At 38.5% G+C, this 115343-nt stretch carries 104 protein-coding genes, 1 tRNA gene and 1 riboswitch (2 of these 106 running past the window's edge); of the genes, 83 read left to right on the plus strand and 22 right to left on the minus strand.

All coding sequences use genetic code 11. From position 1 onward, the window contains the following. The 11 genes from AC27I2_RS00460 to AC27I2_RS00510 all read left to right on the plus strand — a co-directional run. A protein-coding gene (locus AC27I2_RS00460; RefSeq protein WP_138529482.1) for a response regulator crosses the window boundary here: on the plus strand, positions 1–157 show its final stretch. The gene continues 1022 nt to the left of window position 1, outside the view; only the last 157 of its 1179 coding nucleotides appear in the window; its start codon lies off the left edge, out of view; the stop codon is at positions 155–157. 57 nt (positions 158–214) lie between these two features. Continuing rightward, on the plus strand, positions 215–970 hold the full coding sequence (locus AC27I2_RS00465) for a class I SAM-dependent methyltransferase (RefSeq protein ID WP_058404670.1): 756 nt from the start codon (positions 215–217) through the stop codon (positions 968–970). 103 nt (positions 971–1073) lie between these two features. Then, positions 1074–1799, plus strand: coding sequence for a tRNA (cytosine(32)/uridine(32)-2'-O)-methyltransferase TrmJ (gene trmJ, locus AC27I2_RS00470; RefSeq protein WP_058404652.1), 726 nt, complete (start codon positions 1074–1076; stop codon positions 1797–1799). Positions 1800–2031: 232 nt separating this feature from the next. Further along, positions 2032–2523 (plus strand): Fe-S cluster assembly transcriptional regulator IscR, encoded by a 492-nt coding sequence (gene iscR, locus AC27I2_RS00475; protein ID WP_010555566.1) that lies wholly within the window; start codon positions 2032–2034, stop codon positions 2521–2523. Between the two features lie 24 nt (positions 2524–2547). Next, a complete protein-coding gene (locus tag AC27I2_RS00480; RefSeq protein ID WP_010555567.1) occupies positions 2548–3765 on the plus strand; it encodes an IscS subfamily cysteine desulfurase in 1218 nt (405 codons plus the stop codon). A gap of 48 nt (positions 3766–3813) precedes the next feature. Continuing rightward, a complete protein-coding gene (gene iscU, locus AC27I2_RS00485) occupies positions 3814–4197 on the plus strand; it encodes a Fe-S cluster assembly scaffold IscU (RefSeq protein WP_008131649.1) in 384 nt (127 codons plus the stop codon). Between the two features lie 12 nt (positions 4198–4209). Beyond that, positions 4210–4533, plus strand: a complete 324-nt coding sequence (gene iscA, locus AC27I2_RS00490; protein ID WP_006791976.1) for an iron-sulfur cluster assembly protein IscA — start codon at positions 4210–4212, stop codon at positions 4531–4533. Positions 4534–4608: 75 nt separating this feature from the next. Further along, the gene (gene hscB, locus AC27I2_RS00495; RefSeq protein ID WP_058404651.1) at positions 4609–5136 is read left to right on the plus strand and encodes a co-chaperone HscB; all 528 of its coding nucleotides are present in this window, start codon (positions 4609–4611) and stop codon (positions 5134–5136) included. Between the two features lie 41 nt (positions 5137–5177). Continuing rightward, positions 5178–7040: a Fe-S protein assembly chaperone HscA gene (gene hscA / locus AC27I2_RS00500; protein ID WP_487203207.1), complete on the plus strand. Its 1863-nt coding sequence runs from the start codon at positions 5178–5180 to the stop codon at positions 7038–7040. Between the two features lie 11 nt (positions 7041–7051). After that, the gene (fdx, locus tag AC27I2_RS00505) at positions 7052–7390 is read left to right on the plus strand and encodes an ISC system 2Fe-2S type ferredoxin (protein ID WP_006791979.1); all 339 of its coding nucleotides are present in this window, start codon (positions 7052–7054) and stop codon (positions 7388–7390) included. A 178-nt stretch (positions 7391–7568) separates the two neighbouring features. Beyond that, positions 7569–8996 carry an NAD-dependent succinate-semialdehyde dehydrogenase gene (locus AC27I2_RS00510; protein ID WP_487203208.1) on the plus strand — a complete coding sequence of 476 codons (1428 nt, stop codon included), beginning with the start codon at positions 7569–7571 and terminating at the stop codon, positions 8994–8996. Positions 8997–9276: 280 nt separating this feature from the next. Here AC27I2_RS00510 and AC27I2_RS00515 read toward each other — a convergent pair whose 3' ends face one another. The 7 genes from AC27I2_RS00515 to AC27I2_RS00545 all read right to left on the minus strand — a co-directional run bounded on the left by AC27I2_RS00515 (position 9277) and on the right by AC27I2_RS00545 (position 23511). Then, a complete protein-coding gene (locus tag AC27I2_RS00515; protein WP_487203209.1) occupies positions 9277–10938 on the minus strand; it encodes an HD domain-containing phosphohydrolase in 1662 nt (553 codons plus the stop codon). Next, positions 10910–13135 (minus strand): CHASE2 domain-containing protein, encoded by a 2226-nt coding sequence (locus AC27I2_RS00520; protein ID WP_487203210.1) that lies wholly within the window; start codon positions 13133–13135, stop codon positions 10910–10912. Before AC27I2_RS00520 ends, AC27I2_RS00515 begins: the two co-directional genes overlap by 29 nt. Positions 13136–13149: 14 nt before the next feature. After that, positions 13150–13983, minus strand: coding sequence for an MBL fold metallo-hydrolase (locus AC27I2_RS00525; protein WP_487203211.1), 834 nt, complete (start codon positions 13981–13983; stop codon positions 13150–13152). Then, complete coding sequence (locus AC27I2_RS00530; RefSeq protein ID WP_487203212.1) at positions 13984–20703, minus strand: tandem-95 repeat protein; 6720 nt, start codon at positions 20701–20703, stop codon at positions 13984–13986. A 40-nt stretch (positions 20704–20743) separates the two neighbouring features. Next, a complete protein-coding gene (locus AC27I2_RS00535; RefSeq protein WP_487203213.1) occupies positions 20744–21856 on the minus strand; it encodes a FecR family protein in 1113 nt (370 codons plus the stop codon). A gap of 12 nt (positions 21857–21868) precedes the next feature. Further along, a complete protein-coding gene (locus tag AC27I2_RS00540; RefSeq protein ID WP_219423575.1) occupies positions 21869–23194 on the minus strand; it encodes a porin family protein in 1326 nt (441 codons plus the stop codon). 241 nt (positions 23195–23435) lie between these two features. Next, positions 23436–23511, minus strand: a tRNA-His gene (locus tag AC27I2_RS00545). Between the two features lie 274 nt (positions 23512–23785). On the opposite strand from AC27I2_RS00545, the gene AC27I2_RS00550 reads away from it, so the two are divergent. The 20 genes from AC27I2_RS00550 (at position 23786) to wecA (ending at position 46992) form a co-directional block, all read left to right on the plus strand. After that, entirely contained in the window at positions 23786–24604 is an 819-nt protein-coding gene (locus tag AC27I2_RS00550) for a mechanosensitive ion channel family protein (protein ID WP_058404645.1), read from the plus strand. 27 nt (positions 24605–24631) lie between these two features. After that, positions 24632–25414 carry a DUF481 domain-containing protein gene (locus AC27I2_RS00555; RefSeq protein WP_487203214.1) on the plus strand — a complete coding sequence of 261 codons (783 nt, stop codon included), beginning with the start codon at positions 24632–24634 and terminating at the stop codon, positions 25412–25414. 122 nt (positions 25415–25536) lie between these two features. Next, on the plus strand, positions 25537–28206 hold the full coding sequence (locus tag AC27I2_RS00560; RefSeq protein WP_487203215.1) for an SLBB domain-containing protein: 2670 nt from the start codon (positions 25537–25539) through the stop codon (positions 28204–28206). Between the two features lie 79 nt (positions 28207–28285). After that, positions 28286–29254: a Wzz/FepE/Etk N-terminal domain-containing protein gene (locus tag AC27I2_RS00565; protein ID WP_487203216.1), complete on the plus strand. Its 969-nt coding sequence runs from the start codon at positions 28286–28288 to the stop codon at positions 29252–29254. A gap of 48 nt (positions 29255–29302) precedes the next feature. After that, a complete protein-coding gene (locus tag AC27I2_RS00570; protein ID WP_487203217.1) occupies positions 29303–29773 on the plus strand; it encodes a GDP-mannose mannosyl hydrolase in 471 nt (156 codons plus the stop codon). 45 nt (positions 29774–29818) lie between these two features. Beyond that, a complete protein-coding gene (locus AC27I2_RS00575) occupies positions 29819–31231 on the plus strand; it encodes a mannose-1-phosphate guanylyltransferase/mannose-6-phosphate isomerase (protein WP_487203218.1) in 1413 nt (470 codons plus the stop codon). Beyond that, positions 31232–32689: a phosphomannomutase gene (locus AC27I2_RS00580; protein WP_487203219.1), complete on the plus strand. Its 1458-nt coding sequence runs from the start codon at positions 31232–31234 to the stop codon at positions 32687–32689. 50 nt (positions 32690–32739) lie between these two features. Next, complete coding sequence (gene gmd, locus AC27I2_RS00585; RefSeq protein ID WP_487203220.1) at positions 32740–33870, plus strand: GDP-mannose 4,6-dehydratase; 1131 nt, start codon at positions 32740–32742, stop codon at positions 33868–33870. A 2-nt stretch (positions 33871–33872) separates the two neighbouring features. Beyond that, positions 33873–34844, plus strand: coding sequence for a GDP-L-fucose synthase (gene fcl / locus AC27I2_RS00590; RefSeq protein WP_487203221.1), 972 nt, complete (start codon positions 33873–33875; stop codon positions 34842–34844). Between the two features lie 9 nt (positions 34845–34853). Next, positions 34854–36173, plus strand: coding sequence for a flippase (locus AC27I2_RS00595; protein WP_487203222.1), 1320 nt, complete (start codon positions 34854–34856; stop codon positions 36171–36173). Positions 36174–36188: 15 nt separating this feature from the next. Continuing rightward, positions 36189–37502 (plus strand): hypothetical protein, encoded by a 1314-nt coding sequence (locus AC27I2_RS00600; RefSeq protein ID WP_487203223.1) that lies wholly within the window; start codon positions 36189–36191, stop codon positions 37500–37502. 7 nt (positions 37503–37509) lie between these two features. Beyond that, on the plus strand, positions 37510–38406 hold the full coding sequence (locus AC27I2_RS00605) for a ParB N-terminal domain-containing protein (RefSeq protein WP_487203224.1): 897 nt from the start codon (positions 37510–37512) through the stop codon (positions 38404–38406). Next, complete coding sequence (locus tag AC27I2_RS00610; protein ID WP_138528561.1) at positions 38393–39664, plus strand: glycosyltransferase family 4 protein; 1272 nt, start codon at positions 38393–38395, stop codon at positions 39662–39664. The genes AC27I2_RS00605 and AC27I2_RS00610 overlap by 14 nt, the downstream gene beginning before the upstream one ends. Continuing rightward, positions 39648–40577, plus strand: a complete 930-nt coding sequence (locus AC27I2_RS00615) for a glycosyltransferase family 2 protein (RefSeq protein ID WP_138528559.1) — start codon at positions 39648–39650, stop codon at positions 40575–40577. Before AC27I2_RS00610 ends, AC27I2_RS00615 begins: the two co-directional genes overlap by 17 nt. Next, positions 40574–41539 (plus strand): acyltransferase family protein, encoded by a 966-nt coding sequence (locus AC27I2_RS00620; RefSeq protein ID WP_138528557.1) that lies wholly within the window; start codon positions 40574–40576, stop codon positions 41537–41539. Before AC27I2_RS00615 ends, AC27I2_RS00620 begins: the two co-directional genes overlap by 4 nt. Further along, positions 41532–42566 (plus strand): glycosyltransferase, encoded by a 1035-nt coding sequence (locus tag AC27I2_RS00625; protein WP_138528555.1) that lies wholly within the window; start codon positions 41532–41534, stop codon positions 42564–42566. Before AC27I2_RS00620 ends, AC27I2_RS00625 begins: the two co-directional genes overlap by 8 nt. Beyond that, positions 42550–43764, plus strand: a complete 1215-nt coding sequence (locus AC27I2_RS00630; protein ID WP_138528553.1) for an O-antigen ligase family protein — start codon at positions 42550–42552, stop codon at positions 43762–43764. Before AC27I2_RS00625 ends, AC27I2_RS00630 begins: the two co-directional genes overlap by 17 nt. After that, positions 43764–44996 (plus strand): glycosyltransferase, encoded by a 1233-nt coding sequence (locus AC27I2_RS00635; RefSeq protein WP_487203225.1) that lies wholly within the window; start codon positions 43764–43766, stop codon positions 44994–44996. Before AC27I2_RS00630 ends, AC27I2_RS00635 begins: the two co-directional genes overlap by 1 nt. An 89-nt stretch (positions 44997–45085) precedes the next feature. Then, positions 45086–45838: a glycosyltransferase family 2 protein gene (locus AC27I2_RS00640; RefSeq protein ID WP_487203226.1), complete on the plus strand. Its 753-nt coding sequence runs from the start codon at positions 45086–45088 to the stop codon at positions 45836–45838. An 83-nt stretch (positions 45839–45921) separates the two neighbouring features. Continuing rightward, entirely contained in the window at positions 45922–46992 is a 1071-nt protein-coding gene (gene wecA / locus AC27I2_RS00645; RefSeq protein WP_138528548.1) for a UDP-N-acetylglucosamine--undecaprenyl-phosphate N-acetylglucosaminephosphotransferase, read from the plus strand. Between the two features lie 245 nt (positions 46993–47237). Here the strand turns inward: wecA and AC27I2_RS00650 are convergent, their stop codons facing one another. Then, complete coding sequence (locus AC27I2_RS00650) at positions 47238–48623, minus strand: MBL fold metallo-hydrolase RNA specificity domain-containing protein (protein ID WP_487203227.1); 1386 nt, start codon at positions 48621–48623, stop codon at positions 47238–47240. A gap of 293 nt (positions 48624–48916) precedes the next feature. On the opposite strand from AC27I2_RS00650, the gene rfaH reads away from it, so the two are divergent. The 24 genes from rfaH (at position 48917) to AC27I2_RS00770 (ending at position 72630) form a co-directional block, all read left to right on the plus strand. Then, positions 48917–49402 carry a transcription/translation regulatory transformer protein RfaH gene (gene rfaH, locus AC27I2_RS00655; RefSeq protein WP_487203228.1) on the plus strand — a complete coding sequence of 162 codons (486 nt, stop codon included), beginning with the start codon at positions 48917–48919 and terminating at the stop codon, positions 49400–49402. Positions 49403–49921: 519 nt separating this feature from the next. Further along, entirely contained in the window at positions 49922–50290 is a 369-nt protein-coding gene (locus AC27I2_RS00660) for a GxxExxY protein (protein WP_487203229.1), read from the plus strand. Positions 50291–50524: 234 nt separating this feature from the next. Next, complete coding sequence (locus tag AC27I2_RS00665) at positions 50525–51646, plus strand: polysaccharide export protein (RefSeq protein ID WP_487203230.1); 1122 nt, start codon at positions 50525–50527, stop codon at positions 51644–51646. Positions 51647–51654: 8 nt separating this feature from the next. Further along, the gene (locus AC27I2_RS00670; protein WP_487203231.1) at positions 51655–52089 is read left to right on the plus strand and encodes a low molecular weight protein-tyrosine-phosphatase; all 435 of its coding nucleotides are present in this window, start codon (positions 51655–51657) and stop codon (positions 52087–52089) included. Positions 52090–52104: 15 nt separating this feature from the next. Next, positions 52105–54327 (plus strand): polysaccharide biosynthesis tyrosine autokinase, encoded by a 2223-nt coding sequence (locus AC27I2_RS00675; RefSeq protein ID WP_487203232.1) that lies wholly within the window; start codon positions 52105–52107, stop codon positions 54325–54327. 12 nt (positions 54328–54339) lie between these two features. Continuing rightward, on the plus strand, positions 54340–55350 hold the full coding sequence (locus tag AC27I2_RS00680) for an exopolysaccharide biosynthesis polyprenyl glycosylphosphotransferase (RefSeq protein WP_487203233.1): 1011 nt from the start codon (positions 54340–54342) through the stop codon (positions 55348–55350). Next, the gene (locus AC27I2_RS00685; protein ID WP_487203234.1) at positions 55351–56103 is read left to right on the plus strand and encodes a glycosyltransferase family 2 protein; all 753 of its coding nucleotides are present in this window, start codon (positions 55351–55353) and stop codon (positions 56101–56103) included. Then, a complete protein-coding gene (gene rfbB / locus AC27I2_RS00690) occupies positions 56100–57173 on the plus strand; it encodes a dTDP-glucose 4,6-dehydratase (protein ID WP_487203235.1) in 1074 nt (357 codons plus the stop codon). The genes AC27I2_RS00685 and rfbB overlap by 4 nt, the downstream gene beginning before the upstream one ends. 10 nt (positions 57174–57183) lie before the next feature. Further along, positions 57184–58086, plus strand: coding sequence for a glucose-1-phosphate thymidylyltransferase RfbA (gene rfbA, locus AC27I2_RS00695; protein ID WP_487203236.1), 903 nt, complete (start codon positions 57184–57186; stop codon positions 58084–58086). Continuing rightward, positions 58076–58849 carry an NDP-hexose 2,3-dehydratase family protein gene (locus AC27I2_RS00700; protein ID WP_487203237.1) on the plus strand — a complete coding sequence of 258 codons (774 nt, stop codon included), beginning with the start codon at positions 58076–58078 and terminating at the stop codon, positions 58847–58849. The genes rfbA and AC27I2_RS00700 overlap by 11 nt, the downstream gene beginning before the upstream one ends. Further along, positions 58842–59822 carry a Gfo/Idh/MocA family protein gene (locus tag AC27I2_RS00705; RefSeq protein ID WP_487203238.1) on the plus strand — a complete coding sequence of 327 codons (981 nt, stop codon included), beginning with the start codon at positions 58842–58844 and terminating at the stop codon, positions 59820–59822. Before AC27I2_RS00700 ends, AC27I2_RS00705 begins: the two co-directional genes overlap by 8 nt. Then, complete coding sequence (locus AC27I2_RS00710) at positions 59815–60903, plus strand: DegT/DnrJ/EryC1/StrS family aminotransferase (RefSeq protein ID WP_487203239.1); 1089 nt, start codon at positions 59815–59817, stop codon at positions 60901–60903. The genes AC27I2_RS00705 and AC27I2_RS00710 overlap by 8 nt, the downstream gene beginning before the upstream one ends. Positions 60904–60947: 44 nt before the next feature. Beyond that, positions 60948–62372: a lipopolysaccharide biosynthesis protein gene (locus AC27I2_RS00715; protein ID WP_487203240.1), complete on the plus strand. Its 1425-nt coding sequence runs from the start codon at positions 60948–60950 to the stop codon at positions 62370–62372. A 46-nt stretch (positions 62373–62418) separates the two neighbouring features. After that, on the plus strand, positions 62419–63099 hold the full coding sequence (locus AC27I2_RS00720) for a xenobiotic acyltransferase family protein (protein ID WP_487203241.1): 681 nt from the start codon (positions 62419–62421) through the stop codon (positions 63097–63099). Then, positions 63096–64121 (plus strand): ATP-grasp domain-containing protein, encoded by a 1026-nt coding sequence (locus tag AC27I2_RS00725; protein WP_487203242.1) that lies wholly within the window; start codon positions 63096–63098, stop codon positions 64119–64121. The genes AC27I2_RS00720 and AC27I2_RS00725 overlap by 4 nt, the downstream gene beginning before the upstream one ends. A gap of 15 nt (positions 64122–64136) precedes the next feature. After that, complete coding sequence (locus tag AC27I2_RS00730) at positions 64137–65087, plus strand: glycosyltransferase family 2 protein (RefSeq protein ID WP_487203243.1); 951 nt, start codon at positions 64137–64139, stop codon at positions 65085–65087. Beyond that, entirely contained in the window at positions 65084–65932 is an 849-nt protein-coding gene (locus AC27I2_RS00735; protein WP_487203244.1) for a glycosyltransferase family 2 protein, read from the plus strand. The genes AC27I2_RS00730 and AC27I2_RS00735 overlap by 4 nt, the downstream gene beginning before the upstream one ends. After that, on the plus strand, positions 65929–67089 hold the full coding sequence (locus AC27I2_RS00740; protein WP_487203245.1) for a hypothetical protein: 1161 nt from the start codon (positions 65929–65931) through the stop codon (positions 67087–67089). The genes AC27I2_RS00735 and AC27I2_RS00740 overlap by 4 nt, the downstream gene beginning before the upstream one ends. 12 nt (positions 67090–67101) lie before the next feature. Beyond that, positions 67102–68277 (plus strand): glycosyltransferase family 4 protein, encoded by a 1176-nt coding sequence (locus AC27I2_RS00745; protein WP_487203246.1) that lies wholly within the window; start codon positions 67102–67104, stop codon positions 68275–68277. Positions 68278–68280: 3 nt separating this feature from the next. Continuing rightward, positions 68281–68793, plus strand: coding sequence for an acyltransferase (locus tag AC27I2_RS00750; RefSeq protein ID WP_487203247.1), 513 nt, complete (start codon positions 68281–68283; stop codon positions 68791–68793). An 8-nt stretch (positions 68794–68801) separates the two neighbouring features. Beyond that, positions 68802–69704: a glycosyltransferase gene (locus AC27I2_RS00755; protein WP_487203248.1), complete on the plus strand. Its 903-nt coding sequence runs from the start codon at positions 68802–68804 to the stop codon at positions 69702–69704. Between the two features lie 182 nt (positions 69705–69886). Beyond that, on the plus strand, positions 69887–71107 hold the full coding sequence (locus AC27I2_RS00760; protein WP_487203249.1) for a hypothetical protein: 1221 nt from the start codon (positions 69887–69889) through the stop codon (positions 71105–71107). A gap of 11 nt (positions 71108–71118) precedes the next feature. Beyond that, complete coding sequence (locus tag AC27I2_RS00765; protein WP_487203250.1) at positions 71119–71886, plus strand: TauD/TfdA family dioxygenase; 768 nt, start codon at positions 71119–71121, stop codon at positions 71884–71886. A 15-nt stretch (positions 71887–71901) separates the two neighbouring features. Beyond that, entirely contained in the window at positions 71902–72630 is a 729-nt protein-coding gene (locus AC27I2_RS00770; RefSeq protein WP_487203251.1) for a WbqC family protein, read from the plus strand. Positions 72631–72669: 39 nt separating this feature from the next. Here the strand turns inward: AC27I2_RS00770 and AC27I2_RS00775 are convergent, their stop codons facing one another. Then, on the minus strand, positions 72670–73539 hold the full coding sequence (locus AC27I2_RS00775) for a phytanoyl-CoA dioxygenase family protein (RefSeq protein ID WP_487203252.1): 870 nt from the start codon (positions 73537–73539) through the stop codon (positions 72670–72672). A 187-nt stretch (positions 73540–73726) separates the two neighbouring features. Here AC27I2_RS00775 and AC27I2_RS00780 point away from each other — a divergent pair, with 187 nt between their 5' ends. Both AC27I2_RS00780 and galU read left to right on the plus strand, forming a co-directional pair. Continuing rightward, on the plus strand, positions 73727–74893 hold the full coding sequence (locus AC27I2_RS00780) for a nucleotide sugar dehydrogenase (RefSeq protein WP_487203253.1): 1167 nt from the start codon (positions 73727–73729) through the stop codon (positions 74891–74893). Between the two features lie 129 nt (positions 74894–75022). Continuing rightward, positions 75023–75943, plus strand: a complete 921-nt coding sequence (gene galU / locus AC27I2_RS00785) for a UTP--glucose-1-phosphate uridylyltransferase GalU (protein ID WP_487203254.1) — start codon at positions 75023–75025, stop codon at positions 75941–75943. Between the two features lie 569 nt (positions 75944–76512). Here galU and AC27I2_RS00790 read toward each other — a convergent pair. Then, positions 76513–77958 carry a capsule assembly Wzi family protein gene (locus AC27I2_RS00790; RefSeq protein WP_487203255.1) on the minus strand — a complete coding sequence of 482 codons (1446 nt, stop codon included), beginning with the start codon at positions 77956–77958 and terminating at the stop codon, positions 76513–76515. Positions 77959–78901: 943 nt separating this feature from the next. Between AC27I2_RS00790 and AC27I2_RS00795 the strand changes: the two genes are divergently transcribed. Both AC27I2_RS00795 and AC27I2_RS00800 read left to right on the plus strand, forming a co-directional pair. Next, the gene (locus AC27I2_RS00795; protein WP_487203256.1) at positions 78902–79375 is read left to right on the plus strand and encodes a redoxin family protein; all 474 of its coding nucleotides are present in this window, start codon (positions 78902–78904) and stop codon (positions 79373–79375) included. Between the two features lie 289 nt (positions 79376–79664). Further along, positions 79665–79955 (plus strand): four helix bundle protein, encoded by a 291-nt coding sequence (locus AC27I2_RS00800; RefSeq protein WP_487203590.1) that lies wholly within the window; start codon positions 79665–79667, stop codon positions 79953–79955. Positions 79956–80047: 92 nt separating this feature from the next. On the opposite strand, the gene AC27I2_RS00805 is transcribed toward AC27I2_RS00800, so the two are convergent. Genes AC27I2_RS00805 through AC27I2_RS00820 form a run of 4 tightly spaced genes read right to left on the minus strand, consistent with a single transcriptional unit; the run spans position 80048 to position 83635 of the window. Further along, positions 80048–80548 (minus strand): DUF3299 domain-containing protein, encoded by a 501-nt coding sequence (locus tag AC27I2_RS00805; RefSeq protein ID WP_487203257.1) that lies wholly within the window; start codon positions 80546–80548, stop codon positions 80048–80050. Positions 80549–80562: 14 nt separating this feature from the next. Then, the gene (locus AC27I2_RS00810; protein WP_487203258.1) at positions 80563–81870 is read right to left on the minus strand and encodes an ABC transporter permease; all 1308 of its coding nucleotides are present in this window, start codon (positions 81868–81870) and stop codon (positions 80563–80565) included. Beyond that, positions 81867–82553 carry an ABC transporter ATP-binding protein gene (locus AC27I2_RS00815; protein ID WP_487203259.1) on the minus strand — a complete coding sequence of 229 codons (687 nt, stop codon included), beginning with the start codon at positions 82551–82553 and terminating at the stop codon, positions 81867–81869. Before AC27I2_RS00815 ends, AC27I2_RS00810 begins: the two co-directional genes overlap by 4 nt. 8 nt (positions 82554–82561) lie before the next feature. Then, complete coding sequence (locus AC27I2_RS00820) at positions 82562–83635, minus strand: CDP-glycerol glycerophosphotransferase family protein (protein ID WP_487203260.1); 1074 nt, start codon at positions 83633–83635, stop codon at positions 82562–82564. Positions 83636–83835: 200 nt separating this feature from the next. Here AC27I2_RS00820 and AC27I2_RS00825 point away from each other — a divergent pair, with 200 nt between their 5' ends. The 8 genes from AC27I2_RS00825 (at position 83836) to AC27I2_RS00860 (ending at position 91734) form a co-directional block, all read left to right on the plus strand. After that, entirely contained in the window at positions 83836–84939 is a 1104-nt protein-coding gene (locus tag AC27I2_RS00825) for a phosphoribosylaminoimidazolesuccinocarboxamide synthase (RefSeq protein ID WP_058403295.1), read from the plus strand. A 121-nt stretch (positions 84940–85060) separates the two neighbouring features. After that, the gene (locus AC27I2_RS00830; protein WP_487203261.1) at positions 85061–85726 is read left to right on the plus strand and encodes a methylamine utilization protein; all 666 of its coding nucleotides are present in this window, start codon (positions 85061–85063) and stop codon (positions 85724–85726) included. Further along, a complete protein-coding gene (locus AC27I2_RS00835; protein ID WP_487203262.1) occupies positions 85716–88031 on the plus strand; it encodes a bifunctional diguanylate cyclase/phosphodiesterase in 2316 nt (771 codons plus the stop codon). The genes AC27I2_RS00830 and AC27I2_RS00835 overlap by 11 nt, the downstream gene beginning before the upstream one ends. Then, a complete protein-coding gene (locus AC27I2_RS00840) occupies positions 88018–88851 on the plus strand; it encodes a DUF3034 family protein (protein WP_487203263.1) in 834 nt (277 codons plus the stop codon). The genes AC27I2_RS00835 and AC27I2_RS00840 overlap by 14 nt, the downstream gene beginning before the upstream one ends. Continuing rightward, positions 88851–89276, plus strand: coding sequence for a group I truncated hemoglobin (locus AC27I2_RS00845; RefSeq protein ID WP_487203264.1), 426 nt, complete (start codon positions 88851–88853; stop codon positions 89274–89276). The genes AC27I2_RS00840 and AC27I2_RS00845 overlap by 1 nt, the downstream gene beginning before the upstream one ends. Positions 89277–89363: 87 nt before the next feature. Next, positions 89364–90431: a CDP-glycerol glycerophosphotransferase family protein gene (locus AC27I2_RS00850; RefSeq protein ID WP_487203265.1), complete on the plus strand. Its 1068-nt coding sequence runs from the start codon at positions 89364–89366 to the stop codon at positions 90429–90431. Continuing rightward, positions 90428–90823 (plus strand): FAD synthase family protein, encoded by a 396-nt coding sequence (locus AC27I2_RS00855; RefSeq protein WP_487203266.1) that lies wholly within the window; start codon positions 90428–90430, stop codon positions 90821–90823. Before AC27I2_RS00850 ends, AC27I2_RS00855 begins: the two co-directional genes overlap by 4 nt. An 80-nt stretch (positions 90824–90903) precedes the next feature. Next, positions 90904–91734, plus strand: a complete 831-nt coding sequence (locus tag AC27I2_RS00860; protein ID WP_487203591.1) for a sulfurtransferase — start codon at positions 90904–90906, stop codon at positions 91732–91734. Between the two features lie 404 nt (positions 91735–92138). Here AC27I2_RS00860 and AC27I2_RS00865 read toward each other — a convergent pair whose 3' ends face one another. Further along, on the minus strand, positions 92139–92498 hold the full coding sequence (locus AC27I2_RS00865) for a DUF5522 domain-containing protein (protein ID WP_138529530.1): 360 nt from the start codon (positions 92496–92498) through the stop codon (positions 92139–92141). 43 nt (positions 92499–92541) lie between these two features. Here AC27I2_RS00865 and AC27I2_RS00870 point away from each other — a divergent pair, with 43 nt between their 5' ends. After that, on the plus strand, positions 92542–92868 hold the full coding sequence (locus AC27I2_RS00870) for a hypothetical protein (protein ID WP_138529532.1): 327 nt from the start codon (positions 92542–92544) through the stop codon (positions 92866–92868). Between the two features lie 63 nt (positions 92869–92931). Here the strand turns inward: AC27I2_RS00870 and AC27I2_RS00875 are convergent, their stop codons facing one another. Then, entirely contained in the window at positions 92932–93900 is a 969-nt protein-coding gene (locus tag AC27I2_RS00875) for a class 1 fructose-bisphosphatase (protein ID WP_138529534.1), read from the minus strand. A 154-nt stretch (positions 93901–94054) separates the two neighbouring features. Between AC27I2_RS00875 and AC27I2_RS00880 the strand changes: the two genes are divergently transcribed. Beyond that, complete coding sequence (locus AC27I2_RS00880) at positions 94055–96484, plus strand: zinc-dependent metalloprotease (protein WP_487203267.1); 2430 nt, start codon at positions 94055–94057, stop codon at positions 96482–96484. Between the two features lie 148 nt (positions 96485–96632). Beyond that, positions 96633–97406 (plus strand): YggN family protein, encoded by a 774-nt coding sequence (locus AC27I2_RS00885; RefSeq protein WP_058403284.1) that lies wholly within the window; start codon positions 96633–96635, stop codon positions 97404–97406. Between the two features lie 69 nt (positions 97407–97475). On the opposite strand, the gene rsuA is transcribed toward AC27I2_RS00885, so the two are convergent. Beyond that, positions 97476–98174 (minus strand): 16S rRNA pseudouridine(516) synthase RsuA, encoded by a 699-nt coding sequence (gene rsuA / locus AC27I2_RS00890; protein ID WP_058403283.1) that lies wholly within the window; start codon positions 98172–98174, stop codon positions 97476–97478. A 59-nt stretch (positions 98175–98233) separates the two neighbouring features. On the opposite strand from rsuA, the gene zapE reads away from it, so the two are divergent. Next, positions 98234–99343 carry a cell division protein ZapE gene (gene zapE / locus AC27I2_RS00895; RefSeq protein WP_487203268.1) on the plus strand — a complete coding sequence of 370 codons (1110 nt, stop codon included), beginning with the start codon at positions 98234–98236 and terminating at the stop codon, positions 99341–99343. A 46-nt stretch (positions 99344–99389) separates the two neighbouring features. On the opposite strand, the gene galE is transcribed toward zapE, so the two are convergent. Further along, complete coding sequence (gene galE / locus AC27I2_RS00900; protein WP_487203269.1) at positions 99390–100406, minus strand: UDP-glucose 4-epimerase GalE; 1017 nt, start codon at positions 100404–100406, stop codon at positions 99390–99392. A 272-nt stretch (positions 100407–100678) separates the two neighbouring features. Here galE and AC27I2_RS00905 point away from each other — a divergent pair, with 272 nt between their 5' ends. Further along, positions 100679–101170 (plus strand): DUF3016 domain-containing protein, encoded by a 492-nt coding sequence (locus AC27I2_RS00905; protein ID WP_058403280.1) that lies wholly within the window; start codon positions 100679–100681, stop codon positions 101168–101170. Positions 101171–101210: 40 nt separating this feature from the next. On the opposite strand, the gene AC27I2_RS00910 is transcribed toward AC27I2_RS00905, so the two are convergent. Next, complete coding sequence (locus tag AC27I2_RS00910) at positions 101211–101501, minus strand: hypothetical protein (RefSeq protein ID WP_010555634.1); 291 nt, start codon at positions 101499–101501, stop codon at positions 101211–101213. Positions 101502–101572: 71 nt separating this feature from the next. Here AC27I2_RS00910 and AC27I2_RS00915 point away from each other — a divergent pair, with 71 nt between their 5' ends. Beyond that, entirely contained in the window at positions 101573–101782 is a 210-nt protein-coding gene (locus AC27I2_RS00915; protein ID WP_487203270.1) for a hypothetical protein, read from the plus strand. Between the two features lie 8 nt (positions 101783–101790). On the opposite strand, the gene epmB is transcribed toward AC27I2_RS00915, so the two are convergent. After that, complete coding sequence (epmB, locus tag AC27I2_RS00920) at positions 101791–102804, minus strand: EF-P beta-lysylation protein EpmB (protein WP_487203271.1); 1014 nt, start codon at positions 102802–102804, stop codon at positions 101791–101793. Positions 102805–102845: 41 nt separating this feature from the next. Between epmB and efp the strand changes: the two genes are divergently transcribed. Both efp and epmA read left to right on the plus strand, forming a co-directional pair. Then, positions 102846–103412, plus strand: coding sequence for an elongation factor P (gene efp / locus AC27I2_RS00925; RefSeq protein WP_058403278.1), 567 nt, complete (start codon positions 102846–102848; stop codon positions 103410–103412). A gap of 87 nt (positions 103413–103499) precedes the next feature. Then, a complete protein-coding gene (gene epmA / locus AC27I2_RS00930) occupies positions 103500–104474 on the plus strand; it encodes an elongation factor P--(R)-beta-lysine ligase (protein WP_487203272.1) in 975 nt (324 codons plus the stop codon). 103 nt (positions 104475–104577) lie between these two features. Here the strand turns inward: epmA and AC27I2_RS00935 are convergent, their stop codons facing one another. After that, positions 104578–106695, minus strand: a complete 2118-nt coding sequence (locus tag AC27I2_RS00935) for a TonB-dependent receptor (protein WP_487203273.1) — start codon at positions 106693–106695, stop codon at positions 104578–104580. Positions 106696–106825: 130 nt separating this feature from the next. On the opposite strand from AC27I2_RS00935, the gene AC27I2_RS00940 reads away from it, so the two are divergent. From AC27I2_RS00940 to AC27I2_RS00975, 8 genes are all read left to right on the plus strand, one after another. Then, the gene (locus tag AC27I2_RS00940) at positions 106826–107230 is read left to right on the plus strand and encodes an acyl-CoA thioesterase (RefSeq protein WP_219423255.1); all 405 of its coding nucleotides are present in this window, start codon (positions 106826–106828) and stop codon (positions 107228–107230) included. 121 nt (positions 107231–107351) lie between these two features. Then, a complete protein-coding gene (locus AC27I2_RS00945; RefSeq protein WP_219423256.1) occupies positions 107352–107750 on the plus strand; it encodes an META domain-containing protein in 399 nt (132 codons plus the stop codon). Between the two features lie 99 nt (positions 107751–107849). Continuing rightward, a riboswitch (TPP riboswitch) is annotated at positions 107850–107958 on the plus strand. A gap of 143 nt (positions 107959–108101) precedes the next feature. Further along, positions 108102–110054 (plus strand): phosphomethylpyrimidine synthase ThiC, encoded by a 1953-nt coding sequence (gene thiC / locus AC27I2_RS00950; protein WP_487203274.1) that lies wholly within the window; start codon positions 108102–108104, stop codon positions 110052–110054. A gap of 105 nt (positions 110055–110159) precedes the next feature. Next, the gene (locus tag AC27I2_RS00955; RefSeq protein ID WP_487203275.1) at positions 110160–111167 is read left to right on the plus strand and encodes an FAD-dependent oxidoreductase; all 1008 of its coding nucleotides are present in this window, start codon (positions 110160–110162) and stop codon (positions 111165–111167) included. Then, positions 111168–111362, plus strand: a complete 195-nt coding sequence (gene thiS, locus AC27I2_RS00960) for a sulfur carrier protein ThiS (RefSeq protein WP_487203276.1) — start codon at positions 111168–111170, stop codon at positions 111360–111362. Between the two features lie 4 nt (positions 111363–111366). Further along, positions 111367–112158, plus strand: coding sequence for a thiazole synthase (locus AC27I2_RS00965; RefSeq protein ID WP_487203277.1), 792 nt, complete (start codon positions 111367–111369; stop codon positions 112156–112158). 12 nt (positions 112159–112170) lie between these two features. Continuing rightward, complete coding sequence (thiE, locus tag AC27I2_RS00970; protein WP_487203278.1) at positions 112171–113709, plus strand: thiamine phosphate synthase; 1539 nt, start codon at positions 112171–112173, stop codon at positions 113707–113709. Next, the gene (locus AC27I2_RS00975; protein ID WP_487203279.1) at positions 113702–114451 is read left to right on the plus strand and encodes a HesA/MoeB/ThiF family protein; all 750 of its coding nucleotides are present in this window, start codon (positions 113702–113704) and stop codon (positions 114449–114451) included. The genes thiE and AC27I2_RS00975 overlap by 8 nt, the downstream gene beginning before the upstream one ends. Before the next feature lie 378 nt (positions 114452–114829). Here the strand turns inward: AC27I2_RS00975 and asd are convergent, their stop codons facing one another. Then, on the minus strand, positions 114830–115343 hold the 3' portion of the coding sequence (gene asd, locus AC27I2_RS00980; RefSeq protein ID WP_487203280.1) for an archaetidylserine decarboxylase. The gene runs 365 nt beyond the window's last position; the window shows 514 of its 879 coding nt (coding positions 366–879); the start codon falls outside the window, past its right edge; it ends in the stop codon at positions 114830–114832.

The following is a 115343-nucleotide window of genomic DNA, read 5'->3' on the forward strand; positions in this document are numbered from 1 at the left end:
GCAGTTGTTGGTGTCTGCCAATAGCGATTTAGCGTTTATAAAATATCAGTTTGAGCAGGTAACACAAAGCCGCAGTGAGTTTTTACAGAGTTTACGCCACAAAGTAGATGACATTGAGACGACAAATAACCAAGAGCCTGACATAGAGCTATTTTAGTGCGCTTAAGCCCGCTGGTTGATATACTCTGGCGGTATTTTATCGTCGGAGTGTATTGTGGTTATTCAGTGTGCCTTTAAAGAGTGTCGCCCGTATTTAAATGAATTAGAAACACGTTTTGGTTTGGCAAAGTGGCAACAAGAGAGCCAAGGTTTTAGCTTACACTATGACGATACAGGGCTGAGTTTACTTAAAACAGATGAACCTAAATTAGGCGCCATTAACGTTGACTTTGTTACCGGAGCTGCTGCTCATAGGCGAAAATTTGGTGGCGGTAAAGGCCAAGCTATTGCCAAAGCGGTTGGCCTTAATAAAGGGGCAACGCCTGTGGTACTTGATGCAACCGCAGGTTTGGGGCGTGATGGCTTTGTATTGGCGTCACTCGGTTGCAAGGTTATCTTACATGAGCGTCATCCGGTTGTTGCTGCACTGCTGGCCGACGGTTTAAACAGAGCTTACAGCGACACAGAAATTGGCCCTTGGATGAAAGACAATATGAGCCTAGTCTTTGGCTCAAGCCACACGTTACTTTCCCAATGTGAAAGCATGCCCGATGTGGTGTATTTAGATCCCATGTTTCCACACCGCGAAAAGTCAGCCTTAGTAAAAAAAGAAATGCGAGTGTTTCAAGAGTTAGTAGGCGCAGATACCGACGCCGATGATTTACTTGAATTTGCCTACCCACTTGCCAGTAAGCGAGTGGTGGTTAAGCGCCCTGATTACGCCCCGTTTTTAAATGACAAAACCCCCAGTATGCAAATTAAAACTAAAAAGAACCGTTTTGATGTGTATGTAAAAGCGGCCATGGTTTAAAGGCCCTTATTACGTATGTTGAGCGGCTTTAAGGATCTAGGATCTTTTTAAGCTTTTATGTTAGAATTCGCGCAATTTTTTGGCATTAGTAAGAAGCACAGCAATGATCTTAGACGATATTCGCGTTGTTTTAGTTAACACATCACACTCTGGCAATATAGGTTCGGCGGCTCGCGCCATGAAAACAATGGGTTTATCAAAACTTTATTTAGTTGACCCTGCTTGTGAAATTGACAGCCATGCCAGTGCATTATCTGCAGGTGCTAGCGATGTGTTAGGTAATGCAGTGATTGTTGAAAAGCTTGAAGATGCCATTGCTGATTGTGCATTAACTATTGGTACAAGCGCACGTTCACGCACGCTATCATGGCCGATGGTTGAGCCTCGCGAGTGTGGTGAAAAGCTGGTGGCTGAAGCCGAGAATGGCCCCGTGGCATTAGTGTTTGGTCGCGAAAACAGTGGCTTAACCAACGAAGAGCTACAGCTGTGTAATTACCATGTATGTATTCCAGCTAACCCAGAATATAGTTCATTAAACCTCGCAATGGCTGTGCAAACATTGTCTTACGAAACACGTATGGCATTTTTGAATAAGCAACCTAAGCAAGAAGCGCAAGACGACACGGTTTACCCAAACTCTAAACAAACAGAGCTGTTTTACGATCACCTTGAAGAGACCTTGTATAACACAGGCTTCATCATCAAACAGCACCCAGGCATTGTAATGACAAAGCTTCGTCGTCTATTTAACCGTGCACGCCCAGAAGAGGCAGAGATGAATATTTTGCGCGGTATTCTTACCTCTATAAATAAATCGATTCCTAAGTAAGGTATAGCAATTAGTTATATAAACGGGTGTTTAAATAACTGCCTAATACTTGACTAAATTACTCAGGTAATTACAATGGTGTCAATACTTGACCAAACAGGTCAAGTATTAAAAATTTGTTAACTACATTCACTTTAAGCGATATGTTTTTAAATCAAATTTTTATCAAGTGATAATACTTGACTAATTTACTCTGGTAATTAAAATTTGCACTCTTTGTGCAGGGGGCGTTATGAAATTAACATCTAAAGGCCGTTATGCCGTTACAGCGATGCTTGATGTTGCGCTGCACACAGGTGTTGGTCCTGTCGCCCTTGCTGATATTTCACAGCGACAAGAAATTTCTTTGTCATACCTTGAACAATTATTTGCTCGCCTGCGTAAAAATGGCTTGGTAAGTTCGGTTCGAGGTCCTGGTGGCGGCTATTTACTAGGGCGAGAAGCCGATGTTATTTCTGTTGGTGATATTATTACCGCGGTTGACGAATCGGTTGATGCAACACGTTGCCAAGGTGCCAATACTGGCTGCCAAAGCGGTATGCGCTGTTTAACCCATAATTTGTGGTCAGATTTAAGCGCACGCATAGAAGAATTTTTGAATAATATTACCCTTGCTGAATTGGTGGAAAAATCAGATGTGAAAGAAATCGCATCACGCCAAGATAACAGTATCAATAATGCAATTAAGCAGTTGGAAAACATTCAAGTAAGCTGTCAACTTTAAGGTTGACCTGCAGCGGAGAGAGAAATGAAGTTACCGATTTATTTAGATTACGCAGCAACCACGCCTGTTGATGAGCGTGTTGCTAAAGAAATGATGCAATGCCTCACAATGGACGGTAAATTTGGTAACCCTGCATCACGTTCACACCGTTTTGGTTGGCAAGCAGAAGAAGCCGTTGACCAAGCACGTACAGATATTGCTGATTTAGTAAATGCAGACCCACGTGAAATTGTTTTCACTTCGGGTGCAACTGAATCAAACAACCTTGCTATTAAAGGTGCAGCACAGTTTTACAAAAAGAAAGGTAAGCACATTATTACCGCTAAAACTGAGCACAAAGCAGTAATCGATACGTGTCGCGAATTAGAACGTCAAGGTTTTGAAGTAACCTACATGGACGTTGAAGAAAACGGCCTTCTTGATCTGCAAAAGCTAGCAGACACAATGCGTGATGACACAGTACTTGTCAGCATCATGCACGTGAATAACGAGCTAGGTGTAATTCAAGACATCGCGACTATTGGCGAAATGTGTCGTGAACGTAAAATTATGTTCCATGTAGATGCAGCGCAAAGTGCAGGTAAAGTACTTATTGACGTGCAGCAGCTTAAAGTTGATTTTATGTCGTTCTCTGCGCATAAAGCGTATGGTCCTAAAGGTGTTGGTGCGCTTTACGTTCGTCGTAAACCACGCGCTCGATTAGAAGCGCAAATGCACGGTGGCGGTCATGAGCGTGGTATGCGTTCTGGCACACTTGCAACGCACCAGTTGGTGGGCATGGGGACTGCATTTAGAATCGCAAAAGAAGATTTTGAAAAAGATTTTGCACACATCAGCGCATTACGTAAACGCCTAATTGACGGCATTATGGCTGATATGGACGAAGTGTACTTTAACGGCACACAAGATCAGTCAGTACCGGGTATTGTGAACATCAGCTTTAACTTTGTTGAAGGTGAATCGTTACTTATGGCAGTAAAAGACATTGCGGTATCGTCAGGTTCAGCCTGTACATCTGCAAGCTTAGAGCCTTCTTATGTTTTACGTGCACTTGGCCGTAACGACGAATTAGCACACAGCTCAATTCGTTTCAGTATTGGTCGTTTTACTACCGAAGAAGAAATTGATTACACCGTTGAATTAATGAAAAACTCTATCGGTCGCCTACGTGAAATGTCTCCACTTTGGGAGATGCATCAAGAAGGTATTGATTTAGATTCAGTTGAATGGGCTCACCACTAATAATTAGTGATGTAAGCACATACCCTAGCAGGTAATGAGGATAGAATTATGGCGTACAGTGATAAAGTAATCGACCACGTAGAAAACCCACGTAACGTAGGTGCTCTAGACAAAAACGATCCGTCAGTGGCAACGGGTATGGTAGGCGCACCAGCATGTGGTGACGTAATGAAATTGCAAATTAAAGTATCGTCTGAAGGCGTTATTGAAGATGCGAAATTCAAAACCTATGGTTGTGGTAGCGCAATTGCTTCTTCTTCACTTGTAACAGAGTGGGTTAAAGGTAAAACACTCGACGAAGCAGCAACAATCAAAAACACGGATATCAGTGCTGAGCTAGAATTACCACCAGTGAAAATTCACTGTTCAATTTTAGCCGAAGATGCAATTCAAGCAGCAATTGCAGACTACAAAAGCAAACAAGCGAAGTAAGAAGAGAAACTCATGGCAGTGACATTGACAGATGCGGCAGCAAACCGCGTACAATCATTTTTAGCAAACCGCGGCAAAGGGTTAGGTCTGCGCGTTGGCATTAAAACGACGGGCTGTTCAGGTCTTGCTTATGTACTAGAGTTTGTTGACGAGTTAAACGAAGACGATGAAACGTTTGCAGCTAAAGGCGTTACTTTAATAGTTGACGCAAAAAGCTTAGTTTACATTGACGGCACAGAGCTCGACTACACTAAAGAAGGTTTAAATGAAGGGTTTAAATTTAATAACCCTAATCAAGCTGATGAGTGTGGTTGTGGCGAAAGTTTTACCGTTTAATTGCTACGTGTAATTGTATTTTGAAGCCCTGCAACTGTAGGGCTTTGTTATTTCTGAATATTACTGGTTGAAGCTATGCGTTACTTTGAATTATTTGCAGTGCCCGTTGATTATAATATTGATTTAGCAACGATTAATAAAAATTACCTAGAATTACAGCGTGCTGTTCACCCCGACCGCCATGCCAATGCAAGCAGTCGTGATAAGTTAATGTCGGTGCAAAGTGCTGCTGAAATTAACGATGCCTTGCAAACACTTAAGCACCCCGTTAAACGTGCTGAGTATATGTTAAGCGAGCTAGGGGTTGATATTCGCGCTGAGCAACAAACGCTGCAAGATCCTATGTTTTTAATGCAGCAAATGGAATTGCGCGAAGAGCTCGAAGAGCTTGCATCTGCAAGCGACCCAGATGCGGCCATTGCTAATTTTGAAAAACAAATAAAACAACTTAACGAGCAATACAGTGCACAGCTTGCAGAGCAGTTAGCAAGTAACGACGAGCAACAGTATCAATTGGCGGCTGATAATATTCGTAAACTGAAGTTTGTTTATAAATTACGTGACGAACTAGAACGCATTGAAGACAGTTTATTTGACGATTAATTACTTGCTGCAAAGCGAGCAAAACGAGTTTAAAGAGCATTATGGCATTATTGCAAATTGCTGAGCCGGGGCAGAGCGCGGCACCACACGAACATAAACTAGCCATAGGTATTGACCTTGGCACGACTAATTCATTAGTGGCTACCGTGCAAAGCGGCGAAGCGCGCACCTTAACGGATGAGTTAGGGGCTGCGATGCTACCGTCGGTTGTTCGTTACCAAGCCGGTGGTATTACTGTGGGTTCAGATGCAGCTCAAGCTGCAACACAAGACCCTGCTAATACGCTTATTTCGGTAAAGCGTTTTTTAGGTAAAACACAAGCTGAAATAGAGCAAAGCTACGGCCAACTACCGTATCAATTTTGTGAAGATAATGGCTCGCTTGCAATTCAAACAGAGGCCGGAAAAATTAGCCCGGTTAAAGCGTCAAGCCACATCTTAGCGGCGTTAAAAGCGCGTGCAGAACAAAGTTTTGGTAATCAAGAAATTTTAGGGGCTGTTATTACCGTTCCTGCGTATTTTGATGATGCTCAGCGTCAAAGTACCAAAGATGCAGCAGAACTTGCTGGTATTAACGTATTGCGTTTGTTAAATGAGCCAACCGCGGCGGCTGTTGCCTATGGCTTAGACTCGGGCCAAGAAGGGATCATTGCAGTTTACGACTTAGGCGGTGGTACATTTGATATTTCTGTTCTTCGTTTACACCAGGGTGTTTTTGAAGTAATGGCAACGGGCGGCGATTCAAGCTTAGGGGGGGACGACTTTGATTCACTACTGGTTGATTACTTTAAGCAGCAAACGGGTGTGTCGGCGTTATCACCTTCGGTTTTACGTTTATTTATTAATAAAGCAAAAGCCTGTAAAGAAGCGTTAAGTCAGTACGCAAAAGTAAATGTAGGGCTTGAGTTTGACGGACAAAACCACACGGTAGAAGTAACGCGCGAAACATTTGACGAAATGGCGATGCCGCTGGTTAAAAAAACGCTGCGTTCGTGTCGCCGTGCTGTAAAAGATGCTGGCATTGAGAACGAAGAAGTTTTACAAGTTATTATGGTCGGCGGTTCAACGCGTATGCCACTGGTACGTAGCCAAGTACATAGCTTCTTTGATAAAGAACCGCTCACTTCAATTGACCCAGATCGGGTTGTTGCATTGGGTGCTGCGCTTCAAGCCGATGTGCTCATTGGCAATAAGCCAGACTCAGACATGTTATTGCTAGATGTACTGCCACTGTCGCTTGGACTTGAAACCATGGGCGGTTTGGTTGAAAAAATTATTCCGCGTAACACCACCATTCCGGTAGCGCGCGCTCAAGAATTTACAACGTTTAAAGATGGTCAAACGGCGATGTCTTTGCATGTATTACAAGGTGAGCGTGAGCTGGTTGACGATTGTCGTTCACTTGCTAAATTTAGCTTAAAAGGTATTCCACCAATGGCAGCTGGTGCTGCACATATCAGAGTAACCTTTAAAGTTGATGCTGATGGCTTACTAAGTGTTTCAGCTATGGAAAAATCAACGGGTGTGCAAGCTGAAATTCAGGTTAAACCGTCGTTTGGTTTATCTGATGATCAGGTAGCTAACATGTTAAAAGAGTCGATGAGCAACGCAAAAGACGACATGCAAGCGCGTATGCTTAAAGAGCAACAAGTTGAAGCCCTTCGTGTTATTGAAGCACTAAATGCTTCGTTAGATGCCGATGGCGCATTACTTGACGACACACAACTTACAAATTTAAGAGCTGAAATTGCAGAGCTAGTAAAAGTGCGCGAAAATGCACAGCAACCTAGCGAAATTAAAGCGGCTATCGAAAAAGTAGATAATGCCAGTAGTGAATTTGCATCGCGCAGAATGGATGCATCAATTAAAAAAGCCCTAACGGGTCAGTCAGTAGACAACATTTAAGAGAGATTAGAATGCCACAAATTGTTTTTCTTCCACATCCTGAATTGTGTCCTGACGGCGCTGCAATTGAAGCTCCTGAGGGTCAAACTGTACTCGACGCGGCGCTTAAAAATGGCATAAGTATTCCACATGCATGTGAAAAGTCGTGTGCGTGTACTACGTGTCATTTAGTTATTCGTGAAGGGTTTGATTCACTTGACGAAAGTGACGACCTAGAAGACGACATGCTAGACAAAGCGTGGGGCTTAGAGCCTGAGTCGCGTCTTGGTTGCCAAGCAATTATTAGAGATGAGGACTTAGTGGTTGAAATACCTAAGTACAATCTCAATATCGTTAATGAAGAGCACTAGTTTTTAATTAACGACTATTATATTAAAAGCCGCTGTTTAATACAGCGGCTTTTTTGTTTGTAAATTGTAGGCGTGACGAGTAAAGCTCGTAAGTTTTTTGTAGACGTAAAGAGTTAGCCTTGGCTCTATGCCACGCATTAAAAGCTAACACCTTAAAACGTAATTTTGGAGGTTTATTTTGAGTAATCTAATTTTTTGTGACTCGTTTATTAATGGTGAATTTTATAAAACTAACCAACGCTTTAGCGTTGACGATCCCGCTACCGAAAAAAGTATTGTTGAAGTAAGTGATATAGACGAGCAAGGTGTAAATAGCGCAATAACAGCCGCACAGGGCGCTTTTGTAAAATTAAAAACGACTAATGCCACTGAGCGCAGTGAAACGCTCATGCGCTGGTACGAATTGGTAATAAAGCACAAGCAAACATTAGCTGAAGTAATGACCAAAGAACAAGGTAAGCCGCTTAAAGAGTCGTTGAGGGAAATAGATTACGGTGCAGGGTTTATTAAATGGTTTGCAGAAGAAGCCAAGCGAAGTTATGGCGATGTGATCCCACCTACCGACAATAACCACCGTTTAACCAGTTTTAAGCAACCTGTAGGGGTTGTAGCAGGCATTACACCTTGGAACTTCCCTGTTGCAATGGTGACACGTAAAGTAGCGCCTGCTTATGCTGCAGGCTGTAGTTTTATATTAAAGCCTTCTGAGCATACGCCGCTATGCGCGATTGCATTAGCATACCTAGCCGACCAAGCTGGCTTTGTTAAAGGGGCATTTAATGTACTTGTATCGCAAGACGCTAAAACAGTGGGTAAAATACTCACCGACTCACACATTGTCCGCAAGTTTACTTTTACCGGCTCTACAGGTGTTGGTAGCCAATTACTTAAGCAATGTGCCGACACGGTTAAGCGTACCTCAATGGAGTTAGGTGGCAATGCGCCGTTTATCATTTTTGATAATGCGGATCTTGATGATGCGATTGAGGGGCTTATGGCGGCTAAATTTAGAAACAGCGGCCAAGCGTGTGTTGCTGCAAACCGTATTTTTATTCAACGAAGCGTTATTGATAAAGTATTGTCGAAAATTACACCTAAAGTTGCGGCACTCAAAGTAGCCAATGGCTTTGAAGAAAATGTGGATATTGGGCCGCTAATTTACCCAAAAGCTAAGCAAAAAGTACAAGATTTAATTCAGGACGCGCTAAATAAAGGCGCTAGCTTAATTGGCGATAACAGCGATTTAGGGGGGAGCTTTCAAAACCCGCTTATTATTACTAACGTTAATACCACCATGGACATATACCACGAAGAAGTATTTGGCCCTGTACTAACAGTAATACCCTTTGACGAAGAGGCAGAGGTACTTGCGCTTGCTAACGACGTACCCTATGGCTTAGCCGCCTATTTTTATAGCCAAAGTTTAAAACAAGTTTACCGTATCAGTGAAGGACTTGAATTTGGCATGATAGGCGTAAATGAAGGGGTTATATCAAACCCAGTTGCTCCGTTTGGTGGGGTAAAACAGTCTGGCTTAGGGCGTGAAGGGGGGTATCAAGGGCTAGATGAATACCTAGAAGAAAAGTACGTATGTATTAAAATTTAATCGCAAGTCGCGATATAACACTCATGTTCATGGCGTGCGTTAACGTTTTTTTATTACAAAAATATGGCGAAACTATGAACTTTTCTTTTTGCTATTGATACAGCAAGGACTAAGTGCTACCTTTGCCACATATTTTTTGTTAATAAAACAACACTAAAAACCAAATAAAAAGTAAAAGGATTTCTATAAGTAGAAATAACCCCGTGTGTAAATGCCACCGTCAGGTGGCATTTTTTTGTTTAGTATTACCCATTTAACAGTCGTTAATTTTAGTGGGGCATTAACGGATTGGTTTATATCCAGGTAAGTTATTCAGATCTATGTCATCAAGTTGTTCAGGGTTTGCATATTCACTAATGTAATTTTTGTACAGGCCTGATTCGATAAATACAGCAAAAATATCAGGATCTAGGTGGTTTTTCTCAACCATAGTACCGAGTATAAATAAGCATTCGCTCACTGGTTTTGCCTTTTTATAAGGTCTATCTACCGCTGAAAGTGCTTCAAATATATCGGTAATTGCCATTAATCGTGCGGGCACCGACATTTGCTCTTTAGTGAGACCTCTTGGGTAACCCGTTCCATCAAGTTTTTCGTGATGCCCCAATGCATACTCAGATACTTTACTTAAGTGTTTAGGGAACGGCAGGGCATCTAAAATATTTTTGGTTACATCCATATGACGCTTCATGACATCATGCTCGCCGGCGGTAAGCGTACCTCTTCGTATTGACAGGTTTTCAACTTCATCATCGTTAAGTAATGGTGTACTTATGTCATTAATCACTAAGTGGTAGTGTTTTGCAATACGTTCTATTTGGGCAAGTTCTTTATCACCTAAAAATTCTCCACCCACATTAATGCGCTGTAATAAGGCGCGATCAAGTGCAACTTGTTTAAGCTCGGTATCGAGTAGCCGTTCTAGTTGCTTCACCTCTACGGGCTTGTTATTTTTCATTGCTGAGATGATTTGTTCTTGATAAGCAATTTTTAGATCTCGGCTAATAATTTCAAACTTAGCGTCTATGTAGTTAATACGATCAAAAATAGTTTCTAATTTAGTCGCTTTTTCCATGATGTGATCGGGGGTGGCGATTTTTCCACAGTCATGTAACCAGCCTGCGATGTCGAGTTGGTGTCGGTCTGAGTCACTCATAGAAAATGACGCTAATGGACCTTTACTCATTTCATTTACTGCATCGGCCAGCATTAGCGTTAAAGCTGGTACACGCTTACAGTGCCCACCGGTATGAGGAGACTTTTCGTCTATGGCCATTGCAATGGTTTCAGCAAAAGTAGAAAACAACTCTTCCATCTCTTTAATCAGCGATGAGTTAGTTAATGCAATAGCCCCTAATGAAGCAAACGAGCGTATTAGCGTCACTAACTCTTCGCTAAACGGAATGATATTATTTTTTTCATCTTTCACGTTTATTAACTGAATAACCCCTAAAATATCATCTTGGTGATCTTTTAAAGGAATAGTCAGCATTGATTGCGTACGGTAACCCGTGCGGGCGTCCATTTCACGCGCGGCGCTCATGTCAAAAGGCAGTGCTGCGTAAACATCAGGAATATTAATTACTTTTCCTGAGTTAACGGCATGGGCAACTATTGCTCTTTGGTTTGGTTTACCATCGATATACAAATTAATATTAGGAAAGCTAACAAAACGATCTGAACCACCACCTAAGTATAAGTTAAGTGACTTGTTGATCACGGTTTCGAACTTAAGCTGATCTTCTTCTGTAATCGAATAAATACTGCCGGCATCTGAATTAGCGATAGACATCACAACTTGTAAAATTTCGTCCAACAGCAGTTGTGGCTCTTTTTCGGTAGTAAGACGAATACTAATATCGATAAAGTGCTGAAGGTTTGTTCTGTCTTTAATGTGCTGTGGCATATTTTTGCTACTTTTTTGTATGTATGAAGGCACCATTCCAATCCTTAGCGAGTGTTTGTATATCTGTACTTTGTATTCGTTCAATATAAATACGGTAAACGTCTGCGTTTAATACAGCGTTACTTTCTAATTGCTTAAATAAGCTAAGCGCACTTTCCCATTCTTTATTATGAAAAAGCGTGATGGCTTTTAGCGAGTTATCTATTTCGTTCAGCTGTATTTTGCTTAGTTTATTCGTATAATTTATGGGTTCATATAGTGCAATTGAAGTTGTTTTCCCCACCACCTGCACTTTATCAATGAGCCTAAAAGAGATCCCCGAGCATGCCTGCATTGTATCTTCGGTAACCAGAATAGCGACACCATAAAACTTGGTCAAGCTTTCGACTCTTGCCCCTAAGTTAACTGCATCCCCTAATACGGTATACGCTTTACGGTACATTGACCCCATGTCACCCACATTCATATCACCAGAGCTTAAGCCAACCCCAATACTAATTGCTGGAAGGTTTTGCTTTGCAAACTGTGAGTTAATTTCCGCTAGGCCATCAGTCATTGCCAGAGCCGCTTCTACCCCATGTTGGGCGTGGTCTTTATCTATTAATGGGGCATTCCAAAATGCCATCACCATATCGCCAACGTATTTGTCTATTGTGCCAGTGTTATCGAATATTATTTTGGTAATAGCGCTTAGGTATTGATTTAAATATTCACTTAATTGGTGAGCCGACATGCTTTCAGAGAGTGACGTAAAACCTCTTATATCGGCAAATAAAACAGTCATGTTTCTGCGTTCGCTATTTTGAACTAAATTACCGCCTTGTTCTATAAGCTGATTTATACGCTCGGGTGGCACGTATTGGTCAAACATCGTTTTTATTTTTTTGCTGTGTTTCATTTCAGCAATAGAGCCAATAATAATGTAATAGCTGGCTAAAAGAGTGGTGAGTAATAAGGTCATAAATAAAGGAAGGCTGACTTTTTGTGCCGACCACAAATAAAAATTTATAGCGACATTAACGCTTGCAACAATAATTGAGAGTGCCAAAATAAAGCGTGCGGTTTTACCAATGCTAAAAAACGACAGGGCAAGGCCAGTAATAATAATAATGACCAAACTGGCGCCAAGTGACCAACTCGGTTTTGAAGGAAGTAGCTGTGGGTTCATTAGTCCTTCAAATATATTGGCATGCACTTCAACTCCCGGGTATTGCAAGCCTACTGGTGTAGCGCGTAAGTCAGCCAACCCTACTGCGGAGGTGCCAATAAACGCGACGCTGCCTTCTAGCTCTTTTAAACCAACTTTCTGGGTTAGCACATCGGTTGCTGAGTAATACGCAAAGCTGCGAGCGCCGCCTTTATAAGGAATAAGGATTTGTCCGTATTCATCGGTTTGAATCCATTTATTGTGAAACTTAATGCCTTCAAACAGGGTGATGCCATTTGATGTATTTGAACGTGTTTCTATTGTGTTGGCTAATGTATATAAACGGGCGGCTTCAAGCGCTAAAGAAGGGTAAAGGGTATTACCTACACGGTTAACCAATGCTGCTTTTCTTATAAAGCCATCTTCATCACTATGTGCATTAATAAAACCATGGCCAGCAGCAACATTTTGTAATTTAGCAATATTTATAATAGCGCCAGGGTAGTCATTAATTTGCGAGTTTGTGTGTTCATCTTCTTGCCAAATTACGCTGCTTTTAGCTGGCGCATTATGATCACTTAATTCATCGTTAATTAATAAAAACCCCAATGTAATATCATTTTTTGCCAGCGCTTTAGCTAATTTTGTATCGGCGTCTACTTGTTGTTTTATTGTCGAAAGCGGGGTCGCATATTTTGCCGAAAAGCCAGGAAGTTCATCCATGATTTTAGTGACCGGGTTTACTTCGGGCTCCGAAAAAAATATATCGAAGGCAATAACAATGACACCAGCGTCAGTCAATTTAATGACAAGATCAGCCACTTTTGAACGGCTCCAAGGGAAACGCCCTTGTTCTTGCATGCTTTTTTCATCAATGTCGATAATAACTACAGATTCATTTACTTTTCTTGGTGTGTCTGCGAGGGTTAGCTGTAAGCGTGAATCGTAAATAATCCCCTCAACTCGGTTGAGAAGTTTAGCTACCGCACCTGTTGAAAAAAATTCGATAGATGCTACGAATAATGTGATCAATACACCAATATAAAAATGCTTTGATGTTATTTTTTTTAATAGGCTAATGTTCAAAGCTCCTAGGGCATTTAAAATTCAAAAACGCGCCCCTCTCGACCACATTCAATACACACATCGTTGCCGTAGCTGGTTTGTAAGTAGCTTTCTATTTCGCTTAATTGCTCATCGGTTCTTGCAGGATCATGACTGATTATCACCATGTTTTTAACTTTTGCGTTTATTGCAAGCTGTGCAACTTGGTCAATAGTGCTATGGCCCCAACCATGTTTTAATGGTAAGTCAGCATCAATAAGCTGAGCGTCATGTATTAGTAGGTCTGCTCCTTCAATAAATGCAGTCCACTCGCTAATACTTGTGGTAGTTTGCAAAGGTGGGTTAAGTTCGTTATCGGTTACATATGCTACCTTAGCGCCATCAGCAAATAAGCAATAAGCAGTTCCGCCACCAGGATGATTTAGCGGGGCGGTAGATACAGAAAAACCATTAAGGTTAAATTGCGTTTGTGCCGTAAGCTCTGTATTGAGCGTAATATTTGAAGGTAAATCTTGATGGCGTACAGGAAAATAAGAGCCACTCATTTGTTCTAAGATAGCGCGTTGAGTGTTTTTATCGTCAACATTACCTGTAACAATAGTTATATCGCGATGTGGTTGATATATCGGCTTAAAAAAAGGAAAGCCCTGAATATGATCCCAATGATTATGAGTGAGTAAAATACAGATTGGGCTTTGTTGTTCGAGTAATCTCTCTCCAAGTTTTGCTATACCGGTACCCGAATCTAATATCAGCGCATTGCCATTATTTTGTGTTACATAGGTGCAAGATGTGTTGCCACCAAATCGATGTGTATCGCTACCAGGTGTTGGCATTGAGCCCCTAACCCCAAATAATTCGACTTTCATTTATGGCTCAACTCCATCGGGATAAAAATCAAATTTAGATACACTCACATCATTAGAATTACCATTATCGCAAGTGCTACTTACAACCACCTGAGTATCGCTTTGTAAAATAACGGAGCTAAATGTGAGTGAGTTTGTACATAGGTTAGCTTGATAATAACCAACGCCACCAGTCCCAAATACACTATCAAGTTCACCATTTACAGTTATACGTGCAATGACGCCTTGGTTGTTACCAACGCCTACTAATACAAGTTTATTAGTGGTATCAAGCTTGGCATCTCTAATTAAAGTATTGCCGGTTGCAGCTAAACTGTATTGGCCAACGCCATTTTCAGCGAAGCTTGTATCTAGCGTACCTGAAGAAAGCAAGCGAATAACATTCGCTTTATCAGGTGTACCAACTAGGTTTGCCACTAAATAGATAGCGCCTGATGAGTCGGTCAGTATGCCGGCTACTTTATTATTAATATTAGGCGTATCGGTGCCTGTGTATCTAAATAACTCATTGCCGGTTAAGTTAAGTTTGAGCGCAACTAATGCTGAATCAGCACCTGTTACTAATTTACCAGCAATAAAAATTTCATTGTTATTAATGTGAATTTTAGAAAAGTACTCATCGTTTAGCCCTAATAAAACGCCTTCAGTGCCATAGCTTGTAGCAAGTATTCCTTGCGCTGTGAGCATCATTGTAAATGACTGTGTGTTCCCAGATTGCGTTGCAGTACCAACTGCAACAATATTGTTGCTATTGGTTATTGCTAAATCTGATAATGTAAGTGCTTCGGTATTTTCAATATTAGTTACATAAATGCCGTCGCTGGCAAATGCTGTATCAAGAGAGCCGTTTTGGTCTACTTTGGCTACAAAGCCTTGCGAGCCATTGGTAGTTTTTTTAGTACCAGCAAGTAATAAGTTGCCATTGTTTAATTCAGCTAACGCAACGTGTTGTGAGTTTAACTCAATGGCAATTTCTTTATGGCCCGTTTCACTAAAGCCTGTGTCAATTGCTCCTGTGCTGGTAAAACGTGTTAATACCAATTTTATTACACCGTTAGTTTCGGCTGTTGAGGCAAGCATATATTTACCTGCTTGAGCGCCATTACTAAGTTGTATCAGTTTTATTGATTGATCGTTTGATGCTTCGGTTATTTCATCAAGTGTTAAATAACCTGTGCTATTGAAATTAGTAAATAATGCGGCCTGATCGGTTAAAGCTCCAATAAATGGTTTAGCGTTGGTGTCGTCATTAATGCCAGCTACCCACAAGGTATCGTTAGAGTCGATAGATGCTGTATTTATAACTTGCTTAGCATCTAAATCAGCCAGAATGTTAATTCCAGATTCACCGTAATTATCATCAAGTGCACCTGTTGAGCTTATTACACGTGCTGTGAATATTTGCTCTGAAATAGGTACGCCTGTTGTGCCCGAGAGCATTATTTCATTTTTAATCGGTTCGTACTGAATACCAGTTATTTGAGCGCCGCCATTACCCGCACCGCTGTTGCCATCAATGTTATAAATTGCAATTCCGTCGGTATCAAAACTAGTTACTAGCTCGCCATTTTTATCAATGGCTAACACAACCGCATCTTTTTCGCCTGAGTTTCTTGTTAAATAACCACCTGCAAAAGCAGTAAAATTAGAATCAGCTAAACCACCAATGGCAAATAACTCATCGTCTTTGTTGTTACCTGGCTGGCCTAAGTCGCTTGATAAGTTAATGATAAGCGGATCGCCCCCATTAAAACTACCGTCGTTATCTCCATTTGCTTTTAAATAACGTATTAGCGAGTTTTTAGTGCCATCAGCATCGGTAACGCTACCCACAACTAAATAGTCTGAGTTTTCAAAGTTTTTAACTGCGTAGCCTTCATCATCACGATTAGCGCCACTTACATCAACAATTGCGGGGGTAGAGTTTTCAAATGACAAGTCGTCGGTTTTATAATGTACCCACAGGCTATCGGTTTGAGTACCATCAAAGTGTTTGCCTACAGCAAGTAATTTATTACCGTCAATTTCAAGGTCATTAATAAAGGTGGTACTGTTTAGCGTTGTACATTGTATGCCGGTACTACTTTCATCGTCATCATCTGAGCCGGTTCTTAATGTCCCTGAAAGATCCATTTTAAGTACACACGCTTCATTATTACTGCCATCAAAACTAGAATAGGCAATAAATAAATCGGTGCCATCGGAAATAATGGCGGTGGCTTCTTCATCTTGCTCTAAATCAAGTGTTTTGGTGCCTGTGCTATTAAACGCGGTATTTGCATCGCCGTTATTTGTGTACGAAACAACAAGAATGTCTTTATCAGCATTATTGGTAAAGCCCACAAAATATAGGTTGTTATTAAGCGCTAAGCTGTCGTTAAATTGCCCGCTTGAAAATACACTACCTAAATCGAGCGGCCCTGAAACAGGGCGACCAAATGATGCATCTTCAACAGGGATTAGCGGCTCGGTAACATCAAGGATATTAACCGTGATATTAACTGTTGTGGTTTCATTAGGAGTGCCGTTATCTGTTACTTGAATATTTAATATATATTGAGTTTTTGTTTCATAGTCAAAAGGGGTTTCGCCATTCACGCTTAAAATGCCAGATGATGCATTTAAGTTAAATAAAGCAAAATCACCGCCGGCTAGTGCATAGGTTAAATCTTGATTTTCAATATCAGTGGCAGCAATGGTTCCAATTGTGTCGGAATCAGTTGCATCTTCATTAATACTAAAGCTTTGTTCAGCTACCGCTGGTGCATCGTTTACTGGGTTGACGGTAATCGCTAATGTGCTGCTAGCCGTGCCAGCATTGTTATCACTTGTAGTGTAAGTCACTGTTGCTACACCATTTGCATTAGCCGCTGGCGTGTACTGAATTTGGTTATTAACAATAGTTGCTGTGCCTATATCTGCACTCGCAGTATTTATTACTAAGCTGTCGCCATCCACGTCTGAATCGTTTGCCAGTACATCAATAGTAATAGGCGCAGCGTCTTCATCCATGGTTGCAGTATCGGCGGTAGCAACGGGGGCGTCGTTTATTGGGTTAATGGTAATCGCTAATGTGCTGCTAGCCGTGCCACCATTATTATCACTTGTAGTGTAAGTCACTGTTGCAACGCCATTTGCATTGGCAGCAGGTGTGTACTGAATTTGGTTATTTACAATAGTTGCCGTGCCTATATCGGCAGTGACGTTACTGATCACTAAGCTGTCGCCATCCACGTCTGAATCGTTAGCCAGTACATCAGTAGTAATGGGTGCAGCATCTTCATCCATGGTTGCAGTATCGGCGGTAGCAACGGGCGCATCGTTGATTGGGTTGATAGTAATCGCTAATGTACTGCTAGCCGTTCCACCGTTGTTATCACTTGTAGTGTAAGTTACCGTTGCAACACCATTTGCATTGGCAGCAGGCGTGTACTGAATTTGGTTGTTTACAATAGTTGCCGTGCCTATATCAGCACTAGCAGTGTTTATTACTAAGCTGTCGCCATCCACGTCTGAATCATTCGCCAGTACATCAATGGTAATGGATGCAGCGTCCTCATCCATGGTTGCAGTATCGGCGGTAGCAGCGGGGGCGTCGTTTATCGGGGCAACTGTAATGGCTAATGTGCTGCTAGCCGTGCCACCATTATTATCACTTGCAGTGTAAGTCACTGTTGCCACGCCGTTTGCATTAGCAGCAGGCGTGTACTGAATTTGGTTGTTTATAATAGTTGCCGTGCCTACATCGGCAGTGACATTACTGATCACTAAGCTGTCGCCATCCACGTCTGAATCGTTTGCCAGTACATCAATGGAAATAGGCGCTGCATCTTCATCCATGGTTGCAGTATCCGCAGTGGCAACGGGGGCATCGTTGATTGGGGCAACTGTAATGGCTAATGTACTGCTAGCCGTTCCACCATTGTTATCACTTGTAGTGTAAGTCACTGTTGCCACGCCGCTTGCATTAGCCGCTGGCGTGTACTGAACTTGGTTGTTTACAATAGTTGCCGTGCCTATATCAGCACTTGCAGTATTTATTACTAAGCTATCACCATCCACGTCTGAATCGTTTGCCAGTACATCAGTAGTAATGGGTGCAGCGTCCTCATCCATGGTTGCAGTATCAGCAGTCGCAACTGGCGCATCGTTGATTGGTAAAATAGTAATACTTAGTGTTGAAGTCGCACTTGCATTTTGCGCATCTGTTATTGAATAAGTTACCGTTGCTGCACCGTTTGCATTGGCAGCAGGCGTGTATTGAATTTGATTATCAACAATTAGTGCTGTGCCACTATTGGCAGAGACTTCGCTTAATATTAAGCTGTCGCCATCAATATCTGAATCATTAGCTAAAACGTTTACTAATAGTGTAAGTGCATCTTCATTAATTGTAATGAGGTCAGTATTTGCAACTGGCGTGTCATTTACAGGCGTTACAGTAATTGTAACGCTGGCAGAACTGTCTTTTTCACCAGGCGATCCATTTTCATACCCATCAGTAATACTGTAGGTAAGAACAGTTTGGCCAGAAAAGTTGGCAGGCGGGGTATATTCAATTTGCCCATTAACAATGCTTGCTGAGCCAAGTGTGCTATTTACATTAAATAGTGTAATGGTATCGCCGTCAGCATCGGTGTCATTTGCTAATACATTAAACAGTTTTGCGCTGCTATCTTCGGCTATGGTGAACTGATCATCGCTTGCCTCAGGGAAGGTGTTATTTCCACTTTCACTCAGGATTACTTGAGCGGTTGCGGTAAGGCCTTGCTCGTTTGAAATTGAATAAGAAAAGCTATCAACACCAGAAAAATCACTATTAGGTTGATAAGTAAATGAACCATCACTATTCAAAGTGAGCGTGCCGTTTTGAGGAGCAATAACAGGGGAAGTGTTTACATTAAGTTCGCCAGTTTCTATATTGAAGTCGTTAGCGAGTACGCCACTTTCTGCTGATACCGAAAACAAACTATTTCGGGCAAACTGATAAGCATCGTTTTGTGCAACCGGGTTATCAGGCTGGCTATTTACAATGATAGTGACAGTCGCTGTTGTACTCGCACCTAAAGAGTCAATGGCTGCGTATTGAAACTGATCTACCCCATTAAAGTTAGCATCAGGTATGTAACTAAAGCTGCCATCAATGCTAAGCAAAAGTTGCCCGTGAGTAGGGGCAACCATAAAGGTGTCGTCTACCGTAAATGTGTCACCGTTAGGATCAATATCATTACTAAGTACCCCATTTTCAGCAGAGACAACAAGCGTATTATCTTCGTTAACGGTATAACTATCGTTATCAGCAACGGGGGCCGAGTTGGTATTAGTGCTTACAATAAATACACTTGCTGTAGCTTCACCGCCTTGGTTATCAATAACTTTGTATTGAAAGCTATCTTCACCTTGCATGTTTTGCTCGCCTTGGTATTCAAAGCTACCGTCAGCAAATAATGTTAACTGTCCGCGCAGTGGCTCACTAACAGGCGTTACATCAACCGTTAGTACATCTAAATCAACATCGCTATCGTTACCCAACAAACCGGGAGCTGAAACAGTTAACGTACCATCACTTGAAATATTATAGGTATTGTTTAGGGCAGTAGGCGCATCATTAATTGGGTTGATAGTTATTGCCACAACCGCGGTGTCGGTTCTGCCTAGCTCGTTAATAATTTGATAGCTAAATGCATCTTCACCATTAAAGTTAAGCGCAGGCTGATAAGTAAAATCACCCGATTCGGTCATAGTTACTGAGCCATGCGAAGGGGCTACTAATACTTGTGTGTTGGCAAGGAGCTGTCCGCTATACGGATTCGTATCGTTTGTTAGTACATTACCTTGAAGGGTAGTATCTTCATCAATTTCAAATATATCGTTGTTAGCTGTTGGGGCAAAAGCAAGTTCTCCGCCTACGGGAGCAATGTTTATTAAGTTAGAAAACCCACTTTCACCACTGCCATCTACACCTGTTATAAGAGCTTGGTAGCTTTTGTTTGTAATCGTATTTGGTATTGTAAAAAAAGGGTTCGAAATGCTTAAAAATTGTTGGCCATTTTCAAGTTCATCAACATTAGAAGGCGACACTCCCGGTTGGGTGGCAATGTACACGTTATAACGGTTTAGCTCAGTGTTCGCTTGCCAAGTAAGGTTAATATTTTGCGCTTCACGTTGTGCTGTTATTTCCTCAATTTGATGAGGTTGCCAACTAAACGTAATTGCATCAGCAAGTACTTGGTTTTGGAGTGTATCTGTAATCCATATTTCTAAACGTAAATCTCCGGCACTTACACCATACATAGATGGGCTAAGGCCAATAACAGAACGCTCGTATTCAATACCACAATTAGATGAACAAATAGGTAGGCTTTTATTAACACTTGGCAATACTAAGTTTATTTCGCTAATGCCGTCGGGATCGCGGGCGTTAAGTAAAAATGAAACATTACCCTGTACTGTTTCTGTTTGAGTAAAGCCAATAGTAGCTTGCGAGTTTGCTATAGCTGAGCCTACAGCGCCGCGACTCGCGGTATTTTCACCTAAAATCTGTATTTGTGTTGTTTTATTACTGGCTAAAACGCCCGCTAAATTTACATAACTTGCAACTGCTGGTGGGTTAACTGAAGATGTAGGCGCTTGCGCTTGAGGTTGTTGCTCATCTGAGCCTCCACAAGCACTTAATGCAAACATCATTGAACCAAGCAAAAGGTGTTTTTTTGCGGTCATTATTTAATACTCCAAAATAAAAGCGGTCTATCCAATGTGTTTACGGTTCTAATATAAAAGAGCCGCTCGCGTTTACATCTGGATTATTAATTTCACTCAACTGAAAGTTACCAATAATGGTATCTAGGTCATTCAAAAACACCGCGTCTATGTCACCTTGTGCTTTATTGTTTCCGTATGAGGCAAACGTAATAGCTAAATCTAGTTTACTCAGATTTATTAAGCCACTGTAGGCCGCATACCAAGTACCGCCGGCATCATTAAAGCTAATTTCGCCATCGGGCACTGTCCCATTGTCAAAATCAACGGCCATAGTCATAGAAAAGTCGGTGACGCCTCCTGCACTTGAAGCCACGCTAAAATCAGAAGCGTTGTAGTTAAAAATACCTTGGCGCTGAGCTATTTGGTCAACCAAAGATGCATTATCTACAGCCTGAAATTGCTGCTCAGAGTATGCATCTGCTGTGCTATCATCTTCTAAAATAGCGTTGTTTGTTGAGGCTGTTTGAGTTTGCTCTGTTTCTTCACTTTCACTATTAGGCTCAATAGTTGCAACGGTTTGATCAAATACAGCTGCGGCACGCGTTGTTGTAAAAACATCACCAGTCCCTGTTATTTGTGCAAACGAAAATGCTTCATTATCGCCCAGCGACAGCACATTATTATTTGTAAGTGTTAGGTCGATAGCCCCATCCCACACAGCTATATACACATCACTACCCACTAACTGCACTTCAAAGTGCGTGCCACGAATACCAATTGACCCTACAGGGGTTTTAACGTCATAAGCACCGCCATTTTTTTTAATAACGCCAGATATAGAACGCAGGCCGCCTTTAAGTAACTCGATAGATGCCGACCCTTGTTGTGTGTTTTTATCAAACTGGTAATTGGCTATATTAAGTTCTGAATTTTCTTTTAAAGAAATTAAACCGCCATCTAACATTGAAAACTGCGCTTTACTTTGGTTGCCAGTCGTAATTCGGTCTATACCAAAAACAGTATCACGACGCTGCAATTGACGTTGCTGGTCTGCCTCATTTGTTGCTAATACAGAGCCTCGGGCCAAAATTGTTTTACCCGCTGGCTCACTTGCTTGCGCATAAAAATTTACACAAAGTAAGGCGGTAATGATAGGAAGTATGTGTTTCATAAATACCTTAAATTAAAATGAGTAAGAGGCGCTTAAATTAATGTCTAAACGGTCGTATTCGAACAAAGCAATATTGCTGCTTTTATCCTGATAGTTAGTGGTTAGTTGCAACGCAAAATCACGATTTACTAAGTAGCGAACAGTAGCCGAGAGCATAAGTAGGTTATCGGCACGCTTTTGCAAAAATAAAGGATGATCTTCCTGATAATTAATCCATTGGTAACCAGCAAGTGAAAGTAATTGCCAATTTTTGGCTAATTGAGTGTTGGCTTGGTAGTACACACTGGTGCTTTGGCGACTATTAAACTCTCCCTGAGTTAAGTCAGCATCTTCATTTTTAACATTGACACTAAAGCGGTTAAACCAATGCTGTGTTGAATAACTTACTCCAGTATTAATCGCATAAAATGTATTATCGAGCTTGTCGTCAAATCGGTTGTTTAACTCCCCCCCACTGAGCGCTGCAAAAAGGCTAATACTGTCAGATAACTCAAAATCAGCACCCAAGGTAATAGCCGACTCTGTTCTATAAAGCTCCGAATCAAGCATCAAAGGCGTTGTTGAAACCTGAACGTGCCAATTAATACTTCCAATATCATAATTATATGCAGCACTTAAATGAGCATTAACGCGGTCATACTGACTCAGTTCAGCGAATTTATACCACCCAGCGTTAGCGTTTATAACAACAGCGCTTTGTTGATCAATAGGGTAGGAATATTTACCTGAGTAATTAAGCTTAGCGTAACTATCATCTGTGCTTTTACTTTCAGGAGATAACAAAAATTCACCAATTTCAGGAATTATAATTGTATTTTCTGTGGTGCCTGCATTAACGTTGCCATCAACGCCCAACGCAAACTCAATATTTTGAGAGTAAAAATCACCGGCTCGTTTACTGTGTAAATTTGATCTATCTAACAATGCCTGTGCAGAGGTTTTTATGGTGTTTGGCGCTCTTGAAGAGTTGATAAGCATTAATGCTTGCTTTTGTGCAGCAGGAAAGTTTTTTACCGCCATATAAGCGCGAGCTAAAAACAAGCGTGCTTCATACCACTTTGGGTTACTTTCAATAGTGCGCTCAAAAGCAAAAATAGCCTCAGCAGTATGATTTAACTTTAAAGCCGAAACGCCCAACAAAAAATCATAAGTGGGTTCGCCTATATACTGGTTTTGTTCTTGGCTTAGCTGGTAGGCTTGGCGATATTTTTTTTCAGAGACTAACTTTTGTACATCGATCAAAAACTGGCTGTAGCTATTACTATTTTGCGCAATAGAACTAAAACTAAGAGCGGTTAAACAGCTATAAAGGAAAAGTTTTAAAATCGGTTTAGTCATGCTTAATTATATATCTTGAAAAGTGTAGATATATTTTACAGTAAAAATAGATTTTGAACAGAAAATAAGCGTTTTATAATAAAAATACACAATGAATTCAATGATATTTAGCTATAAACATAAATAGTAATTAATGGGGAGTAATACAAGGCTCGCAGTACAGGGAGAATATAGTTGGACTAAAAAAGAATTGTATTTAATGATTGAGTATATATTTTACAGAAAGATAAGAAGAGAAAAATGGGGCGATTGACGGGGCTTGAACCCGCGACAACCGGAATCACAATCCGGGGCTCTACCAACTGAGCTACAACCGCCACTACACACCTTGTTTGGTGTGGCGCGCATAATACATAAAATAATAAACCTTGTGAAGCCTTAAATTAAAAAAAATTAAATTTAAAAATAAAATCTAAAAATTCACTCTCGTACAGCGAAAGTTCAGGAATGCTTGTTCAAGCTGTTCGCGATTAAAAACTATAAACAATACGCCATATATATAGTATGAATTCATTAATAAATGAGAACGAATTGTAAATTAATGTATAATGCTAACCGGAAAAACATTAATCAAAAACATTTGGAGTAAACATGGATTCAGTACTTAATTGGCTTAATGATAACTCAGGCTTAATTTTACACTATAGTATTCAAGCAGTTGTTGCGCTTATTATCTTTTTAATAGGTAGTAGGGTTTCTAAGTTTTGTTCTAACTTAACAGAAAAAGGGTTTGCAAAAAAACAGGTAGACAAAGCGGTTGGCTCTTTCGTAGCAAGCATTGTGTATACTCTTGTATTTGCATTAACAGTACTGATGGCGCTTTCGCAAATTGGTATTGAAACAACTTCATTTATTGCAATTTTAGGTGCGGCTGGTTTAGCTGTTGGTTTAGCGCTGCAAGGTTCATTGTCTAACTTTGCATCTGGCGTGCTTATTATTTTACTTCGCCCGTTTAAATCGGGTGATTTTGTTGAAGCTGGCGGTAAAATGGGTACGGTTAAGAAAATCGAGATTTTTTCAACTGAACTTCGCACACCAGATAATAAAGTAATCATTGTTCCTAACTCTCAAATTATGTCGGGCGCTATTACTAACTTCTCAAGAGAATCAACTCGCCGTATCGATTTAGTTATTGGTGTTGGTTACGATGCTGATTTACGCCAAGCAAAAGAAGTATTAAAATCAGTACTTGATGCAGAGACTCGTTTACTAACAGACCCTGCTTATACAGTAGCTGTTAATGAGCTAGGCGACTCAAGTGTTAACTTTGTAGTGCGTCCTTGGGTTAATGCTGCTGACTACTGGCCTACATATTTTTCATTAATGGAAAATATTAAAATTGCATTAGACGACGCAAATATTTCAATTCCATTTCCGCAAATGGATGTTCATTTACACAAGCAAGACTAATTTTTAGTATTAAATAGGTTATTTTTAATGAAATTAAAGCTTTTATCAGTGTTAGTTGCAGCATCTGCTGCGACTAACGCTTTCGCTGAAGATGCAGAGCAAAAAACGTGGGAAGTTACCAGTGAGGTTGGTGCTATTGTTACTAGTGGTAACACTGAAACAACAACGCTTAAAGGTGGTATTAAAGTACAACACAATCTTGAAAGCTGGAACAACGAGTACAAGCTTGACGGTATCTACAAAGAAGATGAAGTTGATGATGCTAACGGTAACAAAGTTACTCAACGCACAAACGAAAAGTACTCAATTTCAGCCCAAGGTAACTATAAATTAAATGAAGAGCATTCTCATTTATTCATTTATGGTTCACACGTTTCAGACTACTTTGGTGCATACCGAAGCGAATCTGTAATTTCAGCGGGTTATGGCTTACGTTTATTAAATGAAAAAACAATGTGGTTAAGCGCAGAGATTGGTCCGGGTTACAAATACTTTGAGTACCCAGATGACAGCACTGAAGTAGATGGAAACGGTAATCCACTTGCCGGTGAGTTTGAAGGTGAAGTGATTGCCCTTGGTAAATTAGACTACAACTGGCAAATCTCAGACAATGCGCGTTTTACTCAGCTAGTTGCCGTTGAATACGGTGACACAAATACTAAAACACGTTCAGAAACTGCATTGCTTGCTAAAATTAATGGCTCTCTACAAATGAAAGTGGCTTTTAACGTAACCAACAACTCAGACGTTGCTGATGACAAAGAAAGTACAGACACAGAGACATCATTTACACTAGTTTACAGTTTTTAACCAAAACCACTAAATTAGTGACACTAAAATGACAAAAGGGGCGAAAGTCCCTTTTTTATTTGCCTAAGATTAATGTATTATAGCCACCAATTTTGGTTGTAGACCTAGGGATATACCTACTCGTGAAAGTTTTTACACAATTATTAAGTGCTTTTGTTCTTTTATTCAGCATTAACGCAATGGCTTTTACGCCGACAGCGTCGCAGTTAGAGCAATTTAAAAAACTACCTAAATCACAGCAAGAGGCATTAGCCAAGCAGTATGGCGTAGACCTTTCTACAATCACAGGGTCAAACCAGTCAAGTAATCAAACACAAACCGAGCAGCCAACGATTGGTGAACGTTCGGAGCCACAACAAGAAGAGCTTAGCGATGACGAGCGCTTCAATCCCAAAAAAGATGAATTAAAACCATTCGGGTATTCACTGTTTGCCGGCGAACCAACCACGTTTATGCCAAACGAAAGTGCAGCTGTTCCTGATACTTATTTAGTGGGCCCTGGGGATCAGTTAAACATTAACTTTTATGGTAAAGAAAGTGAGAGCTTTGAAGTAACAGTCGACCGTGAAGGCCGAATTAGCATTCCCGATTTAACACCAGTTCAAGTTGCAGGTTTAACGTTTGCAGAAGTTAAAGCGCTTATTAATGCAAAAGTAGAGCAAGAAGTTATAGGCGTAAAAGCATTTGTATCGCTCGGGCAGTTACGCAGCATGCGTATTTTAGTATTAGGTGAGGCTTACAAACCAGGTAGCTACAGTGTTTCGTCTTTAACCACCGTATCGCATGCATTATTTGTCAGTGGTGGGGTGTCTGACATTGCTTCTCTTCGTAATATTCAGGTTAAACGCGCTGGTAAAGTGGTGAGTAACTTCGATTTATATGATTTACTGATTAAAGGTGACAGCAGTAAAGATATAGTATTAAAACCAGGAGACGTTGTATTTGTACCATCTGTTGGTGCGCAAGTAACCGTTGATGGGTTAGTAAAACGCCCTGCTATTTTTGAGCTTAAACAAGGTGAATCGGCTAAACAACTTTTGAATATGGCCGGTGGATTAAAGCCAGAGGCTTATACTAAAAACGTGGTTGTTGAGCGTTTTAATAATCAGCGTAAAGAAATACTCTCTGTTGATTTTAGCAAAAGTAACATTAACTATATTCCAAAAGATGGCGACCGAATTCGTTTTAATTCGGTAAGTTCACAATACGAAAACTCAATCAGCCTAATTGGTGCTGTTGCCCGCCCAGGCAGCTATCAGTGGTATCAAGGTAAACGCATTTCAGATGTACTTAAGTCTGTGCGCGGCGATTTACTCCCACAGGCAGATTTAAGCTACGGTTTATTAATTCGTGAAACAAACATTAATGGTGACATAGAAGCCCACCAATTTGACGTAGCGCAAGCGATTATTAAAAACGCAGACAATAACCTAGCGCTTAAAGCGAATGACAAAATCATCGTATTTAGCCGCTTTGAAGAAAAAGAAATAGAAAAAACAGCGCTTGAAAACATGGCGCTAAGCCAAGAGCAACAAGAGCAGCAACTTAAAGCTGAGCAATGGCATAAGTTTAAGCAAAAAGAGTTTGAAAAATACATTGGTATAAATCAAGAAGTAAAAACCATTACTGAAAGTGGGCAGGCGCTTACAATTGCTGATATTTCAAAACGTAAAGCTAATGAACAAGCGCAAGAGTTAAAAGCTGAAGACTATGCCTTTTTTAGTCGACATAACTTACTCCTTCCTATTATCGAAAAGTTAAAACAGCAAGCATCAATAGCGCAAGCTATGCAGCTAGTTGAAATTAACGGTAACGTCACTTATCCAGGTATTTACCCGCTGACCGTAAGCGGCGAAGTAGCCGACCTAGTAACGGCAGCAGGTGGCTTATTAGAATCGGCTTATACTAAACAAGCTGAAATTACGCGCATTGTTTTAGGTGATGCCTCTCAGGTAGAACATGTACGATTTGATCTTGAAAGTGCTCTAAAAGGTGAATCACAAAACAATATTAGCCTTCGTAGTAAAGACAGCATTAACATTTTCTCAATTCCTAACTGGCAAGAAAATGTAAAAGTAGAGCTAAAAGGCGAACTGAAATTTCCGGGTACATACACCATTCGCCGTGGTGAAACGCTCACTGATTTACTTAAACGTGCGGGCGGTTTTTCTGAGTTTGCAGAACAAAATGCAGCAATATTTACCCGTGTTTCTATAAAAGAGCAAGAGCAACAACAACTAGCTCGCTTATCAACCGAGTTACGCCGTGATATTGCTTCTAAAAGCTTCCAAAACTCAGTTAGTGGTAACACTCTTTCATACGATGAGATGGATAAACTACTAACCGATTTAGCTAGTGTTGAAGCGGTAGGGCGTTTAGTTATTGATTTACCCTTAATAGTAAATAACCAACAAAACTTAGTACTTCAAAATGGCGACACATTATATGTACCAAGTAAACGTGACTCTATAAGCATTATTGGTGAGGTTAACTACTCTACATCGCACCTTTATAAAGCAGGTGTAAGTGTAGATGATTACATTGACCTAAGCGGCGGCCTTAAAGAACGAGCAGCAGAAGACCGCATTTACATTATTAAAGCCAACGGCTCTGTTGAAATTCCAAATACAGGAGGCTGGTTCGCGGCTAATAATGCAAACCAGTTAGAGCCAGGCGATACAATAGTTGTACCAATGGATGCAGGACATATGGATAAGCTAACACTGTGGAGCACTGCAACGCAGATTATGTATCAACTAGGTGTGGCGGTAGCTGCAATTAGCGGTATTTAGCGCTAGTTCTGCAAAGCGCTTTTAAGAACAACTTTATTTTTCAATTATTTTTATGTGATATAAAATAGTTGCAATTTTTATGGATAAGCACTTGAGTACAACAATGCAAAATAATGAGTTTTCAAAAAACAATCTTCAACATGATGAGATTAATATTCAAGAGCTTATCAGTATCGTTTGGCAAGGCAAATTGGTTATTTTTATAGTGACTACCCTTTTTGCCGTTTGCTCTGTGTTTTATGCTATACACCAGCCAAATATTTATAAATCTGAAGCTCTTCTTGCGCCCGCGGAAGAAAATAAAGCAGGCGGATTAAGTGCTCTAGCCGGTCAATTTGGTGGCTTAGCAAGTCTAGCAGGGGTCAATATAAACAACTCTTCAGGTAACAATAGTCAATTGGCAGTTGAAATACTCAAGTCACGTAAGTTTATCAGTGAGTTCATCAAAAGGCATGCACTAATGCCAGATTTATTAGCTGTAGAAACGTGGGATTTAGCTTCTAATACTATTACCTATAACCCTAAATTATATAACAGTCAAAGTAAAGAATGGGTGCGTGAGGTCACGTATCCCAAGAGACCAATTCCCTCGATGCAAGAGGCTTATAAGCAAATAATGCAGTTAATTAATATTGATATGGATGTTGAGACAGGTATGACAAGGTTGTCTGTAGAACATCAATCCCCTTTTGTTGCACAGCAGTGGGTAAATTGGTTAGTACACGATATAAATGAAGAGATGAAAGAAAGAGATGTTTCTGAAGCTAATAAAAGCACTGAGTTTTTATCTGCGCAGCTCAAAAAAACAAGAGTTGCTGATATCAGAGCGGTTTTGTACAAGTTAATAGAAGAACAAAGTAAGACAATTATGTTTGCAAACGTTCGTGATGAATATGTTTTTAAAACAATAGATCCGGCTTTAGTCCCTGAAGAAAAATTTAAGCCTCAACGAGCAATAATTTGCATTGTTGGAGTTTTATTAGGCGTTCTTCTAAGCATCATTTTTGTTATTAGTAAAAACTTCATAAAACAAAGTAGAAAGCAATAGTGTTTTTAAAAACTATCTCTGTACAAAAATTTATATTGAAAGGCCCTTATGCTACCTACTAGTACATTTAAAACGGTCGTAAAATCGACTCCGTTAATATCTATAGATTTAATAGTTCGGGATAAGAAGAACAATATTTTATTAGGAAAGCGTAAAAACCGCCCAGCTAAAGAGCAGTGGTTTGTACCTGGTGGAAGAATAATGAAAGATGAAACGTTTGAAACTGCGTTTCAGCGTTTAATAACAGAGGAATTAAACCTTCTCTGTGTAGATTCTAGTTTTAAAGGTGTATATCAGCATTTTTATAACGATAACTTTTCGGTAGAGCATTTTTCTACACATTATGTAGTACTTGCATACGAAATCTTTTCTCATAGTGGCCTATTAAAGCTACCCACAGACCAACATTCTAAATACAAGTGTTTTTCTGAAACTGAACTACTTCTAGATGCGCAAGTCCATGAACACACTAAATGGTACTTTCAGGATGAAAAGTGTGCAGATAGAAAGATAAAGTAGTAAAAACTCACTTTTAAATTATAAATAAAAATTGGATGAAATTTTATGATTACCCCTATTATTATGGCAGGAGGCACTGGCTCTAGGCTATGGCCACTATCAAGAGAGTTATATCCTAAGCAGTTTTTAACTGTGGCAACAGAAGTTTCAATGTTACAACAAACTGTAATGCGCTTGAATAATATTGAGCACACCAAGCCATTACTAATTTGTAACGAGGAGCATAGATTTATTGCCGCAGAACAGATGCGTGTTGCTAATTTGGAGCATGCTGGAATAATTTTAGAGCCGGTTGGACGCAATACAGCACCAGCGATTGCTTTAGCTGCACTACAAGCATTAAACAGCGCTCCTGATGGTGAAGACCCTGTTTTATTAATACTGGCTGCGGATCATGTTATTGAAGACATAACAGCATTCGAAAAAGCGGTAGAAAAAGCGCTGCCAATTGCAATAGATAATAAATTAATTACTTTTGGAATTGTGCCCACCGCACCGGAAACAGGTTATGGCTATATTAAATTGGGAGAGCAGTTTGACTCAGCCTTTAATGTACATCAATTTGTTGAAAAGCCAAATTTAGAAACTGCTGAAAAATATATAAATAGCGGTAATTACTTGTGGAATAGCGGCATGTTTATGTTCAAGGCAAGTCGATATATTGAAGAGCTAGCCAAATATGCCCCTGAAATATTAAGTGCTTGTGAGCGTTCCATAGCGACCCAATCTGAAGACTTAGAGTTTATTCGTGTGAATAATGAAAGTTTCGAATGCTGCCCTGATAATTCAATTGACTACGCTGTAATGGAAAAAAGTAAAGATGTTATTGTTGTGCCAATGGATGCTGGATGGAGTGATGTTGGTTCTTTTTCAGCATTATGGGACATTTCAGATAAAGATGCTAATAAGAACGCGCTTAAAGGTGATGTAATTGCTATAGAATCTACTAATAACTATATCAATGCAGAAAATAAATTAGTGGCTACTGTAGGTGTTGATAACTTAGTTGTCATTGAAACTAAAGACGCCATATTGGTGGCGAATAAAGATAAAGTTCAAGATGTAAAAAAAGTCGTTAACGAACTAAAAAGACGGGGTCGTACTGAACATAAGATACACCGTGAGGTTTATCGTCCATGGGGTAAGTATGATTCAATTGACCATGGTAAAAGAGATCAAGTTAAACGTATCACGGTCAATCCTGGTGAAAAGTTATCGATACAAAAACATCACCATAGATCAGAGCATTGGATTGTAGTTTCTGGTACGGCAAGTGTTTTAAACGGAGATAAAACTATCTTGGTAAGTGAGAATGAATCAACATATATACCTTTAGGAACAATACATGCGTTAGAAAACCCAGGGAAAATTCCGCTTGAAATGATCGAAGTACAGACAGGGAGTTATTTAGGGGAAGATGACATTGTTAGGTTTGAAGACCGCTACGGGCGAGTTTAAATGGTTACACAAAAAAATAGTATAAACAGTACCCACGATAGTAAAGAAACCATTGAACAAAGCGGTATAAAATTTGGCACGAGTGGAGCTCGAGGGCTGGTTACTCAGTTTACGCCAAATGTATGTGGTGCCTTTAGTATTGCTTTCATCAAATGTATGCAGCAGCACTATAAATTTACAACGATAGCGATAGCAATTGATAATCGCCCTAGTAGTTACGCTATGGCTCAAGCTTGTAGCTCTGCTTGTGAACAATTAAATATTAAAGTTGTATATTATGGTGTTTTACCTACACCTGCGCTTGCTTACAAGGCAATGAATGATGGTAATCCAGCTATAATGGTAACAGGCAGTCATATACCTTTTGATAGAAACGGTCTTAAGTTCTACCGTCCCGATGGTGAGATCCGTAAATCTGATGAGAAATTCATTACAAAACAGAGTATTGAGTTTAATAGTGTTAAGCCATCCTCTAGCTTGAAAATTGATAGCACTGCCGCAACTAAATATATTGAAAGATATACAGCTGTGTTATCAAGCACTTCCTTAAAGAATAAGCATATTGGCATTTATGAACACTCTAGTGCAGGCCGAGATTTATATTATAAGCTTTTCGAGGCTTTGGGCGCTAGAGTTACTCGCTTAGAGCGCAGTGATGAGTTTGTTCCAATAGACACTGAGGCCGTATCGCATGAAGATACAATTAAAGCTTTAGAATGGGCGCGTCACCACCATTTTGATATGATCTTTTCAACAGATGGTGACGGAGATCGTCCCTTAGTATCAGATGAAAATGGGGCATGGGTACGTGGTGATGTTTTAGGTTTATTATGTGCAATGACACTAAAAATAGATGCATTAGCAGTACCTGTAAGTTGTAATACTGCTATTGAAAAGTGTGGTCTTTTTAAGCATGTATATAGAACCAAGATCGGCTCCCCCTATGTCATAGAGCAGTTTTCGCATTTATCTAAACATTATAAAGTAGTCGCAGGCTTTGAAGCTAATGGCGGTTTTTTGCTTGGTGCTGATGTTGTACTCAATAACACAACACTTAAATCATTGCCTACCAGAGATGCAGTTTTACCTGCGCTTATGCTTTTATTAGCCGCAGAAAATGAATCAATCTCAAACGTGATAGAGAGACTTCCAGCGCGTTTCACCTTTAGTGAAAGACTCCAAAATTTTTCGAAAGAAAAAAGTGAAAAAATAATAAAGCTCGGTAATGAAGATCCAAGTATGTTACTAAAATTATTAGGCTTTAAAAACATAGAGGTGCAATGCCTTGATGATACTGATGGTGTCAGAATAACTCTTGTAAATGGAGAGGTAATACATTTACGCCCATCAGGTAATGCCCCTGAGCTTCGTTGTTATGCAGAAGCAGATACTTTATCAAAAGCTAATCAGCTTGTTACGAATATATTAACCGAAATAAAAAGCCTAGAGCTTAATTAAATATAGATTTTGTTTCGACTGAAAACGAAGTCTAAGTAAAGGAATTGAAAATGACACAAAAAAAAGTTGCACTGATCACCGGTATTACAGGCCAAGATGGCTCTTATTTAGCTGAACTTTTACTAGAAAAGGGCTACGAAGTTCATGGCATCAAACGTCGTGCATCATCATTAAATACAGAGCGCGTTGATCACATTTATCAAGATAGTCACGAAAAATCTCAAAGCTTTTTTTTACATTATGGAGACTTAACAGATTCATCAAATCTTACTCGTATTATAAAAAATGTGCAGCCAGATGAAGTATATAACTTAGGTGCTCAAAGCCACGTAGCGGTTTCGTTTGAGTGTCCAGAGTATACAGCTGATGTTGATGCTATGGGAACACTTCGTTTATTGGAAGCTATACGCTTTTTGGGTCTTGAAAAGAAAACAAAATTTTATCAAGCATCTACCTCAGAGTTGTATGGAGAAGTTCAAGAAATACCACAAAAAGAAACAACTCCGTTTCATCCTCGCTCTCCATACGCAGTAGCTAAAATGTATGCTTATTGGATCGTCGTGAATTACCGTGAATCTTATGGTATGTACGCATGTAATGGAATTTTATTTAACCACGAATCTCCTCGTCGCGGAGAAACATTTGTTACGCGTAAAATTACACGTGCAATTGCTAATATCTCTCAAGGTTTAGAAAGCTGCTTATATTTAGGCAATATGGATGCTTTACGAGATTGGGGGCACGCAAAAGATTACGTTCGTATGCAATGGATGATGTTGCAACAAGATACAGCGGAAGACTTTGTTATTGCGACTGGAAAGCAGATAAGTGTGCGTGAGTTCGTGAAGCTATCAGCTAAAGAAGCTGGAATAGAGCTTGAGTTTTCAGGTCAAGGCATAGATGAGATAGCTACTGTAAAATCAATCACAGGTGACAATGCCCCCGCAATATGTGTTGGTGATGTAATTGTTAAAGTAGATCCTCGTTATTTCCGCCCTGCAGAGGTAGAAACGCTACTTGGTGATCCATCAAAAGCAGAAGCAAAGTTAGGCTGGACTCCTGAGATCACAGTTGAGCAAATGTGTGCAGAAATGGTAGAAAATGACTTAGAGAAAGCAAAACAACATGCAATTTTAAAAAAGTATGGCTTCGATTTAGCCGTATCTATTGAGAATGCTTAACTATGACTGCTTTAACTAAAAATATATTTGTAGCTGGGCATAACGGGATGGTTGGTTCAGCAATAGTTCGTCAATTGCAAAATCAGTCAAATGCCCAGGTTATTACAAAAACTCGTAATGAGCTGGACCTAACTAATCAACAAGCAGTTTTGGATTTTTTTAGAACAGAGAAAATAGATCAGGTCTATTTAGCAGCAGCAAAAGTGGGTGGAATAGTTGCAAATAACTCTTACCCGGCAGAGTTTATCTATGAAAATTTGATGATCGAATGCAACATAATACATAGCGCTCACCAGGCTAATATTCAGCAATTACTTTTTTTGGGTTCTTCATGTATTTACCCTAAGCTTGCAGAGCAACCAATGTCTGAAACAGCCCTCTTAACAGGTACGCTAGAGGAAACTAATGAGCCTTATGCTATAGCTAAAATTGCAGGTATAAAACTATGTGAAAGCTATAATAGGCAATATGGAAGAGATTACCGGAGTGTGATGCCAACAAACCTCTATGGTCCACATGATAACTTTCATCCAGAAAACAGCCACGTGATCCCCGCATTACTTCGCCGTTTTCATGAAGCAAAGCTTAATAACGACGAAGAAGTTGTGGCGTGGGGGAGCGGCAAACCAATGCGCGAATTTTTATATGTTGACGACATGGCAGCGGCTTCAATTCACGTAATGAATCTAGATAAAAATATCTATGATGAAAATACCCATCCTATGCTTAGCCATATTAACGTTGGTACTGGGGTTGATTGTACTATACGTGAACTAGTAGAAACGGTTGCTAAAGTGGTTGGTTTCGAAGGGACTATTCGTTTTGATACCTCCAAGCCAGATGGCGCGCCTCGTAAACTAATGAATGTTGACAGGCTTAAGTCATTAGGTTGGAAATATTCTGTTCCTTTAGAAGCTGGTTTAGCCAAGTCTTATCAATGGTTTATTGATAACGCTAACGAATATCGAGGCTAAGCTTTCTAAATGGAAAGAGTAAAAAAAATTATCGCTCTTAAAAACTCACCTGGAGCAGTGAAGTATTTAAAAAATACCTCACTGCTTTTAGGTGAAAAAGTTTTTAGAATGGTAACGGGGTTATTTGTTAGCATATGGGTAGCCCGGTACTTAGGACCAGAGCAGTTTGGCTTGCTCAGTTATGCACAGAGTTTTGTTGCATTATTTGCTGTAGTAACGACACTTGGACTTGACGGAATAATCGTCAGGGAATTGGTCAAAAATGATAGTCAAAAGCAAAGAGAACAACTGCTTGGAACCGCATTTTTACTTAGACTAATTACTAGTATTGTAGTACTTGTCGTATTAACAGTTGTAGTGTTTTTACAGTCGAATGACTATGAAACCAACCTACTTGTAGTAGTCATTGGTTCGACAGTTTTATTTCAAAGTTTTAATGTCATCGATTTTTATTTTCAAAGTAAGGTATTAAGTAAATATGTAGTTTACAGTAATCTAATTAGCCTTATATTGTCATCTTTAATCAAGATTATTTTAATTTTAAGTAACGCTTCATTAATTGCTTTTGCTTATGTAATTTTATTTGATAGTTTCATTCTAATGCTGGGGCTTATTTTTTACTATCTACAAAACAAACTCAAAATATCCTCTTGGACATTCAATTTAAAACTAGCGAAAACCTTAATTAAGGATAGCTGGCCATTAATAATTAGTTCGATTGTAGTAACTATCTACATGAAAATAGATATAATTATGCTTAAAGAGTTATTAGGAGAGCAACAAGTAGGTTTATACTCTGCATCTAGTAGAATTAGTGAGTTATGGTACTTTATTCCGGTTATTGTTACATCATCATTTTTTCCAGCGATTCTAAATGCAAAAAATACGAGTATTGAACTCTATAATAATAGAGTTAAAAACCTATACCGACTTTTAATATGGGCAGCAATCCTTCTGTCTATCTTTGTAAATATAGTAGCCCACGATCTAATTGCATTTCTTTATGGTACAGGTTACGAGGGGTCTTCACAGATATTAATCGTACAAATTTGGAGTAGTATTTTTATTGCTCTGATGATGGTTAGCAACAAATGGTTATTAGCTGAAAATAAAACGAAATTCATTTTTGTTCGAGGAACAGTCGGGGCTGTTATTAACGTAATACTTAACTACATTTATATACCTATTTATGGGGTTCAAGCTGCAGCATATACTTCATTGATAACGTTAATATTCTCATCATTAGTAGTCGATTTGTTTACTCCTACAACAAGAAAGCATTTACTTATAAAGTTAGCTGCTTTTGTACCTTTGTATAGAAAAATTTAGAAGTGATTTTTTAGAATGAAAGCGAATTTGAAAGATTTTGAATATAAAAATTTAACATATAGTTACAATAATAACTTGAATAAATTCGAAAGTAATTATGAAAGGGATTTACAGTTATTTATTATATGGTCAAAAGCAAGAACTAAAGAAGAAGAAATACTTCAAGATTTAGACCAAAATTTTAACATTATAGCCTGTATTGATAATACTTGGTCGGAAAAACATTTAGATGATAATTTTCATCGAATTTATGATGTTGCTCCTACCGGCGGTAAAGCTGGGAAGCGTGAGGAAGTTGGAGACGGTGCTTTTGTTGTGGTTGTTATTGAAGATCTAGAACCTAAATATGAATATAGATCGGATGCTTCAGGTCGCTTTAAGATAGTAAATGCTAATGTTGTAGATAAAAAAAGATTATTTAGAAAGTGGGTAGGGGGAAGTTATATGGTTCATTCTACCGATAATTTAATGGAGTTTTTTAACAACGCAGTTTTACTTTTTGGTAAAGATACCGCCTTACAATTATTAGGTCAGCCCGTACGCAATAATAAATGCTTAAAGGCTAATAACGATTTAGTAGGTGCAAGTGGTTGGAATAGTTGTGAAGAACTATTCGAAGTGCTTAATTTAACTACTGAATATGTTGTTTTACGTGGAGCAGATAAGCTACAAGATACAGTTAAAACACTAAGCGGTGATGTTGATATACTATGCTCAAATATAGGCGAATTCACGGCTGCCGCAAATGCAGTAAATATTTGGAATTCAAAAAACTTTTATCATGTAAATGTTGATGGTAAAAATGTTCTTTTTGATATTAGGTATGTTGGAGATGGTTATTTCGATGAGAAATGGCAAAAGGACATATTAGATAAGAAAGTTATGAATCATGAAGGTATTTATACACCAAGGGTAGATGATTATTTTTTCTCACATTTATATCATGCTTATGTGCATAAGCCCTATTTTTATAAGAAATATATGGAGCGATTAACAGGCTTATCGGAAAAAATTGGTATTAAAAACTTTAAGACTGAGTTTAACAATAACCCTACTTATATCTTAGATATGCTTAGAGGGTATTTAGCTGCTCATAATTACGATGCTTCTATACCGAATGATGAAAAAGTTTATCTGAACATTAAGTTTTTATCTCTATTAAAAAAAATTAACTATGTGAGGTTATATCTCAGAGTCTTTAAAGTTAAAGTAAAAGGTTTCCCAGAGAAAGTACTTTCGTTTATCAAACGATTGCTTAAGAAGAATGATACATTATTTAATGTGTTGTTTAATATAAGAGCTAAGTTTAATAAATTAACTAAGAGATAGGTGAATAGTGTTAAAAAGTATCAAGGCCCTACTAGTTAATATATTAAATTATTTTGGTTATACAATAACTAAATCTATATATAGCCAGCCTGTTGATTTAAGAATGATTAATAATAACCCTAAAGCATTAGGGTATTATACCCGAACCGATAAACAGGTATTAATTGAGGTGGATTTTATCAACGGACGAGGCTTGGAAAAATATTCCTTAGCTAGTAATTCAAAACATCCCTTTATAGTCGCGACTAAAGCTGCAATTAGCTCTGATGATTATCAGAATGCACTAAAAACGACGCTTACCGGTTATTATGACTTGGTGCAACCCTTAACCGCTTCATCGTGGTTGGGCTTTGATGAAGGCGAAGTTGAAGCATTAGATAACCAACCTCCTTGGTTAACTTTACTTCCCTGGGAAAACACATCTTTAGAACAGAAAAACCAGGGCAGAGCCTCTTGCGCAAGTCAAGATAGTGAAGAGCACGGATCAAAGTTAAATATAAATAAAGGTTGGCGAGATTTTGGGCCTGTATCAGAAGAGGTTCTAGATCTTGAAGTTAAAAGGCTACATTCGCTGATTTTATCAATAGAGGAAAACGGTATACTTAGAGATGATTCAGAGGGAGGGGATATTGGTGCGGTTGTACTAATGAACGAAAACTCTGATTATCGCTGGTTGGTTGAATGGGGCGGCCAACACCGCGCAGCAGTAATCTCGGCTATGGGATATAAAAATACTACCATTCGTGTTTGGCAAGTTATTGAAAGGAAAGATGTTGAACTGTGGCCTAATGTTGTATCAGGAGTTTACTCTAAAGAGTCGGCTTTAAAAATATTCGATCGGATATTTTCAGGAATATCTACTTCAAAAGTAACACAAAGCTGGGAAGATCATGAAACAAACTAGCCCTGTAAAAGTACTACATGTCAGTACGCTTGATACTCAGGGCGGTGCAGCTAGGGCTACATACAGGCTTCATAGTGCTTTAAAAGCTAATAATGTAGATAGTAAATTATTAGTCCAAAATAAGAGTTCTGATGACCCATATGTTATTACAGAAACTGGAATTACAAAAAAAATAATAAATAGATTACGGCCAACATTAGATAGCATACCTGTAAAATTTTATAAAAATAGGGGAGAAAGTTTATTTAGCCCTGCTTACTTACCATTTAGTAATATCGCAAAAAAAATTAATGGAATAAATCCCGATATAGTGCATTTACACTGGGTTTGCCATGGCATGATTAAAATTGAAGACCTTAATAAAATAAAGGCACCTATAGTGTGGACGTTGCACGATAATTGGGCTTTTACAGGAGGGTGCCATATCATGTGGGAGTGTAAAAAATATCAAGATGCTTGTGGGTGTTGTCCAAGGTTAGGCAGTGATAGCGAAAAGGATCTAAGCCGAAGAGTATTCAACAGAAAGAGTAGAGCGTTCCCTAAGGTTAAACATTTAACGGTTGTGGGTGTAAGCAGTTGGTTAGCTGAATGTGCAAAAAGAAGCCCTCTTTTTAAAAACCGAAACATAGTAAACTTACCTAATCCGTTAAACACGAATAAATTTAAACCTTTCGATAAAAATAAAGCGCGAGAGCTTTGGAATTTACCTAAAGATAAAAAGTTAATACTATTTGGAGCAAATAGCGCTACAGCGGATTTAAATAAAGGTTTTAAAGAGTTATGTAGTGCGTTAAGAAAGCTTAAAAGTGATGATATAGAGCTTGTAATATTTGGAAGTAGTGAGCCTGAGCAATCTCAAAATCTCGGCTTTGCGGCTAATTATTTAGGACACGTTTTTGATGATGTGAGTTTACTTACAATATACAGCGCAGCGGATGTAATGATAGTGCCTAGTTTACAAGAAGCATTTGGGCAGACTGCTAGTGAGTCAATGGCGTGTGGCACTCCCGTAGTTGCTTTTGGACATACAGGCTTATTAGATATTATTGATCATAAAGAAAACGGCTACCTTGCAACACCTATAGATTCAGATGACTTAGCGAAAGGTATTGATTGGGTGCTTAATGTTGAAGCCGATATATACGAAAAGCTATGTCTAAGTGCAAGAAACAAAGTTATAAATGAATTTGACAATGAAGTCGTAGCTAAAAAGTATATAAAGCTTTATGAAAAGGTTATAAATGAAACACACCAATAAAGATAATAAGCAGTATTCAACTGTACAAAATATTACAGATAGAATTAATAAAGAACGATTTTTTGATTCTAGTAAACTATCTGATAGTTATACACTTTTAGATTACGATGAAAAAAAATCCTCCCATGGGGGCATAAGGCTTCAAGGTCAGTTTAAATCTAATGATAAACAACCATTAATCACAATTATTACAGCAGTATATAATGGGGATAAATATTTAGAAGAAATGATTTTGAGTGTTTTAAACCAGAAGTATAATAATGTAGAGCTAATTATTATTGATGGTGGTAGTACTGATGGAACATTGAGAATATTAGAGAAATATAACGCTCAAATTGATTATTGGCTTAGTGAACCCGATAAAGGGATTAGTGATGCTTTTAATAAAGCCATATTATTAGCAAGCGGCGATTACATAAACTTTCAAGGCGATGGCGATGGGTTTTATGACATCGATGTATTGGAAAGGCTTTTTGCTGAAAAAAAACATAGATCAGATTTGATAAGTGGTTTAATTGAACGTATAGATGAAAATGGTAAAAGGCTATATGTTTCAAAGTATACAAAAAAATTTAACAAACGTTCATTGTTAACTCGAATGTCTTTACCCCATCAGGGGTTGTTTACAAGTATGGATTTTTTTAGAACATTTGGTTTATTTGATATAACAAACAAATACTGTATGGATTATGAGCACCTATTGCGTGCATACCATGATTTTCCAGAAGTTGAGACTAATAACTTAATAATAGCTAAGTGGCGTGCTGACGGTCTAGGTAATAATCAAGAATTAAAGATATTTAAAGAATACCATAAAATAAAAGTTGATAATAATGTAACAAACACTATGCATTTACATGCCTTAAATATTTGGACTTTAACAAAGTATTATATTAAAAAGATTTTCCTATGAAGGATAAGTTAAACTGGGTATTTTCGCTTAAGTTTGTAGGGATAATTGCTGTTGTATTAGGCCATTTTTCTAGTCCCTTTAGCGAGTTTATATATTCATGGCATATGCCTTTGTTTTTTATGCTTTCTGGTTTTTTCATAACTGTCACTGCTCCATTAAATTATTTAGTGAAAAAAGACTTTAATCGGCTGATGGTGCCATATTTTATATTTTCTTTTATTGCTCTAATAATCACAGCTTTAAAGTTGTTTTTACTTGGCAGACCCCAGCTGAATTATGTGAACGAGGTTCTCTCTATAATATTTTGGATGGACTATGAACATTTAAAAAACACCTATGGGTTTGCCTTATGGTTCTTACCTGCGCTGTTTTTAGGTCGTATATTTTATTACCTAGTTGAGAAGGTTTCTAAAAATAAAGTCTTGCAGTTAATTATATATGCTAGCTTGTTTTTATTAAGCTTTAAACTGAACCTTCCATTGGGTATTACAAATGGATTGAATTGCGTTATTTGGATTTTTATAGGTAAAGTTATATTTAACAATTTAGCAGATGATTGGCTTTGTAAAATTAAGAGTTCAGTTGCTTTAATATTATCCTTTGGGGTTATATTTAGCATATATTACTTGAATAAAGTGCCTATTTTGGATATGTCATTACTTAAATATAGTGATGTTATCTTAAATCTTATATGGGCCGTATCTATATTGATTTTTTTAGTTATTTTTTTTAAGAGCTTTTTTAGAGATTTTCAAGATAAGAGCGTTATAAAAATGTGGGCTGCAGGTACTATGCTTTTATTTATAACCCATCCTTACACAAATAATATCGCGTATTTGGTAGCTCAAAAAGTAGGCTTTGATTTTTGGTTTGTTAAATTATTTATTACACTTAGTATTCTTCACCTTTTACTGCTTATAAAAGAGCGAAACAAGAATTGGTTTATATTTAAATATGTATGATTACGTAATTGTTACTCATCTACCCGCTTTTTATAAAGTTAATTTATATAATGAAATTGGCAAAGACTCTAAAATTTTTGTGATATTTATTGCTGGAGAAACAAATGAAAAGCGATTTTCAAATTTTTCTAAAATTAATAAAGTTAATTTTGATTACACAGTAATAAATAGTGGCAGCTTTCAAAAACGCTGTAAGTTTAAGAGCTTAATTGATGTTGTTAAACTATTGTTTTCTATAAATTATAATAAAATAATAGTTAGTGGTTGGGATTTGCCCGAGTTTTGGATAACAGTACTATTAAGCAAGTATAATAAAAACTGCTTGGCGTTAGAGTCAACTGTTTTAGAAAGTAATACTAATGGTATTAGAGGGGTGGTTAAAAAGCTTTTCTTATCACGAGTAAGTACTGTTTTCGCATCAGGAGCTTTACATGTTCAATTATTAAACAAGCTCGCTTGCTCCTCTTCTATTAAGGTTACACGAGGTGTGGGGGTGATTAATAAATCTACTCCTAATATCAATCATAAAAGCTATAATAGCCAATTTATATTTATAGGAAGATTGGTCGAGGTAAAAAACTTAGAGCTATTAATAAGTGTGTTTAACCAATTGCCCAATAGCTCACTTACAATTGTAGGTGAAGGTGAACTTGAGAGCACCTTAAGGGAAAAATCTAACGATAATATCAATTTTTTACATTCAATTGATAATAACAAATTAAATTGTTTATTTAATAAATATGACTTTTTAATACTACCTAGTTTAGCTGAGCCATGGGGCCTAGTTGTAGAAGAGGCTCTATACTTTGGCTTGCCTGTTATAGTTTCAAAACAGTGCGGCTCGTCAGAGTTAATAGAAAATAACGTGAATGGATATATATTTGATGCACATAATGGTGAACAATTAAAGGATATAATTAATAGTGTAAATGTGAAAAGCTATTTTGAATTACAAAATAATATAGATGAAAACTTCATCAACAATAAAGATCTTTTACAAGTTAAAGCTTATGAAGTTAAACAGTAATGTCGACGTAGACTATAAAAAAAGAGACTTTTTTATAGTTCTTTTTAGTGTACTTTTATCTAAATCTTTATTTTACGAGAATTTTGGCAATAACTTACTGTTAGGTGCTTTTTTAGGGTATTTGATACTAATAATTAAACCATTAAAGCTAACTTTAAAGAAAAACATTGTTATTTATATGCTTTTTTTTATAACTTTAATAACTATTAATCAAGAAACAAAACTAAGTTCAGTGATTGTACTTCTAATTAGATTTAGTATTGCCTTATATATTGTCCATTTAATGAGCTTTAAGATTTTTGCCGATGTTTATATAAAAATAATGTACTGGGTCTGCTTGATTTCATTGCTGTATATTTTTGTTATCTTTTTTGATATTCACTCTATTTTACCAAATTTTATTGGTACAGATGAACGGCCACTTCGAAATTTTTTATTTTTTGGTGTTTCTGAGAATTTTATTAAATACGGTATTTATCGTAATAGCGGCCTTTGGTGGGAGCCTGGTGCGTATCAAATATTTGTAAATTTAGCGTTTGTTTTTGCTTTAGTTAGACGCAATATTACCTTAAAGCTTTATATAGTGCTTGGTGTAACAATAATTAGTACTGTATCAACTACCGGCATACTCGTATTTATGATGCTTAGCTTGATTTATTGGAAAGGTGCTATTAGAGAAAGCAAAAATAAGATATTTTATATTTCGATTTTTAGTGTTTTTTCTGTTGTTGTAATTGTTGTTGGTTTACCATTTATACTTTTAAAGTTTGGAGGGGGCGATGTAGCTCAAAAGAGTGTTTCTTTCTTATCTAGGTACTATGACTTTATTATTAGCTATAATATGTTTTTAGAAAACCCAATTATAGGCTATGGGTTCGGTAGCCAGATAGAAAATGCCATACCTTATGGCATGAAATTAATGGGACGCATCGAATATGAGTTAATTAAGCCTACAGGGTCAGATGGCTTAACTATGCTAATTGCACAATGCGGAGTTATTACTATAGCGTTAATTAAACCTCTAATATATCCTAAATATACATCTGGTTTAAGCTTTTCTGAACGTATAATAATCTGCATTAGTTTTATAATAATGTTTAACACACAAAATTTTGTATATTTTTTAATTTTTTCCTTGTTATGTTTTTATGGAATGATAAGCATGCAAGTGAAAGAAACACATCTAAAAGTTAAATAATGAAAATCACATTTATAGGTTTCACTAACATTCGTGGCGGAGCAGCCAAAGCTGCAGTTCGTTTTCAAAAGTTATTAGAAAATAGCGGTCATAAAGCTTTATTTTACTCAATAGAAAACAATGAGAAGAAACTTCCATTTTTTAGTAAAATAACACATCGTTTTTTTTGGGTGTTATCTCACCTTTTACAGTACAATTTAAAAAGTAAACACTCACTAAATATATTTGGTAGTCGCTATATAAAAAATAAGGTAATAAATGCTGAGCTTTTACACGTTCATTGGATAAATAACGAAACATTAAGCATTCGTGATTTTAAATATTTATCTGGGAAAAGTGTAATTACACTGCATGACGAGTGGTTTTATTCTGCAACAGAACATTATAACAACACTGATGCTTGTTATAAGCAAGTTGTAGAAGGGTACAACAAACAAAGCATTCTCCAAGGTAGGGAGTGTTTATCTCGGTTTATTTGGAAGCACAAGAAAAAGCATTACCAGGGGCTAAATAACGTTATTTTTACGGTACCTTCATCTTGGTTAAAAGGGCGCGCTCAGCAAAGTGCCTTATTACGTGATAGAGATATACGAGTATTACCTAATCCAATCGACATTAATGTTTTTAAACATGATACATCTAACTTTAATATTGACGAGCTAAAGCACGATGACTTTGTTATTACGTTTGGTGCTGTAGACGGGTCAGCAAATTTAGTAAAGGGTTTTGATTTATTACTGTCTGCTTTAGAGCTTTTTGCTGCTTCAGTTGATCTTAAGCGCAAAATTAAGATAGTTACTTTTGGAGGTAAAGATCAGCATAAAAGCAGTGTGTTTGGTATTCAATCAATAGAACTTGGGCATATTTACTCTGAGGCTGCTTTAGCCAGTATTTACTCTTTGTCTTCTATTGTGATTGTTCCTTCTAGACTTGAGTCGTTTGGACAGGTAGCGGCAGAAAGCCTTAGCTGCGAGACCCCCGTTTTGGCTTTTAATTGTACTGGCCTTACTGATGTAATTATACATAAAAAAAATGGTTATTTGGCTAACCCTTTTGAAATTGAATCTTTAGCAGAGGGAATAAATTGGTTCTATCAACTTACTAATGCACAACTTGCGGGGCTTGGTAAAGCAGGAAGGGCTCATGTTACCGACAGATTTAGCAATGAGGTAATAAGTAAACAATTAGTTGCAATATATAAAGAGCTTAGTAGTGAAAACAATATAGCTTAAACTAATTACCCACATAACTAATTAAATAAAGAATGCAACATAACATTAAGGTGTATTTTTTAACAAATACGCCTTAAGCTTGAGGATTTATGAAAGTAAGCATAATAACAGCCACATATAATAGTGAGGCTACAATACTAGATACAATACGCTCATTGGAGTCGCAAACATATAAGAATATAGAGTATATTATCGTTGATGGTTTATCTTCAGACAGCACAATTGAGCTTATTAAAAGCAATAAAGCATTGGAGCCTAAGATTATCCAAGAGGCAGACAGTGGTATCTACGATGCTTTAAATAAGGGGATTGATAACGCAACAGGAGATATTATAGGTTTTTTACACTCAGATGATTTATTTGCGTACCCCAATGCAGTAAAAGATATTGTAGATCAATTTCAAAAATCTGACTATGCAGCTGTTTATGCAGACCTAGAGTATGTCTCAAAAAATGACCTTACTTCAATAGTACGTTATTGGAAGTCTGGTCCATTCAAGAAAGCTAAATTAAAGTTTGGTTGGATGCCCCCACACCCTACTTTCTATATGAAGAGAAGCTTATATCAACAGTTAGGGAAATTTGACTTAAATTTTAAAATATCTGCAGATTACGATTCTATATTAAGGTATCTGTGGGTAAGCAACATTAAAGTGGGCTACCTCGATAAAGTGGTAATAAAAATGCGTGTTGGTGGAGCTAGTAACAACAGCCTTAAAAGTATATTACAAAAAAGCAAAGAAGATAGAATTGCGCTTAAAAAGAGCAAAATTTTTTGGCCAATTGCATTACTTTTTAAAAATTTAACTAAAATCCCCCAATTTTTAAAAAAGACAAAATGAGTAAGCTGAGTTAAGTTCGTTTATTTTAGGCAATTCTTCTAAAGGAAACTCAGCACGTAAATTATTTTTCAAGGTAACTTTTCATGATTATTGACCTTCTTCTCACATTTATTATCGCTTTCGCAATGCTTTTTCTTATGCGTAAAGTAGCACGTAATATAGGCCTTGTTGACAAACCCTCAGGGCGAAAAGCGCACACAGGAAATATACCTTTAGTGGGTGGCGTAGCAATATGTATAACAATTGTGCATTACATATACAATCATCCGGGTATGATAAATCACGATAACTTATTCATGCTTTGTATTATTGCATTAACTTCAATTGGCGTACTTGACGATAAGTATGACTTAAGCGTTAAGTTTAGAATTGCAGTACAAACGGGCATATCACTAGTTATGATTTATTTTGCTAATGCGCAAATGCAAACATTAGGTAATATGTTTGGTATGGGAGAGGTTATTCTACACTGGGCTGCGCCTATTGTTACTATTTTTGCAGTCATAGGGTGTATTAATGCATTTAATATGGTTGATGGAATCGACGGGCTATTAGGCGGTTTGTCTATTGTTACGTTTGGGAGCCTTGCGATTTTATTATCGTTATCAGGCGAAACAAGACTAAGCTATTTATGTATACTTTTGGTTGTAACCATGATCCCTTACATCATAATTAACCTAGGCTTTTTTGGTCGAGCTCGAAAAGTGTTTATGGGTGATGCGGGCAGCATGATGATTGGGTTTACTGTTATTTGGCTGTTGATTGGTGCCAGTCAAAACCCTGGTAGCCCAATGATCCGCCCTGTAACCGCTTTATGGCTAATTGCGGTGCCATTAATGGATATGGTGGCTATAATGGTGCGACGAATTAAACAAAAAAAATCTCCATTTAAGCCAGACAGAGAACATTTACACCATATTTGTCAACGAATAGGCTGCTCATCAATGCAAACACTAGCGCTTATTTGTTTTATTGCCTCTGTATTCGCAGGCATTGGTATGTTAGGTGAGGTATTTAATATTCCTGAGTACTTCATGTTTTATAGCTTTATTATTGTGTTTAGCGTTTATTTATACGCATTGGCCAATTATTGTAAGGTTATTAACTTTATTAGGCGCAAGCTAGATATGCCAGAGTTAGTTATAGAGCGATAAAGGCACATTTTGATGCTTAATTTAAAATTAAGCATCTATTTTAAATTTTATAAATTCATTTACCTTACAATATATTGATGGCATAACCTCTAAGTTCCCGTTTTAATTTATAAGGGTTTAAGCCCTTATTTCACGCGACCATCTCTTATATCTCTACGAATAATACTTTTGTATAGCTTAGTTTTTACTTTTACGCTTTAGAGTAAGCAGGCCGGCATATCTGCTATAAACTTAATTCACGAATGTTATTCCCCAATTTCAACAACCACTTCACTTCCCAACACCTCTTTATACTTACTGGCTAATGCGGCTTTTGCATCATCGTCGCCATGCACAATTTTTATATGGCTTGGCTTTTTACGCATGCCTGTTACAAACTTAATTAATCCGTTTTGATCGGCATGCGCACTGTAGCCGCTAATGGTGTGTACTTCGGCATTAATGGTAACGCGAGTATTATTTATAAATACATAACCATTACGTGGCCCGTATTGTTGAATGTCGCGGCCTAACGTGCCTCGCCCTTGGTAGCCCACAAATAAAACATCGGTCGTTTTATCACTCAAAAATCGTTCTAGGTAATTAACTATTCGCCCACCGGTACACATACCGCTAGCGGCTAAAATAATGGCAGGCGTTTGGCGTGTACTTAAGTAATTAATAATGGCTATATGCTCTTTGTGCGTATCAACCGTGGTTAGGTTTTTAAAATCAAGAGGGTGCCGGCCTTTGGCTACTTTTTGCTTTGCTTCGTTATCCCATAAATACTTAAACTTTTTATATTGGTCAGTAAAGTTTGCCGCCATGGGGGAGTCGAGTATTACGTGAATACCTCGCCATTTTGAATGCTTACCAGAGCTATGTATAAGTTGTTCTAATTCGTAAAGTAGCTCTTGGGTTCGGCCAATACTAAACGCAGGCACTAATACTACTCCATTATCGGCAACCGCACGCTCTATTACTTTTTTAAGTGTTTGGGTACGCTGTTTACGGCCTTGATGATTTTTATCACCATAGGTGGATTCAATCACTAAAGTGTCGGCCTTATAAGGTGCTTTGGGCGAGGGAAGTAAGGGCGTGTAGGGGGCACCTAAGTCACCGGAAAATACAACGCGATGAGTACCATTTGGTTTAGTACCTTGCTTATGATTTTTAATATCAATTTCAACATAGGCCGAGCCTAAAATGTGCCCAGCTCGCTGAAATCGGGCTTTCGCTTTTTGCTGTCCATTGCATGGCAAGTCAAACCATGTTTTAAAATCTACAGGTACAATACGGCGCTTTAGTAGGTTTAAGCAGGCACTTATAATTTTAGGGTCGCGTGTAACGCCTACTTTTAGTGCATCTTCTATTACTAGCGGCAATAAACTTGCTGAAGCTTGCGAGGTAAATATAGGCCCTTTAAAACCCGCGGCAAATAAATAGGGAATTCGGCCCACATGATCAATATGGCAATGCGTAACAATAAGCGCAGTAACGTGGCTAATATCAAACTCTATTGATAAGTCTTCTTTTGAGTCCTCCCCTTGAAACAACCCGCAATCAATAAGTACGCTTGATTGATCATCAATTAAAAGCTCATGGCATGAGCCTGTAACACCATTAACCGCGCTATGGTGAAGTATATCCATATACATTTACTCGAAAAAATTTGTTAATTACCTAAAGTAGATAACATTTTTGTAATTTGCAAAATATAAAATAAATGCATAGCTTGAATAAAAAGTGAACAGTGTAAATATGAGGGTTAAAAATTTCAACTTTGGTTAAGTAATTGTTACGTAAACAATAACAATGTACTTGGGTTATGTAAGTAACCAATAACTTATCAAGCATATTTACATAGGCATTATAGGCTGGCTATAATGGCACCCGATTTAGTTTAATCTTGTGTTTATTGCAATATAGTAAGTAGTAGGTTGCCATGGAAAGTTGGTATTTAGTAACGTGTAAGCCGCGCCAAGAAGAGCGGGCAAAAGCCAACTTGAATAATCAAGGAATAGAAGCTTTTTACCCCATATTAACCACTGAAAAGCTGGTTAAAGGTCGTCGTACCGTCAAACAAGTCCCTTTATTTCCAAATTACTTATTTGTTTGCCTAAACTCAAAAAATGGGTGCTTTGCTGCAGTAAAAAATACCCGTGGCATAGGTGGCTTCGTAACATATGGCGCTAATTACCAAGTTGTACTGCCAGCAATAATTGAACATTTAAATAATCACAATCTATATACGGTTGAATCGCAGTTACCTAAGCAGGGCGATGCAGTAAGTGTAAATAATAATTCGTTTAAAAATATAGACGCAATATACAAAGAGCCAGACGGTGACCTACGCAGTATTTTGTTAATTAACTTGCTTAATAAGCTGGTAGAAATGAGCGTAGATAATACAGATATTGAATTTGGTTAAGGGTTTTGTAGGCGTGTAGCCTACTAGCACGGTGTTTATAAATATAGGTAATTTATCAGTAAGTAGGAACTGTAACCTAGGGGCGGAAGCGTGCCCGAAGGGCTAGATAAGCAAATAGTTTTGCTTTCAAGCTGGAGCGAGAGGATCTCTGCGACGAACTGGAACGTGAAGCGTGCCCGAAGGGCTAGACAAGCAAAAGTTTTGTAGGTTGGTTTTTTACCTAAATGGTAAAGTAAAAAATTATTATCACCACAGAGAAAACAAGAAGAAGTAAAGGAGAAAATACTAGAAAATAGTATCTTTCCTCTGTGTAGCGCGCAGCGCTTCGGTGCTCTCGGTGGTAATTAAATCTTTAAAATTATCTATACATAGGCGTAAAGCTTGCTCACGCAAAGGTTGCTAATGTGACCATGTGTAAATTAAACGTACTAGCAATCAAGCGCCTAAGTGGCGTACAAAATATGTATAACTAAAATAATTAGTCTATATTCCAAAGTGACAAATTTGCAAAGGATCGCCATGGAAGACTTACTAACTAAAAACGTAATTGGTTGCGCCATTGAAGTACATAAAAACCTAGGGCCAGGTTTATTAGAATCAAGCTACGAAAACTGCCTAGTATATGAACTACAGCAAACAGGTTTATCAACAAAAAGCCAAATAAAATTACCAATTAAGTATAAAAACACAACCATTGATGCAGGGTATAGGCTCGATATATTAATTCCAGAGCAATTAATAATAGAAATAAAAACAGTTGAAAAATTATTGCCAATTCATACAGCACAGCTAATAACATACCTAAAGCTAAGCGGCATAAAAACAGGATTACTCATAAACTTTAACCAAGTAAAGCTTATTGAAGGTATAAAGCGAATAAGCGTTTAATATAAAAGCGCAAATAAGGTTAAAATATCACAAAATAAATCAGCCCTGTCTGCTACCTACATTTTGTAAAACATTGAGTAAGCTTAAATACTTATTTAAAAGAAAGCAGTAATTCAAAAGCGCGTTTCGGCTTGCGCGAAAAGCCCTCTCATGCTTTAATTACCGCACAAAAATACAAGTACTCACCAAGGTCGGTGAGGAACAAAATATTTAAAATAATTTTGGGATTCTACAATGGCGTTAAGCTGTAAATCACTCATCACCTCACTCGCATTACTATCAGTTACCGGTTGCACCATAATACCAGGCAGCCATTTTGAAGGCATAGAATCTGGCGAGCAAACACAAAACCTTGAGCAAGATCTCGAAAAAGTAAATATTCAAATTATCGACTCGTCGCTAATTAAACAACAAAAACAAGCACGTGAATCTGCAAAGCCAATATCGAATACCGCAGGTGTAAACGTAAGCAATTACGAATACAAACTAGGTGTAGGTGACGTACTAACCATAGGCGTATGGGATCACCCTGAGCTAACAATACCCGCAGCAGTACAACGTACAGCTGAGTTTGACGGCTTTCGCGTACAAAAAGACGGCACCATTACTTATGCTTATGCGCCTAACATTCCTGCCGCAGGCCGCACCATTAGTGAAGTACGCGAAGAGCTAGTTAAACGCCTAAGTCGCGTAATTGAAGACCCGCAGGTAGATGTAAAGGTAGTAGGTTTTAGAAGTCAAAAAACATACGTTACAGGCGAAGTTAACAGACCCGGGATATATCCAATAACGGAGATACCGCTAACCCTTATTGATGCACTAAATCAAGCTGGTGGTTTGTCTGACTTAGCAGACTGGCGATCTGTAACGTTCACCCGAAATAATAGTTCTGAAATAATTAATCTAGACGATTTCTATTCTCAAGGAAATCTAAGTCAAAATAGGCTGCTAAAGCACGGTGATGTGATTCATGTTAACCGCAATGATAGACAAAAAATATTTGTCTTGGGTGATGTTAAAAGAGCTGGCACAATAAGTGTTACTAGGTATGGGTTGAACCTCGCTGAAGCATTGAGTAATGCTGGTGGTTTGAACGAGTCAACGGCAGATGCAAATGGTATTTTTGTTCTTAGAAAAGCTGACCCAAAACAAAACGAATACATTGCTAACGTTTTTCAGTTGCATGCAAAAAATATAACCTCAATGGTATTAGCGGAACAGTTTGCACTTCAACCCCATGACATAATATATGTAACTTCAGCACCACTGGCTCGTTGGAATCGTGTGATAAGTCTACTTCTTCCATCCGTTGCAGCAGTAGAGCAAATAGATGACAGTGCCTCAGCATTTGATTAAGGAAAGAAATGTTTGATTCAGTATTAGTTGTATGTGCTGGTAATATTTGCCGCAGCCCAACCGGTGAGTATGTATTAAAGCAGAAGCTTAAAGGTAAAAATATTAAAGTATCGTCGGCTGGATTAACCGCACTTGAAGGTAAGCCGGCAGATGCAAAAGCAAAACAAATTGCGCAAGCGCATGGTATCAATATGGACGAGCATTTGGGGCGGCAGCTAACATCAACACTCGTCGCACAAAATAGCGTAATACTGGTTATGGAGGAACGTCATTTAAACGATGTTCACGCACGCTATCCAGAGGCGCGCGGTAAAACATTTTTACTAGGTAAGTGGATTAACAATGCTGAAATTCCTGACCCTTACCGCCAAAGCACCGAAGCATTTGAACACGTTTTCACATTAATCGATAGCGCAAGCAGCGCTTGGCAAAAGTATTTATAAGGAATGGCTAACTCAATGAATGCCCAACCTGATAGTAAAAAAGCATCGCAACCACTTCAAGAAATTGATTTAATGGCCTTATTAGGCGCGTTAATTGATCGAAAGTACTTTATCATTATTTTTACTTTTATATTCATGCTAGCTGCCTCTGTGTATGCAACACTGACTCCTCCTGTATTCCAAGCAACGGCAATGATTCAAGTTGAAGACAGTAGTTCATCGGTACCTGGGTTTGATGATGTAGGAGGGCTTTTTGAGGGAACTTCTGCAGCTGTGACAGAGATAGAGATTCTTAAATCAAGAAGCGTAATAGGAGAGGCTGTTGATAAGTTAAATTTGAACATAAAAGTTGAACCTAAACTATTCCCAATAATAGGTAACCGCTCATTTAGGGAATTTAACCCTATTAATGAAGGGGATCTTGCAGAAGTTAGCTTTGGTGCTAATAGTTATGCATGGGGTGGTGAGAGTATAGATATATTTAGATTTAATGTACCTGTTTCAGCAATAAACAGTGTGTTTACTATTGTTGCGAATGATTCAGACACGTTTAGTTTAATGAATAAGGATGATACACAAATACTTTCAGGAAAAGTTGGAGAAGATGTTACAAATGGAAAATATAGTCTTACAATTAGATCATTAAAGGCGCGACCTGGAACTGAATTTTATGTCAGTAACAAAGAAAGGCTGAACACAATACTTGAGCTTCAGTCTTTAATTGATGCTAATGAGAAAGGTAAAGATTCAGGCATAATTAATCTAAGTTTACAAAGCACAAAGCCTGAATATGCCAAAAAGGTGCTTGATACTGTTGCTTCAATATATGTTCGTCGTAACGTAGAGCGAAATAGCGCAGAAGCTCAAAAGTCGCTTGAGTTTTTAGAAGTACAATTACCTGAAATTAAAAAACAACTAGAATATGCAGAGCAACGATTTAACGATTACCAAATAAAGCGCCAATCAATAAACATAACGCTCGAGACTCAAGGTGTACTTGAGCAAGTAGTAAAGCTAGAGACTAAACTACAAGAGTTAAATCTAAAACGATTAGAACTGGGACGCAAGTTCAAAAAAGACCATCCTGCATATAAGGGGCTTCTGGAGCAAATTGGGGCAGTCGATGAGCAAAAACAAGAGCTAATTGGTGAAGTTGCAAATTTGCCTGAAACACAACAAGAATTATTGCGTTTAAAACGAGATGTTGAAGTAAGTAACCAAATATACACATTGTTACTTAGTAAAACCCAAGAGCTTGATATAGTGCGTGCTGGAACAGTAGGAAATGTAAGGGTTATAGATTCTGCAGAAGTTAATGTAAGCAGACCGGTTAAACCAAAAAAAGGTTTAATAGTAGTTATGATTACAATGATAGGCGCTGTTTTATCAGTGGGAATTGTACTTATACAAAAAGCAATGCACAAAGGGGTTGAAGACCCAAGCGAAATAGAAGCCCTTGGAATTAATGTATATGCAAGTGTTCCCCATTCAGATCACCAAGATAAATTGGTAGGGTTTGGAGGGAAGTCTAAAAAAGCAAAAGCAGGAAAAGCCAAATCAATACTCGCAGTAGATAACCCCGCAGACCTTGCCATAGAGGCATTGCGAAGCTTACGTACCAGCTTACACTTTGCAATGATCGAAGCTAAAAACAATATAATCGCGATATCGGGGCCAAGCCCGGGTGTAGGTAAGTCGTTTATATCAGTTAACTTGGCAAGTGTGCTCGCTCAAAGTGGTAAAAAAGTACTTATAGTCGATGCCGATATGCGCAAAGGCTACTTACAAACCCAGTTTGGCTTAAAGTGGGACGATGGATTAAGTGATTACCTTTCGGGGCGTTTAAACTTAGCACAAGTTACCAAGCAAACTAAGGTGGATGGATTAGATGTAATTACGCGCGGGCAAATACCACCAAACCCATCAGAACTACTAATGCACGAAAATTTTAGCAAACTAGTTGAAGAGGTAAGCGCTGCATACGACCTAGTAATTATAGATACCCCGCCAATACTTGCTGTAACCGACCCCGCTATAGTCAGTGCACACACAGGTACTACTTTATTGGTGGCGCGTTTTGGTCAAAACCACTTGCGCGAAATAGACCTAACTCGAAACCGCTTCGAACAAAATGGTATAGATGTGAAAGGCTTAGTATTCAATGGGGTAGTTAAAAAAGCAAGTAACGCATATGGTTATTATGGTTATTATAATTACGAATATAAATCAGATAAATAGAAAGAGAAGTACATGAATCTGAAAATAGGTACCCCAAGCATAGATGAGCAACCGGTCGGAGATAATCAACAAAAGCTAGAATCTATATTTATTACTGAAAGCTTTAAATCAAAATCAGAAGCGCTCAATCAAAGTGTTATTTATGTATTTTGCCCAGATGAGTGTGCCAGTAATATAGGTGAAATTATAGATGATTATACATTCGATATAATAATTAACGACTACAGTATTACTGACTTCACTAAAAAAGTAGTATGTCACTATCAAAGTGCGCACTTAAGCAAACAACAACGCAAATTTTTAGTTAATGCCACTGAGTGTGGCGCGTGGGTTGAACCTTTAGTGAGTTATTTAGACGACAGGTTAAAGTATACAGAAGTGCGGTTACTACATAGCAGTTATTTTTTGCACCAAAAAGCATTTTCTATTTTATCAAATAAACGCACTCAAGTCGCAAAGCGTTGTGTAGATATTGTGAGTGCTATTTTACTCCTAACAATCACCATTCCATTTTCAATATTTGCTGCTTTGTTTATTAAATTAGAAAGCCCAGGGCCCATACTATTTAAGCAAAAGCGCACCGGGCAATATAACAAACAGTTTGAAGTGTATAAATTTAGATCTATGCGTAACGATGCAGAAAAAAACGGAGCTCAATGGGCTTCAAAAAACGATGCACGCGTTACCAAAGTAGGTAAATTTATTCGTAAAACACGCATAGATGAAATTCCGCAACTAATAAATGTTATACAAGGAACTATGTCGATAGTTGGCCCAAGGCCCGAGCGTGAAGTATTTATAAAAGATCTAGAAAAAGAAATCCCCTATTATCGCTTTAGGCACGCAGTTAAACCAGGTGTAACGGGGTTAGCACAAGTGAGCTACCCATATGGCGCATCGGTAGAAGATGCTATATGGAAGCACAAGTATGACATTCACTACATAAAGCATCATTCAGCTTTACTAGACATCAAAATTTTATTGATGACAGTACGAACAGTTATATTTGGCATGGGTCGCTAAATGAGTGAGGAACAACCACTTGTTTCAATTATAATGCCTGCTTACAATGCAGAATTACATATAGCAGAGTCTATAGATTCTGTTATTAGCCAAACTTACAGTAATTGGGAGCTGCTAATAACAGATGATCGTTCTACCGACACTACTCAGAAAATAATTAATGAATATGCTATTCAGGATTCGCGAATAAAACTATTCATAAATGATGAGAATGGTGGCGCAGGGATTGCAAGAAATAACTCGATAAAACAATCGGTTGGTCGCTTTATTGCATTTCTAGATGCTGACGATCAATGGTTACCTGAAAAGCTAACTACTCAAATTAGTTTTATGCTGAGGAATAACTACGCCTTTACTTTTACTGCTTATCAAAAACTAGAAGGTGAAACCCTGAAGGGTACAGTTACACCACCTCAATTCACTACTTATAATAAGCTCCTTAACAGTAACGTAATTGGCTGTTTAACTGCGGTATACGACACAAATGTTTTAGGGAAACACTATATGCCTGTCATTCGCAAAAGGCAGGATATGGGACTATGGCTTAGCTTATTAATGCAAGTACCTAAGTCATATAGTTTACCTGATGTTTTAGCTCTATATAGAGTTGACTCTGGGATGACACAAAATAAATTTAAAATATTGAAATGGCAGTGGTTATTTTATCGCGATGTTTTGGAATTAAATATTTTTAGAGCCACTTATCATTTTTTTATATATTCAGTTAAAGGTTTTTTAAAACACTCCACATGAAAATATTAGTTACAGGCGGTGCAGGCTTTATTGGTTCAGCTGTCGTCCGCCATATAATAAATAATACAACAGATTCAGTTATCAACCTCGACAAATTAACTTATGCAGGTAACTTAGAATCACTCAAAAGTGTTGAAAATAATGATCGTTACTCTTTCGAACAAGTTGATATATGTAATCGTGCAAAGCTTGATCGTGTTTTTAAATTACATAAACCTGATGTTGTAATGCATCTAGCTGCAGAAAGTCATGTTGACCGTTCAATTACGGGACCTGCCGAATTTATTCAAACCAATATTGTAGGTACTTATAACTTACTAGAAGCGGCTCGTGAATTTTGGAATACATTAAATGGCGATGATAAAAAATCGTTTAGGTTTCATCATATTTCAACTGACGAAGTCTATGGTGATTTACCACACCCTGATGAACAAGAAGGTGAGCTTCCATTATTCACAGAAGAAACCGCTTACGCACCAAGTAGTCCTTATTCTGCAAGTAAAGCATCGAGTGATCATTTAGTACGAGCATGGCTTCGTACGTATGGCTTTCCAACAATTGTAACAAATTGTTCAAATAATTATGGGCCTTACCACTTTCCAGAAAAATTAATACCTTTAGTGATACTAAATGCGCTAGAAGGTAAGGATTTGCCTATTTATGGAAAAGGCGACCAAATACGTGATTGGTTATTCGTAGAAGATCATGCACGTGCTTTATATAAAGTAGTCACCGAAGGTGTTGTTGGTGAAACTTACAATATAGGCGGCCATAACGAAAAGCAAAACATAGAAGTAGTGCAAACTATTTGTGATATCTTAGATACCTTAGTACCAAAAACGGCTAAGTATGCGGATCAAATTACATATGTAAAAGATCGCCCTGGACACGACAGGCGCTATGCCATAGATTCAACAAAGATGGGTAAAGAGCTGAACTGGACGCCAGTTGAAACATTTGAAACGGGTTTGCTAAAAACAATAAAATGGTATTTAGCAAATCAACAGTGGTGTAAAAATGTTCAGGATGGATCGTATCAACGCGAGCGTCTAGGCGAAATTAACTCTTAAGGGGAATAGTATGAAAGGAATTATTCTAGCTGGTGGTTCAGGGACTAGGCTTTACCCAATTACTATGGGGGTATCTAAACAGTTAATCCCAATTTATGATAAACCAATGGTTTACTACCCACTTTCAGTTTTGATGCTTGCAGGCATAAGTGAAATTTTGATCATAACAACACCTGAGGATGCATCTTCATTTGAACGTTTACTAGGAGATGGTTCGCAATTCGGAATTAAAATAACTTTCGCTACTCAGCCAAGTCCCGATGGTCTTGCACAAGCATTTATAATAGGCGAAGAGTTTATAGGTGAGGATGATGTATGCTTGGTCTTAGGGGATAATATTTTCTATGGTCAAAATTTCACTCCAAAGCTAAAGCATGCTGTAGCCAATGCTAAAAATGGAGAGGGGGCTACGGTATTTGGTTATCAAGTAAAAGATCCTGAGCGTTTTGGTGTTGTTGAGTTTGACAAAGAGCATAAAGCTGTCTCTATAGAGGAAAAACCGGCTAGCCCAAAAAGTAACTACGCTGTTACAGGGTTGTATTTTTACGATAACTCGGTGGTCGAAATTGCTAAAAATGTTACTCCGTCCGAGCGTGGAGAGCTTGAAATTACATGTGTGAACAATGCCTACTTAGCCGGTAAAGGTTTAAATGTTGAGTTATTAGGGCGTGGGTTTGCTTGGTTAGATACCGGTACACATGAAAGTTTACTAGAGGCGGCCCAGTTTGTTGAAACAATAGAGAAGCGACAGGGCTTCAAGGTAGCATGTTTAGAAGAGATCGCATTCAATAATGGATGGTTAAGCCCGAGTGAAGTAAGAAAATCAGCTGAGTCAATGAAGAAAAATAATTACGGACAGTATTTATTTTCGTTGTTAAAAGAGAATGATATGGAGATAAAAGTTGAAAAATAACTACAGGCAAGAGCTAGGCAAATTTTGTGAAGTTGCTTCTCCATTTAAGGTTGATAGCGGATATCAACATGCGATTGAGTCTTTTTTTGAATCTCTTAATGATTGGTCTAAGTTTCATACACTCAATGATGTTAAGACTTGGTTTATAGACAAGCGAAAGAATTCATCATTGGAAGTTAGCGATATACCACTGACTGAAGTTAAAGGGTGGAATATAGACTCTGAAACTGGTGATATATCTCATGAGTCAGGTGACTTTTTTACTATACATGGTGTTAGAGTTCATTCTAGAAACAGAGAAGTAGAAGTTACTTGGGATCAGCCTATTTTAGAGCAGGTAGGTTATGATGGTGGATTACTTGGAATAATTCGAAAACGTTTTGATGGAATTCCACATTACTTATGCGAAGCAAAAGAAGAACCTGGTAATTATGGTAAAGTTCAAATAAGTCCAACCTTGCAAGCAACCTTTGCTAACTTGAACCAGTCTCATGGAGGAAGAAAGCCTCACTTTTCTGACCTATTTATGAATCGCTCGGAGCGAGCAGAAATATCTATATTATTTGATAGTTGGTTGGCAGAAGATGGTGGAAGACTTCATTTGAAACGAAATAGAGGTATTTTAGTGGAAGTGCCTGAAGCAATGGAAATTGCACTGCCGAATGAAAATTTTATCTGGTTAAGTTTATATCAAATAAAGCAGTTGCTTAAAGAAGATGCATGGATAAATCCACATGTTAGAGGGATATTAGCCCATGTCTAGAAATGGAATAAAAATAGGTGTGCTTGGGTGTGCAAACATAGCTGAGCGATTTGTTATACCAGCAATTAATGAATCGGAGTCTTTTGATTTGATCGCTGTAGCAAGTCGAACAAGTACAAAAGCTAAGGAATTTTCAACCAAGTTTAAAGCTAAAGCTATCAATGGCTATGAGGAGTTATTATCTATAGATGAATTAGACGCTATTTATATTCCTTTACCTAATAGCATGCATTATCAATGGATAAAAAGGTGTTTAGAAAATAAAAAACACGTATTAGTTGAAAAGTCGATGGCTTGCAGTTCGATTGAAGTTGAAGAACTCAACAAAATAGCATTAGAAAGTGGCCTTATTTTGTTAGAGAATTTTCAGTTTACAAAGCACAGACAGCTGGACGTCATGAAGGCATTGGTTAGTGAAGGTGCGATAGGTGACTTAAGAGTTATAAGAAGCTCTTTTGGCTTTCCCCCTTTTCAAGATGAAAATAATATTCGATACCAGAAAGAGTTAGGTGGAGGTGCATTGTTAGATGCAGGTGCTTACCCTATAAAAATTGCGCAAGAATTCGTTTCTGGGAGTTTAAATATAGATTCTGCTAGTCTACATATCGATCCTAAATTTGGTGTGGACACATGGGGTTCAGCTCAGTTAAAAGAAGAAAATTCAGCCTTAACGGTGCAAATTGCATTCGGTTTTGATCATGCCTATCAATGTAATATTGAGTTATGGGGATCAAAAGGTACACTAAAAGCTAATAGAATCTTTACATCTCCTCCAGGTGCAGAGGCTGAACTTTTATTATCTAATTGTGACGGTTTACAGACTATTAAAATAGAATCAGATAACCATTTTAAAAACATGCTTGATTATTTTGCATACCTAATTACTTTTCCGGAAAAATCACTAAATGAGTACGCAAATAATAATCAGCAAGCAAAATTGATTGACCAGTTAAGGATTAAAGCCAGTGAGTAATATCTACGTAACTCAACCATCACTTCCTCCTTTAGAAGAGTTCACTAAGCTACTTGAGCCTGTATGGGAATCTGGAATATTGACCCATAACGGTCCTTTGTTACAAAGTTTAGAAAAAGGGTTGTCAGAAAAGCTGGCTGTAAAAAACCTCTCGGTTGTTACAAATGGTACAGTTGCCTTACAAATGGCTATAAAAGCATTGGAGCTTGAAGGTGAAATAATTACAACTCCGTTCAGTTGGATTGCGACTATTAGCGCGATAAAATGGGAAAAATGCACACCTGTTTTTTGTGACATCGAAGAAGATACTTTTAATATAGATCCAAATAAAATTGAAGCATTAATTACAGATAAAACAGTAGCGATTATGCCTGTTCATGTTTTTGGTGCGCCCTGTAATGTTGATAAAATTGCAGAGATAGCAAATAAGCATAATCTCAAAGTGATATACGATGCAGCCCATGCACTAGGAAGCACTGTAAATAAAAAAAGTGTATTTGAATATGGTGATGTTTCAGCAACAAGTCTTCACGGTACAAAACTATTTAATACGGCTGAAGGGGGAGCGTGTGTTGCTGGTTCTGATGATTTATCAGAAAAGTTAAAACGAATTCGCTTTTTTGGCCATGACGATAGTAAAAATGTTGTAGAAGATGGCATCAACGGAAAAATGACTGAAATACATGCAGCATTGGGGTTAGCTAATTTAAAGTATTTTGATGAAGTACTAAAAGACAGAGAAGAAAAATTTAAACTTTATAAATCAATCCTGTCAACTGATAGCTCATTAAAGTTTCAAAATATTAAATATGGGCAGAGTAACTTTTCGTATTTTCCTGTCGTATTTAAAAGCGAAGAAACGTTGTTAAAAGTTGAAAGCGCATTAAATAGTAAAAAAATATTTCCACGTCGTTATTTTTATCCATCTCTGAATACATACTCAAAAGTTGTTGAGTATTTTGAAGCACCTATTTCAGAACGTTTGTCGCATAGAATTTTATGCTTGCCTCTTTACAAAGCATTAACGCGCATACAGGTCCAACAAATTTCCGAAATAATACTTAAAACGTTAAGTCATTAAATTATGTATTAGGCTGCTACCAAATTGCCTAACTATTGAGTTATATGTCAAATAATAATCAGGCTAGAAGTGGCCTTAAGTGGAGCGCGATAGAGCGCTTTGCAACTCAAGCTATACAGCTTATAGTTATGCTAATACTCGCCAAGCATTTAGGCCCTGAAACGTTTGGTTTAGTTGGCCTCGTTGCTGTTGTGTTATCAATAGCACAAGTGTTTGTAGATAGTGGTTTTAGTACAGGCTTAATACGCAAATTAGATCGTACCGAAGCAGATTTTTCGACCACTTTTTACTTCAGTATTGCCACGAGCATAGTTTGTTATATTTTTATTTTTTTTATTGCTCCATTATTTAGTGATTTTTATGATAAGCCTGAACTAACACTGCTTATGCAGGTCGCTTCTGCAAGCATAATTATTAACGCGTTTGCTATAATACAAAGAGCAAAATTAACCATAGAAATAAACTTTAAGCTTCAAGCAAAATGCTCATTTAGCGCAGTTCTGGTTAGTAGTGCTGTTGGTGTTTTTGGTGCATTCAATGGGTTTGGGGTGTGGGCTTTAGTATCACAAACACTAGTTATGGCATTTTTAAACGTTGTTTTTTTAAATATAGCAATGCCGTGGTTTCCAAAAGAGCCCTTTAGCCGTGACTCATTTAAAGATTTATTTGGGTTTGGTTCAAAGTTATTATTGTCAGGGCTAATAGATAGGATATATAAAAATATTTATCCAATAATCATTGGTAAACAGTTTTCAGTCTCTGATGTAGGGCAATTTACACAGGCTTTTCAACTAACTAATGTGCCCGCAACGTCCCTTACAGGCGTCATACAAAGAGTTACTTATCCACTACTTAGTAAAATGCAGGATACACCGCAAAAGCTTGATGCAGCTTACTTAGTTGCACTGAAGCTCTCTGCACTAGTTATATTTCCATTAATGTTTGGTTTAGCTGTTACTGCCGATATTCTTATTGAAGAAATATTAGGTGATGAGTGGAAGTTAGCAGGACAGCTAACAAGTATTTTAGCGTTAGGTATGATGTTGTATCCTATTCATGCGATCAATTTAAATATTCTTAATGTTAAAGGACGAAGTGACTTATTTCTTCGTTTAGAGCTTATTAAAAAAGTTATGACTACAATAGTATTGTTTATTACAATACCTATGGGTATAAAAGCTATTTGTATTGGGATGGTTGCTCAATCATACATTGCACTGTATATAAATACATACTACACAGGGCGCTTGACAAGTATTAACACTTTTGAGCAACTTAAAGGACTTACTCCTATATGGGGTGTATCATTTGTATGTATGTTTTCGTCTCGGGTACTTGTTGAGCTTGTCGAAATAGATAATTCACTATATTCATTTATCTCTATTTCGGTAATTGCTTTGGCGAGTTACTTACTATTATCGAGACTTCTTTTTCCTCAGCTTTATCATTATATTTTTCAAAGATCTTAGCTTGAATTTACTAATAACAGAGGTATCGCAAGGGAGCTTTTACAATATGAATATGAACGGAACAACTGATAAAGGTCAAGATTGTCAAATTTATCGCAACGTTAAATTAAAAGATTCTACAATAGGCAATAGCTGTATTATAGGGGATGACAGTAGGGTTTATGATTCATTGTTTTTAGATAACGTAAGAGTGGACAGGAATAATTTAATAATCCACTCAAAAATAGGTGATTATTCATATACAGGTCCATTCACTGTTATTATGCACTCTCAAATTGGTAAATTCTGCTCGATTTCCTGGGGGGTTACAATTGGGGCGGGTGAACATGATCATAGTAAAATTACCACACATGACTTTTTGTACAACATTGGCTATGACTTGAATAATGGCGAGGTAGCTTACGATCGTTTTGAAAAAAAAATGTTAATCGGAAATGATGTTTGGATAGGAACTAACGCTACTATCGTTCGTGGGGTTAGTGTAGGAAATGGTGCAGTCATAGGTGCTAATTCAGTAGTAACAAAAGATATACCACCATACGCTATAGTTGCTGGTTGCCCAGCAAAAGTTATAAAGTATCGTTTTAGTGAAGATATCGTCGAAAGGTTGCAAGCCTTAAAATGGTGGGATCTACCTTCTGTAGAGATAAAAAATAAATTTAAGTTATTTGCATCTAACGATGTAGAAAGCTCACTTAGTGAATTGGAAGCGGACATAAAGATATGAATATTTTACTGACATCAGTGGGGCGTAGAGGCTATTTAGTTGACTACTTCAAAGAGACGTTCAAAAGTGAACGCTTAATTTTTGCAGCGAACAGCGAATTTACATATTCAATGAATCAAGCGGATGGGTATTTGATCACGCCTTTGATCTACGAAAATAGCTATGTAGATACAATCATCCAATTTTGCAAAAGTAACAATATTTCTGTTGTGTTATCACTTTTTGATATAGATTTATATGTTTTAGCTAAACATGAAAGAGATTTTATAGAAAATAATATTGAATTGATTCTTGCACCTGAAAAATCAATTGAAGTCTGTAACGATAAATGGAAGACCTTTGAATTTCTCTCTGATTTAGGAGTTAGTACACCCGATACTTATTTGAATGTTACAGATGCGCTTGAGGCTATTGATAATGGCAGACTAAATTTCCCAGTTATACTTAAGCCCCGCTGGGGAATGGCGTCAATGGGTATTTACATAGCAGATGACGAGGACGAGCTTAGAGTATTATATAAAAAATCATGTAATGACATTTTTAAATCTTATTTAAAGTATGAGTCTGAAATCACTAAAGAGCAGCCGGTTATAATTCAAGAGTTATTAGTAGGTAAAGAATATGGAATTGATGTAATTAATGATTTGGATTTAAATTACTTTGATTCATTAGCAAAAGAAAAAGTTAGAATGAGAGCAGGAGAAACAGATCTAGGCTTAACGGTTAGTAACAAACCATTTGATAAGATTGCCCGAGTTTTGGCGAAAGAGATTAATCATAAGGGCATTTTATCAGTTGATGCGTTTATTGTTAATGATAAAGTTTTTATAACAGAAATGAATTGTCGCATATCAGGGCATTACCCAATAAGTCATGCGGTAGGGTTTGATTTTACTCATTTATTGAAAAGTTGGCTCAATAATACTGAATTAGATTACAAAAAAGTGCAATTTGAGGAGGGTATATATGTTTGTAAAGAGCTGTCAATAAAACGTTTAGGTAAAACTGCTGAATCCACATGAGTTATTTATAATAAAATGCATATTGCTTCTTTAAAGCTTCCAACCAGCCAAAGTGAAATAATGGCGCACTGGTGTTTCAAGGATAAAATTTATGTGAGCTTTGTCTGCTTGAGTTTTAACCATGAAGAATACATTACCGATGCTATTAATGGGATGCTTGCCCAAAAAACAGAATATAAATTTGAAATTGTCATACATGACGATCTATCGACTGACCGTACTAGAGAAATATTGCAAAAATATAAAAGAGAATTTCCTGACATCATCAAGCTAGTACTTCAAAAAGAGAATCAGTATTCTCTGGGACGCAGGATCACACCAATTGCAACAAAATACGCGTCAGGGGTATATATAGCTCTGTGTGAAGGCGATGACTTTTGGACTGACGATGATAAAATCCAAAAACAGGTGAGTTTTTTAGAATCAGACACGGATTATATAATCAGTTACCATGACACTATGGTAATCAATAGTGATAAAGAGTTGATTAAAAAAAGTAAAATCCCTCAAAAATTTAAAAAAGATATTAGCGAATCATCAATGGCTTTAGGTGATTCATTTTTACCAACTATGTCATGGGTATACAGAAACTTAAATTTTGGTAATTATGACGAGATCAATAAGGTTTTGAATGGTGACACCTTTTTTGTATCAATGCTTAGTTTGTATGGAAAAGCAAAATTTCACTCATGTATAAACTCTGCTTATAGGTTGCATGAGGAAGGGATCTGGTCAAGTAAGATCGCAAAGGTTAAAAATGATCAGCTTGCGAATACGCTCTTTTGGATGATGCAGTTTCACGAAAAAAAACAAAGTCCATACGCTTCCCTTTTACGTTTAAAAAACTTTAGGTTAGTGTTAGGAAATACAACACGTGATCAAGGTATTGCTTTTGTTTTGTTTTTTCTATTTAAAAACTTTTCACAGAAGTTGTATTGTAAGTTATTAAGTAGGAAACTAAGTTGATAAAAGTTAGTGTAGTGATCCCATTTTATAGCTCTGAGCCAGGCCGGTTAATCAAGGCTGTAACAAGTGCATTAAACCAAAGCGAACGCGCTATAGAGGTAATTATTGTTGATGATTGCTCTCCTGTCGCTGCTGAGCAAGAACTCATTAGTATTGATGATGCGCGCATTAAGATTGTAAAACACAAGCATAACTCAAATGGCGCAATAGCCAGAAATACAGGTGTTAATAACGCTAAAGGGCAATTTATCGCTTTTTTAGACTACGACGATATTTGGTACAATAATAAACTTGAGCAGCAAATTTCCTTTTGGCATTCGTTAAATAATACAAATGCTGTTGTGTATTGCAAATGCAAGGTAATTGATGGGAAACGCGAGTTCAATCGGCCTGAAAGGGAAATTGAAAAAAATGAACAAGTAGGGGATTATCTGTTTGCTAATCAGCAAATAATTCAAACCAGTGGTATTTTATTACTCGCGAGTTTAGCAAAAGCAGTTCCCTTCCATGATTTAAAACGCCATCAAGATTACCAGTTTTGTTTAAGTTTAGAGGCCCATGGTGCCGCATTTCACTGTTTGAATACGGTACTTTATGAGTTTATTCAAATCCCTAAATTAAATGATTATCACTTTTCAACGCAGTGGCTTAAAAGTTACAGCCCTTACTTAAGTAATAAGGCCGTAATAGGGTTTAAAAAGCTAGTAATAATGCGTTCGAAAATTTCACATAAACACTATAAAAGTGCGTTTAAGTATGCGGTAAATAATAGTTTTGTGAGTTACTTTTTCAAAACAATAGCTATAAAAATAATAAAGAAAATAGTTGTCAGAGGTTCTAGATGAGCTTTTTACTTATTTTTTTATATGTGGCATTTTTTCACTTTAGTACTTTAATTTTCTCAAAGGGGGCTGGCTTTTCCAAAGGTATTTCTGAAGAAGTAATTGCATATTCATCACTCGATGTGATTCTTAGCTTTTTTGTAGTGTGGTTTGTTTTTCAAAAATTTACTTGGCTGAAATACAATGCTGAGGAAGTTGTTACTAATACCTATATAAAAGCGTTTGAGCAAAATAAATTAGTATTATATTTAATTCTTGGGTTTACTGCATTTTTAGCCTTCCAATCTTTTTCTTTAATTATTCAAGGGATACCAAGGCATGAGCTAATGCGTGAATATGAAACCGGCGGCATGGACTACATGATTGTTAGCTCATTTTTTAAAATTCTTGTCCCTATGGTCTTTTTCTTCAGAACATCTTTAAACCTTAAAGTTATAGCTAGTTGTGGGCTAATATTGTCGATAGTTATAACCGCATCAAGGTCTGAACTTGCCTACGTTATAAAATTTTTTATGATTTTGCTTTTATTTACAAACCAAAAAACAATCATACCCAAAGTATGGAAGTTTGCTTTAGTAAGTATTTGTATGATCTTTTTTGCAATCATGTCTACAAGTGTACTTCAAAATAGGCCTATTTCAGAAGGGTTCAGTGCGGTTTACGACATATTTATAAATGTTATTACTTACAGGGCTTATGGCTACTATTTAGCCGAGTATTCTATGGCTGCAGCAAATCACTTGGATAAAACATTTTTTGGTTTTTTTGGGTACATATCTGAATTTTTTGTTCGGCGTTTTACAAGTCCTGAAGTACCAGTCGATTCGATATTTGTTAGTGAGCTGCATTACTTAGGCACGAGTGAAATTACAGGGCGGCCTTTTTTGGCTAATGTAATCTACCCTTGGTGGAGCTGGTTTGTTGGTACCTTCGGGCCTTTAGGTTTACTCCTTAAAGCCGCCTTTATTGGTTTTATTTTATATTGGCTTTTAACGCTTAGGTTTATATTTACCGTGGTACTTTTGTTGTCGTTTGTATTGTTAGGCTCAATGTCTGCCCATCCTTTGTTAACAGTAACCCATACTTTTAACTTTATAATTACCATTGCAATTGATGTTTTAGTTTGGCAGTACGCAAAAAAGCAATCACTATCAGAATGATATGGAGAATAAATGAAAATAATCGCTTTTGTGGGTGAAACATTTCAAACATACAGTGGGCGATGTTATGCTAAACCTACTTCTGCTGCATTTTTACAAGATGCAATTGGCATGGACAACGTATATGTTTGTTCGCCATCTTATGAAGTAAATACTACGCCTACTGACTTTAGCACAGAGGTGGCAGCAGAGCAGTTTTACTCATTCCCCTCATATAGTTCAACGAAAGAGTTTGCATTAAAAGCAATTTTAGAGCGGGGTTACTTAAAACGCTACCAAAGCACTGCCGATGCGGTTATTAAAAAGCACTCAGGCGAATATTTTTGGATTCGCACCCCTTCTATAGGCAGTATTGTATTTGGCCTTAGGGCGTTGGCTGCGGGGGAAAAAGTAATTCATCACATGTGTGCAGATGCATCAAATACGTGGCGTGATGCAAAATACAGCCTACCTGAAAAGGCCATCGGCTATTTATTGTCTCGATTTATTCGAAGAAAGCTAGCGCAAATTTGCAAAAATAAAAATACAATCAACGTTTGTACAGGCAATGCACTTGAAGAGTTTAGTTTAAAATATTCACCCAAAAATACTCATCAATTTGTCGATGTTATGGCAAAAGAGCCTCAGCTTTTTGTAACTGAAAAGCCAAGGGTATCGAGTTTATCTTTACTTTTTGTTGGCCGGATTGTTGAAGACAAAGGCGTCTTTGATTTAATTCGGGTTGTTTCTGAGTTTTCAGGGCGGGTCAATGTAAAAATTGTAGGCGGAGGCCCTGAATTAGATGCGGCGAAAGGGTTGGTTGCTTCGTTGGCTATGGATGAATATATTGAGTTTACTGGCCAATTACCCCACAGCGAACTGAGTCAGCTTTATAGTCAATGTGATGCAGTCGTAGTCCCTTCTAATAATTATTATGAGGGTTTCCCGAGAGTTATTATGGAGGGGTGGTCTTATCACAAGCCTGTGATTGTTGCAAATGTTGGTGGTGTTAGAGCATTTGTAATAAATGAAGTCAATGGCTTAATTTTTTCACCTGGTGATCAGGCTCAATTAAAAGCCCATATTGACACTTTGTTATCAGATGATGCTTTGTATGAAAAAATACAAGCAGGCGCCAAAAATATGTCAGAAAAATCCATCCAATCTTACTGGGTTAATGTTTTACGTACCCTTTTATCGAGCCAATGATATATGAAACATAAACTTTTATTACTTTATGCTTGGTGGGTGAGAGCAATGTTACTTTTACTGCCTGATATTCCATTTATTATGAGGTTTAGAGGAAAGCTTTATAGCTTAGCAATGCCAAAAGCTGGTAAGGACTTTCAGGTTTCTGCTTCTACGATTATTAGGAACCTTGAAAAATTAAGCGTTGGGAATAATGTATATCTAGCACCATTTGTTGTTATAAACGCTATTGAGTCGGTCAAATTGAATGATGAGGTTATGATTGGCTTTAGTAGCGTAATTGTATCTGGAAACCATACTCGTTTAAATGGCTCTTTTAGGTATGGTAAGTCAAAAGCCAGTCCTGTAGAAGTTGGCTCTGGTTGCTGGATTGGAGCAAATTGCACTTTAGTTGCGGGGTCTAATTTGCCTACAGGATCTTTATTGGCTGCTAATTCTATTCTTTCTAAAGCTTATATTGAATCTGATATGGTTTATGGTGGGGTACCTGCTAAACCTATTTCCAACATTACTTAGATTTTTAAATGACTTCTTTTGTCCAAAATATAAAAGTGAGCGTCGCTGTGTTGACGTTTAATCATGAAAAGTTTATTGCTCAAGCGATTGACTCTATTTTAATGCAGAATGTTAGTTTTGATTATGAAATAGTGATTCATGATGATGCCTCTAGTGATTCAACAGTAGCAATTATTAAGCAGTATCAATTGCAGTACCCTGATAAAATTAAGCTTATATTGCAACATGAAAACCAATATAGCCAAAGTAAAGCATTATATGATTTAGTATTACCCTCGTGCACTGGTGAATATATAGCTATTTGTGAAGGCGACGACTATTGGGGGGATGAAAATAAACTGGCTATTCAAGCTCAGTATTTAGATGAACACCCCACTGTTTTCATTTCAGGACATGACGCTAAAATTATTGATGAAAACAATCAGGTTAAATCACATAGTAAACTTCCTAAGCAGTATCAACGAGACTTTAGTGCTTTAGACATGCAAAAAGGACTTGCTTGGTTGCTAACAGGAACGTGGCTTTTTAGAAATAAGCCATTTCCAAAAGCGTTAGAACGTGGGCGCGTTATTAACGGTGATGCTTTTTTACTTATTTTACTTGGCCAATTTGGAGGTAGTCATCACCATGCCGATATTAAGCCTGCCTATTATCGCGTCCATAGCCAAGGAGTTTGGTCGTCTCGCTCTAAAAAGCAGCAGCAATTAGCTACGCTAAATACTTTTTATTGGGCATATCATTATTATGGAAGGGTTCAAAATGTAGCGTTGGCCACTTACTTTGAGGCTAAACTTTTTTCACTTTCTTTAAGGTACGCTTCGTTTATATTAGTTCTAAAAGAGCTTTTGACTCGTTTGACTTTGATTAGGCTTACAAAAGCACTGTGGGCAAAGATTAAGCGGTTTTTTTGAATTGTTACAATAATGTTTATTTAATCCGAAAAAGTAAATGCTATGTATCTGCAGAAGAGTAACTCAACCATAATTAGTGCGTCAGATTAGCAGTTGTTTTCCCTTAGCTGTTTATATTTTATCTTTTTTAAGCTTAAAGCGTGTTATATAATTTTGTTATAACAATTAATTTTTTGGCAATAATGTTTAATAATTTAGAAACATCTTTAAATGACCACGCTGCTGCGAAGTTAGAATATTTTCAGGAGTGGATGTTTGATTCTCCCTTAATTATCTCTAACGATAAGTTTAATGAAACCAATAAGTTGCATAGCGCTTTTTATAAGTTAATTACCTACTTTGTAAATAACTATGCAAAATATGCCCATTTAATGCCCCTAAGTGCCGATGCTTTAAAAGTTCTTAGCTGCTGGCAGCACAAACCATTCCTCCCGGGTACGTTTAGGACAGACTTTGTTTTTGATAGTGAAAATAGGTTTAGGCCGATTGAAATTACTTGTAGGTTTGCGCTTAATGGTTTTTTTATAAATAAGGTATTTGAGCTACATGCACAGTGTAGCAAGGCAAATATTGATGAAGATGATATGCATAAACCTTATGATGATTTTTTGCCTTATATTAGCGCGAAAATTCAACGCAAAGGTCGTATCCTTTTATTGAAAGATTCAGAAGATCGTAATGAATCCAAATTCTTTTTACCTGTTTTTGAACAAGCATCATTACCGATCGAAGTTAGGACCGTTTCAGAAATTAATCAAAAGTACGACGACTTAAAAGATTTTTTTATAATTAATGAGTTTAGTATTAACGAGCTCTTAGCTCTTGACCATGAGGTGCATAAAGCTTTAGCGGAATCAGATATTTTAAATGATTTTAGGACTATTTTTTTAGTTCATGATAAGCGCTTTTTTAGTGTGATTTGTGATGAGACCCTGCAGAAAAATGCTTTGAACGACGAAGAACTTTCTTTTTTTGAGTCGGTGGTCATACCCACTTTTGGTTACACCCAATCTAAGAATGTTTGGTGTAGAGCTAAATCAGATAAAAACAATTGGATTTTAAAACATCGTGCTTTAGGTAAAAGTGAGGCTGTTTTTGCAGGTGTTGTTACTTCACAGAGTGATTGGGAAATGTTATTTGAGCGTGAGGACATTCATGAATTTGTGCTTCAACAATGGATTGAACAAAGTACTGTTAGTGGAAATATTAAAGAAAATTGTTATGACGACTATATAACGGGTACTTTGCTATTTTATGATCAGTATAACTTTGGTTTTGCTGACTTTAGGACGTCCTCTTTCCCTGTTAGTAATAAAGTTGACCACAGAAAATTTGCTAGCATAACTTTGAATAAGTTTGCAGAGCAAAAATATAATAAACTTAAAAATATAAAGGTATTTTAATGAGTAGGATTGTGGCTTCTGAATACGTTCACTTAGAAGAGTTAGCTGATAAAATAAGGCACGAAATCAATAGTATTGGCTATGTTATTGTTCAGCATTTATATAAAGATAAAGTAAATATAGATGAACTGAAAACAGCTTTATTGAATCTGTGTGGTGCTGTTGGGACTGTTACTTCTCATAATAGCCATAACACGCCTATTTGGGATATTAAGTCAAGGCAAAGTGAAAGTGTAGTAAACACTTTCTCTGAGCATGCTGATGAAGCTGAATTACATACTGACTCTCAATACAGTGAAAGGCCTGAAGATCACTTTGCTTTATATTGCGTAGAAAAAGCATTATGCAAGGGGGGGGAGTCTTTCTTTCTTAAAGTTGAAGATATTGTTAATGATTTAAATGATTCTGTTGAAGGGCGTGAGGTTATAAGTTTTCTGAAGGATAGCAAATACCCCTATATAGTTCCTGATGTCTTTAAAATAAATTTGCAAGGCCCTCCAGAGTTTACATTTGGGTACATATTAAAAGATGGTAAAATGCGTTTTCGCCTTGATGCAATTGAAAGAGCATTAGCCATAGACCCAACATTATGTACAAAAAAACAAGTAGATATTTTTAAATTTCTTAAAAATACTATTTTTGATTCTAAAAAAGTTATATATACCTACCTAGAAAATAATGAATGTTTGTTTATTAACAACAAAACAATGTTACATGGCAGAACTAAATTTGTTGACCCAAACCGGCATTTGCTGCGAATTAGGTTTAATAATAAATAATTCAGAGGTACTGTTTTGAGTAATAAACTTGCAATTATGCAGCCTTACTTTTTTCCATATCTAGGCTATTTTCAGTTAATAGATAAGGTTGATAAATTTGTTTTATATGGCAATGTTACTTTTAGAAAAAAGAGCTTCATAACGCGAAATACATTAGTAGATAATGCTGATAGGCAAGAAGATATAAGAGTGTTTGTCAAAAAAGCATCTTCTAACTCACGTATCATAGATATTGAGTTAGTAGATTCGCAATGGAAAAATAAGCTAGTGAGGCAAGTTAGAAATATATACTCCAAAGCTCCGTATTTTGAAGAATGTTTTGAATACTTGGAGCAGTTAATTTTGACTCGTTCAAATAATTTACATGAATATAATTCTGAAATAATTATTGGTTTGTGTGACTTTTTACAAATCACAACCCCCATTTTGATTGAAAAAAAAGATTTAAAGCTTATTGAAGATAACTTAAATCAAAGTTTTGATTTACCAGTCTCTACCCAAAGGGTCATTGGTTTATGTGATTATTATGATTGTGTCACTTATTGTAACCCTGAAGGGGGGGCTGAGCTTTATAGTAAGCCCACATTTAGTAAGCACAATTTAGAGCTATTATTTTTTAGAGCTGGCTTAGATGATATTCATGCAATTCGGGGAGAGCATAAGTATACCTCTATCATTGATGTACTCATGCATTGCGGGGCTGAAAATACGCGAAAATATATCAAGTCAGGTAGCTTTTTTTGATTAGTTCATTGCTTAGCTTTATAAGCTAAGTAATAAAATTTAAATTACTTTTTTTCCATCTTTCCAAAGAAGAGGAAAGATATCAGGGTCATGATAATCAGGGTTGCCATGGCTGTCTTTTTTGCAAAGCTCATCGTAGCTTATTTTTATTTTTTCACCATTTTGTTTGAAAGCTGGCTGATAATGGTTTGCTTTACCTTGGAAGTGGACCGCTAATGCCAATCTATTTTTATTACTGACATTAGGGGTACTACAATGAATAGTATCGCAATGGTGAAAACTTACTTGACCTGCTTTAATTGTCATCAATTTTTTTTCTACAGGGTACCCAAGCTCTGAAGCTTTAGCATGTAACTCTTTTAAGTCAGTTTTGTTAAATCCAAATAGGGATTTTAATTCTTGGCTATGCTGCCAGTGATTGCTTTTGCTAATTAATTCAAGCGGCCCCATCTCAACTGTTACATCTTGTAAAGGTATCCAGGCTGTTAATAGTTGATTAGAAGAGCATGTTGGCCAGTAAGCTTTGTCTGTATGCCACCCTACAATTCCCTTACTATTTTTGAGTTGTGGCTTTTTGTTTATTAAAGAATCAGCAAATAAACGTACTTCTGTAGTATCAAGTAAGTTTGCTACTCGAGACAATACACTGGGATGAAAAGCTAAATCGGCGAATGCTTTTTTTTGAAGAGTAACCAACTCGTTATTTCTTAATGCTGAATTGTTATCTTCTGGATCATTAGCGATTGGTGCTGTTGTGTTTAATTTAAAATCAACTTTACCTTGGTAAAATTCATTAATTGAATTTTTTGCATTGTTAATTAGTTTTTCAGGAAGTATTTTGTCGCTGACGTACCAGCCCATTTCGGTAAATGCTTTAAAGTCTATATCTGAACAGTATTCTGTAGCCAAATTAACCTCTTGAATAGTAAAATTGTTTATGGATTAAGTTTAACATTATTTTTATCAATCTTTAGAGGTGTTTTATTGTATTTCTTACTGTGATAATAATAACCGATATGTATAATAGATGATATTTATGACTCTTAATTTATATGAAGTTAATGAGTTTCATTTTTTATTTTAAATGGATGATAAAATGAAGATTGCCGTGGTTGGTACAGGCTATGTAGGTCTTTCAAATGCTATGCTTTTATCGCAACATAACGAAGTGGTTGCACTTGATATTGACGAGCAAAAAATAGCATTACTCAATAATAAACAATCGCCTATTGTTGATACTGAAATTAGCGAATTTTTAACGCGCAGTGAATTAAATTTTACAGCCACTACCGACAAAGTAGCCGCTTATAAAAATGCTGATTACGTAATTATAGCAACGCCAACTGATTACGATGTTGAAAATAATTACTTTAATACCAGCTCGGTTGAAGCCGTAATTAAAGATGCTATGGCGCATAACCCTGATGCAGTTATGGTGATTAAGTCGACTATACCTGTTGGCTTTACAGCTGATATTAAAAAGCAGTTGAATGCTGAAAACTTAATATTTTCCCCTGAGTTTTTACGTGAAGGCAAAGCCCTTTACGATAACTTACACCCGTCACGCATTGTTGTAGGCGAGCAAAGTGAGCGCGCTACTGTATTTGCAAACTTACTTAAGCAAGGTGCTATTAAGCAAGATGTTGAAGTGCTATTTACTGACTCAACTGAAGCTGAAGCCATTAAGTTATTTTCTAACACTTACCTAGCTATGCGCGTTGCGTATTTTAATGAGCTTGATAGCTACGCAGAAGCACACGGTTTAAACAGCAAGCAAATTATACAAGGCGTTGGGTTAGACCCACGTATTGGTAACCATTATAACAACCCGTCGTTTGGGTATGGCGGCTACTGCTTACCAAAAGACACTAAGCAACTTCGTGCTAACTACCAAGACGTACCAAACAATATTATTGGCGCAATTGTAGATGCAAACACAACCCGAAAAGACTTTATTGCTAAGTCTATTTTAAAGCACAATCCTAAAGTAGTGGGCGTATACCGCTTGGTAATGAAAACGGGATCTGATAACTTCAGAGCGTCGTCTATTCAAGGCATTATGAAGCGCATTAAAGCCAAAGGTGTTGAGGTTGTTGTGTTTGAACCTGTGCTTAAAGAAAGTGAATTTTATAATTCACGTGTGATTAAAGACTTAAATGAGTTTAAGCAAATATCTGACGTTGTGGTTTCTAACCGAATGGTTGAGGAGCTAAGCGATATTGCAGATAAAGTATATACGCGTGATTTATTTGGTAGTGATTAATTAAATAACAGCTGTTTGTTCAGTGACCTAACCCCGATAAGTTTGTTCGGGGTTTTATCTCGTTCATCCCTCATCTACATTTAATCTGTTAGTTTAAAAATAATTAATTTAAAAAATAAAGGACTACTCATGAAAGCTGTAATTCCTGTTGCTGGCCTTGGCACGCGAATGCTACCCATGACCAAAGCAATCCCTAAAGAAATGCTCCCAATTGTTGATAAGCCACTTATTCAGTACATTGTTAATGAATGTGTAGCTGCAGGCATTAAAGAGGTTGTATTAGTTACCCATAGCTCTAAAAACGCGATTGAAAACCATTTTGATACCAGTTACGAGCTTGAAGCAACACTTGAAAAACGTGTTAAACGTACACTGCTTGAAGAAGTGCGTTCTATTTGTCCAAGTGATGTAACCATTATGCATGTTCGCCAAGGTGAGGCTAAAGGCTTAGGGCATGCTATTTTGTGTGCAAAGCCTATTGTAGGGAGTGACGATTTTGTAGTTGTGCTACCCGATGTAATACTTGATGCTTACACAGCAAACCAAAAAACAGAAAACCTAGCCGCTATGATTGCACGTTTTAATGAGACTCAAGCAAGCCAAATTATGCTTGAGCCTGTGGCTATTGATGATGTAAGTAAGTACGGTATTGCCGATATTAATGGTGTGCAGTTAGCTCCTGGCGAAAGCGCTAAAATTAAAACTATGGTTGAAAAGCCGGATGTTGATGTTGCGCCTTCAAACCTTGCTGTAGTTGGCCGTTATGTATTAAGTAAAAATATATGGCCATTATTGGCAAAAACACCTGTGGGTGCTGGTGGCGAAATACAATTAACCGACTCGATTGATGCGTTAATGGCGCAAGAAACGGTTGAGGCATTTCATATGAGTGGCCTCGCGCACGACTGTGGCGACAAGCTAGGCTATTTAAAGGCGATTGTTGAATATGGTATGCGTGATGAAAAGCTGGGTAAAGAATTTGCACAGCATTTAAATACATTAGTTAATGGTGAAAGCACACCAACACCTAACAATGTGGTTAATTTGTAAAAATAACTTTAGTTATTTTGAAATTATAAAACCGTGTTTAATTTAAACACGGTTTTTTTGTTTTTTAGACAAGTTTTGTATTTGGTTAATAAAGTGAATAAAACATTATTATCACCACAGAGAAGACAAGGAGCAGTGCAGGAGAAGTCATTTTAAAGAAAGTGTATTGTATTGCGCTCTTTTCAGTGTAGCGCGCAGCGCCTCGGTGGTAGAAATTGTTTTGTGGTTAGGTTTGTACCTGATTTATAAAGTAAATAAAAATATTATTATCACCACAGAGAAGACATGGGGAAGTAAAGGAGAAGATACTAGAAAATAGTATGTTCCTTCTGTATAGCGCGCAGCGCCTCAGTGTTCTCGGTGGTAATTAAACATTTAAAGTTACCCACACGTAGGCGTGAAGCTTGCTCACGCGAAAATTGTTAATAAAATATGTGTATACTAAACCCGCCAGCAAGCAACGCGCCTACAAAAACAAGTTTGGGTACTCTGCTGGTATTTAGGAAGTATAGTTTTGGATAGGTATTATATCGCTTTTGAAAGCGCGAAATAGACTCGCGCTTTCGAATTTAAAAGTTAGCGGAGAAAGCGATTCTTGAAAATGCTTCGCCATACACATCTTTACCTAGGTAAAGCTCAGCGCCTAGGCTTTTAGCGCCCCAAATAGGTTTGTTTAATTTACGTGTATAAGCTGTTTGGAGTTCGTAACTTGTATTGTAACCATCTCGTTTATTTGTAAGGCCACGTAACGTTGTATTTAAGCCCTCTTTAACGCTAAGTTGCCAATGCCAGTTAATACTCATCGATTTTGCTGGGGTATAGTCTGTATAGCTGTGCTCGTCTCCACCCCAGTGGCCAATTACGTTACCAGAGTTGCGATTTCCATCTTGGTATATACTATTTGCATACCAGCCTAACTGCCAATTACTGTGTTCAAAACGTAGGCTGTGATTGTTTGCAATAAAGGGAAAATAAAGCCCAAAACTATAAGCGTTATTACGTGAACCGCCACCAAGTGTATCTTCAAGCGCAACTTCACCATAAAGCTCATACGGTAGGTCAAATAGGCTGTTATTGTATTCAAAAGTAATTGAACCTAACTGATCGCCAAGTTCAAAGTTTGCATCAACCTCTTCGGCATCAGCACGTGTTATATTATCTTTTCCGCTAGGGTCAAAAAAACCTTCGGCAAAACCTTTTAATGTTACGCTGCGCGGACCACCACCAAATTGCATTAAGCGACTTAAACCAATAGTTAAATTATCGGTAGCAGCAAAGCTGGTATGAAAGCCAAATAAATAAGGTTTACCTGGTTTGTATTCACGAGTAACTCCTTTCTGTTTTGTCCCTTCTAAAATTCCACGCTGCTCGGTCATTTTACTAATAAACATATCGTACCGAATGTTAAAGTTAGTTATTGGTTCAACATTACTTATGGTAAGTGACGGCGTTGTTTTAGCGTGTGTGCTCAATAGCATGGCGCTGTCGTTAAAAGGCGAATACCAATGTTCTCGGTAGCCTATATCGAGCTGTGCGTATTTATTACCGAGGTAAATAAAACTTTGGGTTGGGAGTATTTCGTTTTCGTTTGCAATGCCTGCCACGCTTACACCAAAGTAACGGCCAAAGTTAGCGTAAGCGCCACCTTCAACAATTAAGTTAGTTTTAGTTGTTTGCCCACGTTGGTTGGGTAGTGTTTTGTTTTTTGTACCAGCAGCAAGGGTTGCTTTAGCAAATGTGCCTGCATCACTTTGTATATACGGGCTTATTTGGTACGACAGAGTTTGGTAAAGCTCTGGGTAACTATGCCTAATGGTTTGCAGTACGTTGTATATATCGTGCGCTTTATAAGGTCTGCTCATAATGTGGGTATTTTTACTTACTGCTAAAAGGCGCTCTACATTATGCTCTAACTCTGGTGCTTGGTTTAAAGGTAAATATGGCGATACGCCTCCCTTTGCTAAAGCGTTTGCACTTAATGCTAATGCTATAAGTAACGATGTTTTTTTGAGCATAATTATTCCGTTTGCCAATTTTTATAGTAAGTAAATACGTTAATGCGAGGTTAGCAATAAATACGTTAGTAAGAAAGAAAAAAGCGTTTATAGGAAGTGGTTTTAAGTTGCTAGTTATAAGGTTGAAGTTTCTAGATATTATTTGGCAATTATAGATGTTAGTTTTCAGTTTAAGTTGGCGGCAGTTATCAGGATAGCCATTAAGGTTTGTATTGATGAGCGTTATTTACAAAAGTGACTTATTCACCACAGAGAAGACAAGGAGCAGTGCAGCAGTAGACACTAGAAAATAGTATGTTTCCTCAGTGTAGCGCGCAGCGCATCAGTGCGCTCGGTGGTAGAAATTGTTTTGTGGTTAAACTTTTTACCTAAATGGTAAAGTAAATAAAATATTATTATCACCACAGAGAAGATAAGGAGCAGTGCAGGGAAATTGATTTTAATACCAATTCATTGTATTAAGCTCTTCTCAGTGTAGCGCGCAGCGCTTCGGTGCGCTCGGTGGTCAAATTTGTTTTGTAACTTGGGCGCCGTACCTAGTTGATAAAGTGAATAAGACATTATTATCACCACAGAGAAGACAAGGAGCAGTGCAGGAGAAGTGATTTTAAAACCAATCAACCGTTGCGCTCTTCTCAGTGTAGCGCGCAGCGCTTCGGTGCTCTCGGTGGTAATTAAATCCCTAAATTATCTTAACGTAGGGGTGAAGCTTGCTTGCGCAAAAGGTTGTTAATGTGACCATATGTAAATTAAACGCGCTAGCAAGCAAGGCCCCTACAGTAAATTAGCCGCTGTACAGTGTGTAAATGAGCATTCCAACTCGTATTTTAATTTATATTGTGTAAAAAATTTGTATTTATGCTTTTAATAATAAAGCTGCGCCTATTAGCAAAGTCCACTATGCTATGGGCTATTCGTTATTTATATTTTTTAAGGATTCATCATGATTGAGCAAGGCCAAAACTTACCAGAGGTTACACTTACGCAGCTGACAAGCGAAGGTATGCAAACGCTAACTAATAAAGAGTTGTTTGATGGCAAAAAAGTGGTTTTATTTGCTGTGCCTGGGGCGTTTACGCCAACGTGTTCAAATGCGCATTTACCTGAATTTATTACGCTTGCCGATAAAATTAAAGCAAAAGGGGTTGATGCTATTTATTGTGTGTCGGTTAACGATGCATTTGTAATGAAAGCATGGGGCGACTCGCAAAACGCTGAAGAAATTTTAATGCTGGCCGATGGTGATGCAAGCTTTACCAAAGCACTTGGGCTTGAAAAAGACACCGCAGGCTTTGGTGGTATTCGCTCTTCACGTTACGCAATGATTGTAGATAACGCGGTTGTTACTGGGCTATTTGTAGAAGCAGGTAAAGAGTTTACAGTAAGCCGCGCAGAGCATGTTTTAGAAAAGCTTTAAGGCTGCATTTAGTTGCCAGTTTTTAGTTATCAGTTATTAGAAGTCAGTTGTCAGTTGTCAGTGGTTAGTGGTTAGTGGTTAGTGGCTAATTATCAGATAGAAGTTTTTAGATATTAGTGATTAGATGTCAGTTATTAATAAATTTTAGATTTATTTTAGGCGAATTTAGTTAGCTATTTGTTATTTATATATTTAAAACTAAGCTAGTAAAAATGTTATGAACAAAAGTAAGACTAATGAATTTTGAAATTTAGATGTATGGAAACGATCTGCACGTCTCAGTGTAGATATTTACAGGTTTACAGCAGATATAAAAGACTATGGGTTTAGAGATCAATTAACACGCTCAGGCCTTTCAGTACCCAGTAATATCGCAGAAGGTGTGTGTAGAGAAAGTTATAAAGAGAAAAGTAGATTTATAGATATAGCTAGGGCTTCTCTTGCAGAAGCTAGAACGCAGATATACATAGGCACAGAAATAGGTTACCTAAATAAGTCAACAAGCCAACAATGGATAACAGAAACAAAAGAATTAGCTGCCATGTTAACAAGCCTTAAAAATAAGTTTGATAACAGTTAACCTTAGAGTGTTTAGCTATTCATTCTTCGCACTGAAAACTGAAAACTGAAAACTGAAAACTGAAAACTGAAAACTGAAAACTGAAAACTTTTTCAAAGCTCAAACGGCGCTACGCCGACTGCTTTCATTTTGTAACCTACCTGCGCTAATTCGCCTGACCAGGTTTCTGTTGTAATAATACCGGTGACGACAATGGCATCGTAAAGGCTTTCGATTGGTACGCCGCCTTTTATAGTTACATGCACAAGTTGGTTAGGTGGTGGCGGTGGTACATGTATGCAGGCGCCAAAATACGGTACTAGTAAAAATTCGGTGATTACTTCGCTATCGCCCTCGAGTGGTACAACAAAGCCGGGTAAGCTAACCGATTGCCCGTTTAACTCTTTTACTACGGGGGCATCTAAATCGGGTTGAACCCAGTTTTGATCGCTGCCTTCGTGGTTCGCTTGCGCTTGGGTATCAATTTGCACATGACCTTTAGGGATTAAGTCTTCCCAAAAAATTTCTTTGGGTGGATTAGCATTACTTGTAAAGGTGATAATAGCTAAGCTTAATACACATAAGGTATTAAAAGCTGTTTTAAAAAGTGTCATAAAATTCCTGAAAATTATGTTTTTATACTCATGCCGTCGCTGAGTGAGTAAAAGTAAGCACGAGTGGCTGGTATTAAGCCAATAATAAAACCCGCCGCCATAATAACTCCTAAAAGGGTGAGTTCATAGCGTGAAAGCATGGCTATATTTACACTAATGCCGGCATGGCTTTGTAGGTAGTCGGCTCCTAAAAGCAGGGTGCAATAAAATAATGCACATCCAACCACGCACCCTAAAAACGTTGTAAGCAACGACTCCATACTTATAAGTGTAAATAGCTGCCAAGGCCTTGCGCCAACTGAGCGCAGTATAGCAAGTTCGCGACGGCGTTGATTAAGGTTTGCAAGCAACGTGGTTAGCATACCAAGCAGGCTTATTAGCACAACAACAAAGGAGAAAAGTAGCAGCATTTTTTCAACAATGGCGAGCATTTCCCATAAGTCTTTTAGCATAACGGTTGGCATAATGGCTAATAAGGCCTCTGGCTTGTACTGATTTATGTTGCGCCTAATTTGTAGCGTGTATAAAGGCGAATCAAATCCCATTAAAAATGCAGTGATTTGTTTTGGGTGGCCAATTAAGTTGTTATGCTCATCGTGCTCATCGTGCTCATCGTGCTCATCGTGCTCATCGTGCTCATCGTGCTCATCGTGCTCATCGTGCTCATCGTGCTCATGGCTTGCGTTACCGCCATGAATTAAATCAATAGCGGCAAGCGGTATGTGCAGTGTTTTATCGACCGGTGTGCCTGTTGGATTTAAAATGCCGACTACTTCAAATGGGTTGTCGTTATGATGATGAAAACTGGTATTGCCCATACCATGGGATATTACAATGCTATCGCCCAGTTTGTAGCCTAGTTTTGTTGCTACCTCGCTACCCAATACCACACCGTGAATAGTGCTAAAAGGGTTGCCTGCACTAAAACTTAAGTGTTGTTTTTTAGCAAAGCGGTAATGGGTAAAGTAATCGGGTGATGTACCTAAAACAGCTTGGCCTTTGTGGCTGTCGCCAAGGCTAATGGGAATGCTCCACTTTACCCCGCGTTGGCTTGTTATGTATTTGTAGCTTTGCCAGCTTACGCCATTATTGGTGTGGCCAATTCTAAATACCGATGAAAGCAGTAATTGAATATCGCCGGTGCGTGCTCCTACAATTAAATCGGTGCCCGAAATAGTATTGCTAAAACTACTTTTAGCATCAACTCTAATACGTTCAATACTTAGCAATAACATAACGCTTACGGCAATGGTAAACAGCGTTAAAACAACACTTGCACGCCTATTTAATAAGCTTTTAAAGGCCAATTTTGTAAGGATCATAATGCCCCCTGCAAGCTTACTAAGTCGATTGAGCGATTAAATAGCGGTTTTAAATTTTCGTCGTGACTTACAAATATGAGTGTGCTGTTTGCATTGCTCGCTTGCGCAAACAATAAGTTAATAAAGCTTTCGCGGTTTTGTGTGTCAAGGGCTGAGGTTGGCTCGTCGGCAATTATAATTTCAGGGTTACCAATAAATGCGCGTGCGGCAGCTACACGTTGTTGTTGGCCAATGCTTAGTTCTGCCACATTTTTAGTATGGCATTGCTCGGTTAAGCCCAGTGCGTTTAATAGCCGGGTAGCCTCATCATTTAAAGTAGTTGAGTGGCTTAATGCTTTTTGTTGGCGCTTTTTTGAAAATTGGCAGCCCAGTACTACGTTTTCAATAGGCGATAAGTAAGGGAGTAAGTTAAAGTTTTGAAAAATAATACCAATGTGGTCAGCTCTAAATATATCTCGCTGGGTGTTACTTAGGGTATTTAAGGTGTGGTTTAGTAACGTGACATTGCCGCTGGTGGCTGTATTTATACCGGCCAATAAGGCAAGTAGCGTTGATTTACCCGAACCACTTGGGCCATGTAAAAAAACGTGTTGGCCTTTTTCTATATTTAATTTGCTAATAGTTAGCGTGGGCGTTTCATCGTTTTTATGCCATTTAAAAGTAACGTTATTAAGGCTTATCATTGTTTGGTTTACCATTTCCAATAATTAAGATTTTTGCGTGTTTTAAACTGCCTAATAATATTAAACGGCTTAGGTTTTAGTTTATCGTCACTCAGTAAAAACTCATTGGTTGCAGCGACTACTCGCTCACTTGACTTAGCGTCTGTGTAAGGGTGCAGCTGTTGGCAATAGCTTTCTATATTTTGCATCAATGTTTTAGGGTAAGTAAAAGCAAGGTCTATCGCGTCTTCTAGCTTATTTGGATCTGTTACGTTTAGTAAGTGTTTGTCTGGGGCGTTATTACAAAAGGTCACAACCGGCTTGCGTTGCACTATAAACATTAAAAGTACCGATGAGGTATCACATAGCATTACATCGGCCGACTTTAACAAGGGGACTACGTCGTCTGTTTCAATAAACGTTAAGTTTTGATTACTCAGCGCTTTGTATTTATTAACAAGTTCAAGCGGCATTTTAGGATGAAACTGCATTAATATGCGCCACTTTCCTGTTTCGCTAAAGTGTTTTATTTGCTCGTAAAGTTTAGGTGCAAGTGATAAACGTTTTGAAAAAGTAGAACAAATTAAAAGTGTAGGGCGCGTGTCTGTTTTACTGGTGTAAGGTGTTTGCAATTCACTGGTAAATAAACGGTCGAGCGTTGGCCAGCCTGTTTCGGTTACTTTAAAATACCCCAGCTTTTTTTGTAAGGCTTTAAATGGCGCTGTGGTATTTGGGCCTTGCGTGCAGTAAAGATCAAAGCAGCCCCTTGCTTTTAGATGGTCGTTGTTGCCTTTTTTATCAAGTTTTCCGGCGTCAAAACCATGAAACACACCGACTTTAATCCCCGGAAAAAACGTAGGAATCAAATTGGCCGGTGCGAATGTAGCGTCGGGTTTCCAGTTGTGAATATCGTCTATTGAATTAAGGCGTATTTCATCGGGTGTTAAAAAGTTAGGGTTTACTGAACTACCTTGTAAAAACCAGCGCACTTGCCCTCCATTCGCTAATATGGCCGCCTGAATAGGTCTCAAAATTGCGTATGAATAATTTTGAGATATATACATTAAGTACTTTTTATTTTTGGTGGTGGTTAGGTATTTCAAGCTAGCTCCTCGACTCGTTAGCATAGCCAGTTTACCCGATTGTGACAGCCATATAAATATTCTTGGTGAATCTCTCAAGCAAAGTTCAGGCTATTTAGTTTTTAGCCCACGATTGAGCTTTGAAGTTGGCTGGATTATCATACCGCACATAACCCCATACCATACTTTGCTCATAGAGCATCCCTAACCCCGGAGATAGCATGACTAGCTATAAAGTTTTAGACGTAAACGATGATTTACCCATTCGAACCAAAGGTGAAGTACACAGTGGTAAAGTCCGTTCAGTTTATTGGCTAACAGACGAAGACAGCGCGCGACTCATCAAAGAAAAAGAGTACAAAGTACCCGCAGGTACCGAGCTGGCTATTATGGTTATTTCGGACCGTATTTCTGCGTTTGATTGTATTTGGCAAGGTGAAAACGGTTTAAATGGTGTGCCAGGTAAGGGTATAGCGCTTAATACGGTTGCATCTTATTGGTTTAGGTTATTTGATGAGGCAGGCCTTGCTGGTAATCATATTGTTGATATTCCACACCCGTATGTATGGATAGTACGTAAAGCAAGCACAGTTAAGGTAGAGGCGATAGCGCGCCAATATATTACCGGTAGTATGTGGCGTGATTACGCTAAAGGGACACGTAACTTTTGCGGTATAGAGTTGCCTGAGGGCTTAAACGCGAACCAAAAATTAGAAAACGTACTAATCACCCCGTCAACGAAAGGCATTATTGAAGGCGTTGCCGATATCCCGCCAGTAGACGATGTAAACATTACCCGCGAAAATATAACTAACAACTTAGATGTGTTTAATTTTAAGTCGGCAGACGACGTAGCTAAATACGAAAAGCTGTTAGTAGAGGGTTTTGGCTTAATTAGTAAAGAGCTTGCCAAGCTTGACCAAATTTTTGTAGACACTAAATTTGAATTTGGTTACGTAGAAGATTTAAATGGCGCACAACAACTCATTTATATTGATGAAGTAGGTACACCCGATTCGTCGCGCATTTGGGATGGTGCCGCATACCGAGAAGGTAACATTGTTGAAAACTCTAAAGAAGGCTTTCGCCAGCTGTTAATTAATAATGTGCCAGAAAGCGATGTATTACTAAATAAAGATCGCATGGCTGAGCGCGAAAAATTAGCAAAGGAGTATATTTTACCTGAATCAGTTATGCTTGAAGTGTCTAATACTTATGTGGGCATTGCTAGCAAAATTGTTGGTGAAGCAATTACTATTCCTGAGGATCCGCGCCAAGAGGTTATTTCTATTTTAGATGCTGATTATGGCTTAATTGTAAAATAGTCATGATTTAGTATTGAAAATCCCAGTAGCTTATTTTTATTTTTAGTTACTGGGCTATATTCCTTGCAATTAACCCCTTTAATTAATTACCTTAACCTAACGTTAATAGTTAGGTGGTGTTATGTTTGAACGTGGTTTGCAAAAAATAACTAAAAGTTGCCGTTTTTTAGCCATGGGGTTGTTTTTTGGTTACTTTTCTAACGCCGCTGCACTGGAGTTGGTAATAGAAGATCAGCACGGTAATAAATTAGAGAATACCGTTGTTGAGCTACACTTTAACGCCGAGCAATTAGCTCAATCAAACCTTCCATTGGCCACTATGGACCAAGTTCATAAACAGTTTATGCCTGAACTTTTAATAGTACAAAAAGGGCAACAAGTTGATTTTCCAAACAGCGATAATATTCGCCATCATGTGTATTCTTTCTCGCAAGCTAAGCCTTTCCAGCTAAAGTTATATTCAGGCCAACCCAAAGCACCGATTACTTTTGATAATCAAGGCGTGGTTGTATTAGGGTGTAATATTCACGATTCTATGGTTGGCTATATATATGTGGCAGGTAGTAAGCATGTTTACAAAACAAACAAGCAGGGCAAAGTGACCTTGCCAAATAACCAATTACCAATTGAGTTGAGCGTATGGCACGCTTTGCAAACCGCACCATTGGAGAATAAAATAATTATTAAATTGAATGCTAAAAATAAACATACCGTTACTGTAAACACATCTACACCCGCACCAAGAAACACTTTTGGCAGCAAATTTAAGGCTGGTAATGACGCATAGTTTAAAAAACCGAATTACCATACTTTGCGTAGGACTAGTGTTATTAACAACGCTGGTGAGTGTTGCTAGTTTTTGGTGGTCAACAAGTCAGTTTCAAGAACAAAAAGTAGAGCAAGATATAAGTGTTGCGCAAAACGTTTATAAGCAATATTTAACCTCAAAAGAAAGCTTATTGTTAACTGCAGCTAAGGTACTCACCGCCGATTTTGGTTTTAAGCAAGCGGTTGCAACACGCGATGCCGATACAATAAGCAGTGTTTTGTATAACCACAGCCAACGGATAGACGCGCAATTAATGTTGCTTATAGATTTATCGGGTCAGCTAATTTCATCAAATTTAGAGCAGGGAGCCTTTGAAGACGACTTGCGCCCTTTACTCACAGAGCTATTTAACGCACAAGAGCAATCCACATTTGTAGTGTTAAACAATGAGCTTTACCAGGTTATTTTACTACCTGTAAAAGCCCCAAGAACCATAGCTTACAGTTTAGTGGGCTTTAAAATAGACGACAGTGTTGCAAGCGAGCTTAAAAGCCTAACAGGCATGGACGTTAGTTTTGTAGGCAGTGCCGACAACTTAGTTATTAGCTCGCTAGATGCGCGCCCAACGCCATTTGAACCGGTGAGTTATTTTAACAACACGACCACTACAAGAATATTTGGTGAGTACCCAGTTTACCAAAACCGAGATATTAATTTAGCGTCTTTAGCGACCCATCCCATTATTATTTTGTTAAGTGCCGATTTAACACAAAGCTATAGCGATTTTGAAAAGCTATTTTTTACTCTTATCATTTTGTCTATCTTAACGATGTTTGTGGGTGTTGTTACCAGTAGCTTATTGGCTAACAACTTAACAACGCCGCTTTCTCAGTTGGTTGTGATTGCAAAGCAGTTTGCACAAGGTAATTATAACTTTGAGTTTAAAGGTAAAAAGCAAAGCACAGAAATAACGACCTTAGTAACCGCGTTCGACAACATGGGTAACGACATTAACAAGCGTGAACAACAAATTAGTTTTCAGGCGCGTCACGATGCGTTAACTGGCTTTTATAATCGTTCTGCAATGTTAGAAGTGCTAGACAACGAATTAAGCGAATCCACCCAATATACGCTTGTAGCAATAGACATAAAGGGTTTACGACATATAAACGATAAGCTGGACCCACGTATTGGCGATGAGTGTATAAAAACTGTAGCATGCAGAATTAGTGAGTTTTCGGATGAGTTCGGTGGAATGCATGCGCGTATTGGCGGCGATGAGTTTTTAACGGTATTTCCAAGCACCGCGGTTAGCGAGAAAAAATGTGGAATAGAGGGGTTAATTGCTAGGCTACAAGAGTGTTATACCATTCAAGCGTTAAAAATTAACTTACAGTTTAGTACCGGGGTATTGCAGTACCCATCTCAAGGAACCGCCAGTGACGACTTGGTAAGGCGAGTACTTATTGCCGTAGAAAATGCGGCAAATAATCAAAATCATATACATTATTACCAAGATGGCGAAGACGAGGCCCATTTAGATCGTTTAATTATGCTTGATGAATTAAAACAAGCGATTAACGATGACGATGGTCAGCTGTTTATGACATACCAACCTAAGTTGCATATGCAAACCCAAAAAATAGACAAGGTTGAGTCACTTATTCGTTGGCAACGTAAAAATGGTAGCTGGGTTAACCCTGAGTTGTTTATTGATTTAGCTGAGCGTTCAGGGCTTATTGTTGAGCTAACTGCGTGGGTAATTAATACCGTTGTTGCGCAAGTTGCCGATTGGAAGTCGAAGGGCATTGAGCTGCAAGCAGCTATAAACGTATCTGCTCAGGATATTGCGTTTCCGGGGTTTCATGCCGCGCTGGTGGCGACGCTTAAAAAGCATAATGTGGATGCAAGGTTAATCACTATTGAATTAACTGAGCGCGACATGATAGAAAACGAAGAAAAGGGCATAAAAGCGCTTAAAGATTTAAAGCAAATTGGCGTTAAAATATCGCTTGACGATTACGGGGTAGGGCAAACATCGTTGGGGCGTTTAAAAATGCTGCCTATTGATGAACTTAAGCTCGATAAGTGTTTTATTTTAAAACTAGATGCCTCGCAAAAAGATCAATTTATAGTGCAATCGTCAATTACACTGGGGCATCAATTAGGTTTTTCAGTGGTGGCTGAAGGAGTAGAAACCGAAGAGTCGTTAGCTTTACTCAAAACAATGCAATGCGACCATGCGCAAGGTTACTACTTGAGTCGGCCTTTAAAAGCAGAGTTACTAGAACAATGGCTAGAAGAATACTATGTTAAAAATTAGGTTTTTATTTGCCTGTGTTTTATTGCTAATAAGTTTGCCTATTTTTGCAAGCAGCGGGAAATTATTAGCAACACCTGGCGTATCACAAATTGAAGGTAGCGGCGGCGGCGGCATTGTGCCTTGGGCTCAGCTTGCCGGGTATGCGAGCGAAGATGAATTTTCGGTAAATGGTTTTTGTAGTCGAGCCGATGTAAGCGACTACGCATTAAATGTATGTGGTGCGCAATTAAACTTATTTAATCGAGTGGAGCTAAGTTACGCAATTCAGCAGTTTGACGTACCTGCGCTTAACACAGAAATAGAGCAATCTATTACCAGTGCAAAAATACGTTTATACGGTGATATTGTTTACAGCCAATGGCCGCAATTAAGTTTAGGTATCCAACATAAGTCGCTAGATGACGGCACCGTAGCCAAACTTGTTGGCGCAGAGGATACCAGCGGTACAGATTATTACTTAGCTGCCAGTAAGCTTCACTTAGGTGCACTTGCAGGTTATAACTGGTTTTGGAACGTAACAACACGCTATAGCGAAGCGAATGAGCTTGGCTTATTAGGCTTTGGTGGTGCAAATGCACAGAGCAAGTTTTTATTTGAAGGTAGCACCGCGGTATTTTTAAGTCGCGAATTGGCAGTGGGTATTGAGTATCGTCAAAAGGCAAATAATTTAAACTTGGGCGAGCAGGATTGGAACGATGTTTTTGTTGCCTGGATGCCTAACAAAAACATCAGTGTAACAGCTGCGTATTTAGATTTAGGACGTATTGCAGGCGCAGACGATCAAACGGGTTGGTATTTATCTGTAACAGGGTATTGGTAATGAAGTTAATTGCAGTTGGGATTTTATGTGTTGGTATTTTAATGGGCTGTGCAAATAAAGCGCCACCTACTTTATATTACCAAGTCGGTGGCAACGCCGGCATAGAAAAACTAATTGATAGCTTTATTAATCAAATAGGCAATGACGAACAAGTATTTCACTACTTTGAGCACGCAAATATAGCGCATTTTCGTCAAGGTTTTATTTTACATATGTGCATGCTTACCGATGGCCCGTGTAAATATAGTTATGTTGGTGATTCAATGGTAGACATACACACCGGGATGAACATAACAGAAAAAGATTTTAATCATGTTGTTGATTTATTAGTGAATGCCATGAATGAGCAAAATATTTCTCACCCTATCCAGAATAAAATTTTGTCAAAAATGGCGCCATTAAGAGCCGATATTATTAACATATAGTGGATAAACATTATTTTCTGTTTACCTACAATACAAGCCATTAGTTATGTACAATGAACAATATTGTTACTTTATTGTATATTTTTCATGTTTGTATATTTCGACGTCCAGCATATTTATTATTTACCTCAATATATACCTGTAATTGAAAAATTATCACATAGAGGTCATCAATGCGCATTAGTATTTTATAGATCTCAAGAAAAACAATTTATAGATATTTGCGAGACATTCGCTGTTGAACATTCAATAAAAGCAATTTGGTTGGAAGATAAATCAAATACATTAGATTTCTATCAGGGTGTTGAGTGTGATTGGGTTGTATTTGGTAATGCATTTTTAGACGTTGATAAGCTCAATAATAAAAGTGTATTAATGCAGCATGGCATAGGTCCAAAAAGCTGCTACTACGATGTATCAAACACAACGACTACTGTTCGCTTTGTCGAAGGTGGGCATCGTTTAAAACGGTTAGAAAACTTATACCCATATGGTAATTTTGTTGATACTGGCTATGCGAAATTAGATCCAATTATTAATAACTCAGTCGAAAAAATTGATTTGGCTAGGTTGGGTTTAGATGAAAATAAGCCAACACTTTTATATGCCCCCACTTTTTATCCTAGCTCTATTGAGTGTATGAACGATGACTTTCCAGAGTATTTTCCCGATTATAATATCATTATAAAACCGCACTTTTTTAGCTTGTCTAAACCTCGTTATAAAAAACAAAAAAATAAAATCATGCGTTGGCAAAAATATAATAATGTTTATTTAACAAGCGAAAGCGAATTTAACTTAACGCCTTTTTTAGCCATTGCGGACATAATGTTATCAGACGCGTCATCTGCTATATTTGAGTTTGCAGCTCTGGATAAACCTGTTGTATGGTGTGACTTTTACAAGTTGCGATGGAATTATAGAGGCATATTTTCTTATCGTTTTAAGGCACGGCTTGATGAGGACATAAATTATTTTCACAAAATTTGTCAAAGGGCTGAACAATTCAGCGATGTGGTATCTGCAGTTCAATTGTGTTGCTCGGAATCTGAAGAGTTCAGATTTAACCGAAAAAAAATCATAGAGCAGCTTGCAGGCAAAATAGATGGCAATTGCGCTGAGCGTATAGTTAATTACTTAGAGAGTTATGAATGAAACGAGTTATTACATTTGGTACCTTTGATATTGTTCATGTCGGCCATATTAATATTTTAGAACGCGCTAAATCTTTAGGTGATTATTTAATTGTTGGCATATCATCAGATGCACTCAATATGCAAAAAAAGGGTAGAGCTCCTGTCTACAGTGAAAGCGATAGGGTTAAAATAATTAGTTCTTTACGCTGTGTTGATGAAATTTTTATAGAGCATTCCCTTGAGCTCAAAGGCGATTATATAAAACAACATGATGCAGATTTGTTAGTTATGGGGGACGATTGGGCTGGTAAATTCGATAACTTTAAGACGTTATGTGACGTAAAATACTTAACTAGAACACCTTCTATTTCAACCACGGAAATAATTGAAGTAGTTCGTAACCCCTCATAAAAACTTATAAGAGCGATTGTACAGCACTATTTTGATTAATGCTCCAAACCTCATAAGCCTCATTATTAAAAGGGTATCAAATCAAAAATCTAATAACCTGCCAACAATTACACAAAAGACTAAATGACTCAGCTCTAGTTTTGTTTGATGCGGGTATGCTGCGCCCTGGTGTTTTAGGCTCTTATAAGCCTGAAGCTATGCTACCAAACGCAAAGCGGTTTGACATAAAAAATGAGCTGGCAGATAAGTCAAACCTGCTACCAAGCACAATGTGTAATGCACAGCAGTTTACACAGATTATGCAGCAGGCGGGCGTAAACCACGATTCGTTTATTGTTGTTTATGAAGATGAAGGCTTATTTAGTGCTGCAAGAGCGTGGTGGATGCTAAAAGCCATGGGGCACCACAATGTAAAAGTATTAAGTGGCGGCCTTAAAAAGTGGTTAGCTTGCGGCTATGCAGTGCAGCAAGCTTATAGTGAGGCTTTAATGTGTGGTAATTTTGAAGCAAGTTATAACCCAAGCTACTTTATTGGCAGCCAGCAAGTATTAGCAGCAATAGACGATACCAATACGGTATTGTTAGATGCGCGTGCCTATAAACGCTTTACTGGTGAAGAGAGCGAACCTCGAGAGGGTATGCGAAGTGGGCATATACCCCAAAGTCGTTCATTGCCTTTTTTGGATTTATTATCTGATGGTGAAGCAAAATCTTTTGAGGATATAAAAGCAAAATTTGCGTACGCTGTAGGCAATGCACAGCATCTTCAATTTAGTTGTGGCTCTGGTATTACGGCGTGTGTTTTAGCTTTATTTGCTGATGAATGTGGCTACAAAAACTTAAGTGTTTATGACGGCTCTTGGAGTGAATGGGGCGCAAGTGATTCATTGCCGATAACCAAAGATGTATAAGCGAAAATACCATAACAAGCAATTTGTGTAGGCGCCTTGCTTGCTGGCGCGTTTAATTTATACATAGTTACGTTAACAACCTTTTGTGTTAGCAAGCTTCACGCCTACGTGTGGGTAACTTTAAATGTTTATTACCACCGAGAACACCGAGGCGCTGCGCGCTACACAAAGGAAACATACTATTTTCTAGTATCTTCTCCTGCACTACTCCTTGTCTTCTCTGTGTTGAATAAGTCCCTTTTTGTTGTATTACTTAATATCATTTAATTACCACCGAGAACACCGAGGCTCTGCGCGCTACACTGAGTAGAGCGTAACGGTTGATTGGTTTTAAAATCACTTCTCCAGCACTGCTCCTTGTCTTCTCTGTGGTGATAATAATGTTTTATTCACTTTGAAACTTTTTACAGTTTGTATCCATACGGGCAGTTTTTACAGCCATTTTTACAACAGGTTCCTCGCTTTAAAAAAAACCATTTACTAAATACCATGTAGCCATTTTGCATGGTGTAGTCGAGTTCTTCAATTAAGTTATCGTTTCCTCTAAATGCTTTCGCAAACGCAATTTGATCTTTAATTGGTTGGGTATAAAGCTCTTCAAGGTAGTGACTAATTTTATTTAGCGTACATGGTTTGCACAAACAGCTTGTTGCTGTTGCGTCTAGGGGTAAAATAGCGGGGAGTTGGTTACACCAACATGCGGTTATATTATTTACATTACAGTTAAGCGCGGTATTACATTGGCTGCAGTTTGTTTGAGTCATTTTAGTTCTTATCAACAGTAGAGCGCCAAGAATAACAAATATTATGAATATACAAAAAGCGTTAGCAGAATTTATTACGTTTTCAGTGCAAAGAGATGATGCAATATCGGTTATTGTATCAACGCCTGCATATGATCAAGCCCCCTTATATACATTAAAAACAGATGTGTTAGTTGATGTAATTGAACGCTGTTTAAGCGGTGAAATAGACCTAGATGACTTAGAACTTTGGGCTAATGTGATTGAGTCACGAGAAGATGTTGATTGCGCTGAACACGAAGGCGTTATTTATGCGCTAAGCAACAGCGAACAAATGGGCGAGCTTGATCACCAAAAGCTTAAAAAAATACGGGTACTGTTAAAGGATTAAAGTTTAGGTTAGCTTAAAACCGCATTTAAATTAAATGCGGTTTTAGTATTTTTGACAACGTGTTTACTTATGGTATCCCAAGCAGGTTTCTACTTCGTTTTTAGATCCCAAAATAACCGCTACACGCTGGTGGATAGCGTTTGGTTGAATGTCCATAATACGTTCAGATCCTGTTGAGGCAATACCGCCGGCTTGCTCTACTAGCATAGCCATCGGGTTTGCTTCGTAAAGCAAGCGCAGTTTATTAGGTTTGTTAGGATCTTTTGTATCGGTTGGGTAAGTAAATACACCGCCTCGGCTTAAAACGCGATGAACATCGCCCACCATGGCTGCAATCCAACGCATATTAAAGTTTTTAGCGCGAGGGCCAGTATCGCCTTCTAACAAATCATTTATATAGTTTTGCATAGCGGGTTGCCAATGGCGTTGATTAGACGCATTAATAGCAAACTCGTTTGTATCTGCAGGTATAGTGGCAAAGTCTTCTGTTAGTAAAAAGCTCCCTTGGGTTTTATCAAGGGTGAACATACGTGTGCCTTTACCTGTACTAAGCGCCAACATCGTTGATGGGCCGTACAGTACATAACCTGCCGCAACTTGCTTGTGGCCAGGTTGCATGAAAATACTTTCGTCTGCTGCATCTGAACCTTCAGGCGCTTCCATAATTGAAAATATTGTCCCTACCAGCGAGTTAATATCGGTGTTTGACGAACCATCTAGTGGATCAAATGCCACAATATATTTAGCATCGGGGTTACCTGCAACGGTGTAGTCTTCTTCTTCAGAGGCAATGGCTTTAACGGTGCCCGACTCCAGTAAAATATCTTTTAATAGCTGGTTAGATAATACATCGAGCTTTTTTTGAGTTTCGCCTTGAATGTTTTCATCAAGTGTTGAGCCCAATACGCCAGAAAGCGCACCTTGGCCAACACGAAAAGATATTTCTTTACATGCCGCTAAAATAGTTCGGATTAACGATAAAAGTTCTCTTGGGCAACCATCTTCAAGTAATACTGGAGGGAGTCTACGCATTCTATTTTCCTGATAACGTGTTAAAACCAATCATAATGTGAGAGAGATTAGTTTAGAGCGCTGAATTTCGTCTTAAATATCTGTATTGTTTAAATACCGCCCTATAATGGGGGCACCTAATCGTACCTAAAACGCCTATAACAAAGATAAGATTATGAAAAAAATACCACTACTAAGTTACATATTCTTTACTGTGCTGTGCTCTATCATAACTCAAGCGCACGCAGCAATTAAGTCCATTGATGAATTTACTGCACAAATGAACCACTTTCCGGGCTACTACTCGTTTTTTTACGATACCCAAAACGGTAAGGTATATTTAAAAGTAGATAAGTTTGAGCAGCCATTTTTACTGCAACAAAGCTTGCCATACGGCATCGGCTCAAACGATATTGGGCTTGATAGAGGTCAGCTTGGTAACACGCACCTTGTAAAATTTGAGCGCTTTGGTGATAAAGTGATGCTGCGTGCTGTAAATACCTACTATCGTGCAAACACCCAAAACAAAGCGGAACAACAAAGTATTAAAGAAGCATTTGCATCAAGCATATTAGCGGGCTTTAAAGTGGTTGCAGAGGATAAAAGTACTGCACTTATTGATTACACGCCTTATTTATTGAGCGATGTACACGGAGTAAGCCGAACATTAGCTGCGCGCAAGCAGGGTAATTTTAACCTTGATGAATCACGAAGTGCAGTTTACATGGCGCGCTCAAAAGCCTTTGTAAAAAACACCGAGCTTGAAGCGGTATTAACGTTTAAAGGAACTAAACCGGGTGAGTTTGTACGTCAAGTTAGCGCAGACCCTTACGCTATTACCGTACATATGCACCATTCACTTATTGAATTACCTGATGATAACTACACTCCCCGTCAGTTTAATCCGCAATCGGGATTTTGGAGCATTGAACATAAAGATTACGCTGCGCCTTTAGGCGAGTCGATGTTTGTCCGTTATATACCGCGTCACCGTTTAGCAAAAAAAGATCCGAGCTTGCCTATTAGCGAGCCAGTTGAACCTATTGTTTATTATTTAGATCCGGGTGTACCCGAGCCGGTTAAAAGCGCCTTACTTGAAGGCGGTAAGTGGTGGAACGATGCATTTAGCGCTGCAGGCTATAAAAATGCGTTTATTGTTAAAGTATTACCAACCAATGTTGACCCGATGGATATTCGTTATAATGTGATTCAGTGGGTGCACAGGGCAACACGTGGCTGGTCATACGGAAGCTCGGTTATTGATCCGCGTACCGGTGAAATATTAAAAGGCCATGTAACGCTGGGATCGCTTCGCGTTCGCCAAGATATTTTAATCGCAGAAGCACTTGCTGCTCCTTATCTTAAAGGTGATGAAGTGGCTAAAAACTTACACGCGATGGCGCTTGATCGCATTCGCCAGTTAAGTGCACACGAAATTGGCCATACATTGGGTATTGCCCATAACTTTGCCGCATCAGTTAACGATAGAGCGTCAGTAATGGATTATCCGCACCCATTATTGAGCTTTAATGAACAAGGTAGGCTTGATGTAACTCGTGGCTATGCAACCGGTATGGGCGTATGGGATACCCAAGTAATTAAATACGGTTATAGCGATTTTACTCATCAAGATGAAAGCGCAGAGCTGGCTGAAATTTTAAAAGAGAACAAAGCTAAAGGTTTAGCGTTTATTTCTGATTCTGATGCGCGTGCCAAAGGAGGCGCTCATCCAACGGCTCACTTATGGGATAACGGCGCTAATCCATCAGAAGAGCTTTTACGTGTACTTGACGTTCGTAAAAAGGCGCTCTCGCAGTTTGGTCTTAATAATATTAAGTCGGGTGTTGCGCTATCTCAATTAGAAGAAAAGCTTGTACCACTTTATTTATTTCATCGTTTTCAAGTTGAATCTGCGGTTAAGTTAATTGCCGGCGTACATTACGAATACGAAACCCGCGGTAATGAGCCTGCGCAAGGTGCAAAGGTTGTTGATAAGCAAGTACAACAAGCGGCTGTAAATGCCATTTTAGCCACGCTTACAGCCAGTAACTTAGTCATACCTGAATCGGTATTATCGTTGATTCCGCCAAAAGCATATGGTGAGTCTAAAACACGCGAAAGCATCGTTGGACGTACTGGGTTAACGCTCGATGCAATGGCTTTACCTGAGGTGGCAGTGCAGCATAGTTTATCGTTGTTGTTAAATCCGCAGCGTTTAAACCGTTTAGCGCAACAACAAGCGCGTAATAACCAGTTTTATAGTTTAGATGTGTTACTAAAGCAGTTATATAGCCATGTTTATAATGTGTCGGCGCCCGATACAATGAAAGGCAAAATAACTCAGCGTATTCAGTTTTTAACGGCAAAAACCTTTGCTGATTTAGTGGCAAATAATAATGTAAGTCCAGAGGTACAAGCGCAACTTCGTTATTACTTAGTCAAGTTAAGTGAAGACTTTAATCAAAACACGATGCTGAGTAATACAAGCACCGGCGAAAGCGCATTTAAACAATATTTAGCGATGCATGTTAAACACTTTTTAGCTAATGGAGAGTGGCCTAATAACTTTAAGGTTCTGCCAATCCCGCCAGGTTCTCCTATTTAATTTTTTAAGGGCAAAGGTTGACTCGCCTTAAGCCTTGAACGCTTGTATAAACAGCGCTTCGATAGTATCGAGCGCTGTTTTTTTCTTGCATAAAATTGGTTTTTTGTTAACCTAGCTGCCTTCCATTTTTTGTCTTTTTGAGGTGTTTATGGCGTTTTTATCTCGTGCGATTTTATCGCTGTCCATTGCACTTTCAAGTACAACTGCATTAGCACAAAAGCCCTGCGACGTAGAGCTCAGACATGGTCTAATTATTACCGATGACGTAATACGTATTGTAGATAAAGGCCAAACCCGAGTACAAATTAACAATAATAACCAGCTGTTTATTCGTGGATACTGGGTAGATTTAGGTGACGATGAAAGCAAAGTGCTCGAGCAGTTTAGCCAGGGCATTCGTCAAACAGTGCCTGAGCTTGTTAATTTAGCCACCGATGGTGTTAATTTAGGGCTGAGTGCGATTGAGCAGGTGGTTGAAGGCATGTCGGATAAAGAGCCTGAAGTGCTCAAAACCCAGCTGCAATACGTAGAGCGGGCGTTGATGGATAAGTTTAAACGTGGCGACGACTTTTTTTTTATAGCTCCGCAATCGCTTTCGCAAATAGATGATTTTTTTACAAAAGAAATAAGCCAAAAAATTCACTCGGCGGTTCATGGTTCATTAGGTGCTATTTTAGTGTCTTTAGGGGACGCGTTTAAATCCCGTGAAGGTAATATTGAAGACCGTATTAATGATATGGGTCAACGTATGGATATCATTACTAAAGAAATTGATAAGTCATTACAAAAAAAAGCAGACCAATTAGAACTTAAAGCGTCAGAATATTGCGAATACCTTAATACGTTAGATGTCACCGAATCTCGCTTACAAGCGATTGTACCGGGTATGGCAGACTTTGATTTAGTGCAGATTAAATCGTGAAAAAGTATTGAGTTTCATCTGACCCCGATAAAGTAGACATCAGTCGACTAGTTTAATGACTGACCGCTCTTATAGTTTTATCTCATCTTCGGTTAATAAACGGTATTCGCCTGGGGCTAAGTTTTCATCTAATGTAATCCCCGCAATTTGCTCACGGTGTAATTCAACTACTTTGTTATCCACGGCATAAAGCATACGCTTCACCTGATGGTACTTTCCTTCACTAATTGATAAACGCAAACCGTAATTAGCTAAACGTTCAGCAATGGCGGGGCGAGTCGTATCTTTTTCGTTATGTAGCATAACGCCTTCGCGTAATTGCGTTAGCGCTTCGTCGGTAATTGGCTCTTGGGTTTCAACTAGGTATGTTTTAAATTTATTACTGCGTGGTGAGGTAATTTTATGTGACCAGTCACCATCGTTAGTGATAATAACTAAGCCTGTTGTGTCTATATCTAACCGGCCAGCAACATGAAAGTCACTCATATTTGGCTCATCAAGTAGGTCAAACACAGTTTTGTGTAAGTCGTCGCTGTTTGCGCACACATAGCCAACAGGCTTATTTAGCATAAAGTAACGTTTACCTAAAAATACTAATGGCTCACCGTTATGTAATACTTCATCGTCTTTTGCTAGCTGAAAATTATGTGCTGTGATCGCCTCACCATTTACGCTTACTTCTTTACGCTTAATACTGGCGCGAGCTTGTGTGCGCGGTATTTCTGCTAAGTGGCTAATAAATTTATCTAAGCGGCAAGGGAATTTCATTTTTGTTCACATTTTTAGTCGGCTACAATGGGCGCGATTATAGCCGATAGTGAAATACCATGACAGTGCACAGCACACTAATTTTAAACCTATATAAGGCTAAAGTAGCCTCAGGTGAACTGACGTATGATGCGGCCCAGCAACGTGCGGTTATGGCATTAAGCACCTTAAGCCTACAACTTCAAACACCAGTAAAATGGTGGCAAAAAGCACCAAAAATAAACGGGGTTTATTTGTGTGGGCCAGTAGGGCGCGGTAAATCTATGTTAATGGATTTATTTTATAATAATGTGCCTATAGTACAAAAACAGCGCCTGCACTTTCATCACTTTATAGCACATGTTCATAGTCAATTAGCAGACTTACAAGGTCAGGCTAATCCTCTGACATTGATAGCTAAAAAATGGGCTAAAAACATTAAAGTATTATGCTTTGATGAATTTTTTGTCAGCGATATCGGCGATGCTATGATTATGGCAAGGTTGTTTAAGGCCTTGTTTGACCAAGGTGTTGTGCTGGTGGCAACCTCTAATGCAAAGCCAGAGCAGCTTTATAGCAACGGCCTGCAACGCGCAAGATTTTTACCTACAATCGATTTAATTAACGATCACTGCCACATAGTTAGTGTGGCCGGGCAGGAAGATCACCGCTTTAGATACGGTAAAAACAACTGCCATTACTTTATTAATTTACCCAATGATGAGTTTAATAAACTGTTTATTAAGCAGTACCCTCAAGCCAGTAAAAATAATAGCTTACAGGTGCACTCGCGCGCTTTGCCATATTTATTTAAAGCGAAGAATGCGCTGATGATTGATTTTATGGCGCTGTGCTCTGGCCCTAGAAGCGCTCACGATTACATGTTTTTAGCCAAACAGTTTGATGTTTTGTATATAGCAAACGTGCCTAAAATGGGGGTAGGGGCTACGGGTAAGGTAATAGTGCACGGGATTGAAGATAGCTACCAACGAGAAAAACAAACGCTTGATGAGCACTATTTAGATGACGAAGCACGGCGTTTTATTGCATTGGTTGATGAGTTTTACGATTGCCACAAGCTGTTAGTAATTAATGCACAGGCGCAGATTGAAACGCTTTATGAGGGTAAAAAATTAAGCTTTGAATATGCGCGAACACAGTCGCGCATAGTCGAAATGCAAAATTGGTAAAATAAACGCGCTTAACGGTTTATGGCTAAGCGCAAATTTAATTATTTTACTTGCTGTAGCCATTTGGATTGTTTGACTGCCAGCGCCATGTATCTTCCATCATGGCATCAATTCCACGTACCGCTTCCCAACCTAGCTCATTCAGGGCTTTTTCAGGTGCGGCGTAACAGGCAGCAATATCGCCCGGGCGACGAGGTGATACTTGATAAGGCACGGCTTGGTTGCTTGCTTTTATAAATGCATTAACCATTTGCAAAACAGAATAACCATTACCAGTGCCTAAGTTATAGATAAGTGCACCTTTATTTTTAGCAATTTTATCTAGCGCTTTTAAGTGGCCAATAGCTAAATCTACCACGTGAATGTAGTCGCGCACACCAGTGCCATCAACTGTGTCGTAGTCATCACCAAATACAGCGAGTTGCTTTAATTTACCTACGGCAACTTGGGCAATAAATGGTAGTAAGTTATTAGGGATACCGTTAGGGTCTTCGCCAATCAAGCCTGATTCATGTGCGCCAACAGGATTAAAGTAACGCAAAATAGCAAACGCAAATCGCTCGTCAGATTTAGCGATATCTTGCAGCATCATTTCAACCATTAACTTTGACGTACCGTATGGGTTAGTTGTGCCCCCTACTGGGAAGTCTTCTTTAATAGGTAAACTGGCAGGATCGCCATAAACGGTGGCCGATGAGCTAAACACTAAATTAAACACGCCAGCATCACGCATTGCATCTACAAGCGTTAGCGTACCTTGTACGTTGTTTTGATAGTACTCAACAGGTTTAGCAACAGACTCGCCAACCGACTTTAAACCAGCAAAGTGAATAACGCTATCTATGGTGTGTTTAGCAAATATTGAGTCTAAAAACGCTTTATCGAGTATATCACCTTGGTAAAAAGTCACCTCTTTACCTGTAATTGTTTTAACGCGAGCCAGAGACTCTTGCGATGAGTTTGCTAAATTATCTATAACAACAACATCACTTCCTTGTTGCAAAAGTTCTAAAACGGTATGCGAGCCAATATAGCCTGCGCCACCGGTAACTAAAATAGTCATGAAAGCTCCGTAGGGTTCTTTATTCAATTGTTTTAATTTCAACACAAAATAACATGTTTTACATGCTTTATATTTAATTTTTAGTTTGCACAGAGAATGTTTTAACGTAGTTTTAGAAGGTACATTCGATTACATTTTGTTCGTTTATATTTACATTTAACATCTATAATTAAGTTATAGTTAATATATACCTGTTAAAATTATTTAATTAAAGTGAGCAATAGAGTGACGCCATATACATTGTGTTATGGATTACTTTTATGGAGATAGTGATGAACTCAGTAACAAAAATTTCGATGGCACTGTGTGTTGCATTGCCACTGTTTGCACATGCTGGTGAGTCTGCAGTTAAGTGGCATGATTTTAAAGACTATCGCGATGTGCGTGCATCAAACCAAGCTAAAGCGTCATACCATAAGCAAATTGCTAAGCAGTTTGAAAAGCACTTTGAAAAGCTTGCTGAACAATTGCCAAAAGATTATAAGCTGAATGTTGAAATTACAGATGTTGATTTAGCTGGCGATGTGCGTTTTAGTGGCACAAGTGAAATTCGTGTGGTTGAGCCTATTTTTTTCCCACGTATCAATCTGAATTATTCGTTAGTTGATAAAGAAGGAATTGTAATAAGTGAAGCAAATGATGTTGAACTTAAAGACATGGGATTTATGGATAGGATCAGAAGAGGAAGAGATGAGTCTTTCGATCATGAAAAACGCTTAATTACCCAGTGGTTTGGCGAGCAAATTTTAACAAGTATTGATTAAGTTATCTTGCCGCTTAATCGCGGCAAGTAATTAACTCTGATTACTTAAACGTGGCAAGTAAAGTAAGTAACTGTTGTAATTTAATGACGGTAGTTTTTAACTTTTCTTCGTTAAAGCCATCGTTTGATAAACTTTCTACATCGGCTGCAACGTCTAGTACATAGGGTTTGAAACGCTTTGCTTCAAAGTCGAACCCAGCGTCTTTTCCAAATAAGGCTTTAAATTTACCATGGCCTTGTTGTTGTAGTTCATCTAATTTTTTGTCGGCATCAAGTGCCTGACGATAAACAATTTTTAAGTTAGCGTTGAGTTGTTCAATTATAGAATCCATGGTTTTCCTAAAGCTTTGTACTGCATGGCCGATATAATACGTGGATTACATTTAAAAGTCAGGTTAGTAATATGAATATATCAGGTTCAAGTTTACCCGTTATGTCAGGGGCTAGCGAAAGTGGTGAAGTTTACAGCGCTTCTTTAGCTAAAAAACAGCAACAGGCAGACGGTGCAGCGGCACTTGCACTAATTGAAGGTGCTGCGCAATCATCAAGTGCGCAAACACCGACTAAATCGGTGACTGCAACACTTGGTAATAACATAAGCGTATACGTTTAAATGTTGCTCTAAACGAGTTTGAGGTCGATAGGGGTTTTACTTTTTTGACCGCCTATTTCTCTTACTAGTTTAGGGACTAAAAATCCGGGCAGGGCTTTTAATAGCTCTGCCATTATTTTTATTGCTTGCTCTTCGTTAATATCAAAGTGGCTTGCGCCTTCAACCTTATCTAGCAAATACAAATAATAGGGTAGTACGTCGGCATCAAATAACGCCTCGCTTAAATTTATTTGAGCATCAACGGTATCGTTCACATCTTTTAAAATAACCGCTTGGTTTAATAGCATAACGCCTGCATGTTTAAGCATTTGCATGGCAGCTTTAAACTCGTCATCTATTTCGTTGGCGTGATTTATATGGTTAATAAATATAATTTTTAGCGGTGATTGCTTTAGCCTCGCGCATAGCTCACCGGTAATACGCGCAGGTATTACGACAGGTAAACGGCTATGTATTCGCATACGTTTTATTTGTGGTAACTGTTCAAGCTCATCTAAAAACCAGCTAATGGCATCGTCTTTGGCCATAAGCGGGTCGCCACCACTTAAAATCACTTCGTTTATGTTGGTATCTGATTTTATATAACTCAGTGCATCAAGCAGGCTTTTTTTATTGAGTTGGTTTTCTTGATACGGAAAGTGACGTCTAAAACAATAACGACAATTTACCGCGCAACCGGTTTTAAACATAATTAAAACACGTGATTTATACTTATGTAAAAGCCCTGGATGGGAGTTGTCTTGCTCAAGCAAAGGATCTTTATTAAAACCCGATTTAGTTAAAAACTCTTGGTGGCGCGGCATAACTTGTAGCAATAAAGGGTCGTTTGCATCACCTTTGCGCATTTTTTTTATAAAAGGCACTGGCACCCGTACAGGAAACAAACTGCGAGCTTTTAGGTCGTTTTCATGGGCTTGGCTCGATAAACCAACCATTTCAAGCAAGGTTTTTGGACAGGTAACTACATTTGCTAATTCTTTTTGCCAGTTTTTATGCAAATTTGCTTCATTTCTTTGTATCATTGGCACGTAGATTACTCGAAAAAATTAAAATAGAGGAAACGATGGCGAATTATAGCACCAACGAGTTCAAGGGCGGCCTAAAAATTATGATGGACGGCGAGCCTTGCAGTATCTTAGAAAATGAAATGGTAAAACCAGGTAAAGGCCAAGCGTTTAACCGTGTTCGTATCCGTAAGCTTATTTCTGGCAAGGTACTTGAAAAAACCTTTAAATCAGGTGAATCGGTTGAAGGTGCTGATGTAATGGATACGGACCTAGCGTACCTATACACAGACGGTGAGTTTTGGCATTTCATGAACAACGAAACATTTGAGCAAATTGCCGCTGACGAAAAGGCATTAGGCGATGCAGGCAAATGGTTAGTTGAAAACGATGTGTGTACTATCACACTATGGAACGGCAACCCAATTGCAGTTACTCCACCAAACTTTGTAGAGCTTGAGATTACTGAAACAGATCCTGGCTTAAAAGGTGATACTGCGGGGACTGGTGGTAAACCAGCAACGCTTAGTACGGGTGCAGTAGTACGCGTTCCATTATTCGTACAAATTGGCGAAGTAATTAAAGTAGACACCCGCAGCGGTGAATACGTAGGCCGTGTTAAGTAATATTTAATGCAGCTTAATAATACCAACCCACTTAATTAAGGGGAGGTATAAATCCCAGCCCAAGCTGGGATTTTTTTTGGAGAAAATATGTCAGTAACATCTTGGGCGCCCAGCGCAGATATAAAAACATTAAAGCAACGCGCAAATATTTTACGCACTATTCGTGAGTTTTTTCACGTGCGAAATGTAATGGAAGTAGAAACACCAAGCTTAAGTGCAGCCAGTGTCACTGACGTTCACTTAGCAAGCTTTAGTACTTCATTTGTAGGCCCAGGGCACGCTGGTGGTTTGCCGCTTTATTTACAAACATCACCCGAGTTTGCAATGAAACGCTTGTTAGCGGCCGGTTCAGGCGCTATTTTTCAGCTTTGTAAAGCCTTTAGAAATGAAGAAGCCGGTAGCCATCATAATCCTGAGTTCACAATGCTTGAGTGGTATCGCCCGGGTTTTGACGAATTTGCATTGATGAATGAAATGGATGAGCTAATTCAATGCATTCTTGATGTTGAATCAGCAACGCGTATAACTTATCAAGATGTGTTTACACAAGTATTAGGCTTAGATCCATTAACAGCATCTTTAGAGCAACTAAAAGCACTTGCCTGCGAACATGGATTTGCTGATATAGCCAAAAACGAAACAAAAAAAGATACCTTATTGCAGCTGTTATTTTGTATGAAAGTAGAGCCAACTATTGGGCAAACTAAGCCGTGTTTTGTGTATCACTTTCCGGCATCGCAAGCGGCACTGGCACAGATTTGTGAGCACGATAATCGGGTAGCAGGGCGCTTTGAGCTTTATTATAAAAATATGGAGCTAGCGAATGGTTTTAACGAGCTAACTAATGCTAAAGAGCAAGCAAAACGCTTTGATGAAGATAACGCTTATCGCGCAGAGAATGGCTTAAACCACGTACTTATGGATACCCGTTTAATAGGCGCACTTGAGCACGGACTGCCAAAGTGTGCAGGCGTTGCAATGGGAATAGACAGGCTAGTAATGCTCGCAACAAACAAAGACAAAATTAAAGACGTAATAGCATTTGATGTAGATAGGGCTTAGAAAAGTTATTAGTTTTCAGATAAAAAAACACCGCGCTTTAATTAAACGCGGTGTTTTCTAATCTTTAACTGACAACTGACAACTGACAACTGACAACTTTATTTTACAGCTCTAGCGTAAACGTTACGCCCGCTACACGTGGCTCACCTAATTGTGTGTAGGTATGCGTTTCGTAGCCATCGAGTGGGTCGTTACCAAACTCAAAGCCACGCGTCGGCACAGCTTCATCAAACACGTTACGTGCCCATGCGCGTACTGACCACATATCAGCTTCGTAGCCAAAGCTTAAATTAACTAAGTTGCTGTTAGGCGCTTTTGAGTTATGGCTATCTGAGAAGTAGTAATCGTCTTTCCCCTCAATACCCACCATGGCATAAAAAGCGTTGGTAAAGTTATAGCGTGCAGTGAATGCGTATTGGTATTTAGGCGATTGCGCTTGCTCACGTCCATCTTGGTTTAAACCAGATTGCGTTACAAAGTCATCTATTTCTGTGTCTAAATAACCAGCGCTACCAGTTAACAATAAGTTATCGGTAAGTCGGTAATTACCTTCAATTTCGAGGCCGTAGTTACTACCAGAGCTTGCGTTATCAACGTAGCCTGTAAACTGCTGGCCTTCAACTTGCCATGCTTTTAATTGAATGTCGTCGCGGTGCATATAAAATGCCGCTAAGCGAAGCGTTAAAGCGTCATCAAGTGATGATCCTTTAACACCAAATTCACCGCTCCATAAATATTCAGGATCGAAGCTAGTGTGCTGTTGAAAAAATGCAGCGTCTAGGTTTAAGCCTTCATCTTTTGCTTTTGCAAGTGCCTCTGAGTTAATCCCACCGGCTTTGTAACCGCGGGTAATACTTGCGTAGATCATGGTGCGATCTATCACTTGATACTCAAGCGCGACTTTACCACCGAGCATAACATCGTCGGTTTCTTGTATAAACCCGTTACTGTCGGTGTAATCGCCTTGGTATTGCTCAACACGCAGGCCTGTTATTAAAGTGGTTTTTGGTCCAATAGGGGTGGCTACTTGACCATACATAGCAATATTACTGGTTTCATAAGTAGAGGCGAATGGGTTTGCAAGCCATGTGTATTGGCGCTCTAAATCAACATCGCGGTTTTGATAGTAAAGACCCGCAACCCAGTTACCGGCTTTATCATTAAACTGTAAGTTAGCTGATTGATCATCGCGATCGCGATTATAAATATCAGTAGAGCTGTAACCCCAAGGGTGTAAGCCTGCAGCACATAGTTGCGGCTCGTTTACATCATTACATACCCAATCTTCATCGTAGCTATAAAGTAATTCGCTATCGATGGCTGATAGGTTTAAGCTAATATCAAATGCATCAAACCCTGTGTAAGTATTAGCAATACCTAGCGCGTAACTTTTTTGATTATCTTGGCCTGGTTCATCAGCAACACTGTTGCGGCTGTTATCGAGCGTAAAGGCATCGTAACCATTATTTATATCAATATAATGAAAATTTAACTCAGTGCTTAGGTTTTTAGTAAGCTGAGAGTTTAATTTAAAGCGTGCAACTTGCTCGTCTTGATTTTGTGTTGATTCGTTCAGGTATAAGTTGTCTACGTAGCCGTCAGATTTTCTGCCAAAGTAGCTAACTCGAGCTGTTGTATCGTCGGTTAACCCAGTGCTTACTGCAAGGCCAGCTTCATGGCTGTTGTATGTGCCAGCACCTAAATGGAGTTTTAAACTCGGATCGCTAGTTGCTTTAGCCGATTGCATTTGAATCATACCGGCCATGCCGTCTGCACCAAAACGTGTCCCTTGTGGTCCACGGTAAATTTCTACTTGGTCAATATCAAATAGTAACGAGCTGCCACCAAGGCCAGAGTAGTTTATGCCGTCAATAACTAAACCAACCGAAGGATTAATTGGATCAACAAATTGAGAACGTAAACCCACGCCACGAATTTGTATAAAACGTCCACGCGACGCCCCTGCAGTAAAGTTTACGTTAGCGGCACTACCTAATATTTCGTCTAAGTAACTTGCACCACGTAGGCTTATTTCTTCTTCGCTGAGTAGGCTTGCACTGGCGCTCAAAGTTTGAATGGTTTCGCGTTGAAAGTCACCGGTAACTACAATTTTTTCTATGTCGCTATCATCAGCATTTGCTGAAAAAGAGGCGCTTAATAGCGGCAAAATTGCAGCGGTGATTAAAGACAAACGTAAGTTCATTTTGTTACTTAACTCCATTTTAGGGGCTTATGCTGGGGCCTGTTGACCTTTGTAATATTCTTCTTAAAAGACAAGCTGACCCTAGTAATTATTTTTATACCTGTGTTATAACGCAGCGATTATACGTAAAAAAACTAGGATTACTAATATGACTTTTAAAGTTGATTTTAAAGTACGTCATTACGAATGCGATTTACAAGGGATCGTTAATAACAGTGTTTATTTTAATTATTTAGAGCATGCTCGCCATGAATTCCTATTTGCAAACGGGGTTGACTTTGCATTATTGGCTAAGCAAAAAGTTAATTTAGTTGTGATTCGTAGTGAAGTTGACTACAAGTATTCATTGGTGCCTGAGGATGAGTTTTATGTGTCTGTGGAGCCTGTTCGTATAAGTCGTTTAAAGTTTGCGTTTGAGCAAACCATTGTTCGTAAACACGATCAGCAAGTAATGCTCAAAGCAAAAGTAATAGGTACTGCCGTTAACGAAAAAGGGCGTCCTTTTCTCCCCCCCGAAATGCAAACACTATTCATAAACTCTGATTTAGACTAATTCATATTCCATATATAACATTTTATGAACAAAAAAATACATTTAAAACATGCAAATTTAACGGATAAATCGCATAAATATTGTTATTATGACATTAATTAGACAATGAGTTAGTAGCAGTATGAAATTAGCAGCAATACCGATGCTTGTAATCGGTTTATGTGTTGGTTGCGCATCAACAGGGACCGTTACCAGTGAGCAGCTAAAGTACACACAATGGCAATTATCAACAATTGATGATGTAGCCTTAGAGGAACAATACACGGCTTCCGTTGGTTTTATTGAAGCACTTCAAGTAAATGGATTTGCTGGATGTAACCGATTTTTTGGCGAGGGTGAACTTAAAGAAAGTCGCCTGAGTGTGCAAAAAGTTGGAATGACCCGAAAATCTTGCGGCGAAAAAACAGATAAGTTTGAACAGCAGTTTTTAAAAACGTTAAAGCAAGGTGCCACGCTTAGCATGCAAGGTCAAAAATTAGTTATGCAAGGCGAGCAAAAGTTTGTATTTGTTGCTAAATAAATTTTAGCGTTTTAAAAATGACCCCTTGCGGGTCTTTTTTAACTGGCGTACACTCAACGCAGATTTAATAAGATTGTTTATTAAATCAACGAACAATTTATACACTTGTCGGAGTGCCTAAGTATGTTGCTTAGGCTGAGATCGCGAAAGCGGGATCCGTGAACCTGATCAGGTTAATACCTGCGTAGGGAACAAGCTGCCTTAAACGGGACGCTTGTGCGTCTTTTTTTATGCGTGCAATAAAGCGATACCCATTTTTATAGGCTGCAAAGTGGCACGAAGCCACTTTACGATCTTTCTCTATTCCTTTGGAATATCTGGCAAGACAACCCTTTAGTTATGAGGTAAGTCATGTCAAACACCACAAATAAATCATCGCGCCGTGAAACGCGCGCAGCTGCATCTGAATACATTTATAATTTAACAGGGCAGCCATTTCCAAATTCTCAAAAAGTCTATGTTGAAGGCAGCCAATCAGGCGTGCGTGTGGGTATGCGCGAAATTACACTTAGTGATACGTTTATTGGTGGCACCGACGAAAATCCGGTGTATGAACCTAATGAGCCGCTTCGTGTTTACGATACATCGGGTCCTTACACCGATCCAAATTTTGAATTAGATGTACGTAAAGGATTACCAAAATTTCGTGAGCAATGGATTGAAGGGCGCAACGATACAGAAGTACTCGACTCAGTCACCTCACAGTTTGCCCAGCAGCGCATGGCTGATGACGGATTGGATCATATTCGTTTTGATCACTTACCAAAAATTCGCCGTGGTAAAGCGGGCAAAAACGTAACCCAAATGCATTACGCTCGCCAGGGGATTGTAACACCAGAAATGGAGTACGTAGCTGTACGCGAAAATATGGGCCGGGCAAAAATTCGTGAAGAATTATTAGCTGCGCAGCACAAAGGAGAATCGTTTGGTGCGAGCATTCCCGACTTTATAACCCCTGAATTTGTACGTGATGAAATAGCACGTGGTCGCGCAATTTTACCTAACAACATCAACCACCCAGAAACAGAGCCGATGATCGTTGGCCGTAACTTTTTAGTTAAAGTTAATGCCAATATTGGTAACTCATCGGTCACCTCATCTATTGAAGAAGAAGTGGAAAAAATGGTGTGGTCAACTCGTTGGGGCGCCGATACCGTAATGGATTTATCAACTGGGCGTTATATTCATGAAACGCGTGAGTGGGTAGTGCGCAACTCGCCTGTACCCATTGGCACAGTGCCCATTTATCAGGCCCTTGAAAAAGTAAACGGTGTTGCTGAAGACTTAACGTGGGAGATATTTCGCGATACGTTAATTGAACAAGCAGAGCAGGGGGTCGACTACTTTACTATTCATGCCGGTGTGCTTTTACGTTACGTCCCTATGACGGCAAAACGTGTTACAGGTATTGTATCGCGCGGTGGTTCTATTATGGCCAAGTGGTGTTTAGCGCACCATAAAGAAAACTTTTTATACACCCACTTTGAAGATATTTGTGAAATTTTAAAACAATACGATGTGTGTTTTTCATTAGGCGATGGCCTTCGCCCTGGTTCTATTGCTGATGCCAACGATGAAGCGCAATTTAGTGAATTACGCACCTTAGGTGAGCTGACTAAAATTGCATGGAAGCACGACGTACAAGTATTTATTGAAGGTCCAGGACATGTGCCTATGCATATGATCAAAGCTAATATGGATGAGCAATTAAAACACTGCGACGAAGCGCCTTTTTATACTCTTGGTCCACTAACAACCGATATTGCACCAGGGTACGATCACATAACATCGGGTATAGGTGCTGCACAAATAGCGTGGTACGGCTGTGCCATGTTGTGTTACGTAACCCCTAAAGAGCATTTAGGCTTGCCTAATAAAGAAGACGTTAAAGAAGGTTTAATTACTTACAAAATTGCAGCGCATGCCGCCGATTTAGCTAAAGGCCACCCAGGCGCGCAAGAGCGCGATAATGCCTTATCAAAAGCGCGTTTTGAGTTTAGGTGGCACGACCAATTTAATATTGGCTTAGACCCTGAGCGTGCCCGTGAATACCACGACGAAACACTGCCACAAGAGTCGGGCAAAGTCGCTCACTTTTGTTCTATGTGTGGCCCAAAATTTTGTTCGATGAAAATTAGCCAAGAAGTGCGTGATTACGCTAACGATCTAGAAGAGCGCGGTATTGATCCTAATAACGCGGGTGAGGCTATTGAAATTAAAATGATTGATGTAGAAGCGCAAATGAAAGCTAAATCAGAGGAATTTAAACAAACAGGCTCTGAAATTTACCACAAAGCAATATAAATCGGCTTTAGGCTGCGGATATCGAATTGCATGCAATGTAATGGCTACCAAAGTACACCATTACATATGGTTTGTGACTCGCAGCCAACGAATAGAGGAGCTGTTATGCAGTACAATATTGCGGTCGTTGGATTTGGCTTGGCGGGAAGGCTTGCTGCACTTGAGCTGAGCAAGCTGCACCATGTTAGCGTGTTTGAGGCCGATGATGAACATGCACTCAATAGCGCAGGTAAAGTCGCAGCGGCCATGCTCGCGCCATTGGCTGAGTCGGTATTATGTGAAGCCGATTTAGCACAAATGGGGTTGGATTCGATTAATCGCTGGCCTCAAATTATTGAAGAGCTTGATCACGATGTGTTTTTTCAGCAGCAAGGCACATTAGTGGTTGCGCATCAGCAAGATAAAGGCGACCTACAAAGCTTTACCCAGCGTATAAAACCTTTAGCTGGGCACAGCGCTCAGGCATTAAATGCTCAGCAAATAGCACAGTTAGAGCCCGAGCTTGCAAATCGCTTTAGCCAAGGTGTGTTTTTGCCATGTGAAGGGCAAATAGATAACCAGGCGTTTTATAAAGCAAGCTTTACCCTGCTTAACAAACGAAAAGTGAAGTTTGTGTTTAATCAGCGGGTAACCATTAAAAATGGTGAAATTAATAATCGCCCGTTTGATTTTATTATTGATTGCAGGGGGCTTGGCGCAAAAGCAGGGCAACTGCTTCGCGGTGTAAGAGGTGAGGTTGCACGACTTTATGCGCCAGAAGTTAAGTTAACGCGCCCAGTTCGCTTAATGCATCCGCGTTATCCTATTTATATTGCACCAAAACCTAATAATGAATATGTCATTGGCGCTACCGAAATTGAATCACAAGACAGCGGCCCTGCCACGGTACGCTCAACACTTGAGTTATTGTCGGCAGCTTACACGGTGCATAGCGGATTTGCAGAAGGGCGCTTATTAGGTATTCAAACAGGGCTTCGCCCTGCGTTTAGTGACAACAGACCACAAGTAAAAAAATCCGAAAATGTAATCAGTATTAATGGCTTATATCGTCATGGCTATATGTTGGCTCCTGTTCTTGTTGCGCAAGCACTATCGTACATAGGTGAGTATTAGATGAACATTACATTAAATGGCGAGCTTTTAGATATAACCTCTCATGCATTACTTGAAATATTAAAAGAGTATGGAGCAGTTGCCCCTTATGCGGTGGCTGTTAACGGCATATTTATACCAAAAAGCCAGCATAACGGGTTTGTTATAAATGAAGGGGATAGCATCGAGTTGTTATCGCCTATTCAAGGTGGGTAGGCGCATGCATGTAAAAGACACTTTAAAAATTTATGGTGAAGCAATTGATAGCCGATTACTAATTGGCACCGCTTTGTATCCATCGCCAGATATTATGACCCAATCAATAGAGGCGTCTGGTGCGGGGATTGTAACGGTATCACTTAGGCGACAGCAAAGCGTGGCGGCGGGAGATGACTTTTGGCAATTAATAAAAAATACGGGTTTAAAAATACTGCCCAATACGGCCGGATGTCACAGTGTAAAAGAAGCTATTACGCTTGCTCAAATGTGCCGCGAAGTATTTGCTACTGACTGGATTAAACTTGAGCTTATAGGTGACGACTATAACTTACAACCCGATCCGTTTGCTTTGCTTGAAGCCACAGAAATATTAATTAACGACGGGTTTAAAGTCCTGCCTTATTGCACCGATGATTTAGTGCTTTGCCAGCGTTTAAATGAGCTAGGGTGTGAAGTGCTTATGCCTTGGGGGGCGCCTATTGGCACCGGTAAAGGGCTTTTAAATAGTTATAATTTAAAAACAATTCGTGAACGCTTACCAAATACAACACTTATTGTGGATGCAGGGTTAGGTTTACCGTCGCATGCCTGCCAAGCGCTTGAATTAGGGTATGATGCGGTATTATTAAATTCAGCGATTGCTGGGGCGGGTTGCCCCATTACCATGAGCCGTGCATTTAAGGCGGCGGTGGAAGCGGGACGTTTTGCTTATAACGCAAAAGCAATGCCTGAAAAAGATTTAGCAGCCCCATCAACTCCCACAATGGGCATGCCATTTTGGCATCAGCAGTAGGAAATAAATAGTATGAACAATTTAGTGTGGACAATTGCCGGATCAGACTCAGGTGGTGGCGCAGGTATTCAAGCCGATATAAAGGCGATGCAAAGTTTTGGTGTGCATGGTTGCACCGCAATTACCGCTCTCACAGCGCAAAATAGTTTAGGTGTAGAAGCTATTAATGCGGTGTCTACTGACGTGATTGAATCACAGCTTTTGGCACTTGAAAAAGATATGAAAGCCAAAGTTATTAAAATTGGCATGTTAGCAAATGTTCAGCAAATTCAATTAATAAGTGAGCATGTAGCACATTACAAAGCTAAATGGCCCGTACCACCTGTCATTGTTTACGACCCGGTTGCCATTGCATCAAGTGGTGATGTATTAACTGAAGAAGACACCGTAAGTGCCATTAAAGAATGCTTAATGCCGCTGGTGGACGTAATAACGCCTAACACGCACGAAACTCAATTATTAACCGGCGTATATTTAATTGGCCCAAGCGCTGTCAAAGACGCCGCAAATAAACTGCTAAGTTGGGGCGCAAAAGCGGTTGTTATTAAAGGTGGGCATTGGGATTACCCAAGCGGCTATTGTATTGATTATTGTGTGAATAATTTGACGCAAAATGGTGAAGAGTATTGGCTTGGTAATAAAAAAATTCAAAGCCCACACAACCATGGTACGGGGTGCAGCATGGCGTCGGTTATTGCCGCGTGTTTAGCAAAAGGCTACCCACTAAAAGATGCCTTTATTTTAGCAAAAGCTTATATAAACCAGGGCTTAAAGCAGTCGGTGAGATACGGTGAAGGAATAGGACCTGTTGCGCATACTCGCTTTCCTACAAACTTAGATGACTTTCCACAAGTCATTGAGCCAGGTAGCTGGCTGGGTGATGAGCTTGATTTTGATGTGCCGCTTGAATTTAATATGGCCGCTGATTTCGCACCTTGTGAAAGCAAGCAATTAGGTTTGTATGCGGTTGTAGACAGTAATGAATGGTTAGAGAAGTGTTTACAACAAGACATTAAAACAGTTCAGCTACGTGTAAAAAATAAAACTGACGCTGAGCTTGATGAGCTCATAAAACAGGCAGTTGAAATGGGTGAAAAGTACCGCGCTCACGTATTTATTAATGATTACTGGCAGTTAGCAATAAAGCACGGCGCTTACGGTGTGCATTTAGGGCAAGAAGATTTAAATATTGCTAATTTAGCCGCTATTAAAGACGCAGGTTTAAGACTAGGGCTTTCTACCCATGGCTTTTACGAAATGCTGCGTGCGCATAACTACCGACCAAGTTACATGGCATTTGGTGCAATTTACCCTACCACGACCAAAGATATGACAGGGCAAATACAAGGGCTCGATAAACTTAAAAAGTGTGTGCCTTTAATGCAAAGCTACCCAACAGTTGCCATTGGTGGAATAAATTTAGCCCGCGCAAATGAAGTTGCGAATACAGGCGTAGGCAGTGTAGCGGTGGTAAGAGCTATTAGCGAAGCGGATGATTATATTGCAGCTATTAGCTCGCTACAAAGCGCTATAAATCAGCCTAATGGATAAGCTCAGCGATAAAGAAGCCCTGCGTTATAGCCGCCACTTATTATTAAAAGAAGTTGGGCTAGAAGGGCAGTTAGCGCTAAAAGCTGCAACGGTAGCTGTTGTAGGTGCAGGCGGCTTAGGCAGTCCTGTACTTTTATATTTAGCGGCGGCAGGTATTGGTACGCTTATATTAATAGATGATGATGCCGTTGAGCTTTCAAACTTGCAGCGCCAAGTGCTTTATAAATTAAATCACTTAGGGCAAAGTAAGGTGGCGGCCGCTGGCAAAGTATTAACAAGCCTTAATAATCAAATACACATAGTGACGCACAGTAAAAAGCTCGATGATAACAATGCCGCTAAGCTTTTAAATAATGCCGATGTAGTACTTGATTGCTCAGATAATTTTACCACGCGCTATAGTGTTAACCGCTATTGCCTAGTGAATAAAACGCGTTTAATAGCTGGTGCTGCTATTGCAACAAGTGGGCAGTTAATGGGGTTTGATTTTACACAAACTCAAAGTCCTTGCTACGGCTGTATTTTTCCAAAAACGAATAAGGCGCCAGTCATTAATTGCAGTAATGCAGGAGTAATAAGCCCGTTATTGGGTGTCATTGGTTCTATGCAGGCTCAACTTACGCTTAATATGCTGCTAGGGCATGTTGAGGGTAGTGTGTTTATTACTTTTGATGCGCTGAGTTTAAAGCAGCAACATTTTAAAGTAGTTAAAGATTTAAACTGTAAAGAGTGCGGTGGATAAAGTAAGAGGTAATTCGCGGGGGAAGCTATGAGAAGCTGCGCTTCTCACGTGAGCAAGCTCTGCGTCTTGCTTGCGCATTTGAAATTTATGCTGTGTATATTTATTAATGCAAAATATCCGACGCGAGGTGAACTCGCTGCGCTTTAGAGGAAAAGATAAGCTTAAGATAAGTATTTGTTTTATCTTTTCTCATTTATTCCTCTTTCACTTCTCTTTGTACAAAATATTAAGTTATTTATTAACTGAAAGGTTAAGAAGTGGGTCGTTTTAGAGGTGGAGCATTATGTCTATATTTTGTGTGAGCAAGCTCTATTCCTACCAATAAAAAAACACCGCGTTTATCATAAACGCGGTGTTTTCTAATCTTTAACTAAAAACTTACAGCTCTTCATTTTCTTTAATTTTTGCAAACGCAGTACCTAATCGAGTTACAACTTCAGGAAGTTGATCGTCAAGTATGTCTGCTTTATTAGCGCCCCATGCAAGTACTACCGTTGAGCCTAACTTAAAGCGACCCATTTCATCACCTTTTTTAAGGGTAATCGCGTTTTCGCCTTTAGTAGGGTAGTTCCAGCTAAATACATCACTGCCAGCTGGTGGAGTAACGGTGCCAGCCCAAATAGTCTCAATGCTAGCAACAATTGTTGCGCCAACAAGTACCATGGCGAGTGGACCAATTTCAGTCTCAAAAATAGCGACTACACGCTCGTTACGCGCAAATAAGTTGGGAACATTCTGCGCTGTAAGCGGGTTTACTGAAAATAAATCGCCCGGTACGTAAATCATTTTGCTCAATGTGCCATCAATAGGCATATGAATACGGTGGTAGTCTTTAGGTGCTAAATAAATAGTTGCAAATTTACCGCCTAAAAATGGCGTGGTGTCGTCCTCA

It is taken from the genome of Pseudoalteromonas sp. NH0006-46 (assembly GCF_057547735.1).

Bases quoted from the DNA above. Each gene is read 5' to 3' on its own strand.
- trmJ (WP_058404652.1), top strand. From the start codon at position 1,074: ATGATCTTAGACGATATTCGCGTTGTTTTAGTTAACACATCACACTCT.
- iscR (WP_010555566.1), top strand. From the start codon at position 2,032: ATGAAATTAACATCTAAAGGCCGTTATGCCGTTACAGCGATGCTTGAT.
- AC27I2_RS00480 (WP_010555567.1), top strand. From the start codon at position 2,548: ATGAAGTTACCGATTTATTTAGATTACGCAGCAACCACGCCTGTTGAT.
- iscU (WP_008131649.1), top strand. From the start codon at position 3,814: ATGGCGTACAGTGATAAAGTAATCGACCACGTAGAAAACCCACGTAAC.
- iscA (WP_006791976.1), top strand. From the start codon at position 4,210: ATGGCAGTGACATTGACAGATGCGGCAGCAAACCGCGTACAATCATTT.
- hscB (WP_058404651.1), top strand. From the start codon at position 4,609: ATGCGTTACTTTGAATTATTTGCAGTGCCCGTTGATTATAATATTGAT.
- hscA (WP_487203207.1), top strand. From the start codon at position 5,178: ATGGCATTATTGCAAATTGCTGAGCCGGGGCAGAGCGCGGCACCACAC.
- fdx (WP_006791979.1), top strand. From the start codon at position 7,052: ATGCCACAAATTGTTTTTCTTCCACATCCTGAATTGTGTCCTGACGGC.
- AC27I2_RS00515 (WP_487203209.1), bottom strand. From the start codon at position 10,938: ATGGTGCCTTCATACATACAAAAAAGTAGCAAAAATATGCCACAGCAC.
- AC27I2_RS00525 (WP_487203211.1), bottom strand. From the start codon at position 13,983: ATGAAAGTCGAATTATTTGGGGTTAGGGGCTCAATGCCAACACCTGGT.
- AC27I2_RS00530 (WP_487203212.1), bottom strand. From the start codon at position 20,703: ATGACCGCAAAAAAACACCTTTTGCTTGGTTCAATGATGTTTGCATTA.
- AC27I2_RS00535 (WP_487203213.1), bottom strand. From the start codon at position 21,856: ATGAAACACATACTTCCTATCATTACCGCCTTACTTTGTGTAAATTTT.
- AC27I2_RS00540 (WP_219423575.1), bottom strand. From the start codon at position 23,194: ATGACTAAACCGATTTTAAAACTTTTCCTTTATAGCTGTTTAACCGCT.
- AC27I2_RS00550 (WP_058404645.1), top strand. From the start codon at position 23,786: ATGGATTCAGTACTTAATTGGCTTAATGATAACTCAGGCTTAATTTTA.
- AC27I2_RS00555 (WP_487203214.1), top strand. From the start codon at position 24,632: ATGAAATTAAAGCTTTTATCAGTGTTAGTTGCAGCATCTGCTGCGACT.
- AC27I2_RS00565 (WP_487203216.1), top strand. From the start codon at position 28,286: ATGGATAAGCACTTGAGTACAACAATGCAAAATAATGAGTTTTCAAAA.
- AC27I2_RS00570 (WP_487203217.1), top strand. From the start codon at position 29,303: ATGCTACCTACTAGTACATTTAAAACGGTCGTAAAATCGACTCCGTTA.
- AC27I2_RS00575 (WP_487203218.1), top strand. From the start codon at position 29,819: ATGATTACCCCTATTATTATGGCAGGAGGCACTGGCTCTAGGCTATGG.
- AC27I2_RS00580 (WP_487203219.1), top strand. From the start codon at position 31,232: ATGGTTACACAAAAAAATAGTATAAACAGTACCCACGATAGTAAAGAA.
- gmd (WP_487203220.1), top strand. From the start codon at position 32,740: ATGACACAAAAAAAAGTTGCACTGATCACCGGTATTACAGGCCAAGAT.
- fcl (WP_487203221.1), top strand. From the start codon at position 33,873: ATGACTGCTTTAACTAAAAATATATTTGTAGCTGGGCATAACGGGATG.
- AC27I2_RS00595 (WP_487203222.1), top strand. From the start codon at position 34,854: ATGGAAAGAGTAAAAAAAATTATCGCTCTTAAAAACTCACCTGGAGCA.
- AC27I2_RS00600 (WP_487203223.1), top strand. From the start codon at position 36,189: ATGAAAGCGAATTTGAAAGATTTTGAATATAAAAATTTAACATATAGT.
- AC27I2_RS00610 (WP_138528561.1), top strand. From the start codon at position 38,393: ATGAAACAAACTAGCCCTGTAAAAGTACTACATGTCAGTACGCTTGAT.
- AC27I2_RS00615 (WP_138528559.1), top strand. From the start codon at position 39,648: ATGAAACACACCAATAAAGATAATAAGCAGTATTCAACTGTACAAAAT.
- AC27I2_RS00620 (WP_138528557.1), top strand. From the start codon at position 40,574: ATGAAGGATAAGTTAAACTGGGTATTTTCGCTTAAGTTTGTAGGGATA.
- AC27I2_RS00625 (WP_138528555.1), top strand. From the start codon at position 41,532: ATGTATGATTACGTAATTGTTACTCATCTACCCGCTTTTTATAAAGTT.
- AC27I2_RS00630 (WP_138528553.1), top strand. From the start codon at position 42,550: ATGAAGTTAAACAGTAATGTCGACGTAGACTATAAAAAAAGAGACTTT.
- AC27I2_RS00635 (WP_487203225.1), top strand. From the start codon at position 43,764: ATGAAAATCACATTTATAGGTTTCACTAACATTCGTGGCGGAGCAGCC.
- AC27I2_RS00640 (WP_487203226.1), top strand. From the start codon at position 45,086: ATGAAAGTAAGCATAATAACAGCCACATATAATAGTGAGGCTACAATA.
- wecA (WP_138528548.1), top strand. From the start codon at position 45,922: ATGATTATTGACCTTCTTCTCACATTTATTATCGCTTTCGCAATGCTT.
- AC27I2_RS00650 (WP_487203227.1), bottom strand. From the start codon at position 48,623: ATGGATATACTTCACCATAGCGCGGTTAATGGTGTTACAGGCTCATGC.
- rfaH (WP_487203228.1), top strand. From the start codon at position 48,917: ATGGAAAGTTGGTATTTAGTAACGTGTAAGCCGCGCCAAGAAGAGCGG.
- AC27I2_RS00660 (WP_487203229.1), top strand. From the start codon at position 49,922: ATGGAAGACTTACTAACTAAAAACGTAATTGGTTGCGCCATTGAAGTA.
- AC27I2_RS00665 (WP_487203230.1), top strand. From the start codon at position 50,525: ATGGCGTTAAGCTGTAAATCACTCATCACCTCACTCGCATTACTATCA.
- AC27I2_RS00670 (WP_487203231.1), top strand. From the start codon at position 51,655: ATGTTTGATTCAGTATTAGTTGTATGTGCTGGTAATATTTGCCGCAGC.
- AC27I2_RS00675 (WP_487203232.1), top strand. From the start codon at position 52,105: ATGAATGCCCAACCTGATAGTAAAAAAGCATCGCAACCACTTCAAGAA.
- AC27I2_RS00680 (WP_487203233.1), top strand. From the start codon at position 54,340: ATGAATCTGAAAATAGGTACCCCAAGCATAGATGAGCAACCGGTCGGA.
- AC27I2_RS00685 (WP_487203234.1), top strand. From the start codon at position 55,351: ATGAGTGAGGAACAACCACTTGTTTCAATTATAATGCCTGCTTACAAT.
- rfbB (WP_487203235.1), top strand. From the start codon at position 56,100: ATGAAAATATTAGTTACAGGCGGTGCAGGCTTTATTGGTTCAGCTGTC.
- rfbA (WP_487203236.1), top strand. From the start codon at position 57,184: ATGAAAGGAATTATTCTAGCTGGTGGTTCAGGGACTAGGCTTTACCCA.
- AC27I2_RS00705 (WP_487203238.1), top strand. From the start codon at position 58,842: ATGTCTAGAAATGGAATAAAAATAGGTGTGCTTGGGTGTGCAAACATA.
- AC27I2_RS00715 (WP_487203240.1), top strand. From the start codon at position 60,948: ATGTCAAATAATAATCAGGCTAGAAGTGGCCTTAAGTGGAGCGCGATA.
- AC27I2_RS00720 (WP_487203241.1), top strand. From the start codon at position 62,419: ATGAATATGAACGGAACAACTGATAAAGGTCAAGATTGTCAAATTTAT.
- AC27I2_RS00725 (WP_487203242.1), top strand. From the start codon at position 63,096: ATGAATATTTTACTGACATCAGTGGGGCGTAGAGGCTATTTAGTTGAC.
- AC27I2_RS00730 (WP_487203243.1), top strand. From the start codon at position 64,137: ATGCATATTGCTTCTTTAAAGCTTCCAACCAGCCAAAGTGAAATAATG.
- AC27I2_RS00740 (WP_487203245.1), top strand. From the start codon at position 65,929: ATGAGCTTTTTACTTATTTTTTTATATGTGGCATTTTTTCACTTTAGT.
- AC27I2_RS00745 (WP_487203246.1), top strand. From the start codon at position 67,102: ATGAAAATAATCGCTTTTGTGGGTGAAACATTTCAAACATACAGTGGG.
- AC27I2_RS00750 (WP_487203247.1), top strand. From the start codon at position 68,281: ATGAAACATAAACTTTTATTACTTTATGCTTGGTGGGTGAGAGCAATG.
- AC27I2_RS00755 (WP_487203248.1), top strand. From the start codon at position 68,802: ATGACTTCTTTTGTCCAAAATATAAAAGTGAGCGTCGCTGTGTTGACG.
- AC27I2_RS00760 (WP_487203249.1), top strand. From the start codon at position 69,887: ATGTTTAATAATTTAGAAACATCTTTAAATGACCACGCTGCTGCGAAG.
- AC27I2_RS00780 (WP_487203253.1), top strand. From the start codon at position 73,727: ATGAAGATTGCCGTGGTTGGTACAGGCTATGTAGGTCTTTCAAATGCT.
- galU (WP_487203254.1), top strand. From the start codon at position 75,023: ATGAAAGCTGTAATTCCTGTTGCTGGCCTTGGCACGCGAATGCTACCC.
- AC27I2_RS00790 (WP_487203255.1), bottom strand. From the start codon at position 77,958: ATGCTCAAAAAAACATCGTTACTTATAGCATTAGCATTAAGTGCAAAC.
- AC27I2_RS00795 (WP_487203256.1), top strand. From the start codon at position 78,902: ATGATTGAGCAAGGCCAAAACTTACCAGAGGTTACACTTACGCAGCTG.
- AC27I2_RS00805 (WP_487203257.1), bottom strand. From the start codon at position 80,548: ATGACACTTTTTAAAACAGCTTTTAATACCTTATGTGTATTAAGCTTA.
- AC27I2_RS00810 (WP_487203258.1), bottom strand. From the start codon at position 81,870: ATGATCCTTACAAAATTGGCCTTTAAAAGCTTATTAAATAGGCGTGCA.
- AC27I2_RS00815 (WP_487203259.1), bottom strand. From the start codon at position 82,553: ATGATAAGCCTTAATAACGTTACTTTTAAATGGCATAAAAACGATGAA.
- AC27I2_RS00825 (WP_058403295.1), top strand. From the start codon at position 83,836: ATGACTAGCTATAAAGTTTTAGACGTAAACGATGATTTACCCATTCGA.
- AC27I2_RS00830 (WP_487203261.1), top strand. From the start codon at position 85,061: ATGTTTGAACGTGGTTTGCAAAAAATAACTAAAAGTTGCCGTTTTTTA.
- AC27I2_RS00835 (WP_487203262.1), top strand. From the start codon at position 85,716: ATGACGCATAGTTTAAAAAACCGAATTACCATACTTTGCGTAGGACTA.
- AC27I2_RS00840 (WP_487203263.1), top strand. From the start codon at position 88,018: ATGTTAAAAATTAGGTTTTTATTTGCCTGTGTTTTATTGCTAATAAGT.
- AC27I2_RS00845 (WP_487203264.1), top strand. From the start codon at position 88,851: ATGAAGTTAATTGCAGTTGGGATTTTATGTGTTGGTATTTTAATGGGC.
- AC27I2_RS00850 (WP_487203265.1), top strand. From the start codon at position 89,364: ATGTTTGTATATTTCGACGTCCAGCATATTTATTATTTACCTCAATAT.
- AC27I2_RS00855 (WP_487203266.1), top strand. From the start codon at position 90,428: ATGAAACGAGTTATTACATTTGGTACCTTTGATATTGTTCATGTCGGC.
- AC27I2_RS00865 (WP_138529530.1), bottom strand. From the start codon at position 92,498: ATGACTCAAACAAACTGCAGCCAATGTAATACCGCGCTTAACTGTAAT.
- AC27I2_RS00870 (WP_138529532.1), top strand. From the start codon at position 92,542: ATGAATATACAAAAAGCGTTAGCAGAATTTATTACGTTTTCAGTGCAA.
- AC27I2_RS00875 (WP_138529534.1), bottom strand. From the start codon at position 93,900: ATGCGTAGACTCCCTCCAGTATTACTTGAAGATGGTTGCCCAAGAGAA.
- AC27I2_RS00880 (WP_487203267.1), top strand. From the start codon at position 94,055: ATGAAAAAAATACCACTACTAAGTTACATATTCTTTACTGTGCTGTGC.
- AC27I2_RS00885 (WP_058403284.1), top strand. From the start codon at position 96,633: ATGGCGTTTTTATCTCGTGCGATTTTATCGCTGTCCATTGCACTTTCA.
- rsuA (WP_058403283.1), bottom strand. From the start codon at position 98,174: ATGAAATTCCCTTGCCGCTTAGATAAATTTATTAGCCACTTAGCAGAA.
- zapE (WP_487203268.1), top strand. From the start codon at position 98,234: ATGACAGTGCACAGCACACTAATTTTAAACCTATATAAGGCTAAAGTA.
- galE (WP_487203269.1), bottom strand. From the start codon at position 100,406: ATGACTATTTTAGTTACCGGTGGCGCAGGCTATATTGGCTCGCATACC.
- AC27I2_RS00905 (WP_058403280.1), top strand. From the start codon at position 100,679: ATGAACTCAGTAACAAAAATTTCGATGGCACTGTGTGTTGCATTGCCA.
- AC27I2_RS00910 (WP_010555634.1), bottom strand. From the start codon at position 101,501: ATGGATTCTATAATTGAACAACTCAACGCTAACTTAAAAATTGTTTAT.
- AC27I2_RS00915 (WP_487203270.1), top strand. From the start codon at position 101,573: ATGAATATATCAGGTTCAAGTTTACCCGTTATGTCAGGGGCTAGCGAA.
- epmB (WP_487203271.1), bottom strand. From the start codon at position 102,804: ATGATACAAAGAAATGAAGCAAATTTGCATAAAAACTGGCAAAAAGAA.
- efp (WP_058403278.1), top strand. From the start codon at position 102,846: ATGGCGAATTATAGCACCAACGAGTTCAAGGGCGGCCTAAAAATTATG.
- epmA (WP_487203272.1), top strand. From the start codon at position 103,500: ATGTCAGTAACATCTTGGGCGCCCAGCGCAGATATAAAAACATTAAAG.
- AC27I2_RS00935 (WP_487203273.1), bottom strand. From the start codon at position 106,695: ATGGAGTTAAGTAACAAAATGAACTTACGTTTGTCTTTAATCACCGCT.
- AC27I2_RS00940 (WP_219423255.1), top strand. From the start codon at position 106,826: ATGACTTTTAAAGTTGATTTTAAAGTACGTCATTACGAATGCGATTTA.
- AC27I2_RS00945 (WP_219423256.1), top strand. From the start codon at position 107,352: ATGAAATTAGCAGCAATACCGATGCTTGTAATCGGTTTATGTGTTGGT.
- thiC (WP_487203274.1), top strand. From the start codon at position 108,102: ATGTCAAACACCACAAATAAATCATCGCGCCGTGAAACGCGCGCAGCT.
- AC27I2_RS00955 (WP_487203275.1), top strand. From the start codon at position 110,160: ATGCAGTACAATATTGCGGTCGTTGGATTTGGCTTGGCGGGAAGGCTT.
- thiS (WP_487203276.1), top strand. From the start codon at position 111,168: ATGAACATTACATTAAATGGCGAGCTTTTAGATATAACCTCTCATGCA.
- AC27I2_RS00965 (WP_487203277.1), top strand. From the start codon at position 111,367: ATGCATGTAAAAGACACTTTAAAAATTTATGGTGAAGCAATTGATAGC.
- thiE (WP_487203278.1), top strand. From the start codon at position 112,171: ATGAACAATTTAGTGTGGACAATTGCCGGATCAGACTCAGGTGGTGGC.
- AC27I2_RS00975 (WP_487203279.1), top strand. From the start codon at position 113,702: ATGGATAAGCTCAGCGATAAAGAAGCCCTGCGTTATAGCCGCCACTTA.